This window comes from Streptomyces sp. NPDC008238, assembly GCF_042956445.1.
Classification (GTDB): Bacteria; Actinomycetota; Actinomycetes; order Streptomycetales; family Streptomycetaceae; genus Actinacidiphila.
In genome coordinates this window covers 111123-224400 of the sequence record NZ_JBIBGK010000006.1, presented here as the reverse complement: position 1 = coordinate 224400, position 113278 = coordinate 111123, and the positions used below count along the sequence as shown (strand labels likewise).

The 113278-nt window shown below is 72.6% G+C and carries 97 protein-coding genes, 1 tRNA gene and 3 pseudogenes (1 of these 101 running past the window's edge); 35 read left to right on the top strand and 66 right to left on the bottom strand.

Going from position 1 to position 113278, the window contains the following annotated elements:
- The 8 genes from ACFZAU_RS16880 to uvrA all read right to left on the bottom strand — a co-directional run.
- Positions 1–1175, bottom strand: the 5' portion of a protein-coding gene (locus tag ACFZAU_RS16880; RefSeq protein WP_500552770.1) for a phosphoglycerate kinase. Its footprint begins 37 nt before the window's first position; 1175 of the gene's 1212 nt are visible here — the first part of the coding sequence; the start codon lies at positions 1173–1175; its stop codon lies off the left edge, out of view.
- Between the two features lie 129 nt (positions 1176–1304).
- Positions 1305–2309 (bottom strand): type I glyceraldehyde-3-phosphate dehydrogenase, encoded by a 1005-nt coding sequence (gene gap, locus ACFZAU_RS16875; protein ID WP_499606125.1) that lies wholly within the window; start codon positions 2307–2309, stop codon positions 1305–1307.
- Between the two features lie 173 nt (positions 2310–2482).
- A complete protein-coding gene (gene whiA, locus ACFZAU_RS16870; protein WP_319136625.1) occupies positions 2483–3460 on the bottom strand; it encodes a DNA-binding protein WhiA in 978 nt (325 codons plus the stop codon).
- The gene (locus ACFZAU_RS16865; protein WP_500552769.1) at positions 3451–4458 is read right to left on the bottom strand and encodes a gluconeogenesis factor YvcK family protein; all 1008 of its coding nucleotides are present in this window, start codon (positions 4456–4458) and stop codon (positions 3451–3453) included. Before ACFZAU_RS16865 ends, whiA begins: the two co-directional genes overlap by 10 nt.
- A complete protein-coding gene (gene rapZ / locus ACFZAU_RS16860; RefSeq protein ID WP_499606123.1) occupies positions 4455–5378 on the bottom strand; it encodes an RNase adapter RapZ in 924 nt (307 codons plus the stop codon). Before rapZ ends, ACFZAU_RS16865 begins: the two co-directional genes overlap by 4 nt.
- Entirely contained in the window at positions 5375–7474 is a 2100-nt protein-coding gene (uvrC, locus tag ACFZAU_RS16855) for an excinuclease ABC subunit UvrC (RefSeq protein ID WP_500552768.1), read from the bottom strand. The genes rapZ and uvrC overlap by 4 nt, the downstream gene beginning before the upstream one ends.
- Positions 7475–7513: 39 nt before the next feature.
- Entirely contained in the window at positions 7514–7933 is a 420-nt protein-coding gene (locus ACFZAU_RS16850) for a QcrA and Rieske domain-containing protein (protein WP_499606119.1), read from the bottom strand.
- Between the two features lie 76 nt (positions 7934–8009).
- Positions 8010–10937 carry an excinuclease ABC subunit UvrA gene (gene uvrA / locus ACFZAU_RS16845; protein WP_500552767.1) on the bottom strand — a complete coding sequence of 976 codons (2928 nt, stop codon included), beginning with the start codon at positions 10935–10937 and terminating at the stop codon, positions 8010–8012.
- Between the two features lie 198 nt (positions 10938–11135).
- On the opposite strand from uvrA, the gene ACFZAU_RS16840 reads away from it, so the two are divergent.
- The 3 genes from ACFZAU_RS16840 to ACFZAU_RS16830 all read left to right on the top strand — a co-directional run bounded on the left by ACFZAU_RS16840 (position 11136) and on the right by ACFZAU_RS16830 (position 13916).
- On the top strand, positions 11136–11867 hold the full coding sequence (locus tag ACFZAU_RS16840; RefSeq protein ID WP_500552766.1) for a maleylpyruvate isomerase family mycothiol-dependent enzyme: 732 nt from the start codon (positions 11136–11138) through the stop codon (positions 11865–11867).
- A 4-nt stretch (positions 11868–11871) separates the two neighbouring features.
- Positions 11872–12528, top strand: coding sequence for an MBL fold metallo-hydrolase (locus ACFZAU_RS16835; RefSeq protein ID WP_500552765.1), 657 nt, complete (start codon positions 11872–11874; stop codon positions 12526–12528).
- An 83-nt stretch (positions 12529–12611) separates the two neighbouring features.
- On the top strand, positions 12612–13916 hold the full coding sequence (locus ACFZAU_RS16830; protein WP_500552833.1) for an MFS transporter: 1305 nt from the start codon (positions 12612–12614) through the stop codon (positions 13914–13916).
- Between the two features lie 11 nt (positions 13917–13927).
- On the opposite strand, the gene ACFZAU_RS16825 is transcribed toward ACFZAU_RS16830, so the two are convergent.
- From ACFZAU_RS16825 to ACFZAU_RS16800, 6 genes and pseudogenes are all read right to left on the bottom strand, one after another.
- On the bottom strand, positions 13928–14908 hold the full coding sequence (locus tag ACFZAU_RS16825; protein ID WP_500552764.1) for a TerC family protein: 981 nt from the start codon (positions 14906–14908) through the stop codon (positions 13928–13930).
- Between the two features lie 250 nt (positions 14909–15158).
- Positions 15159–16931 (bottom strand): TerD family protein, encoded by a 1773-nt coding sequence (locus ACFZAU_RS16820; RefSeq protein WP_500552763.1) that lies wholly within the window; start codon positions 16929–16931, stop codon positions 15159–15161.
- A 23-nt stretch (positions 16932–16954) separates the two neighbouring features.
- Positions 16955–17533, bottom strand: a complete 579-nt coding sequence (locus ACFZAU_RS16815; RefSeq protein WP_500552762.1) for a TerD family protein — start codon at positions 17531–17533, stop codon at positions 16955–16957.
- A 109-nt stretch (positions 17534–17642) separates the two neighbouring features.
- A complete protein-coding gene (uvrB, locus tag ACFZAU_RS16810; RefSeq protein WP_500552761.1) occupies positions 17643–19739 on the bottom strand; it encodes an excinuclease ABC subunit UvrB in 2097 nt (698 codons plus the stop codon).
- 86 nt (positions 19740–19825) lie between these two features.
- Positions 19826–21987: pseudogene (locus ACFZAU_RS16805) on the bottom strand (bifunctional polysaccharide deacetylase/glycosyltransferase family 2 protein).
- A gap of 6 nt (positions 21988–21993) precedes the next feature.
- Positions 21994–22533 (bottom strand): hypothetical protein, encoded by a 540-nt coding sequence (locus ACFZAU_RS16800; RefSeq protein ID WP_500552760.1) that lies wholly within the window; start codon positions 22531–22533, stop codon positions 21994–21996.
- Between the two features lie 197 nt (positions 22534–22730).
- Between ACFZAU_RS16800 and ACFZAU_RS16795 the strand changes: the two genes are divergently transcribed.
- Positions 22731–23768: a chitinase gene (locus ACFZAU_RS16795; protein WP_500552759.1), complete on the top strand. Its 1038-nt coding sequence runs from the start codon at positions 22731–22733 to the stop codon at positions 23766–23768.
- Here ACFZAU_RS16795 and ACFZAU_RS16790 read toward each other — a convergent pair.
- On the bottom strand, positions 23733–24530 hold the full coding sequence (locus ACFZAU_RS16790) for an MHYT domain-containing protein (RefSeq protein WP_500552832.1): 798 nt from the start codon (positions 24528–24530) through the stop codon (positions 23733–23735). The two genes, ACFZAU_RS16795 and ACFZAU_RS16790, sit on opposite strands and share 36 nt — an antisense overlap.
- Positions 24531–24706: 176 nt before the next feature.
- Positions 24707–25645, bottom strand: a complete 939-nt coding sequence (locus tag ACFZAU_RS16785; RefSeq protein ID WP_500459416.1) for a hypothetical protein — start codon at positions 25643–25645, stop codon at positions 24707–24709.
- Positions 25646–25845: 200 nt separating this feature from the next.
- On the opposite strand from ACFZAU_RS16785, the gene ACFZAU_RS16780 reads away from it, so the two are divergent.
- Positions 25846–26424: a methylated-DNA--[protein]-cysteine S-methyltransferase gene (locus ACFZAU_RS16780; protein WP_500552758.1), complete on the top strand. Its 579-nt coding sequence runs from the start codon at positions 25846–25848 to the stop codon at positions 26422–26424.
- 78 nt (positions 26425–26502) lie between these two features.
- Positions 26503–27306: an N-formylglutamate amidohydrolase gene (locus ACFZAU_RS16775; RefSeq protein ID WP_500552757.1), complete on the top strand. Its 804-nt coding sequence runs from the start codon at positions 26503–26505 to the stop codon at positions 27304–27306.
- Between the two features lie 21 nt (positions 27307–27327).
- Here ACFZAU_RS16775 and ACFZAU_RS16770 read toward each other — a convergent pair whose 3' ends face one another.
- From ACFZAU_RS16770 to rpsA, 6 genes are all read right to left on the bottom strand, one after another.
- Positions 27328–30459 (bottom strand): alpha-N-acetylglucosaminidase, encoded by a 3132-nt coding sequence (locus ACFZAU_RS16770; protein ID WP_500552756.1) that lies wholly within the window; start codon positions 30457–30459, stop codon positions 27328–27330.
- A 124-nt stretch (positions 30460–30583) separates the two neighbouring features.
- A complete protein-coding gene (locus tag ACFZAU_RS16765) occupies positions 30584–30952 on the bottom strand; it encodes a tetratricopeptide repeat protein (protein WP_499606090.1) in 369 nt (122 codons plus the stop codon).
- A 93-nt stretch (positions 30953–31045) separates the two neighbouring features.
- The gene (locus ACFZAU_RS16760; protein ID WP_500552831.1) at positions 31046–32002 is read right to left on the bottom strand and encodes a slipin family protein; all 957 of its coding nucleotides are present in this window, start codon (positions 32000–32002) and stop codon (positions 31046–31048) included.
- A gap of 70 nt (positions 32003–32072) precedes the next feature.
- Entirely contained in the window at positions 32073–32675 is a 603-nt protein-coding gene (gene coaE, locus ACFZAU_RS16755) for a dephospho-CoA kinase (RefSeq protein ID WP_500552755.1), read from the bottom strand.
- A gap of 41 nt (positions 32676–32716) precedes the next feature.
- The gene (locus ACFZAU_RS16750) at positions 32717–33652 is read right to left on the bottom strand and encodes a PAC2 family protein (protein ID WP_499606084.1); all 936 of its coding nucleotides are present in this window, start codon (positions 33650–33652) and stop codon (positions 32717–32719) included.
- 151 nt (positions 33653–33803) lie between these two features.
- The gene (rpsA, locus tag ACFZAU_RS16745; protein ID WP_499511262.1) at positions 33804–35300 is read right to left on the bottom strand and encodes a 30S ribosomal protein S1; all 1497 of its coding nucleotides are present in this window, start codon (positions 35298–35300) and stop codon (positions 33804–33806) included.
- A 304-nt stretch (positions 35301–35604) separates the two neighbouring features.
- Here rpsA and ACFZAU_RS16740 point away from each other — a divergent pair, with 304 nt between their 5' ends.
- Both ACFZAU_RS16740 and hrpB read left to right on the top strand, forming a co-directional pair.
- Positions 35605–36465 (top strand): class I SAM-dependent methyltransferase, encoded by an 861-nt coding sequence (locus ACFZAU_RS16740; protein WP_500552754.1) that lies wholly within the window; start codon positions 35605–35607, stop codon positions 36463–36465.
- Complete coding sequence (gene hrpB, locus ACFZAU_RS16735) at positions 36393–39035, top strand: ATP-dependent helicase HrpB (protein ID WP_500552752.1); 2643 nt, start codon at positions 36393–36395, stop codon at positions 39033–39035. The genes ACFZAU_RS16740 and hrpB overlap by 73 nt, the downstream gene beginning before the upstream one ends.
- Here the strand turns inward: hrpB and ACFZAU_RS16730 are convergent.
- The gene (locus tag ACFZAU_RS16730) at positions 39016–39753 is read right to left on the bottom strand and encodes a helix-turn-helix domain-containing protein (RefSeq protein ID WP_500552751.1); all 738 of its coding nucleotides are present in this window, start codon (positions 39751–39753) and stop codon (positions 39016–39018) included. The two genes, hrpB and ACFZAU_RS16730, sit on opposite strands and share 20 nt — an antisense overlap.
- 111 nt (positions 39754–39864) lie before the next feature.
- Positions 39865–39937, bottom strand: a tRNA-Leu gene (locus ACFZAU_RS16725).
- Positions 39938–40036: 99 nt separating this feature from the next.
- Between ACFZAU_RS16725 and ACFZAU_RS16720 the strand changes: the two genes are divergently transcribed.
- Positions 40037–40663 (top strand): ANTAR domain-containing response regulator, encoded by a 627-nt coding sequence (locus ACFZAU_RS16720; protein ID WP_500459425.1) that lies wholly within the window; start codon positions 40037–40039, stop codon positions 40661–40663.
- An 18-nt stretch (positions 40664–40681) separates the two neighbouring features.
- Here ACFZAU_RS16720 and ACFZAU_RS16715 read toward each other — a convergent pair whose 3' ends face one another.
- Entirely contained in the window at positions 40682–41203 is a 522-nt protein-coding gene (locus ACFZAU_RS16715; protein ID WP_500552750.1) for a hypothetical protein, read from the bottom strand.
- Between the two features lie 319 nt (positions 41204–41522).
- On the opposite strand from ACFZAU_RS16715, the gene ACFZAU_RS16710 reads away from it, so the two are divergent.
- The 5 genes from ACFZAU_RS16710 to ACFZAU_RS16690 all read left to right on the top strand — a co-directional run bounded on the left by ACFZAU_RS16710 (position 41523) and on the right by ACFZAU_RS16690 (position 46782).
- Positions 41523–42662, top strand: a complete 1140-nt coding sequence (locus ACFZAU_RS16710; protein WP_499606074.1) for a branched-chain amino acid ABC transporter substrate-binding protein — start codon at positions 41523–41525, stop codon at positions 42660–42662.
- A gap of 133 nt (positions 42663–42795) precedes the next feature.
- A complete protein-coding gene (locus tag ACFZAU_RS16705; RefSeq protein ID WP_500552749.1) occupies positions 42796–43725 on the top strand; it encodes a branched-chain amino acid ABC transporter permease in 930 nt (309 codons plus the stop codon).
- Positions 43722–45089, top strand: a complete 1368-nt coding sequence (locus ACFZAU_RS16700; RefSeq protein WP_500552748.1) for a branched-chain amino acid ABC transporter permease — start codon at positions 43722–43724, stop codon at positions 45087–45089. The genes ACFZAU_RS16705 and ACFZAU_RS16700 overlap by 4 nt, the downstream gene beginning before the upstream one ends.
- Positions 45086–46018 carry an ABC transporter ATP-binding protein gene (locus ACFZAU_RS16695; protein ID WP_500552747.1) on the top strand — a complete coding sequence of 311 codons (933 nt, stop codon included), beginning with the start codon at positions 45086–45088 and terminating at the stop codon, positions 46016–46018. Before ACFZAU_RS16700 ends, ACFZAU_RS16695 begins: the two co-directional genes overlap by 4 nt.
- Positions 46015–46782: an ABC transporter ATP-binding protein gene (locus tag ACFZAU_RS16690; RefSeq protein WP_500459430.1), complete on the top strand. Its 768-nt coding sequence runs from the start codon at positions 46015–46017 to the stop codon at positions 46780–46782. Before ACFZAU_RS16695 ends, ACFZAU_RS16690 begins: the two co-directional genes overlap by 4 nt.
- A 115-nt stretch (positions 46783–46897) precedes the next feature.
- On the opposite strand, the gene ACFZAU_RS16685 is transcribed toward ACFZAU_RS16690, so the two are convergent.
- Positions 46898–47383 carry a PaaI family thioesterase gene (locus ACFZAU_RS16685; RefSeq protein ID WP_499606066.1) on the bottom strand — a complete coding sequence of 162 codons (486 nt, stop codon included), beginning with the start codon at positions 47381–47383 and terminating at the stop codon, positions 46898–46900.
- A 56-nt stretch (positions 47384–47439) separates the two neighbouring features.
- A pseudogene (locus tag ACFZAU_RS16680) lies at positions 47440–49748 on the bottom strand (FdhF/YdeP family oxidoreductase).
- Positions 49749–49815: 67 nt separating this feature from the next.
- On the opposite strand from ACFZAU_RS16680, the gene polA reads away from it, so the two are divergent.
- Positions 49816–52551 carry a DNA polymerase I gene (polA, locus tag ACFZAU_RS16675; protein WP_500552746.1) on the top strand — a complete coding sequence of 912 codons (2736 nt, stop codon included), beginning with the start codon at positions 49816–49818 and terminating at the stop codon, positions 52549–52551.
- Here polA and ACFZAU_RS16670 read toward each other — a convergent pair.
- Complete coding sequence (locus ACFZAU_RS16670; RefSeq protein ID WP_500552745.1) at positions 52482–53396, bottom strand: DUF4184 family protein; 915 nt, start codon at positions 53394–53396, stop codon at positions 52482–52484. The two genes, polA and ACFZAU_RS16670, sit on opposite strands and share 70 nt — an antisense overlap.
- A 150-nt stretch (positions 53397–53546) precedes the next feature.
- Between ACFZAU_RS16670 and ACFZAU_RS16665 the strand changes: the two genes are divergently transcribed.
- The 3 genes from ACFZAU_RS16665 to pgfA all read left to right on the top strand — a co-directional run bounded on the left by ACFZAU_RS16665 (position 53547) and on the right by pgfA (position 56045).
- A complete protein-coding gene (locus ACFZAU_RS16665; protein ID WP_500552744.1) occupies positions 53547–54761 on the top strand; it encodes a lytic transglycosylase domain-containing protein in 1215 nt (404 codons plus the stop codon).
- A gap of 87 nt (positions 54762–54848) precedes the next feature.
- Positions 54849–54983, top strand: a complete 135-nt coding sequence (locus ACFZAU_RS16660) for an SPW_0924 family protein (protein WP_107418524.1) — start codon at positions 54849–54851, stop codon at positions 54981–54983.
- 12 nt (positions 54984–54995) lie between these two features.
- Positions 54996–56045, top strand: a complete 1050-nt coding sequence (gene pgfA / locus ACFZAU_RS16655) for a cell envelope lipid trafficking protein PgfA (RefSeq protein WP_500552743.1) — start codon at positions 54996–54998, stop codon at positions 56043–56045.
- Here pgfA and pyk read toward each other — a convergent pair.
- Both pyk and ACFZAU_RS16645 read right to left on the bottom strand, forming a co-directional pair.
- Positions 55954–57393, bottom strand: coding sequence for a pyruvate kinase (pyk, locus tag ACFZAU_RS16650; protein WP_500552742.1), 1440 nt, complete (start codon positions 57391–57393; stop codon positions 55954–55956). The two genes, pgfA and pyk, sit on opposite strands and share 92 nt — an antisense overlap.
- A gap of 139 nt (positions 57394–57532) precedes the next feature.
- Positions 57533–58240 (bottom strand): SIMPL domain-containing protein, encoded by a 708-nt coding sequence (locus ACFZAU_RS16645; RefSeq protein ID WP_499606054.1) that lies wholly within the window; start codon positions 58238–58240, stop codon positions 57533–57535.
- Positions 58241–58415: 175 nt separating this feature from the next.
- On the opposite strand from ACFZAU_RS16645, the gene ACFZAU_RS16640 reads away from it, so the two are divergent.
- Positions 58416–60245 (top strand): bifunctional metallophosphatase/5'-nucleotidase, encoded by a 1830-nt coding sequence (locus ACFZAU_RS16640; RefSeq protein WP_500552741.1) that lies wholly within the window; start codon positions 58416–58418, stop codon positions 60243–60245.
- Positions 60246–60322: 77 nt separating this feature from the next.
- On the opposite strand, the gene ACFZAU_RS16635 is transcribed toward ACFZAU_RS16640, so the two are convergent.
- Complete coding sequence (locus ACFZAU_RS16635; protein ID WP_500459440.1) at positions 60323–61210, bottom strand: LysR family transcriptional regulator; 888 nt, start codon at positions 61208–61210, stop codon at positions 60323–60325.
- Positions 61211–61301: 91 nt separating this feature from the next.
- On the opposite strand from ACFZAU_RS16635, the gene ACFZAU_RS16630 reads away from it, so the two are divergent.
- Genes ACFZAU_RS16630 through ACFZAU_RS16620 form a run of 3 tightly spaced genes read left to right on the top strand, consistent with a single transcriptional unit; the run spans position 61302 to position 64719 of the window.
- Positions 61302–62027, top strand: coding sequence for a succinate dehydrogenase cytochrome b subunit (locus ACFZAU_RS16630; RefSeq protein ID WP_500459441.1), 726 nt, complete (start codon positions 61302–61304; stop codon positions 62025–62027).
- Between the two features lie 2 nt (positions 62028–62029).
- Positions 62030–63964: a fumarate reductase/succinate dehydrogenase flavoprotein subunit gene (locus ACFZAU_RS16625; RefSeq protein WP_499606048.1), complete on the top strand. Its 1935-nt coding sequence runs from the start codon at positions 62030–62032 to the stop codon at positions 63962–63964.
- Positions 63961–64719 (top strand): succinate dehydrogenase/fumarate reductase iron-sulfur subunit, encoded by a 759-nt coding sequence (locus ACFZAU_RS16620; protein WP_499606046.1) that lies wholly within the window; start codon positions 63961–63963, stop codon positions 64717–64719. The genes ACFZAU_RS16625 and ACFZAU_RS16620 overlap by 4 nt, the downstream gene beginning before the upstream one ends.
- Here ACFZAU_RS16620 and ACFZAU_RS16615 read toward each other — a convergent pair.
- From ACFZAU_RS16615 to ACFZAU_RS16595, 5 genes are all read right to left on the bottom strand, one after another.
- The gene (locus ACFZAU_RS16615) at positions 64661–66094 is read right to left on the bottom strand and encodes a lysine N(6)-hydroxylase/L-ornithine N(5)-oxygenase family protein (protein WP_500552740.1); all 1434 of its coding nucleotides are present in this window, start codon (positions 66092–66094) and stop codon (positions 64661–64663) included. The two genes, ACFZAU_RS16620 and ACFZAU_RS16615, sit on opposite strands and share 59 nt — an antisense overlap.
- On the bottom strand, positions 66091–67476 hold the full coding sequence (locus ACFZAU_RS16610; protein WP_500552739.1) for a pyridoxal phosphate-dependent decarboxylase family protein: 1386 nt from the start codon (positions 67474–67476) through the stop codon (positions 66091–66093). Before ACFZAU_RS16610 ends, ACFZAU_RS16615 begins: the two co-directional genes overlap by 4 nt.
- Before the next feature lie 262 nt (positions 67477–67738).
- Positions 67739–67879, bottom strand: coding sequence for a hypothetical protein (locus ACFZAU_RS16605; protein WP_500552738.1), 141 nt, complete (start codon positions 67877–67879; stop codon positions 67739–67741).
- A 122-nt stretch (positions 67880–68001) separates the two neighbouring features.
- Entirely contained in the window at positions 68002–70512 is a 2511-nt protein-coding gene (gene pepN / locus ACFZAU_RS16600) for an aminopeptidase N (protein ID WP_500552737.1), read from the bottom strand.
- 111 nt (positions 70513–70623) lie between these two features.
- Positions 70624–71226: a CGNR zinc finger domain-containing protein gene (locus tag ACFZAU_RS16595; protein ID WP_500552736.1), complete on the bottom strand. Its 603-nt coding sequence runs from the start codon at positions 71224–71226 to the stop codon at positions 70624–70626.
- A gap of 62 nt (positions 71227–71288) precedes the next feature.
- On the opposite strand from ACFZAU_RS16595, the gene ACFZAU_RS16590 reads away from it, so the two are divergent.
- A complete protein-coding gene (locus tag ACFZAU_RS16590) occupies positions 71289–72080 on the top strand; it encodes an MBL fold metallo-hydrolase (protein ID WP_500552735.1) in 792 nt (263 codons plus the stop codon).
- Between the two features lie 73 nt (positions 72081–72153).
- Positions 72154–72969: a class I SAM-dependent methyltransferase gene (locus ACFZAU_RS16585; protein WP_500552830.1), complete on the top strand. Its 816-nt coding sequence runs from the start codon at positions 72154–72156 to the stop codon at positions 72967–72969.
- A 37-nt stretch (positions 72970–73006) separates the two neighbouring features.
- Here the strand turns inward: ACFZAU_RS16585 and ACFZAU_RS16580 are convergent, their stop codons facing one another.
- Together ACFZAU_RS16580 and ACFZAU_RS16575 are read right to left on the bottom strand one after the other, a co-directional pair.
- Positions 73007–73612 (bottom strand): sortase domain-containing protein, encoded by a 606-nt coding sequence (locus tag ACFZAU_RS16580; protein WP_500552734.1) that lies wholly within the window; start codon positions 73610–73612, stop codon positions 73007–73009.
- A 7-nt stretch (positions 73613–73619) separates the two neighbouring features.
- Positions 73620–73856 carry a hypothetical protein gene (locus ACFZAU_RS16575; RefSeq protein ID WP_500552733.1) on the bottom strand — a complete coding sequence of 79 codons (237 nt, stop codon included), beginning with the start codon at positions 73854–73856 and terminating at the stop codon, positions 73620–73622.
- Positions 73857–74065: 209 nt separating this feature from the next.
- Here ACFZAU_RS16575 and ACFZAU_RS16570 point away from each other — a divergent pair, with 209 nt between their 5' ends.
- From ACFZAU_RS16570 to ACFZAU_RS16560, 3 genes are all read left to right on the top strand, one after another.
- The gene (locus tag ACFZAU_RS16570; protein WP_499607975.1) at positions 74066–74464 is read left to right on the top strand and encodes a VOC family protein; all 399 of its coding nucleotides are present in this window, start codon (positions 74066–74068) and stop codon (positions 74462–74464) included.
- Positions 74465–74545: 81 nt separating this feature from the next.
- Positions 74546–75568 (top strand): class I SAM-dependent methyltransferase, encoded by a 1023-nt coding sequence (locus ACFZAU_RS16565; protein ID WP_500552732.1) that lies wholly within the window; start codon positions 74546–74548, stop codon positions 75566–75568.
- A gap of 33 nt (positions 75569–75601) precedes the next feature.
- Entirely contained in the window at positions 75602–76504 is a 903-nt protein-coding gene (locus tag ACFZAU_RS16560) for a hypothetical protein (RefSeq protein ID WP_500552731.1), read from the top strand.
- A 27-nt stretch (positions 76505–76531) separates the two neighbouring features.
- Here ACFZAU_RS16560 and ACFZAU_RS16555 read toward each other — a convergent pair whose 3' ends face one another.
- The 4 genes from ACFZAU_RS16555 to ACFZAU_RS16540 all read right to left on the bottom strand — a co-directional run bounded on the left by ACFZAU_RS16555 (position 76532) and on the right by ACFZAU_RS16540 (position 81562).
- On the bottom strand, positions 76532–76693 hold the full coding sequence (locus ACFZAU_RS16555; RefSeq protein WP_500552730.1) for a hypothetical protein: 162 nt from the start codon (positions 76691–76693) through the stop codon (positions 76532–76534).
- Between the two features lie 68 nt (positions 76694–76761).
- Positions 76762–78591 carry an alkyl/aryl-sulfatase gene (locus tag ACFZAU_RS16550; protein ID WP_500552729.1) on the bottom strand — a complete coding sequence of 610 codons (1830 nt, stop codon included), beginning with the start codon at positions 78589–78591 and terminating at the stop codon, positions 76762–76764.
- A 38-nt stretch (positions 78592–78629) separates the two neighbouring features.
- Positions 78630–79694 (bottom strand): glycoside hydrolase family 113, encoded by a 1065-nt coding sequence (locus ACFZAU_RS16545; RefSeq protein ID WP_500552728.1) that lies wholly within the window; start codon positions 79692–79694, stop codon positions 78630–78632.
- Positions 79691–81562, bottom strand: a complete 1872-nt coding sequence (locus ACFZAU_RS16540; RefSeq protein ID WP_500552727.1) for a DUF2334 domain-containing protein — start codon at positions 81560–81562, stop codon at positions 79691–79693. The genes ACFZAU_RS16545 and ACFZAU_RS16540 overlap by 4 nt, the downstream gene beginning before the upstream one ends.
- A 530-nt stretch (positions 81563–82092) precedes the next feature.
- Between ACFZAU_RS16540 and ACFZAU_RS16535 the strand changes: the two genes are divergently transcribed.
- Genes ACFZAU_RS16535 through ACFZAU_RS16525 form a run of 3 tightly spaced genes read left to right on the top strand, consistent with a single transcriptional unit; the run spans position 82093 to position 85302 of the window.
- Positions 82093–83337 (top strand): glycosyltransferase family 2 protein, encoded by a 1245-nt coding sequence (locus ACFZAU_RS16535; RefSeq protein WP_500552726.1) that lies wholly within the window; start codon positions 82093–82095, stop codon positions 83335–83337.
- 55 nt (positions 83338–83392) lie between these two features.
- Complete coding sequence (gene wecB / locus ACFZAU_RS16530; protein WP_500552725.1) at positions 83393–84595, top strand: non-hydrolyzing UDP-N-acetylglucosamine 2-epimerase; 1203 nt, start codon at positions 83393–83395, stop codon at positions 84593–84595.
- The gene (locus tag ACFZAU_RS16525) at positions 84592–85302 is read left to right on the top strand and encodes a calcium-binding protein (RefSeq protein ID WP_500552724.1); all 711 of its coding nucleotides are present in this window, start codon (positions 84592–84594) and stop codon (positions 85300–85302) included. The genes wecB and ACFZAU_RS16525 overlap by 4 nt, the downstream gene beginning before the upstream one ends.
- Before the next feature lie 62 nt (positions 85303–85364).
- Here ACFZAU_RS16525 and ACFZAU_RS16520 read toward each other — a convergent pair whose 3' ends face one another.
- The 14 genes from ACFZAU_RS16520 to hisI all read right to left on the bottom strand — a co-directional run bounded on the left by ACFZAU_RS16520 (position 85365) and on the right by hisI (position 101569).
- Positions 85365–86825, bottom strand: coding sequence for a glutamate synthase subunit beta (locus ACFZAU_RS16520; protein WP_500552723.1), 1461 nt, complete (start codon positions 86823–86825; stop codon positions 85365–85367).
- Entirely contained in the window at positions 86818–91410 is a 4593-nt protein-coding gene (gltB, locus tag ACFZAU_RS16515; RefSeq protein WP_500552829.1) for a glutamate synthase large subunit, read from the bottom strand. The genes ACFZAU_RS16520 and gltB overlap by 8 nt, the downstream gene beginning before the upstream one ends.
- Before the next feature lie 275 nt (positions 91411–91685).
- On the bottom strand, positions 91686–92459 hold the full coding sequence (locus ACFZAU_RS16510) for a VIT1/CCC1 transporter family protein (RefSeq protein WP_500552828.1): 774 nt from the start codon (positions 92457–92459) through the stop codon (positions 91686–91688).
- A gap of 179 nt (positions 92460–92638) precedes the next feature.
- Positions 92639–93658, bottom strand: coding sequence for a prolipoprotein diacylglyceryl transferase (gene lgt, locus ACFZAU_RS16505; protein WP_500552722.1), 1020 nt, complete (start codon positions 93656–93658; stop codon positions 92639–92641).
- Between the two features lie 76 nt (positions 93659–93734).
- Positions 93735–94637, bottom strand: coding sequence for a DsbA family protein (locus ACFZAU_RS16500; RefSeq protein WP_500552721.1), 903 nt, complete (start codon positions 94635–94637; stop codon positions 93735–93737).
- A gap of 75 nt (positions 94638–94712) precedes the next feature.
- Positions 94713–95522 carry a tryptophan synthase subunit alpha gene (gene trpA, locus ACFZAU_RS16495; protein ID WP_499607945.1) on the bottom strand — a complete coding sequence of 270 codons (810 nt, stop codon included), beginning with the start codon at positions 95520–95522 and terminating at the stop codon, positions 94713–94715.
- Positions 95519–96763: a tryptophan synthase subunit beta gene (trpB, locus tag ACFZAU_RS16490; RefSeq protein ID WP_500552720.1), complete on the bottom strand. Its 1245-nt coding sequence runs from the start codon at positions 96761–96763 to the stop codon at positions 95519–95521. Before trpB ends, trpA begins: the two co-directional genes overlap by 4 nt.
- Before the next feature lie 203 nt (positions 96764–96966).
- On the bottom strand, positions 96967–97104 hold the full coding sequence (gene trpM, locus ACFZAU_RS16485; RefSeq protein ID WP_375818389.1) for a tryptophan biosynthesis modulator TrpM: 138 nt from the start codon (positions 97102–97104) through the stop codon (positions 96967–96969).
- An 8-nt stretch (positions 97105–97112) separates the two neighbouring features.
- Positions 97113–97922 carry an indole-3-glycerol phosphate synthase TrpC gene (gene trpC / locus ACFZAU_RS16480; protein WP_499607939.1) on the bottom strand — a complete coding sequence of 270 codons (810 nt, stop codon included), beginning with the start codon at positions 97920–97922 and terminating at the stop codon, positions 97113–97115.
- Between the two features lie 148 nt (positions 97923–98070).
- Entirely contained in the window at positions 98071–98487 is a 417-nt protein-coding gene (locus tag ACFZAU_RS16475; RefSeq protein WP_500552719.1) for a DUF2752 domain-containing protein, read from the bottom strand.
- A 109-nt stretch (positions 98488–98596) separates the two neighbouring features.
- Positions 98597–98809 carry an HGxxPAAW family protein gene (locus tag ACFZAU_RS16470; RefSeq protein WP_499607934.1) on the bottom strand — a complete coding sequence of 71 codons (213 nt, stop codon included), beginning with the start codon at positions 98807–98809 and terminating at the stop codon, positions 98597–98599.
- Positions 98810–98932: 123 nt separating this feature from the next.
- A complete protein-coding gene (locus ACFZAU_RS16465) occupies positions 98933–99610 on the bottom strand; it encodes a TIGR02234 family membrane protein (protein WP_500552718.1) in 678 nt (225 codons plus the stop codon).
- Between the two features lie 58 nt (positions 99611–99668).
- Entirely contained in the window at positions 99669–101189 is a 1521-nt protein-coding gene (locus ACFZAU_RS16460) for an anthranilate synthase component I (RefSeq protein ID WP_500552717.1), read from the bottom strand.
- 32 nt (positions 101190–101221) lie between these two features.
- On the bottom strand, positions 101222–101569 hold the full coding sequence (gene hisI, locus ACFZAU_RS16455) for a phosphoribosyl-AMP cyclohydrolase (protein ID WP_499607927.1): 348 nt from the start codon (positions 101567–101569) through the stop codon (positions 101222–101224).
- Positions 101570–101650: 81 nt separating this feature from the next.
- On the opposite strand from hisI, the gene ACFZAU_RS16450 reads away from it, so the two are divergent.
- Entirely contained in the window at positions 101651–102439 is a 789-nt protein-coding gene (locus tag ACFZAU_RS16450) for a hypothetical protein (protein WP_500552716.1), read from the top strand.
- 39 nt (positions 102440–102478) lie between these two features.
- Positions 102479–103117, top strand: a complete 639-nt coding sequence (locus ACFZAU_RS16445) for a TIGR03085 family metal-binding protein (protein ID WP_500552715.1) — start codon at positions 102479–102481, stop codon at positions 103115–103117.
- A gap of 6 nt (positions 103118–103123) precedes the next feature.
- Here the strand turns inward: ACFZAU_RS16445 and ACFZAU_RS16440 are convergent, their stop codons facing one another.
- Together ACFZAU_RS16440 and ACFZAU_RS16435 are read right to left on the bottom strand one after the other, a co-directional pair.
- Positions 103124–104389, bottom strand: coding sequence for an MFS transporter (locus ACFZAU_RS16440; protein ID WP_500552714.1), 1266 nt, complete (start codon positions 104387–104389; stop codon positions 103124–103126).
- Between the two features lie 22 nt (positions 104390–104411).
- Entirely contained in the window at positions 104412–105023 is a 612-nt protein-coding gene (locus ACFZAU_RS16435) for a winged helix-turn-helix domain-containing protein (protein WP_500552713.1), read from the bottom strand.
- A 166-nt stretch (positions 105024–105189) separates the two neighbouring features.
- Here ACFZAU_RS16435 and ACFZAU_RS16430 point away from each other — a divergent pair, with 166 nt between their 5' ends.
- Positions 105190–105372 (top strand): hypothetical protein, encoded by a 183-nt coding sequence (locus tag ACFZAU_RS16430; protein ID WP_500552712.1) that lies wholly within the window; start codon positions 105190–105192, stop codon positions 105370–105372.
- 3 nt (positions 105373–105375) lie between these two features.
- On the top strand, positions 105376–106569 hold the full coding sequence (locus ACFZAU_RS16425) for an MFS transporter (RefSeq protein WP_500552711.1): 1194 nt from the start codon (positions 105376–105378) through the stop codon (positions 106567–106569).
- A gap of 85 nt (positions 106570–106654) precedes the next feature.
- Here ACFZAU_RS16425 and hisF read toward each other — a convergent pair whose 3' ends face one another.
- Genes hisF through hisD form a run of 8 tightly spaced genes read right to left on the bottom strand, consistent with a single transcriptional unit; the run spans position 106655 to position 112389 of the window.
- A complete protein-coding gene (hisF, locus tag ACFZAU_RS16420) occupies positions 106655–107419 on the bottom strand; it encodes an imidazole glycerol phosphate synthase subunit HisF (protein WP_499607907.1) in 765 nt (254 codons plus the stop codon).
- Between the two features lie 4 nt (positions 107420–107423).
- Positions 107424–107822 carry a RidA family protein gene (locus tag ACFZAU_RS16415; protein WP_500459477.1) on the bottom strand — a complete coding sequence of 133 codons (399 nt, stop codon included), beginning with the start codon at positions 107820–107822 and terminating at the stop codon, positions 107424–107426.
- Positions 107819–108553 (bottom strand): bifunctional 1-(5-phosphoribosyl)-5-((5-phosphoribosylamino)methylideneamino)imidazole-4-carboxamide isomerase/phosphoribosylanthranilate isomerase PriA, encoded by a 735-nt coding sequence (gene priA / locus ACFZAU_RS16410; RefSeq protein ID WP_500552710.1) that lies wholly within the window; start codon positions 108551–108553, stop codon positions 107819–107821. Before priA ends, ACFZAU_RS16415 begins: the two co-directional genes overlap by 4 nt.
- A gap of 13 nt (positions 108554–108566) precedes the next feature.
- The gene (gene hisH / locus ACFZAU_RS16405; protein ID WP_500552709.1) at positions 108567–109211 is read right to left on the bottom strand and encodes an imidazole glycerol phosphate synthase subunit HisH; all 645 of its coding nucleotides are present in this window, start codon (positions 109209–109211) and stop codon (positions 108567–108569) included.
- 11 nt (positions 109212–109222) lie between these two features.
- Positions 109223–109375: a CG2302 family histidine operon protein gene (locus ACFZAU_RS16400; RefSeq protein WP_500552708.1), complete on the bottom strand. Its 153-nt coding sequence runs from the start codon at positions 109373–109375 to the stop codon at positions 109223–109225.
- Positions 109372–109965, bottom strand: a complete 594-nt coding sequence (gene hisB / locus ACFZAU_RS16395) for an imidazoleglycerol-phosphate dehydratase HisB (RefSeq protein WP_319661088.1) — start codon at positions 109963–109965, stop codon at positions 109372–109374. The genes ACFZAU_RS16400 and hisB overlap by 4 nt, the downstream gene beginning before the upstream one ends.
- 4 nt (positions 109966–109969) lie before the next feature.
- Positions 109970–111070 carry a histidinol-phosphate transaminase gene (locus tag ACFZAU_RS16390; RefSeq protein ID WP_499607895.1) on the bottom strand — a complete coding sequence of 367 codons (1101 nt, stop codon included), beginning with the start codon at positions 111068–111070 and terminating at the stop codon, positions 109970–109972.
- Positions 111067–112389: a histidinol dehydrogenase gene (gene hisD / locus ACFZAU_RS16385; protein WP_500552707.1), complete on the bottom strand. Its 1323-nt coding sequence runs from the start codon at positions 112387–112389 to the stop codon at positions 111067–111069. The genes ACFZAU_RS16390 and hisD overlap by 4 nt, the downstream gene beginning before the upstream one ends.
- A gap of 130 nt (positions 112390–112519) precedes the next feature.
- On the opposite strand from hisD, the pseudogene ACFZAU_RS16380 reads away from it, so the two are divergent.
- A pseudogene (locus ACFZAU_RS16380) lies at positions 112520–113278 on the top strand (hypothetical protein); the annotation flags it as partial.

Sequence of the window (113278 nt, the reverse complement as noted above, 5' to 3'; positions counted from 1 at the left end):
CCCTCGAGGTACTCGAGGCTCGCGCCGCCACCGGTCGAGATGTGGCCGAATGCGTTCTCGTCGAAGCCCAGGATGCGGACGGCCGCGGCGGAGTCGCCGCCGCCGACCACGGTGAACGCCGGGCTGTCGAGCAGCGCCTGGGCGACCGCGCGGGTGCCCTCGGCGTAGTCGGGGTGCTCGAAGACGCCCATCGGGCCGTTCCAGAAGACGGTGGCCGCGTCGGCGAGCTTCGAGGCGAAGAGCTTGCGGGACTCCGGACCGATGTCCAGGCCCATCAGGTCGCCGGGGAAGGCGTCGACGGACACGGTCACGGGGTTGCCGGCGACCGGGTTCTTCAGGTCGGGGAAGGACGGCGCGGCCACGATGTCCAGGGGCAGCACGAACTCCACGCCCTTGGCCTTCGCACGCTCCAGGTACTCCGCGACGGTCCCGAGCTGGTCCTCCTGCACCAGGCTCTTGCCGACCTCGTGGCCCTGGGCCTTGAGGAACGTGAAGAGCATGCCGCCGCCGATCAGGATGCGGTCGGCGCGGTCCAGCAGGTGGTCGATCACGCCCAGCTTGTCGGAGACCTTGGCACCGCCGAGGACCACCGCGTACGGGCGGGCCACGTCTTCGGTGAGCTTCCTCAGCACGCCGACCTCGGTGGCGATCAGCAGACCCGCGGCGTGCGGCAGCCGGGCCGGCAGGTCGTAGACCGAGGCGTGCTTGCGGTGCACCGCGCCGAAGCCGTCACCGACGTACAGCTCGGCCAGGCCCGCCAGCTGCTCGGCGAAGGCGCCGCGCTCGGCGTCGTCCTTGCTGGTCTCGCCCGGGTTGAAGCGCAGGTTCTCCAGCAGCGCCACCGAACCGTCGGTGAGGGCGTCCACCGTCGCGCGGGCGCTCTCGCCGACCGTGTCGGTCGCGAAGGCCACCTGCGTGCCGAGGAGTTCGCCCAGGCGCACGGCGACGGGGGCGAGCGAGAACTGCGGGTCGGGCGCGCCCTTGGGACGGCCCAGGTGGGAGGCGACGATCACCTTGGCGCCGGCCTCGGCCAGTTTGGCGATGGTCGGCACGACGGCGCGGATACGGCCGTCGTCGGTGATGGTGGTGCCGGACAGCGGCACGTTGAGGTCGGCGCGCACGAACACGCGCTTGCCGCCGACCCCCTCGGCGACGAGTTCGTCGATCGTCTTCATGGTGGAGGCTCCCCTGCCTTGGTCCTGACTGGTCGGATCACCCGAACCGCCACGTCATGGGACAGGGCCCGGACGACGGCACGTCGTTCGGACCCTGTCCTCATCGCATGACGGGCGGTCGAGCGGGTGTCAGAGCTGGCCGCCGACGAACACGGTCAGGTCGACGAGACGGTTGGAGTAGCCCCACTCGTTGTCGTACCAGCCGATGACCTTGACCTGCTTGCCCTGCGCCATCGTCAGCGAGGAGTCGAAGGTGCAGGAGGCCGGCCAGTTGACGATGTCCGAGGAGACGATCGGGTCCTCGGTGTACTCGAGGATGCCCTTGAGCTGGCCCTCGGCGGCCTTCTGGAAGGCGGCGTTGACCTCGTCCTTGGTGACCTCGCGCTCGAGCTCGATGACCAGGTCGGTCACGGAGCCGGTCGGGACCGGGACGCGCATGGCGATGCCGTCCAGCTTGCCCTTGAGCTGCGGCAGCACCAGGGCGGTGGCCTTCGCGGCACCCGTCGAGGTGGGGATGATGTTCTCCGCGGCGGCACGGGCGCGGCGCAGGTCCTTGTGCGGGAAGTCCAGGATGCGCTGGTCGTTGGTGTACGCGTGGACCGTGGTCATCATGCCCTTGACGATGCCGAAGTTCTCGTCGAGGACCTTCGCCATCGGCGCCACACAGTTGGTGGTGCAGGAGGCGTTGGAGATGATGTTGTGCTTCGCCGGGTCGTACTTCTCGTTGTTGACGCCCATCACGATCGTGATGTCCTCGTCGGACGCCGGCGCCGAGATGATGACCTTCTTGGCGCCACCCTCGATGTGCTTCTTGGCGTCCGCGGCCTTGGTGAAGATGCCGGTGGACTCGATCACGATGTCGACGCCGAGCTCGCCCCACGGGATGTCGGCGGGGTTGCGCTCGGACAGCACCTTGATGGTGTGACCGTCGACGGTGATGGAGTCGGCGGTGTGGGTGACCTCGGCCTTGAGGCGGCCCAGGATCGTGTCGTACTTGAGCAGGTGGGCGGTGGTAGCCGTGTCACCCAGGTCGTTGACAGCCACGATCTCGATGTCCGCACCCTGGTCCAGGGCGGCACGGAAGAAGTTGCGACCGATGCGACCAAAGCCGTTGATGCCTACGCGGATCGTCACGAACCGATCTCCTCGCTGGTGTGCCGGAGGCCATTTCGCTCCGGCTGCGACGTATTGGGATGTCCCCGACCAAGGACGACCCTACCTCCCCGTGCTCCCGGCGGTGACATCGGCGCCACGGGTGCCCGCCGTACGGACCGGTAACCGGACGGGGCGGGCGGGCCGCGCCGGGCTCAGCCCACCATCTCCTCGGTGAGGTTGGACTCGGTGCCCGGGATGCCGAGGTCCGAGGCGCGCTTGTCGGCCATCGCCAGCAGCCGGCGGATCCGGCCCGCCACCGCGTCCTTGGTGAGCGGCGGTTCGGCGAGCGAGCCCAGTTCCTCCAGCGAGGCCTGCTTGTGGTCCATGCGGAGCCGGCCGGCCGCCGCGAGATGCTCGGGCACGTCGTCGCCGAGGATCTCCAGGGCCCGCTGCACACGCGCGCCCGCGGCGACCGCGGCGCGGGCCGAGCGGCGCAGGTTGGCGTCGTCGAAATTGGCGAGCCGGTTGGCGGTGGCGCGCACCTCGCGCCGCATCCGCCGCTCCTCCCAGGCCAGTACGGACTCGTGCGCGCCGAGCCGCGTCAACAGCGCGCCGATGGCGTCACCGTCACGGACGACCACGCGGTCGACGTTGCGGACCTCGCGCGCCTTGGCGGCGATCTGCAGCCGGCGGGCGGCACCGACCAGGGCGAGGGCCGCCTCGGGGCCGGGGCAGGTGACCTCCAGCGAGGAGGAACGGCCCGGCTCGGTCAGCGAGCCGTGGGCCAGGAACGCCCCGCGCCAGGCGGCCTCGGCGTCGCAGGTGGCCCCGGACACGACCTGCGGGGGCAGGCCGCGGATGGGGCGGCCGCGGCCGTCCACCAGGCCGGTCTGGCGGGCCAGCTGGTCACCGCCGGCGACCACCCGCACCACGTACCGGCTGCCGCGCCGCAGTCCGCCGGGCGCCATGACGACCAGGTCGGAGGAGTGCCCGAAGATCTCCAGGATGTCCTTGCGCAGCCTACGCGCGGCGATCCCGGTGTCCAGCTCCGCCTCGATCACGATGCGTCCGCTGACCAGGTGCAGTCCGCCCGCGAACCGCAGGATCGCCGAGACCTCCGCCTTTCGGCAGCAGGTCCGGGTGACGGGAAGCCGGGAGATCTCGTCCTTCACCGCTGCCGTCATCGCCATGGGCCGATCCTTCCATGCATACGAAAAATCCGGTCGAACGCGGCCGCCAGCAGTTCCGGATCGTGCCGCGGCCCGTCGGGGGCGGCGACCCGGGCCAGCTCCACCGTGCCCGACAAACGCTCGGCTGCCTGTATGAGGCTGTCGCGGTCGAGTACGGCGGCCTCGTCGGCCAGCACCACGTCGATGGTGAGTTTAGGGGCGTGTCGGGCCAAAACCTCCAAGTGACGCTGCGGAGAAAAGCCCTCGGTCTCACCCGGTTGCGGTGCGAGGTTGAGCGCGAGCACCTTGCGGGCCCTGGTCTCCATGAGCGCGGACACCAGATCGGGCACCAGCAGGTGCGGCATCACGGAGGAGAACCAGGAACCGGGGCCGAGCACCACCCAGTCCGCGTCGAGCACGGACTGCACCGCCTCGGGGACGGCCGGCGGGTCGCTCGGCACCAGTTGCACCTCCTGCACCTCACCGGGGGTGAGGGCGACGGTGGCCTGGCCGTGGACGGTCGTGACCTCGTCCGGCTCCTCCGGGTCGTGGCCGCGCACCGTGGCGGTGAGCTCCAGCGGCACCGCCGACATGGGCAGCACCCTGCCGTGCGCGCCGAGCAGCCGGCCCACCCACTCCAGGGCTGCCACGGGGTCGCCGAGTTGCTCCCACAGCGCCACGATCAGCAGGTTGCCCACGGCGTGGCCGTGCAGGTCGCCCTGGCTGACGAAACGGTGCTGGACGACCTGGGACCAGGTCCGGCCCCACTCGTCGTCGCCGCACAGCGCGGCCAGCGCCTTGCGCAGGTCGCCGGGCGGCAGCACCCCCATCTCCTGGCGCAGGCGGCCGCTGGAGCCGCCGTCGTCGGCGACCGTGACCACGGCGGTCAGGTCCTGGGTGATGCGGCGCAGGGCGGACAGGGAGGCGGACAGTCCGTGCCCGCCTCCCAATGCCACGACCTTGGGCGTGGCCCCGCTGCGCCCCGCCGACCGGCGCAAGCGCCGAGTCGTCCTGATCACTCGCGCCCCATGTCCCGGTGGACGACGACCGTCTCCACTCCGTCGGCGGACAGCCGCGCGGCCAGACGCTCGGACATGGCGACGCTGCGGTGCTTGCCGCCGGTGCAGCCGACCGCGATGGTCACGTAGCGCTTGCCCTCACGGCGGTAGCCGGCGTTGACGATGTGCAGCAGCTCGGCGTAGCGGTCCAGGAACTCCTTGGCGCCGGGCTGGTTGAACACGTACGTGGCGACCTCGTCGTTGAGACCGGTGTACGGACGCAGCTCCGGCACCCAGTGCGGGTTGGGCAGGAAGCGGCAGTCCGCGACCAGGTCGGCGTCGACGGGGAGGCCGTACTTGAAGCCGAAGGACATGACGGTGGCCCGCAGTTCCGGCTCCTCCTCGCCGGCGAACTGGGCGTCCATCTTGGCCCGCAGCTCGTGGACGTTGAGGCTGGAGGTGTCGATCACCAGGTCCGCGTCGCCGCGCAGCTCGCTCAGCAGCTCGCGTTCCTTGGCGATGCCGTCGACGATGCGGCCGTCGCCCTGCAGCGGGTGCGGGCGGCGCACCGACTCGAAGCGGCGCACCAGCGTCTCGTCGGAGGCCTCGAGGAAGAGCACCCGGCGCTTGACGCCCTTGGAGTCCAGGTCCGCGAGGGACTCGCGGAGGTTGTCGAAGAAGCGCCGGCCGCGGACGTCCACGACCACCGCGATCCGTGCCACGTTGCCCTGGGAGCGGGCGCCGAGGTCGACCATGGTGGGGATGAGGGCGGGCGGCAGGTTGTCCACGACGAACCAGCCGAGGTCCTCCAGGCACTTGGCCGCGTGGCTGCGCCCGGCACCGGACATGCCCGAGATGATCACGAGTTCGGGGATGGCCTCGGCGGCCTCTCCCGCTCCTCCGGTCGTCACCTGTTCTCCGCCTCCGTCGTTCGCGTTCATGAGTCGTGCCCCCGTTCCGTGGGGACGGTCACCGGACCGGCCGTCCCCTCTTCCTCAATGATCTCTCCTGTGGCGGTGTTCACCGCGGGACCGGCGGGGGCGGCGCCGGCCAGCGCGGCCAGCACGGCCTCGGCGGTGCGCCTGCCGACCCCGGGAACCTCGCAGATCTGCTCGACCGTCGCCGCGCGCAGCCGCTTGAGCGAGCCGAAGTGCTTCAGCAGCGCCTGGCGGCGGCTTTCGCCGAGGCCCGGCACCGCGTCCAGGGCACCGGACTTCATCGACTTGGATCGCTTGTTGCGCTGGTAGGCGATGGCGAAGCGGTGGGCCTCGTCCCGGACCCGCTGCAGCAGGTACAGGCCCTCGCTGGTGCGCGGCAGGATGACGGGGTCGTCCTGGCCGGGCAGCCAGACCTCCTCCAGGCGCTTGGCCAGGCCGCACACCGCCACGTCCTCCACCCCGAGCTCCGCCAGGGCCCGCTGGGCGGCGGCGACCTGCGGCTGCCCGCCGTCCACGACGACCAGCTGCGGGGGGTAGGCGAACTTGCGCGGCCGGCCCGTGTCCGGGTCGATGGGTCCGCCGGCGACCTCGCCGCCGCTGCCCGCGACGCCGTTCCCGTCGGTTCCGCCCGTGCCGGCGCCGTCGACCTCCTCGGCCCCGTCGCCGTCGCCGTCGCCGTCCACCCACTCGCCGGTCTTCTGCTTCTCCAGCAGGTAGCGGCGGAAGCGCCGGGAGACCACCTCGTGCATCGACCGGACGTCGTCCTGGCCGGCGAAGCTATTGATCTGGAAGCGGCGGTACTCGCTCTTGCGGGCCAGTCCGTCCTCGAAGACCACCATCGAGGCGACGACGTCGTCGCCCTGGAGGTGGGAGATGTCGAAGCACTCGATGCGCAGCGGCGCCGAGTCCAGGTCCAGCGCCTCGGCGATCTCCTCCAGGGCGCGCGAACGCGTGGTGAGGTCGGAGGCGCGCCTGGTCTTGTGCAGCACCAGCGCCTGCTGGGCGTTGCGCTGCACGGTGGCCATCAGGTCCTTCTTGTCGCCGCGCTGCGGTATCCGCAGGCTCACCTGGGAGCCCCGGCGCTCGGTGAGCCACTGCTGCACGGGCTCGTACGGGTCGGGCAGCGCGGGCACCAGCACCTCCTTGGGCACCCCTTCGCCCCGCTCCTCGCCGTACAGCTGCTGCAGCGCGTGCTCGACCAGCTCGGGGGTGCCGACCTCCTCGACCCGGTCGGTGACCCAGCCGCGCTGACCGCGCACCCGGCCGTCGCGGACGTGGAAGATCTGGACGGCGGCCTCCAGCTCGTCCTCGGCGACGGCGATCAGGTCGGCGTCGGTGGCGTCGGCGAGGACGACCGCGTTCTTCTCCATGGCGCGCTTGAGCGCCTCGATGTCGTCGCGGAGCCGGGCCGCCCTCTCGTACTCCATGGCCGCGGCCGCGTCCCGCATCTGCTGCTCCAGGCGGCGCAGGTAGGTGCCGGTGCGGCCGGCCATGAAGTCGCAGAACTCCTCGGCCAGTTCACGGTGCTCCTCGGCGCTGACCCGGCCGACGCAGGGGGCCGAGCACTTGCCGATGTACCCCAGCAGACAGGGGCGGCCGATCTGCGCGGAGCGCTTGAACACCCCGGAGGAGCAGGTGCGCACGGGGAAGACCCGCAGCAGCAGGTCCACCGTCTCGCGGATCGCCCAGGCGTGCGCGTACGGGCCGAAGTAGCGCACGCCCTTGCGCTTGGGGCCGCGCATCACCTGGACGCGGGGGAACTCCTCGTTCAGGGTGACGGCGAGCGAGGGGTAGCTCTTGTCGTCCCGGTACTTCACGTTGAAGCGCGGGTCGTACTCCTTGATCCAGGAGTACTCCAGCTGCAGTGCCTCGACCTCGGTGGCCACCACCGTCCATTCCACGGAGGCCGCGGTGGTGACCATCGTGCGGGTGCGCTGGTGCAGGTTCGCGAGGTCCTGGAAGTACGAGGAGAGCCGCTGGCGCAGGCTCTTCGCCTTCCCGACGTAGATCACCCGGCCGTGCTGGTCCCGGAACTTGTACACCCCGGGGGAGTCCGGAATCTGTCCCGGCTTGGGGCGGTAGCTGGAGGGATCGGCCATGCCCCCACCCTACTGATTGACGGTGACATTCCCGCCGTCTCAGGCCCCGGTACCGGCGACGAGCTTGCCGTCCTTGACCTGGACGTCGACCTTGGTCAGCGGCTTGGTCGCGGGGCCGGTGCGGACGGCGCCGGTGGCGGCGTCGAAGACGCTGCCGTGGCAGGGGCAGGACAGCGCGGTGTCCTCCACCTTGTCGCAGGTGCAGCCCTGGTGGGTGCACACGGCGCTGAAGGCCCGGTAGCTGCCCTGCGTGGGCTGTGCCACGACTATCTTGGCCTCGCGGTAGAGCTTGGCACCGCCGACCGGGACCTCGGTGGCCGCGCCCAGCTCGACGGGACCCTCGGGGGCCGCCGCGCCGGGACCGCCGCAGGCGGTGAGGCCGACCCCGGCGACGCCCACGAGGGCCGCGCCCTTCAGGACGGTACGGCGGCAGGGGGGCAGGGCGCTGGTGTCGGCCATGGGGGGCTCCGCTTCGGCACGTAGGGAAAAGAGCTTGAAAGCTGCACCATACGTGCCGAAACCCTGAGCCCCGCCGTCAGGCCTTCGCCGCCGCCCTCTTCCGCGGGGCTGCCCGCTTCTTGGCCGGGACCGGCGGGGCGTCGGAGACCCGCTCGGCGCCCAGGATGTCCCTGAGGAACTTGCCGGTGTGGCTCGCCCCCACGCCCGCGACCTGCTCCGGGGTGCCCTCGGCGATCACCAGACCGCCACCGCTGCCGCCCTCGGGGCCCATGTCGATGACCCAGTCGGCCGTCTTGATCACATCGAGGTTGTGCTCGATGACGATCACGGTGTTGCCCTTCTCCACCAGTCCGGAGAGCACCTTGATCAGCTTGCTGATGTCCTCGAAGTGCAGACCCGTGGTGGGCTCGTCCAGCACGTAGACCGTGCGGCCGGTGGAGCGCTTCTGCAGCTCGGAGGCGAGCTTCACGCGCTGCGCCTCACCACCGGACAGGGTCGTGGCGGACTGGCCCAGCCGGACGTACCCCAGCCCGACCTCGGTGAGGGTGCGCAGGTGCCGGGCGATCGTCGGGACCGCCTCGAAGAAGTCCAGCGCCTCGGAGATCGGCATGTCCAGGACCTCGGCGATGGACTTGCCCTTGTAGTGGACCTCCAGGGTCTCCCGGTTGTACCGGGCACCGTGGCAGACCTCGCACGGCACGTAGACGTCCGGGAGGAAGTTCATCTCGATCTTGATGGTGCCGTCGCCGGAGCAGTTCTCGCAGCGGCCGCCCTTGACGTTGAATGAGAAGCGGCCCGGCAGGTAGCCGCGGACCTTCGCCTCCATCGTCTCCGCGAAGAGCCGGCGGACGTGGTCGAAGACACCCGTGTACGTGGCCGGGTTGGAACGCGGGGTGCGGCCGATCGGCGACTGGTCGACGTGGACCACCTTGTCGACCAGGTCGTCCCCGTCGACACGGGTGTGCCGGCCCGGGACGCCCCGGGCGCCGTTCAGCTCGCGGGCCAGGTGCGTGTACAGGATGTCGTTGACCAGGGTGGACTTGCCGGAGCCGGAGACCCCGGTGACGGCCGTGAAGACACCCAGCGGGAAGGACACGTCGATGTCCCGCAGGTTGTTCTCCCGGGCGCCGTGCACGGTCAGCCGGCGCTCCCCGTCCAGCGGGCGGCGCACGTCGGGGATCGGGATCCGGCGTTTGCCCGCCAGGTACTGGCCGGTCAGCGACTCCTTGTTGCGCAGCAGCTCCTTGAGCGAACCGCTGTGCACCACCTTGCCGCCGTGCTCACCCGCGCCCGGGCCGATGTCGACCACCCAGTCGGAGGTCTTGATGGTGTCCTCGTCGTGCTCCACCACGATCAGGGTGTTGCCGAGGTCGCGCAGCCGCACCAGGGTCTCGATGAGCCGGTGGTTGTCCCGCTGGTGGAGGCCGATCGACGGCTCGTCCAGCACGTAGAGCACGCCCACCAGGCCCGAGCCGATCTGGGTGGCGAGCCGGATCCGCTGGGCCTCGCCGCCGGAGAGGGTGCCGGCCGCGCGGTTGAGCGAGAGGTAGTCCAGGCCGACGTCGACCAGGAAGCGCAGCCGCTCGTTGACCTCCTTCAGCACCCGCTCGGCGATGGTCTTCTCGCGCGCGCTCAGCTTCATGCCGCGCAGGAACTCCGCGCAGTCGCTGATGGACATTGCGGCGACCTCGGCGATGGACTTCTCCTGGACGGTGACCGCCAGGACGATCGGCTTGAGGCGGGTGCCCTCACAGGTGGGGCAGGGCACCTCGCGCATGTACCCCTCGAAGCGCTCGCGGCTGGAGTCGCTCTCGGACTCCGCGTGCCGGCGGCGGACGAAGGGGATCGCGCCCTCGAAGGAGGTGGTGTACGAGCGCTCGCGCCCGTAGCGGTTGCGGTAGCGCACCGCGATCTGCGTCTTGTGGCCGTTGAGCAGGGCCTTCTTCGCGCGCTGCGGCAGCCCCGCCCACGGGATGTCGGTACGGAAGCCCAGCTCGTCGGCGAGCGCGCCGATCAGGCGCTGGAAGTAGTCCCGGGTGTGGCCGAGCGACCAGGGGGCGATGGCGCCCTCGTCGAGGGACTTGTCCTCGTCGGGGACGATCAGCTCCGGGTCGACCTCCATGCGGGTGCCGATGCCGGTGCACTCCGGGCAGGCGCCGAAGGGCGAGTTGAAGGAGAAGGAGCGCGGCTCCAGCTCCTCGAAGGACAGGTCGTCGTACGGGCAGTAGAGGTGCTCGGAGAACATCCGCTCGCGCTGCGGGTCGTCCTCGGGGAGGTCGACGAAGTCCAGGATCACCATGCCGCCGGACAGACCGAGGGCGGTCTCGACCGAGTCGGTCAGCCGGCGCTTGGCGCTCTCCTTGACGGTGAGGCGGTCGATGACCACCTCGATGGTGTGCTTCTCCTGCTTCTTGAGCTTCGGCGGGTCGGTCAGCTGGACGGTCACGCCGTCCACCCGGGCCCGGCTGTAGCCCTTGGTCTGCAGGTCGGAGAAGAGGTCGGAGAACTCGCCCTTGCGCTCGCGCACCAGCGGCGAGAGCACCTGGAAGCGGGAACCCTCCTCCAGCTCCAGCACCCGGTCCACGATCGCCTGGGGCGACTGCCGGGAGATCGGCCGGCCGCACTCGGGGCAGTGCGGCTTGCCGATGCGGGCGAAGAGCAGGCGGAGGTAGTCGTAGACCTCGGTGATCGTACCGACCGTCGAGCGCGGGTTGCGCGAGGTGGACTTCTGGTCGATCGAGACCGCGGGCGACAGACCCTCGATGAAGTCGACGTCCGGCTTGTCCATCTGGCCCAGGAACTGCCGTGCGTACGAGGACAGCGACTCCACGTAGCGACGCTGGCCCTCGGCGAAGATCGTGTCGAACGCCAAGGAGGACTTGCCCGACCCCGAGAGGCCGGTGAACACGATGAGCGAGTCCCGTGGCAGGTCGAGCGAGACGTTCTTCAGATTGTGCTCGCGAGCGCCACGGACGGTGAGACGATCGGCCACGCCAGTGCGCACCTTTCAAAAGGCAGACAAGGGGACAGCACCCCCAGACAGCCTAAACGGGGCGCCGACGAGTTTTCTTCCGGTTGTGTTGACACCGAGCCTATAGCACGCACATTCGATTTCCGGCATCGGTGCGGCAGCTTCACCCGAATGAGTGTCCCGCGCTAGCGTCTCGGTGGAGAAGTCGATCAGGTCCGACCAGGAGGCCCCGTGTCTGTCCAACGACCCGACCCCGACCACGATGCGGCCGAACTCCGAGAGGCCACCGAACGACTGATCGAGACCGTGGCCGCCATGCCCCCCGCGTGCGTCGCCGAGCCGTCGCGGCTGCCGGGCTGGACCCGCGGCCATGTGCTGGCCCACCTCGCGCGCAACGCGGACTCCCTGGTCAACCTGCTCGTCTGGGCCCGCACCGGCGAGGAGACCCCGCAGTACGAGAGCGGCGAGCGCCGGGAGAAGGACATCGAGGCGGGCGCCGGCCGCACCCTCGCCGAGCACCTCGACGACCTGCGGACCTCCGCCGACCGGCTGGCCCTGGCCATCGAGGAGCTGCCGCCGCAGAACTGGGCCGCGCAGGTCGTCATGCGCTCCGGCCGGGTGACCGCCGCGGCGGAGATCCCGTACCTGCGGCTCTTGGAGATCTACTTCCACCACGTCGACCTCGGCCTGGAGTACACGTGCGCGCACCTCCCCGAGGACTTCGCGGCGCGGGAGCTCGGCGCCATCATGGACGACCTGTCTGGCCACGAGGGGGTCGCCGCCGTGCGCATCCACGACACCGAGAGCGGCGAGAAGTGGGTGATCGGCGCCGCCACCGAGCCCGAACTCACCGTCGACGGGCCCCGGCACGCGCTGCTCGCCTGGGTCAGCGGCCGCTCCGACGGCGACGGCCTGTCCGCCCGGCCCGACGTGCCGCTGCCGGTGCTGCCGCCACTAGGCTGACGCCATGACGTACAGCGGCGAGGTCACGGTCGGGGGCGCGCCCGACGTGCACGAACTCAAGGACCTCATCATCACCAAGGTCGCGGTCGGCCCCATGGAGAACAACGCGTACGTGCTGCGCTGCCGCGCCACCGACGAGCAGCTGCTCGTCGACGCGGCGAACGACGCGCACACGCTCCTGGAGGTCGCCGGCAACGACGGTCTCGCGTCCGTCGTCACCACCCACCGCCACGCCGACCACTGGCAGGCGCTGCGGGCCGTGGTCGACGCGACCGGCGCCCGCACCTACGCGGGCCGCCACGACGCCGAGGGGATCCCCGTCCCCACCGACGTGCCGGTCGAGGACGGCGACCGGATCCAGGTAGGCCGGGTCGAGCTCACCGCCCGGCACCTGGTCGGCCACACGCCCGGCAGCATCGTCCTGATCTACGACGACCCCCACGGGCACCCGCACATCTTCACCGGTGACTGCCTCTTCCCGGGCGGCGTCGGCAACACGCACAACAACCCGGACCACTTCACGAGCCTCTACGAGGGGGTCAAGGCCAAGCTCTTCGACCGCCTCCCGGACGAGACCTGGGTCTACCCCGGTCACGGCAAGGACACCACGCTCGGCGACGAGCGCCCCCACCTCGACGAATGGCGCGAACGGGGCTGGTGACGGCCCCGGTGGCGGCGCCCCCGCGGGGCGCCGCCACCCCCGCGCACCGGGGTCGTTGGACCCATGTGCGCACCTCACCCTCCATGGCCCGGATCGCCGCCGCGTCGGCGGCCGGGACCGCGATCGAGTTCTACGACTTCTTCGCCTACGGCACCGCGGCCGCCCTCGTCCTCGGACCGCTGTTCTTCCCCGACGCCTCGGCGCTCGCCGGCACCCTTGCCGCGTTCGGCACCTTCGCGGTGGGCTTCGTCGCCCGGCCGCTCGGCTCGGTCCTCTTCGGCCACATCGGCGACCGCGTCGGGCGCCGCCCGGTGCTGGTCGGCTCCTTGCTGCTGACCGGGCTGGCGACCACCGCCGTCGGCTGCGTCCCTGGGTACGCCGCGATCGGCCCGGCCGCGCCCGTGCTGCTGGTGGCCCTGCGCTTCCTGCAGGGGCTGGGGCTCGGCGGCGAGTGGGGCGGGGCGGTGCTGCTCGTCGCGGAGCACGCGCCGCAGCGGCGGCGCGGACTGTGGGCGAGCCTGCCGCAGACCGGTCCCGCCGTGGGCTTCCTGCTGGCGAACGGGATCGTCCTCGCGCTCTCCGCGGGACTGAGCGACGACGCCTTCCGTTCCTGGGGCTGGCGGGTGCCGTTCTGGGTGGCGGGCGTGCTCGCGCTGGCGGGGCTGGCCCTGCGCGCCGCGCTGCCGGAGACCCCCGCGTTCGCCGCGGCCGCGCGGCGCGGGGAGCTGTCGCGGGTGCCCGTCTCGGAGCTGCTGCGCGGGCACGGGCGCCTGGTGCTGCTCACGACGGGCGCCATGGCGTGCGGCTACGCCGTCTTCTACACGGTGACGACCTGGTCGCTGGCGTACACCACGGAGCACCTCGGCATGGACCGTACGGTCGTGCTGGGCTGCGTCCTGGTGGCCGTCCTGCTCAAGGGGGCGCTGACGCCGCTGGTGGGTCTGCTGGGCGACCGCTTCGGGCGCCGGCGGATAACGCTGGCGGGTACGGCGGCGATGGGCGTGGTGGTCTTCCCTTACGCCGCCCTGCTCGCGAGCGCCTCGCCGGTGGCGATCGCCGTGGGGTCCGCCGCGGAGCTGCTGGCCTTCATCTCGGTCTTCGCCGTGGTGAGCGCCTATCTGCCGGAGCTGTACCCGCCCCGCGTGCGCTGCACCGGCGCCGCCCTCGGCTACAACCTCGGCGGCGTCCTGGGCGGCGCCCTGACACCCATCGTGGCGACCCGGCTGGCGGCGGGCTCCGGCACGCCGTGGCCCGTGGCGGCGTACGTCGCGGCGGTGGCACTGCTCAGCCTGGGGTGCTTCGCGGCACTGCCGGAGACCCGGGGCGCCGCCGCGCCGGACGTGACGACGGGGCGCGCGGCGGACCGCCGCGCACCCCGTCCGGGCTGAGGGGCCCCGGGTCAGACGTCCACGTGCTCCTCGTCGCGCTTCTCCTCGGCCGCCTGCTTCTTCGACGCCATGAGGCTGGTGACCGTGGTGACGGCGAGGACCACGACGATGAAGCCGAGGGAGAACGGGATGCTGATCTCGGGGACGTGGACCCCCGCCTCGTGCAGGGCGTGGAGCACGAGCTTCACGCCGATGAAGCCGAGGATGATCGACAGCCCGTAGGAGAGGTGGACCAGCTTCTTCAGCAGACCGCCGATGAGGAAGTACAGCTGCCGCAGGCCCATCAGCGCGAAGGCGTTGGCGGTGAAGACGATGTACGGGTCCTGGGTCAGGCCGAAGATCGCCGGGATGGAGTCCAGCGCGAACAGGACGTCGGTGGTGCCGATCGCCAGCATGACCACCAGCATCGGGGTCATGATCCGCTTGCCGTTCTGCTGGATGAAGAGCTTGGTGCCGTGGTAGCGGTCGGCGACGCCGAAGCGGCGTTCGGCGGCCTTGAGCAGCCGGTTCTCCTCGAACTCCTCGTCGTGCTCCTCGGCCCGGGCCTCCTGGACCAGCTTCCACGCGGTCCAGATGAGGAAGGCGCCGAAGATGAAGAAAACCCAGGAGAAGCTGGCGATGATGGCGGCGCCGGCGGCGATGAAGGCCGCTCGCAGGACGAGCGCGATGAGCACGCCGAAAAGCAGCACGCGCTGCTGGTACTGGGACGGCACCGCGAACTTCGCCATGATCAGGACGAAGACGAAGAGGTTGTCGACACTGAGCGACTTCTCGGTGATGTAGCCGGCGAAGAACTCGCCCGCGGGCTGCCCGCCGGCGAAGAACAGCAGTCCGAGCCCGAAGATGGCGGCCAGGACGATCCAGACGATGGTCCAGGCGCCGGCTTCCTTGACCGACACGTCATGGGGCTTGCGCCCGATGAAGAAGTCGGCGGCGATCAGGGCGCACAGACCGGCGATGGTCAGCACCCAGAGGGTCAGGGATACATCCACGCGATGCCTCCGGCAGATGGGCTGGCAATTGTCAGCGTTGTCGCTGCCGGAGGTCTCTTCCACCCGGGCCCGTGGGCCGGGGCCGGTGACCCGGGGCCGTTCCGGCCCGTGATGACGGGTGCACCGCACTGCAGGGAGTACTCCCCTCCGCGTAAAGAAGAGTACATGAAATCCCAAGGAAAGGTAAAGAGAGTAAAGTGATGGTCAATCAGGACGGCGGACCGCTGCCCCGCAGGGCCGGTCGGCGGGGTCAGTGGCGGCCCGGGTCGTAGGTCCGGCGCGCGGCGGCCACCTGCCGCAGCACCTGGAAGAGCACCGCGCTGCCGGCCGGGGCGAGCAGCGGTTCGTACGTCCAGGCGTGGCCGACCCAGGGGTCGGCGAGGTGGTCGTCCGGCTGCGGGGTCAGCCGCATCATCGAGCGCCACAGCGGGTCGAGGAGCGGGCCGTACTCGCGGGCGTCCTCCCGGTCGGCGACCAGCACCAGGTGGACGCCGACCTGCGGGCCCTCGTCGGCGAGGTAGCGCAGCTGGTGGATCGTCCGGTCGTCGAAGCCGTACGGGAAGTCGTTGACGACCAGCACCTGGCGGGCCGGGTCGACGCCCGGGGGCACGTCGAAGGGCACGTCGGCGCGCAGTGCCATCTGCACCAGGTCGACCCGCTGGGTGAGCCGGGCCAGCAGCGCCGCCACCCCCGCGGCACCCGTGGCGGGCGGCTCGCGCAGCGCGCCGGAGTCCGTGAACGGGGCCAGCGCGGTCGCGGCGGAACCCGCCGGGTCGACGACGTGGACGGCGCACTCCCCCGCCGGGTGGGCGGCCAGCAGACGGGCGGCGAGCGCCACGGCCACGTCCACGGCACGGCGGCGGTCCTGGGCGCTGTCCACCCACAGCCCGCGCTCCAGCGGCAGCCGTACCAGCAGGGGGACGCGCAGCTCCGGGCGCTCCGGCAGGTGGAGGTCGCCGAGCCGGACCGCCATGGGCGGCTCGGTGGGGACGCGGTAGCCGTGCCAGACCGGGCTCTCCCAGCCCGCGTAGGGCGGCGGCAGGGCGGGCTCGACCACCTCGGCCTCGGCGATCAGCTGGGCGAGGTCGCGGTCGAGCACGGTACGGGCCCGGTCCACCAGCTCGGCCTGGCGCGCCCTGGCCTGGTCGCGGGCGGCCTCGGCGGCGGGGCCGACGCGCAGGCGCGGGTCGGCGAGGACCGTGTCGAGTTCCTGGTCGAGCCGGGACTCGGCGAACTCGACGGCGCTGCGGTAGGCCGCGATGGTGCGGGCGAGGTCCTCGAACACGCCCCAGACCTGGTTGTAGAGCCGTTCCTCCATGCTCCAGCCCGCGGCGTCGCCGGCGACGGGTGAGGACGCGGCGGCCACCGTGTGCGGGACGGAGTCGGCAGGGGCCCCCGCCGGGGGCGCGGGAGGCGGGGTGGGTGGCGGTGCGGGGGCCGCCGGGGGCGGCGTGGTGGGCGCCGGGGGCGCGGGACGTACGGCGTCCGCCACGCGGGCGGCCACGGCGTCCGCGTCGGGACGGGCCAGCCCCTGGTCGCGCAGCAGCTCGGCGAGCCCGCCCGGGTAGCCCTGGCCCAGCGCCCGCACCTTCCAGGCGCCCTGGCGGCGGTAGAGCTCCAGGGCGACGATCGCCGCCTCGGTGCTCAGCCCGGTCACGGTGAAGCTCACGACCGGTGCCCCGTCGGGCCCGGCCACGGTCAGGTGGGGTGCGGGGCAGGCCCCGAAGCGGGTCGGCGCCCCCGCGACCGGCGGCAGCGCCAGCAGGACGTGGACGCGGTCCACGTCCGCCGGGACGGCCGCCAGGTCGGCGGTGAGGCGCTGCTCGGCGGCGAGGCGCACGGGCACCTCGATGCCGGGCAGCCGCGACACCCCGGGGTGGGCGACGGAACCGGGGCCGCTGACGCGCCCCTGCCCGTCGCCCAGCGAGACGCCGGCCACCACCGGGGTACCGGCCGACACCCGGACCTCCAGGGAGGTGCCGGGAAGCGGATGGTTCTGCCCGTGGACCAGCTCGATGGTCATGCCCGCGCCCCCCCTGTGCCCGGTCAGAGCGCCGGCAGGATCGCCGGCATGAGGTCCTGGAAGGTACGGCCGTTGGCCGCGGAGCCGATCGCGGTCATCGACCAGCCGTCACCGCTGCGCTGCACCTTCGCCATGATCTGGGCGGTGTAGCCGCCGCCCCCGGTGAGGGTGTAGCGGGCCAGCTCCTGCCCGTTGGTCTCGTCGACCAGGCGGCAGAAGGCGTTCTGCACCTCCTGGAAGGTCTGGCCCGTGAAGGAGTTGACGGTGAAGATGATCTGGTCGATGTGCACCGGCACCCGCTGCAGGTCGACCAGGATCGACTCGTCGTCGCCGCCCTGCCCGGCACCGCCGACCAGGTTGTCTCCGGTGTGCCGGACCGAGCCGTCGTCGCTGACGAGGTGCCGGAAGAACACCACGTCCACGGGCTGCTTGTCGGCGAAGAGGACCGCGGAGGCGTCGAGGTCGATCTCCCGGGTGCGGGAACCGAAGAGACCGCGACGCGGGGCGGCCTGCCAGCCGAGCCCCATCCGGACCGCCGTGAGGGTCCCCCCGTCCGACTTCTGCAGGCTGATCTTCTGACCCTTGGTCATGTTGACCGTCACGCGCTGTCCCCTCTCAACCGTTTTGCCGTCGTGCGGTTGCTCCGCACCCTATGGGGAGACGCACGGGTAGGGCACCGTGGTTCGGCAAGAGATTCGACAGCGGGTGCGGTCAGGCCACCCCGGCCTCCCGCATCTGCCGCAGTTCCTTCTTGAGTTCGCCCACCTCGTCGCGCAGCCGGGCCGCCACCTCGAACTGCAGGTCCGCGGCGGCCGTGTGCATCTGGTCGGTCAGCTCGCCGATGAGGTCGGCCAGTTCGGCCGCGGGCAGGCTCTTGGCGGCGCGCTTCTCCCCGGCCTTGGCGGACAGCCCCGGCACGGGCGCCTTGCCGCGCGAGCGCTGCCGGCCCGTGCCCAGCAGCTCCTCGGTGTCGGCGTCCTCGCGGGCGAAGGAGTCCAGGATGCCGGCGATCTTCTTCCGCAGCGGCTGCGGGTCGATGCCCCGCTCCTCGTTGTAGGCGATCTGCTTGGCCCGGCGCCGGTTGGTCTCGTCGATGGCCTTCTCCATCGCCGGGGTGATCTTGTCGGCGTACATGTGGACCTCGCCGGAGACGTTGCGCGCCGCGCGGCCGATGGTCTGGATCAGGGAGGTGCCGGAGCGCAGGAAGCCCTCCTTGTCGGCGTCGAGGATGGCGACCAGCGACACCTCGGGCAGGTCCAGGCCCTCGCGGAGCAGGTTGATGCCGACCAGCACGTCGAACTCGCCGGCCCGCAGCTCGCGCAGCAGCTCCACCCGGCGCAGGGTGTCGATGTCGCTGTGCAGGTACCGCACCTGGATGCCGAGCTCCAGCATGTAGTCGGTGAGGTCCTCGGACATCTTCTTGGTGAGCGTGGTGACCAGGACCCGCTCGTCGCGCTCGGCGCGCACCCGGATCTCGTGGACGAGGTCGTCGATCTGCCCCTTGGTGGGCTTGACGATCACCTCGGGGTCGACCAGGCCGGTCGGGCGGATGATCTGCTCGACGACGCCGTCGCCGCGGGAGAGCTCGTACTTGCCCGGGGTGGCCGACAGGTAGACCGTCTGGCCGACCCGCTCCAGGAACTCCTCCCACTTCAGCGGGCGGTTGTCGAGGGCGGAGGGCAGCCGGAAGCCGTGGTCGACCAGGGTCCGCTTGCGGGAGGCGTCGCCTTCGTACATGGCGCCGATCTGGGGCACCGTGACGTGCGACTCGTCGATGACGAGGACGAAGTCCTCCGGGAAGTAGTCGATCAGGGTGGAGGGCGCGGAGCCCGCCTCGCGGCCGTCGATGTGCCGCGAGTAGTTCTCGATGCCGGAGCAGGTGCCGATCTGCCGCATCATCTCGATGTCGTACGTGGTGCGCATCCGCAGCCGCTGCGCCTCCAGCAGCTTGCCCTGCTTCTCCATGACGGCGAGCTGCTCGCCGAGCTCCTTCTCGATGCCGGCGATGGCCCGCTCCATGCGCTCGGGGCCCGCCACGTAGTGGGTGGCGGGGAAGACGTACAGCTGCTGGTCGTCGGTGACGATCTCGCCGGTGAGCGGGTGCAGCGTGTACAGGGCCTCGATCTCGTCGCCGAACATCTCGATGCGGACGGCGAGCTCCTCGTAGACCGGGAAGATCTCGATGGTGTCGCCGCGCACCCGGAAGGTGCCGCGGGTGAACGCCACGTCGTTGCGCGCGTACTGGATGTCGACGAACTTGCGGAGCAGGGCGTCCCGGTCGATCTCGTCGCCGACCCGGAGCCGGACCATGCGGTCGACGTACTCCTGGGGCGTGCCGAGGCCGTAGATGCAGGACACCGAGGCGACGACGACCACGTCGCGGCGGGTGAGCAGCGAGTTGGTGGTGGAGTGGCGCAGCCGCTCGACCTCCTCGTTGATCGAGGAGTCCTTCTCGATGTAGGTGTCCGTCTGCGGGACGTACGCCTCGGGCTGGTAGTAGTCGTAGTACGACACGAAGTACTCGACCGCGTTGTTCGGCAGCAGCTCGCGGAACTCGTTCGCGAGCTGGGCGGCCAGGGTCTTGTTGGGCGCCATGACCAGGGTCGGGCGCTGCAGCCGTTCGATCATCCAGGCGGTGGTCGCCGACTTGCCGGTACCCGTGGCGCCGAGCAGGACGACGTCGTTCTCGCCCGCGCGGACGCGGCGCTCGAGGTCGGCGATGGCGGTCGGCTGGTCGCCGCTGGGCTGGTAGGGGCTGACGACCTCGAAGGGCGCCACACTGCGTTCGATGTCTGATACGGGCCGCATGGGTCAACGGTACGACCCTCCACCGACAACCGGCTCCGACCTGCCCTGATCGGGGCAGGGGCGGGGGAGGGAGGCCCCGGATGCGGTCACCGGGCGGCTCCCGCGGGCGCCTGCGGGGAGCCGACCTCGCCGGTGCGCTCGAGCTTCTGCCAGCGCAGCCGGCCCCCGGTCATGGCTGTGACGCAGGAGTGGATCAGCACGAGGTACATCAGCTGCCGGTAGACGATCTGCTGCAGCGGCAGCATCAGCAGGTGGCGGTAGCGCTCGCGGTCGAGGCGGAAGGCGTACGCGGCGCAGAGCACCTGGACGGACATCAGCCCGGCCCAGGCGAGGAGCGACCTGGCCGGGTCGACGAAGACGGCGCCGTAGACGGTCAGGAGGTCGATGAGCGGCGCGAACAGGGGAAGAGCACGACCAGCGGCATGCCGACGCGCCCGAAGCGTCCCGAGGGCCCCCGGTCCACCAGGGACCGCCGGTGCTTCCACAGCGCCTGCATGGTGCCGTAGCTCCAGCGGTAGCGCTGCCGCCACAGCTGGCCGATCGTGCCCGGGGCCTCGGTCCAGGCACGGGCGTGCTCGGCGTACACCACCCGCCAGCCGGCGCGGAGCAGCGCGATGGTGACGTCGGTGTCCTCGGCGAGGGTGTCGCCGCTCATGCCGCCTGCCTCGAGCAGCGCGGAGCGGCGGAAGCCTCCGGCGGCGCCCGGCACGGTGGGCATGCAGCCGAGCAGGTCGTACATGCGGCGGTCGAGGTTGAAGCCCATCACGTACTCGATGTGCTGCCAGGCGCCGATCACCGTGGCGCGGTTGCCGACCTTGGCGTTGCCGGCGACGGCGCCGACCCGGGGGTCGGCGAAGGGCTGGACGAGCCGGTGCACGGTGCCGGGCTCGAAGACGGTGTCGCCGTCCATCATCACGACGAGGCCGTGGCGGGCGTGCTCCAGGCCGCGGTTGAGCGCCGCGGGCTTGCCCGCGTTCTCCTGGCGCACGACGCGCACCTGGGGCAGACCCATGGCCTCGACGATGCCCGCGGTACCGTCGGTCGAGCCGTCGTCCACGACGATGATCTCCACCGGGTGGGTGCTCGCCGCGAGCGAGCCGACGGTGTTGGCGATGCACTCCTTCTCGTTGTACGCGGGCACGATGACGCTGACCGGTTCCGTGACCGGCGGCCCCCATCTGAAGCGGCGGCGGCCGCGGATCCTGGCGTGCCGGCGGGCGAGGACCAGCATGAGGGCAAAGCGGGCCAGGACGGCGGCGCCGACGACGACGAGCAGCCAGAACAGGACGGGCATCGTGAACTCGGCCAGGGCCACGACGCCGATGAGGGCGCGGCCCTGCCACAGCTCGGCGCCGCCGGAGGGGTGGTTGGCGGTCGTGGCCCCCAGGCTCGCGGTCAGCGTGGTGAAGGTGTAGCCCTGCGCCTTCATGGTGTCGATGTACGTGCCGAGCGCCTCGACGGTCCGGGAGCGGTCGCCCCCGGCGTCGTGGAAGAGCACGGAGGCGCCCTTGCCGTTCCGCGGGGTGGCGTCGCGGACGATGCGGGCGACGCCAGGGCGCCGCCAGTCCTCGCTGTCGGTGTCGACGAAGGCGCTGATGTACCCCTTGGTGCCGAGGTAGCGGTAGACGGGCCAGGTGGTGTCGTCGACGGCGTCGGGCTCGGAGGAGTACGGGGCGCGGAAGAGCGAGGTCGTGATGCCCGCGGCGCCGGCGAGGGCCAGCTGCGTCTGGGCGAGTTCGCGGTCGATCCTGGCCCTGCTCTGGTACGCCAGGTCGACGTGGGAGAAGGTGTGGACGCCGATCTCGCCGCCGGAGTCGACGATGTCGCGGATGAGCCCCGGGTACCGGGCGGCCATCTGGCCCACGACGAAGAAGGTGCCGGGGACGCGGTGTTCGCGCAGCACGGCGAGCACCTTCGGGGTCCACCGGGGGTCCGGGCCGTCGTCGAAGGTGAGCGCGACCGTCTTGGGCGGCAGGGTGTGGCTGACGGGCTCGCCGTCGGCGCCGAAGGTCAGGACGGGGCCGCCCTCGAGGACGGAGGCGGGCACCCGGTCCGCGCTCCCGGACTCGTGGACGCGGTGGTCGTTGCCGATCTCCGAGTGCAGGTAGCCGTCCAGCAGCATCACGCACACCAGCGCGCACAGGCCCAGCACCGCCATGACGAGGCGGGGCCGGGGCACGGCCTGCCGGCCGGCGGACGCCACCTTGTTGATCGCACCGGGTGCCGCGTGCCGGGCCGTCCGCGCCATGCCCGCTCAGTCGTCCCAGCCGTCACCGGGCACCGGGTCGCCGCCCGCGTCGCCCGGGGGGAAGGCGGGGGTGTCCGGCCCGGGCGGCGCGGGGACGGAGGCGGACGGGGAGGCGCCGGCCGTGGGGGTGCGCGGCAGCGTGGGGCGCGGGGATGCGCTCGGCGTCGCAATGGCGCCGGTCCTGCCGGGAGCGGCTGAGGGGGTCGACGATGCCGTGGGGCGACCCCTGGTGGCGGAGGGGGTGACTCCGGCCGCCGCGAACACCGTGGGCGCGGCCGCGGCGCGGGCCACGGGCGCGGGGGCGTGGGGGGCGTCCGGGGCGCGCGGGGCGCGTTCCCGTACGGCCTCGTCTCTTCCATCCGCCTCGGCCTGCACCGAAGCGCCCCCGGGAACCTCCGCGCCGGGAATCAGGGTCTCGGGCGCGAAAGGAGTGCCTCCCGCCAAAGCCACGCCGAGCAGCACGGCATATCCCGCGCAGGCGGCCCCGACGGCCGTTCCGGCGCGCCGGATGATGCGCGCCCGGCGGCCCGACGCGTCGACGAACACGGGCCCTTCCTCCGTGGACCGCCCACGGGGACACGCCCGCCGGGAGAGGGAATGCATGGCCGGAATGCTAGCAGTAAATTCCCTCCAGGAATTCCTGTGATTCACTTCCGAATTAATCCCACGAATGAGCCGCGGGCCTTTTCTCCAATTCCGGGAATGCGAGGTCCTGAATTCCCGGGGCGGATAGTCTCTCCGTCATGAAGAGCCGCACGGCACAGCTGATCACCGGACTCGTGGCGGTCGCCGTCGCCGCCACGACCGCCTCCCTCCTCACCGGCCGGGAGCCCGCCGGCGTACCGGCTCCCCGCGCGCACCAGGGGCGGGAGCCGGTGGCCGAGGTGGCCTTCACCCCGTACGTGGACGCCTCGCGCTCCACCGCGTACGACCTGGCGGGCGCGGCCCGCAGGACCGGGGCCGACGGCTTCACCCTCGGCTTCGTCACCGCCGGCGAGGGCTGCGCCGCGACCTGGGACGGGCGCGACGGCATCACCCACGACGACCTGGCGAACCGGATCGCCGCCCTGCGCGCCACCGGCCGCGACGTGCGCGTCTCGTTCGGCGGCGCCGACGGCACGGAACTCGCCGGGGCCTGCGACGACGTGACCCGACTCGGCGCCGTCTACGCCGAGGTGATCGCCCGTTACCGGCTGACCGGGGTCGACTTCGACGTCGAGGGGGACGACCTCGCGGACACCGCCGCCAACACCCGGCGGGCGCGCGCCGTCGCCCGCCTCCAGGCGCAGGCGCGGCGCGAGGGACGGACCCTGTCGGTCTCCTTCACGCTGCCCGTGATGCCGTCCGGGCTGACCGCCGAGGCCTCGGCGCTGCTCGCGGACGCACGGCGCCAGGGTGTGCGGGTCGACGGCGTCAACATCATGGCGATGGACTACGGGGAGGCGTACACGGGCGACATGGGCCGGTACGCGATCCAGTCGGCCACCGCGGCGCAACGGCAGCTCAAGACGCTGCTGGGCCGCCAGGAAGCGGCGGCCTGGCGGACCCTCACCGTGACGCCGATGATCGGGGTGAACGACATCGAGGGCGAGGTCTTCACCTTGCGGGACGCGGCACGTCTGGCGGCGTTCGCCCGCGACAAGGGGCTGGGCGGCCTGTCCATGTGGTCGGCCGACCGGGACCGGCCCTGCGAGGACGGCACCATGGAGACGGCTCCGACCCGGTGCAGCGGGGTCGACCAGCCGTCACTGGCGTTCGCGCGGGCGCTCGCGGACCCGTGAGGGACGAGCCGCGGACAAGGAGCGGACGGCGGAAGAGGGGCGTGCCGCACGCGAGGAGCGCCGGCCGCGCGCGGGGGCGGGCTCGGGGACGACGTCGCCGTCGGGCGGGTCGAGCGCCACGACGACCCCGGCGAGGAAGAGGAAGACGACCGGGCCGATCAGCACCGGGGCCAGGAACGCCACGGGCCCCGCCCCGCTCGCCCCCTGCCGGGCGTCGCTGTGCAGGTGGACCGTCAGCGCGGCCATGCCGGTGTAATGCATCACGGTGACGGCGAGGCCCAGGACGAGGGCGGCGAGGGCACCGGCGAACACGCGCCGGACGAAGAGCGCCACCCACAGGGCGACGGTGGCGGCCAGCACGGCGACGCCGACTGACAGCACCACCGTGGACTGCGTGTACTCCAGGTCACCGCGCAGCCGCAGGGCCCGCATGCCCGTGTAGTGCATGGCGGCGATGCCGAGCCCGGTGAGGCATCCGCCGCCCAGTACGGCGAGCGGCGTGCGGCCCGCGAAGCCGACGAGGAACACCCCGAGCCCGACGACCACGACGGCGACCAGCAGGCTCTCGAAGGTGACGGGCGTGTCATAGGTGATCCGCACCTGACCGACGCTGAAGCCCATCATGGCGACGAAGTGCATGGTCCAGATGCCGGAGCCGATGGCCGCGGAACCCAGCGCGAGCCAGCCGGCCCGCCGCGAAGGCTGCATGGCCAGGGCCCGGATGATGCAGCGCAGCCCGAGGGCGGCGCCTAAGCAGGCCATCAGGAACCCCACCAGTGGGGTCGCCCATCCGTAGGTGAATCCGTTGACCGTTCCGTATGTGCCGTTCACGGCACCCTCCCCTGGCCGCGCCGGTCCCCGCACTGTCAGAAACTAGGCTCGCCGCCGCGCCCCGCGCCGCCGCCTCACGACGACTTCATCGCGCGTGCACCCGTACGTCACCTCGCCCCGGGCAGCGCCGTGATCCGTTCCAGCGGCCCGTACGGTCCCTCCGCCAGGGCGGTGCGCAGGGCGGCGACAACCTCGGCGGGGCTGCGGGTGAGCGCGGCGGGCGCGACCCGCAGCACACGCAGTCCCAGCGACTCCAGGCGGCCGCGCCCGGCCCCCGGGCCGAGGTCCAGCACGAGGCCGTCGCGCACCCAGTAGGCGTCGGGCGAGCCCAGGAAGGCGCCGTCGAGCTGGAGCACGGGACGCCACAGCGGTTGCCGCAGCCCGGACCGGGCCACCAGGGCCCGGGCCATCGGCTCGGCGGGGGCGGCAGGCGCGCCGGGGTCCATGGCCTCCAGCAGCGCCGCCACGGCGGGGCGCCGCGCCAGCACCGCGCCGCCCAGTTCCGCGGCGAGCGCGGGGGCGGGCACGCCGAGCCCGGTGACCAGTTCGCGGACCACCTCCAGGGCCCACTCGGGGTCGATCGACTCCCGTACGCCGTCCGCCGCCGCCCGGACCACCGGCGCCACGGGCACACCGTCCACGCTGTCGGGCAGGGGGAGCCCGCGGCCGTGGTGGACCCGTACCCAGGTGTGGGTGCGGATGCGGCGCTCGCTCGGGACGAGGACATCCACCACCGGGAGCCCGCAGGGCGGCGCGGCCACGCCGACGCCGTGCAGGGCGAGCCCCGCCACACCGGTGATCATGGCCGGAACCTGCGGGTACCCGGCGAACGCCAGTGCGGCTCTGGACCGCTGGGCGGCGGTGAGCGGACCGGTCTGGAGGACGACCACCCGGGGCAGCGGCCGCTGCCACCGGCCGCCGGGCCGGCACCACTCGCGCAGCCTGCTCTGCGGCACGCCCACCGCGGCGAGCTGGGCGACGGTGGCGACCCGGTCCTGTTCGCGGGCGAGCCGGCGGACGGCGGGGATGAAGTCGTTTCGCGTCATGCGCGCCCCATCCCCCTCGTAACCGATCAACTACCGCTTGTGACACACCTGTCGAGAACGGCCACCCTCCCGGGTGGCCAGGCGTGCAGCCGGTTGCCGTCACTGCACGGGGGCGGCCGGACCGGGCCGCGCCCCCGGTCGTGCCCCTCCGTGCCCCCGTCCGGGACCCGTTGTCGGTGCCCCGTCCTAGGCTGGGGACCGTGACGCAACCGCAGACCCCCACCGCCGAGGTCGCCTGGACGGTGCTGGAGGCACCGATCGGGCCCCTCCTGCTCGCCGCGACCGGGCAGGGCCTGGTCCACGTCGCCTTCCGGACCGGCGAGAAGGAGGCGCCCGCCGTGCTGGAGCGGATCTGCTCCCGGCTGGGCGCCGTGCCCGCGCGCAGGCCCGGTCCCGCGACCGCCGCCGGGGCCCGGCTCGACGAGGCGATACCCCAGGTGGAGGCGTACTTCGCCGGGACGCGGCACAGCTTCGACCTCGCCCTGGACTGGTCGCTGACGACCGGCTTCAACCGCCGTGTGCTGCGCGAACTGTCGGGCAACGTCGCGTTCGGCAGCGTCGTCGGCTACCAGGACCTGGCGAACCGGGTCGGCGAACCGGGCGCGGCCCGCGCCGTGGGCACGGCCATGGGCTCCAACCCGCTGCCCGTCGTCGTGCCGTGCCACCGGGTCCTGGAGAGCGACGGAGGCATCGGCGGCTTCGGCGGGGGCGCGCGCATGCTCGACATCAAGCGCTCGCTGCTGGCCCTGGAGGGTGTCCTGCCGGAACCGCTGTTCTGACGGGTCGCCGGCCGCCGCCGCGGCCACCGGCCGTCGCTGCGGCGGAAGGGCCCGCAACGGGCCGGGAGGGGTGGAGACATGGACGGACCGGCTTTCCGCATCACCGAGGGCGCACCGGACTCACCGGTGCTCCTCCACGTACCGCACAGCGCCCGCGCCGTGCCCCGGCACGTCCGCGAGCGCATCCTCCTGGACGACGCCGCGCTGACGGCCGAACTCGACCGCATGACGGACGCCCACACCGACCTCATCGCCGGGCGCGCCGCCGCGCGGACGGGGGCCTGGCAGTTCACCAACCTCCTGTCACGGCTGGTCGTCGACCCCGAGCGGTTCCCCGACGAGCGGGAGGAGATGCGCGCCGTCGGCATGGGCGCCGTCTACACCCGCACCTCGCACGGCGCGCCGCTGCGCGCGGACGACTCCCGGCACGAACGGGCCCTGCTGGACGCCTACTTCGAGCCGTACGCGGCCGCCATGACGGCTGCCGTCCAGGACCGGCTGGCGGCCACCGGACGGGCGGTCGTCATCGACGTGCACTCCTACCCGGGCACTCCGCTCCCCTACGAGCTGCACGGCGACGGGCCCCGCCCCGCGGTCTGCCTGGCCACCGACGCCTTCCACACGCCGTCCTGGCTGCTGGACGCCGCCCGCGAGGCCTTCGCGCCGTGCGGCGACGTCGGTCTCGACTCGCCGTTCGCCGGTACCTATGTGCCGTTGACGTTCTACGGCCGGACCCGCGAAGTGTCGGCGCTGATGGTCGAGATACGCCGGGACGGGTACATGACCGAGCCCGCGGGCGACGCCGTCGCGGGCTTCGACAGGCTCGGTGACGCCCTGGCCGCACTCGTCTCCGCCGTGGCCGCGGGCGGCCGCACCGGCTGACGCCGAGGGGGCCCGCCGGCCTCAGCCGAGGCGGAAGCCGGTGAACTCCACCAGTCCCCGGTCCCCCGTGCCGCCGTTGCCCGCGGTCATGAAGAGCCCCACGTCCTGCTGCGGGGCCGCCGAGAGGACGGTCACGGTCGCCACCTTCCGCCACGTCGTCCCGTCGTCGGTGCTGCACTCCCCCGTGTACGCGCGGCCCCGGCGGCGCAGCCTCAGCAGCACCGGTGCCCGCACACCGGCGAGCCGCCGGTAGCGGTTCACCTGCCCGCCGCCGTCGGAGTCGTACGACAGCGTCACCCCGTGGCCGGGGCTCACCGCCAGGTTCAGGAAGCCCGGCGCGGCCGGGTCCTCGAGGTCGTCGCGGACGACGATGCCCGCCCGGGCCCACGCGGCCGTCTCGGCCTGGCTGTCGACGCGCGTGGTGACCGTCCCGCCGTCCCGCAGCGCGCCGCGCCGCAGGAGCGCCGCGAACTCGGCGGTGCCCTTCCACAGGTCGCGCCCGGCGCCGTCGATGGCGAAGCGGTCGCCGAGCTGCCCGAAGACGGCACCGGCGCCGTCCACAGTGCGGAACGCGCGGTCCAGCGGGCCCGCGACGTACAGGTCACCGGTGGCGACCGCGGGCACCCGCGCCCCGCCCGGCACCGGCTCGTACGCGGCGCGCGCCTCGTACCGCAGCGGCGACAGCGGCCGCCCCGGATGCGCCTCGGGCGCGGTGACGTGCCAGGTCGCGCGGCCGGTGCCGCCGGCCGCCACGCGCGGCAGCGACAGCGACCCCCGCGCGGCGGCCCGCACTCCGTCCGTGGTCAGGGAGAAGCCCACCGTGCCCGTGGGGGCGAGCCCGTTGGTGTTGGTGAACTCCGCGGTGACCAGGGTCCGGCCGCCCGGCCGCAGCGTCGCCGGCTGCGCCGTCACCGTCAGCGTGCCCTGGTAGGGGGCGGCGGCGAGCACCTCGTAGGCCCGCCGGGCGAGTGTGTGCGCGTCGCCGGTGGGGCGGGTGGGGTAGCTCCCGGCGCGCTTCGTCCAGGGCTCCTCGGTCCGGTACCAGTCGACGTCCCGCGGTGTGCGGCGGGTGGTGAGGGCCGTCGCGCACTCGTCCAGGAAGGTCCGCCAGCGCGGCAGGTAGAAGTCCGCGACGAGGCCGTTCCAGTCCCGGTTGGCGTACTCGTGCAGCGACGCCGAGGTCGCCCGGCCACCCCAGGTGGTGGCCAGCACGCGCGCGGTGCGCTCGAGTCCGGCGCGCTGCGCCTCCGCCCCGCGCCAGGCCCGGGCCTCCGCGAGCCAGGGGCCCAGCAGGAAGGCCCGGTGGCCGCCGGCGACCTCGTCGGCCAGCCGCATCAGCCGCAGCCACAGTTCGGACAGCTGGCGGAAGACCGCCGCGTCACCGCGCGCGAACGCGGCGCGCAGTTGCGGCAGGAGCTGCCGGCTGCGGTTGGCGACGGCCTGCCGGGCGACGTCGACCAGGTCGTAGCGGTAGGCGTCCCGGGCGCGCGCCCCGGCGGACACCCCCAGGAGCGCGGCGAGCGCCGTGTCGAAGGCGGCGGGGTCGTAGGTGAGGGCGTTCGGCGCGTACACGCTGCCGGAGTCGGCGGTCAGCGAGGGGCGGGCGGTGAACAGGCTGTCGTGGGCGTCGGCGCGCTCCAGTGCCTCGTGCCGGTAGGCGGTGCGGCGCAGTGCCTGCCAGGCGACGCGGGCCTGGCCGTCGGCGGTGCCGTAGCGGGTCCGCGCGTAGGTGTCGAACCAGGACGGCAGGTCCACCCGCCGCTCGTGCCAGGGCAGTTCGCAGAAGAGCTCGAAGGCGGCCGGGTCGCGCTCGGCGGCCTCCGGCAGGTAGCAGGTGCCGGTCAGGGCGCTGCCGGGCCTGTCCCGCCAGGTGAAGAAGCGGTCCGCCCACACGTGGGTCTTGGCGCCGATGGTCGTGCGGCCGCCGAAGTTGGGGATGGAACCGAAGGCGTACGGGGTGCCCGCCCAGTCCCGCTCGCGGTCGGTGACCGACGTGTACCGGTCGGAGACGCCGTCCACGACGAGCATCCGCTCCTTGTCGACGGCCCCCAGTAGGTCGGCCCGGGGGTTCTTCTCCCAGCCGAGGATCACCCAGGTCGCACGGGGGTGCGCCGCGAGCAGCGCCGCCTGGACGCCCCGGGCGGCCGCGGGCACGGGCACGCGGCCGGCGGTGCCGCCCTCGTGGAGCAGGTCCATCTTGAAGTAGTCGGCCTTACCGAACAGCTCCTTCTGGTGGCGGTAGTAGGAGGCGGCCACGGCAGCGAAGGCGCCGGTGCGCGGGTCGAGCCAGTCCGGGCGGGCGAAGCCGTGCCAGGTGCCCTGGGGGACGACGCGCGCCCCCGCGTTGCGCCCGGCGAACCCGTCCGGGACCGTGCCGAAGTAGCCCGGCAGCACCGGGGCCATGCCCAGCTCCCGCAGCCGCGCGGTGATCCTGCGGCCCAGCGTGGCACGGGCGTCGACCATGCCGGCGGTCAGCGGGCCGCCGTAGCCCGAGAGGTTCTGCAGCAGCCACCACGGCTGGTGGGACGGCGCGGGCAGCCAGGCCAGGGCCTCCCGGTCGGAGTAGCCGAACTCGCGCAGCACACGCCGGTACACGGCCTCGGCGCCCGCCACCACCAGCACCTCGTTGCAGCCGTGCAGGGCCAGGACGTCGATGAAGCGCTCCCAGCGCGACCAGTCGGCGTAGGGGGCGGTGTAACCGTCGTTGGTGTCGTTGAGGACGAAGCGGTGCGGCACGGTCGCGCGCCGGGCGATGCCGCCCGGGGGCGGGGCGGGGAGCGTGGCGGGCAGGGCGTCCAGACTGTCGCCCATCCAGGAGACGCCCACGCCGCACACGTGCTTGAGGTACCAGCGCACGCCGCACAGCAGTGTGGCCGGAGACGTACCCGCCACCTCGACCCGCCCGCGAGTGCCCGCGATCCGGAAACGGTCGGACCGTTCGCCGTCCTTGCCCCCGTGCCCCCGGTCCAGGGCGAGCAGCCGGAACTGCCCCGCATGCCGCGGCAGCAGCCGCCGCAGAGCAGCCTGCGCGGGAGCGGTGTCGAAGGAGGTGTCGAAGGGGGAGGCCGCGGCCGCGGCCCCCACCGGGAGGACCGCACCCGCCGCGGTCGCGGCGGCGGAACCCAGCAGCGTCCGCCTGGTCACTCGAGTCACGGCCGGCTCCCCACAGTTGAGGCTGCGTCAGAACGCGTGCCGGAACCGTAACGGGAGTGACGATGCGGATCAATGTGACGCGAGGGGTGTTCGCCGTAAAACCGGGCGAACTACCCACCCTGGCTCACGTCGGGTCGGGGAAGCGGGCCGCCTGCAGGTAGTCGGGCTTGGGGTCGAGCGCCGCCGCCAGCCGGAAGTGCCGCAGCGCCTCACCGGAACGCCCCGAGCGCTCCAGGGTGCGGCCCAGCGCGAAGTGCGCGTACGCGTTGTCCGGCTCGCGCTCCAGGACGACCTGGAACTCCAGCTCGGCCGGGCGCAGCTGCGCGGCCAGGAAGAAGGCCCGGGCGCGCAGCAGCCGCGCGGCGGTGTTCTCCGGGTGGGCGGCGATGACCGAGTCCAGCAGCTTCACCGCCCCGCGGGCGTCGCGGGCCGCGAGCAGCTGCTCCGCCGCACGGAAGTCGATCACGTGGTTCTCGGGGCTCTGCTCGGGCACAGCCGCCTCCTTCCCCGGGCACTCAACAGCTCACAACTACCCAACATCACCGTCCGCATATGCATTCCCCGGAGGAACACCGCGTCGGACGGCTCACGCCTCCTCGTCCGCCGGACGCGGTTCCGCCGGCACCGCGGGCTCCGTACGGCCCTTCGGCGCCTCCAGCGCCGCCGTGGCTGTGCCGTCCACCTCGGCGACGGGCCGCGGCGATTCCTCGAGCGGGGCCGGCGCCGCAGCAGGAGCCGGGGCAGACGCAGGAGCCGGGGCAGACGTAGGAGCGGGGCGTTCGCCCCCGGACGCGCGCTCGAAGAAGCGCAGCATCTCCACCGGGAACGGCATGACCAGCGTCGAGTTCTTCTCGGCGGCCACCTCCACCACGGTCTGCAGCAGACGCAGCTGCATCGCCGCCGGAGTGCCGTCCATCGCCGACGCGGCCTGCGCGAGCTTCTGCGAGGCCTGCAGCTCGCCGTCGGCGGTGATGATGCGCGCCCGGCGCTCTCGGTCCGCCTCGGCCTGCCGCGCCATCGACCGCTTCATCGACTCCGGCAGGGCCACGTCCTTGATCTCCACCCGGTCGATGTGGATGCCCCACTCGACGGCCGGCGTGGCCAGCATCAGCTCCAGGCCCTCGTTCATGGCCTCGCGCCCCGACAGCAGGTCGTCCAGTTCGCTCTTGCCGATCACCGACCGCAGCGAGGTCTGGGCCACCTGCACCATGGCGAACTGGTAGTTCTGCACGTCCACGGTGGCCTTGATCGGGTCGATGACCCGGAAGTACAGCACGGCGTCCACCCGCACCGAGACGTTGTCCCGGGTGATGCCCTCCTGCGAGGGCACCGGCATGGTCACCACCTGCATGTTGACCTTGGTCATCCGGTCCACGAACGGCACCAGCAGACGCGGCCCGGGCTGCTTGGCCTGCGGCCGCACCCGTCCGAGGCGGTAGACCACACCCCGCTCGTACTGCCTGATCACCCGGAAGCTGCTCTTGAGACCACCGAGGCCCAGCACCACGACGGCGATCCCGATCACAGCCGACACGGCTTCCATCCCCATCCCCCTCCTGTCCGCGAGGCAGCGACGCTACTGCCCCCAGGACGTCCCCGGAGAGGGTTCCGGATCAGCTCTTGACGATCTTTTGACGCAACTGCTCCCAGACCTGCCGAACCCGGGGCTCCAGCGCCCCCAGCGGCCCGTCGTTGTCGATCACGACGTCGGCGACCGCCAGCCGCTGCTCCCGGGTCGCCTGGGCCGCCATCCGGGCACGGGCGTCCTCCTCGGTCATGCCGCGCAGCCGCACCAGCCGGTCCAGCTGGGTCTCCGGGGCGGCGTCCACCACCACGACCACGTCGTAGAGCGGCGCCAGGGCGTTCTCCGTCAGCAGCGGCACGTCGTGCACGACCACGGCGTCCGGGGCCGCGGCCTGCTCCAGCGCGGCCGAACGGTCCCGGACCAGGGGGTGGACGATCGCGTTCAGCGCCCGCAGCCGCTCGGGGTCGGAGAAGACGATCGCGCCCAGCTTTGGCCGGTCCAGGGAACCATCGGCCGCCAGCACCCCCTCGCCGAACTCGGCGACCACGGCCGCCAGCCCGGGTGTGCCCGGCTCCACCACCTCACGGGCGATCCGGTCGGCGTCGACCAGCACCGCCCCGTAGGAGGCCAGCAGCCGCGACACCTCGCTCTTGCCCGCCCCGATCCCGCCCGTCAGCCCCACTTTGACCATGGCGCGAGACTACCGGGACCCCCGTACCACCACGAGCCCGGTCAGGAGCCGTCGTCCTCGCGGTCGGCCAGGAAACGCTCGAACTCCGCCGCCAGGTCGTCCGCCGACGGCAGTTCGACCGGCTCGGCGATCAGGTTCTGCCGGCTGCTGCCACCCGCCAGCGCGTCGTACTGGTTCTCCAGGCCCTGCACCACCGCGACCAGTTCCGCGTCGCCGTCGGCGACCTGCCGGTCGATCTCGGCGCGCACCGTGTGCGACTCCATCCGCAGCGCGTGCGCCACCTGCGGCAGCACCAGGCCGGTGGCGGCCGTCAGCGTCTCCACCACGGCCAACGCCGAATCCGGGTAGCCCGAACGCGCCAGGTAGTGCGGTACGTGGGCGGCGACCCCCAGCACATCACGGCCGGCCTCCGCCAGCCGGTACTCGATCAGCGACTCCGCGCTGCCCGGCACCTGCGCCTCGTCGAACCACGTGCGGTGGGCCGGCACCAGGTCCAGCCGGTTGCCGTGCGGCGTCAGCCCCACCGGGCGGGTGTGCGGCACGCCCATGGGAATGCCGTGGAAGTTGAACGCCAGCCGCACGCCCAGCCGCTCCACGACCTGCACGACGGCCGCGGCGAAACGCTCCCACTCGATGTCCGGCTCCTGGCCCGACAGCAGCAGGAACGGCGAGCCCGTGCTGTCACGCACCAGCCGCAGCGCGATCTCCGGCGCCTCGTACCCCGTCCAGCTGTCCCGCTTGAAGGTCATCAGCGGTCGGCGCGCCCGGTAGTCCACCAGGCGGTCCGCGTCGAAACGCGCCACGACCCGGTGCTCCTGCCGTTCCAGCAGCTCCTCGACGACCTGCGCGCCGGTCTCCCCGGCGTCGATGTACCCGTCGAAGTGGTACAGCAGTACGGGTCCGGTCTCGCCGAACGCCTCGTCGACCGCCTCTGCCCCGCCCGGCTCGTATGCGTACAGCCCCTGCGGATCCAGCACTGCGCACCCTTCCCTCGGTCTTCGTCAACTCTCGGTGCAACGGACCGTACAGCCCGCGCATTCCCGCCCGGACCCGGCGAACGCGGAAGGACCCGCCCTCCAGGGGAGAGCGGGTCCTTCCGTGTTGCTGCGGCGGGCGCGAGCCCTGCGATCAGCTCTGGCCGCCGGCCAGCTTCTCGCGGAGCGCGGCCAGCGCCTCGTCCGACGCCAGGGCGCCGGACTGGTCACCGGACTCCGAGGAGTACGAGCCACCGGTCGGGCCGGCCGGAGCCGCCTCGCCGGCCGCGGCCGCCGCCTCGGCGTCCGCCTCGCGGGACTTGATGACCTGGGCCTGGTGCTGCTCGAAGCGGGACTGCGCCTCGGCGTACTGGTGCTCCCACGCCTCCCGCTGGGTCTCGTAGCCCTCGAGCCAGTCGTTGGCCTCGGGGTCGAAGCCCTCGGGGTAGATGTAGTTGCCCTGGTCGTCGTAGGACGCGGCCATGCCGTACAGGGTCGGGTCGAACTCGACCGAGGCCGGGTCGGCACCGAAGGACTCGTTGGCCTGCTTCAGCGAGAGGCTGATGCGACGGCGCTCGAGGTCGATGTCGATGACCTTGACGAAGATCTCGTCGTTGACCTGGACGACCTGCTCCGGGATCTCCACGTGGCGCTCGGCCAGCTCGGAGATGTGGACCAGACCCTCGATGCCCTCGTCCACGCGGACGAACGCACCGAACGGCACCAGCTTGGTGACCTTGCCGGGGACGACCTGGCCGATCTGGTGCGTACGGGCGAACTGCTGCCACGGGTCTTCCTGGGTCGCCTTCAGCGACAGGGAGACACGCTCGCGGTCCATGTCGACGTCCAGGACCTCGACCGTGACCTCCTGGCCGACCTCGACGACCTCGGAGGGGTGGTCGATGTGCTTCCAGGACAGCTCGGACACGTGCACGAGGCCGTCCACGCCACCCAGGTCCACGAAGGCACCGAAGTTGACGATGGAGGAGACGACGCCGGAGCGCACCTGACCCTTCTGGAGGGTGGTGAGGAAGGTCTGGCGGACCTCGCTCTGGGTCTGCTCCAGCCACGCGCGACGGGACAGGACCACGTTGTTGCGGTTCTTGTCCAGCTCGATGATCTTGGCCTCGAGCTCCTTGCCGACGTACGGCTGGAGGTCGCGGACACGGCGCATCTCGACCAGGGAGGCGGGGAGGAAGCCGCGGAGGCCGATGTCGAGGATGAGACCACCCTTGACGACCTCGATGACGGTACCGGTGACGATGCCGTCCTCTTCCTTGATCTTCTCGATCGTGCCCCAGGCGCGCTCGTACTGGGCGCGCTTCTTGGACAGGATCAGACGACCCTCCTTGTCCTCCTTCTGGAGGACCAGGGCCTCGATCTCGTCACCCACGGCGACGACCTCGTTGGGGTCGACGTCGTGCTTGATCGAAAGCTCGCGCGAGGGGATGACACCCTCGGTCTTGTAACCGATGTCGAGCAGGACCTCGTCCCGGTCGACCTTCACGATGACGCCGTCGACGATGTCGCCGTCGTTGAAGTACTTGATCGTCTCGTCGATCGCGGCGAGGAAGGCTTCCTCGGAACCGATGTCGTTGACCGCCACCTGCGGGGTGGTACGAGGGGCCTGGGCCTCGGTGCTGCTCGTCATTAGGAAAAGGGCTCCGGTACGGACATGAAGTCGTAGGTACTGCTACGCCGTAAGCCCGTTTCGCTCCTGCCGATTCCGGACAGCCCACAAGGCCGAGAGGTTTACAACAGATGTGAGCGCAGCCTGCTCCGTCCGAGGCGCGCAGGCTCGCAGCGCAACTTGTAGCATACGGGGGCAGCCGGGCACGGTCAATGCACGAAGAGCACACCACGGGCGTAACACCCCGTACCGGGCACTGGTACATGGACGTGCAGCGGCGGCTCCGCAGCCACAGGTCACCACAGAGGGTACGACGACCAGCGCAATGATCCAAGCACCGGCCCCCCGGCCCGTCCCCGAAGAACCCGAGGCCACGCGACGTGTCGCAGGCGCCACGGAGAGCAGCCGAGCCAACCGCGGATGGTGGGACCGCAACGCAGACGAGTACCAGAGCGACCACGGGGAGTTCCTCGGCGACGCCGACTTCGTCTGGGGCCCGGAAGGAGCAACCGAGGACGAGCTCCACCTCCTCGGACCCACCGCCGCCCTGAAGGACGCGGCCGTCCTGGAGATCGGCGCCGGCGCCGCCCAGTGCTCCCGCTGGCTCGCCGCGCACGGCGCCCGGCCCGTCGCACTCGACCTCTCCCACCGCCAGCTCCAGCACGCCCGCCGCATCGACGACGCACGCGCCGCCGGCTCAACCGGGAGCGGCGCCCCCGCGTTCCCGCTCGTCCAGGCCGACGCCGGCTCGCTCCCCTTCGCCGACGCCTCCTTCGACCACGCCTGCTCCGCCTACGGCGCCCTCCCCTTCATCGCCGACACCGCCCACGTCATGCGCGAGGTCCGGCGCGTGCTGCGCCCCGGCGGCCGCTGGGTCTTCTCCGTCACCCACCCCCTCCGCTGGGCCTTCCCCGACGAACCCGGCCCCGAAGGACTCACCGCCACCGCCTCCTACTTCGACCGCACCCCCTACGTCGAACAGGACGAGACCGGGCACGCCGTCTACGTCGAGCACCACCGCACCCTCGGCGACCGCGTCCGCGAACTCAGCACCGCCGGCTTCCGCCTCGTCGACCTCGTCGAACCCGAGTGGCCCGCCTGGAACACCGCGGAATGGGGCGGCTGGTCCCCGCTGCGCGGCCGGCTCCTCCCCGGCACCGCGGTCTTCGTCTGCGTCGCCGCGTGACCCCCCGCCCCGCACGACTGCGGGAGGACGCCCTCGCCGCCCTCCCCGTGCGCACCGCCGTGCCCGCCCTCCACGACGCCCTCGACGGACACGGCTGCGCCGTGCTCGCCGCCCCTCCCGGCACCGGGAAGACCACCCTCGTCCCGCTCGCCCTCGCCGGGCTCCTCGACGACCGGCCCACCCGGACCGTCCTCGTCGCCGAACCCCGCCGCATGGCCGCCAAGGCCGCCGCCCGCCGCATGGCCTGGCTCCTCGGCGAGGAACCGGGCGGCCGCGTCGGCCACACCGTGCGCGGCGACCGCAAGGTCTCCCCGCGCACCGTCGTCGAGGTCGTCACCACCGGCGTCCTCCTCCAGCGGCTCCAGCGCGACCAGGAACTCCCCGGCACCACCACCGTCCTCCTCGACGAGTGCCACGAACGCCACCTCGACGCCGACACCGCCATGGCCTTCCTGCTCGACGTACGCGCCGCGCTCCGCCCCGACCTGCGCGTCGTCGCCGCCTCCGCCACCACCGACGCCGACGCCTGGTCCCGGCTGCTGGGCGGCGCACCCGTCGTCCGGGCCCAGGGACACATGCACCCCGTGGCCGTCACCCACGCGCCCCCGCCCCACGGCATCCGCCCGCCGCACGGCACGCGCGTCGACCCCGCGTTCCTCGACCACGTCGCCGCCACCGTCCGTACCGCGCTGCGCACCGCGGACGGCGACGTCCTGTGCTTCCTCCCCGGCACCGGCGAGATCGCCCGCGTCGCCCGCCTCCTCGACGGCACCGGCGCCGAGGTCCTCCAACTCCACGGCCAGGCACCCGCCGCCGTCCAGGACGCCGTCCTCCGCGGCGGCGACGGCACCCGCCGCCGCGTCGTCCTGTCCACCTCCGTCGCCGAATCCAGCCTCACCGTCCCCGGCGTACGCGTCGTCGTCGACTCCGGGCTCGCCCGCGAACCCCGCACCGACCACGCCCGCGGACTCGGCTCCCTGACCACCGTCCGGGCCTCCCTCGCCACCGCCGCCCAGCGCGCGGGACGCGCCGGACGCGAAGCACCCGGCACCGCCTATCGCTGCTGGAACGAGGCCGAGGACACCGGCCGGCCCCGCTTCCCCTCCCCCGAGATCGCCGTCGCCGACCTCACCCCCTTCGCCCTCCAGGCAGCCGCCTGGGGCGACCCCGACGCCACCGGACTCGCCCTCCTCGACCCGCCGCCGCCCGGCGCCCTCGCCGCCGCACACGACGTCCTCACCGCCATCGGCGCCCTCCGCCCCGACGGCCGCACCACCGACCGCGGCGACCGCATGGCCCGCATCGGCCTCCACCCCCGGCTCGCCCGCGCCCTCCTCGACGGCGCCCCCCGCACCGGCACCCGCCGCGCCGCCGACATCGTCGCCCTGCTGTCCGAGCAACCCCCGCGCGACCACGGCGACGACCTCGCCGCCGCCTGGCGCACCGCCCGCCGCGCCCACGACGCCCACGCCGACCGCTGGCGCCGCGAAGCCCGCCGCCTGGCCGCGGCGGCCCCCGAGCACCCCGACACGGCCCTGACCGACGACAGCGCCGCCGGGCTCCTCACCGCACTCGCCTTCCCCGAACGCGTCGCCCGCCGCCGGACCGGCACAGGGACTGGGGCGGGGGCCGGCTCAGGCTCCGGCTCCGGCTCCGGCTACCTGATGGCTTCCGGCACCGCCGCCGACCTCGCCGACGGCACACGCCTGGGCACCCCCCAATGGCTCGCCGTCGCCGTCGCCGACCGCCCCGCCGGCTCCCCCTCCGCCCGCGTACGCCTCGCCGCCGTCATCGACGAGGACACCGCACGCACCGCCGCCGCGCCCCTGCTCACCGAAGCCGACGAGGTCACCTGGACCGACGGCGACGTCACCGCCCACCACGCCGCCCGCCTCGGCGCGATCACCCTCACCACCCGCCCCCTCCCCCGCCCCGACCCGGAACACCTGCGCACCGCGCTCCTCGACGGCCTCCGCCGCGAAGGACCCCGCCTGCTCAAGTGGACCCGCGACGCCGACACCCTGCGCCGGCGCCTCGCCTTCCTCCACCGCGAGATCGGCGCCCCATGGCCCGACGTCTCCGACGAGGCCCTGCTCTCCCGCGCGGAGGAGTGGCTGGCCCCCGAACTCGCCACCGCCCGCCGCCGCGCCGACCTCGCCCGCATCGACGCCGCCACCACCCTGGGCCGCCTCCTGCCCTGGGCCACCGGAGACGCCGCCCGCCTCGACGAACTCGCCCCGGAACGCCTGGAGATCCCCTCCGGCTCCAAGGTCCGCGTCTCCTACGACGACGACCGGCCCGTCCTCGCCGCCAAGCTCCAGGAGCTCTTCGGCTGGACCACCACCCCCCGCATCGCCGGCGGCCGCGTCCCCCTCCTCGTCCGCCTGCTCTCCCCCGCGGGCCGCCCCGCCGCCGTCACCGCCGACCTCGCCTCCTTCTGGCGCGACGGCTACCGGGCAGTGCGCGCGGAACTCCGCGGCCGCTACCCCAAGCACCCCTGGCCGGAGGACCCCACGACGGCGGTCGCCACCCGGCACACCAAGGCGCGGCTCAATGCTTCGGACCGATGAAGCGGTCCATCAGCGCGACGGCCTCCCGGCGGGCGACGGAGACGTTGCAGGCGCCGGCCTGCCGCCAGGCGACGCCGAGGGCGTCGAGTGTGTCGGTGCACAGCCGCCGGATGTCCTCGGACCGGTTGGTGAAGAAGTAGCGCGGGTACTCGTAGCGCCTGGTCACTCCGGCCACGGTCCGCGTGGTCCGGTTCACGACCCGGCTCCCGTCGGAATGGATCAGCCCGCGCAGGAAGTCCCAGGGGCACTCGTCCACGACGTCCTGCTGCCAGGGCTCAAGAGCGATCCGGCGCTCGTGCTTCTTGCCGGGTCCGTGCTGGGGGAAGAGGCAGGGCCAGTGGTCGCTGTACGACGTCACCATGGTGCAGCCCTGGGCGTGGACGCGGCACACGGAGTTCCCGGGCCGGACGGCCCTGACGGCCTCCTCGCAGGCGTCGATCAGGCCCGGCCACGCGTCCGCGCAGGCGATGCGCAGGGCGTGACCGCCGCGCGGCTGGGGGCTGATGCAGCCGTCGCCGCGGTAGAGGCCGAGCAGATAGGCGTAGGCGGGCCCCGACGCGCGACCGGTGCACTCGGTGCCGCTCCGTCTGGGTTCGACGCGGGTGCGCCACTCCCGGATGGCCGAACGGGATATTCCGGTCGCCCGGCTCACGGAGTTGAGGCTCCGGCCCTCGGCGAGGAGCGCGAGGGCACGACGGCGCGTTCTCATGTCGTACACGTGCACGACTTTGGCGGGATTCCGGCCACGCGCGGCCGGGAATCCACCGTCTCTCACTCGACCCAGTGAAGATCACCCTGAGTGATAAACGCCTTGAAATTGAAGGCGGAGTACCCCGGGTGGGATTCGAACCCACGCTATATGGTGTTTGAGACCATTGCCTCTACCGCTGGGCTACCGGGGCTTCCTTTGAAGCGAAGGCTAGCGTATACCCTCCGTGTCCTAAACATACCGGAGATAGGTAGGCTCTTGGGGCAGCACCTGCCCTGGAACGAGGAGTCCCGTGAGCGCCGCCGAGCCCGTTGACGAGCAGTCGCACGTACCGCCGCTGACCACCCGCGTGGTGATCGCCGAGGACGAGGCTCTGATCAGGCTGGACCTGAAAGAGATGCTCGAGGAGGAGGGCTACTCCGTGGTCGGCGAGGCGGGGGACGGCGAGACGGCCGTCAAGCTCGCCGAGGAGCTGCGGCCGGACCTGGTCATCCTGGACGTGAAGATGCCGGTGCTGGACGGGATCTCGGCCGCGGAGCGGATCGCCAAGGAGAAGATCGCGCCGGTGCTGATGCTGACCGCCTTCTCGCAGCGCGAGCTGGTGGAGCGGGCCCGGGACGCGGGTGCCATGGCCTACCTGGTGAAGCCGTTCAGCAAGAGCGACGTCGTGCCGGCCATCGAGATGGCGGTGTCGCGGTTCACGGAGCTGCGGGCGCTGGAGGCGGAGGTCGCGGACCTGAGCCTGCGGCTGGAGACGCGGAAGCTGGTGGACCGGGCGAAGAGCGTCCTGCAGTCGAAGTACGGGCTGTCGGAGCCGGCCGCGTTCCGCTGGATCCAGAAGACGTCGATGGACCGCCGCATGACGATGCAGGCGGTGGCGCAGGCCGTGCTGGACGAGGTGGACGGCGCCGCCAAGTAGCGTCGGCCGGGGGCTGGTTCAGGCCGAGTGGTCGGGCCAGTCGCGCCGTGGCAGGGGGATGTCCGCTGAGGGCATCCCTTTGTCGTTGGTGACGGCGAGGTGGTCGACGGCGGCGCCGCGGGGGATGTCGAACCACAGGTCGTACTGGGCGCTGTCGTGGGCGCCGATGTCGATGGTGAGGGGCTGGCGCTTGATCTGCATGGCCTCCCAGTCCATGGCGTGCCGGCTGCCGTCGGCGAGGACGAGCCGGTGGAGGTCGTTGTCGAGGCGGGCGCTGACGGAGTCGTCGACGGTGACGCCGACGCGGATGCGGCAGAGGCGGCCTTTCGCGGGGTGTTCGGCGTGGGTGCCGACGATGACGGCGATGCCGCAGCGCAGGGCGAGGGCGCGGAATTCCAGGTTCCCCGCTGTGACGGCGGGTGCGTCGAGGGCGATTTCGAGCTGACGCAGGGGTTGGCCGGTCGTGGGTGGGGAAGGGTGGGGCCATATCGTCGCGGCGGTGAGGGCCGCTACCGTGGCCCCGGCGAGCGCTCCGGCCATGGCCGTCAGCGCGGGCCTGCGGGTCGCCCTTCGCGCAAGGCCGCCAAATCGGACGTTTTTCTGCATCTCTCCCCCGTTGGTCGTCCGGTTACCGGTAAGGACCGTTCTGTTTCCGGCACATGACCGAGGTCACCGTCCGATCACATCTCTTCCTGTGGCCTATCTGAGTGCCTGATCAGCGGATTACATTCCCGCCAACCCGCGTGTTGTTCACGCGGTCGCAATCCGGAGGGCCTACGGCCCGCCGACTCGTAATCTCAATGGGCGGCTCCAGGGGGTCGTAGTGCTCAACAACAAGTTCGTCAAGTTTGCCATCCCGGTGGCAGTTGGCGCTCTCGCGCTCACCGCATGCGGTGGCGGCAAGGACGACAGCGGCAACGGCGGCGGCGGCAAGCCGACGTTCTCCATCGGCTTCCAGGGTCCGCTGTCCGGCGACAACAGCGCGCTGGGCATCAACGAGAACAACGGTCTGAAGCTGGCCGTCGAGGAGGCCAACGCGAAGGGCGACCTGCCCTTCACGCTGAAGGTCGTGGACGGTGACGACCAGGGTCTGCCGGACCAGGCGCCCGCTGCCGCCCAGAAGCTCATCGGTGACACCAGTGTCGTCGCCGTCGTCGGCCCGGCGTTCTCCGGCCCGACGAAGGCCTCGGGTGGCCTGTACGCCCAGGCGCAGCTCGCCGCGGTGTCGCCGTCGGCGACCAACCCGGACCTGACGAACCAGGGCTTCGCCTCGTTCCTGCGCGGTGCGCCGAACGACAACGAGCAGGGTGCCGGCATGGCCGAGTACCTGTCGAAGAAGGAGAAGGCCAAGAAGGTCTTCGTCATCGACGACAAGAGCGAGTACGGCGTCGGCCTGGCCAAGGTTGCGATCGACAACCTGAAGGCCGCGGGCGTCACCGTGGAGACGGACTCCGTCCCCGCGAAGACCCCGGACTACACCGCCGCCGCGACGAAGGTCGTCAACTCGAAGGCCGACGCGCTGATCTACGCGGGTTACTACGCGGACCTGGCGCCGTTCGCCAAGAAGCTGGCCGACGGCGGCTTCAAGGGCATCGGCATCTCGGGTGACGGCTCGAACGACGCGAAGTTCGTGGAGCTGGCCGGTGCCGCGGCCAACAACTGGTTCCTGACCTGCCCGTGCACCGACGCCACGAAGAACGAGAGCACCAAGGCGTTCACCGACGCGTACACCAAGAAGTTCAACACTCCTCCGGGCACCTACTCGGCCGAGTCGTACGACATCGCGAACCTGGTCATCTCCGAGATGAAGAAGCTCGGCAAGGACGTCACGCGCGACAAGCTGCTGGCGGCCCTGAAGGCGGTCAACTACAAGGGCCTGACCAAGGAGTTCGCCTTCGACGACAAGGGTGAGCTGAAGATCAAGAACGTGTACCTGTACCAGGTCGCCGACGGCAAAATCGGCTACCTGGGTGACGTGGCCACCCTCAGCGCCAGCTGACCCGGCAACCGACACCTGAGGTGGGGGGCGTGGGGCGCGGCGCCGGTTCCGGCCGCCGCCCCGCGCTCCCCATCGCTGTGTCGGACGCGTTTTCGCCGCCCTTCACCGGCTTCAGCAAGGATTCCCACGCACGATGAATCTCTTCCACAACTTCTGGGACTACTTCATCCCAGGCTTGACGACGGGGTCCATGTACGCCGTCATCGCGATCGGGTACACCCTGGTCTACGGCGTGCTCCAGCTCATCAACTTCGCGCACAGCGAGGTCTTCATGATGGGCGGCTTCGGTTCGCTCGTCGTGCTGTCGGAGCTCGCCCCGCAGTCCCCGCACGGGTTCAACTCCGTCGTGTGGGTGATCGTCGGCATGATCGCCGGCGCCCTGGTCGGAGCGCTGACCGCGTTCGGGCTGGAGAAGGCGGCGTACAAGCCGCTGCGCAAGCGGAACGCGCCCAAGCTGGTCTTCCTGATCAGCGCCATCGGCGCGTCGTTCTTCCTGTACAACCTGGCGGGCAAGCTGTGGGGCCGCAACCCCGTGCCGATGCCGGAGCTGTACACCAACGGTGAGGTCTTCAGCGTCTTCGGCACCCCGGTCAAGATCACTCAGCTGATCATCATCGGTTCCGCGGTCGCGATGATGATCGGTCTGGACATGGTGGTCAACCGCACCAAGATGGGTGCGGGCATCCGGGCCGTGGCGCAGGACGCCGAGACCGCGGGTCTGATGGGTGTCGACATCGACAAGATCATCTCCCGTACGTTCATCATCGGCGGTCTGCTGGGTGGCGCGGCCGGCTTCCTCTACGGCTTCGGCATCTCCGGCCAGGTCTGGTTCACGGTGGGCTTCCTGCCGGGCATCAAGGCCTTCGCGGCGGCGGTGCTGGGCGGTATCGGCAACATCCGCGGTGCGATGCTGGGCGGCCTGCTGCTGGGCATCGTCGAGAACCTGAGCTCCCCGCTGTTCGGCACCCAGTGGATCGACGTGACCGCGTTCGTGGTCCTGATCCTGGTGCTGATGTTCCGTCCGACGGGCATCATGGGCGAGCGTCTGGGGAGGTCGGCATGAGCGACGCGACCGCTTCCGAGTCCTTCTCCGTGGACGTGGCCAAACTGCGCCGCAAGGCCTGGTACCAGCAGCCCCGCTGGACCCGCCTGCTCGGCATGGTGGCGCTGGGCTTCATCCTCGCGCTGATGACGGGCGAGGACGGCAACCCGGCGGAGAAGTTGTCGGCGTTCACCGGCGCCTTCGAGTCGGCGCGGCTGTACATCTGCATCGCCATCCTGGTGGGTGTCTGGGCGCTGGTGGAGTTCGGCGCTCCGGTGCGCGACGCGGCCCGGCAGAGTGCGCAGGGCGTCAGCAAGTCGCTGGAGCCGACCCGGGCGATGTTCCGGTCCAACGGCTGGCTGCGGCTGGGCGCCCTGGTGCTCGTTTTGGTGCTGGCGATCGTCATCCCCGCCAACACCACTGTGGAGTGGCAGGAGGTCCTCGTCACGCAGATGGGGGTCTTCATGATCATCGCGGTCGGCCTGAACGTGGTGGTCGGCTGGGCCGGTCTGCTGGACCTCGGCTTCATCGCCTTCTACGCGATCGGCGCGTACTCCTGCGCCTTCTGGACCGGCCACATGCCGGTGAAGCCGCCGTTCACGGTGGGCGCGCTGGAGTCGATCCCGTTCGCCATCGTCACCTGCCTGATCGCCGGTGTGCTGCTGGGCGCCCCGACGCTGCGGCTGCGCGGTGACTACCTGGCGATCGTGACGCTGGGCTTCCACGAGATCGTGTACCTGGTCGCCAAGAACTCGGACGGGTTCACCAACGGTTCGCGCGGTGTCATCGGCATCCCGCACCCGTCGATCCACATCGGTCCGATCAACTACGACTGGACGCTGGACCCGCTGCCGTACTGGTACCTGCTGCTGTTCTTCCTGGTGGTGCTGATCTTCCTGTACAACCGCCTGGAGCACTCGCGGATCGGCCGCACCTGGACGGCGATCCGGGAGGACGAGGTGGCCGCCTCCGCGACGGGCATCAACACCGTCCGGTACAAGCTGCTGGCGTTCGCGATCGGTGCGTCGACCTCGGGCCTGGCGGGCGTGGTGTACTCCAGCAAGGTCGGCTTCATCAACCCGGAGAACTTCACCATCGTGCTGTCGGTGCTCGCGCTGGCGTACGTGGTGTTCGGCGGCATGGGCTCCATCGCGGGCGTGCTGTTCGGCGCCGCGCTGCTGGTGTGGCTGCCGAACGCGCTGAAGGACTACGTTCCTCCGGCGGACCGCTTCATCTACCTGGGTGCGCTGCTCGTCATCATGATGATCTTCCGTCCGCAGGGTGTGATCCCCTCCCGCCGCAGGCAGCGCGAGCTGCACATGGCGGAGGCGGGCATCGGTGACGCCGATGCGATGACCGAGCCGACGGGAGGCGTGAAGTCGTGAACGCGGTGAAGGACGCGGGCGTGGAGCCCGGGCGGACCGGCGGAACGGTGCTGCAGGCCCGTGGCGTGACGCTGCGGTTCGGCGGTCTCACCAGCCTCTCGGACGTCGACCTGACGATGCGGCGGGGCGAGATCCTCGCGGTGATCGGCCCGAACGGCGCGGGCAAGACCTCGCTGTTCAACTCCCTGACGGGCGTGTACGTCCCGCAGGAGGGAGCGATCACCTTCCACGAGGAGGGCGGTGCGGAGCGCAAACTGCTCGGCGCCAAGCCGTACCTGGTGAACCGTTACGGTGTGGCCCGTACGTACCAGAACATCCGGCTCTTCAGCGCCCTGACGGCGCTGGAGAACGTCAAGATCGCGGCGGAGTCGCGGCAGAAGTCGGGCGCGATCTCGATCATGCTGGGCATGCCGTGGGCGCGCCGGGACGAGAAGGCCAGCGACAAGCGGGCGCAAGAGCTGCTGTCGTACGTGGGTCTGGCGGGCAAGCACAATGAGCTGGCAGCCAGTCTTTCCTACGGTGACCAGCGGCGCCTGGAGATCGCGCGGGCGCTGGCGACCGACCCGAAGGTGCTGCTGCTGGACGAGCCTGCGGCCGGTACGAACCCGACGGAGAAGCTGGAGCTGGAGCAGCTGATCCGCCGGATCAACCAGGACCTGGGCGTCAGCGTGCTGCTGATCGAGCACGACATGAAGCTCGTGATGTCGGTCGCCGACCGCGTGATGGTGCTGAACTTCGGCAAGGTGATCGCCGAGGGGCTGCCCGAGGAGGTGCAGCGCGATCCCGCGGTGATCGAGGCGTACCTGGGTTCGGCCGACGAGGAGGCCGTGGAGGCCGTCGCGGAGATGGTGGAGATCGTCGAGTCGCACCACGCGGCCGATGTTCCCGAAGTCCCCGCGCCGCGTGAGTCCGAGGAGGAGGGCCGATGACCGAGGCCGCCAACTTCGAGAAGGCGACGGCTGGTTCCGCCGCCCAGGCGCCGGCGATGCTGGAGCTGGTCGACCTGCAGGTGTTCTACGGCGCGATCCAGGCGCTGAAGGGCATCAACGTGACGGTCGGGCAGGGCGAGGTCGTGGCCCTGCTGGGCGCGAACGGCGCCGGCAAGACCACCACCCTGCGCACGATCTCCGGTCTGCTGCAGCCCCGCCACGGCGAGGTGCGGCTGGGCGGCCAGCGGATCGACGGCGTTCCCTCGCACAAGGTCGTGGAGCTCGGCATCGGCCAGTCCCCGGAGGGCCGCCGGGTCTTCCCGGTGATGACGGTGCTGGAGAACCTGGAGATGGGCGCGTACCGGTTCAAGGGCGTCTCCAAGGACGACCTGGACCGGGTGCTGACCCTCTTCCCGCGCCTGGCGGAGCGGCGTACGCAGCTGGCGGGCACCCTGTCCGGCGGTGAGCAGCAGATGCTGGCCATCGGCCGGGCGCTGATGGGCCGTCCGAACCTGCTGCTGCTCGACGAGCCGTCGATGGGTCTGGCGCCGCTGATCGTCCAGCAGATCTTCGAGATCATCAAGGAGATCAACGACCAGGGCACCACGGTGCTGCTGGTGGAGCAGAACGCCTCCCAGGCGCTGCAGTTGGCCGACCGCGGCTATGTGCTGGAGACGGGTGCGATCGTCATGGAGGACGACGCCTCGGCCCTGCTGTCCGACCCGCGCGTGCGTGCCGCCTACCTCGGTGAGGGCGCGGCGTAACGTACGGCGTCCCGCGGCACGCCGTACGGCGCGTCATACGGCAAGGCGAACGGCCCCCGGAGCATTCCGGGGGCCGTTCGCCTTGTGCGTGCCGTCCGTGCCGTCGTGCCGGACGTCAGGAGGAGACGGCGCCGGGGGTGGCCGGGGTGGCGGGGCGCAGCATGCAGGTGAGGCGGGCGGAGCAGACGCGGCGGTCCTGTTCGTCGCTGATGACGATCTCGTACGTCGCGGAGGAGCGGCCGCGGTGCACGGGGGTGGCGACCCCGGTCACCCGGCCTGAGCGCAGGCCGCGGTGGTGGGTGCAGTTGAGGTCGACCCCGACGGCGATCTTGCCGGGGCCGCCGTGCAGCATGGCGCCGATGGACCCGATGGTCTCCGCCAGGACGGCGGAGGCGCCGCCATGGAGGAGCCCGTAGGGCTGGGTGTTCCCCTCGACGGGCATGGTGCCCACGACGCGCTCCGCGGTCGCCTCGACGATCTCGATGCCCATGCGGGAGCCGAGGTCGCCGGCGGAGAAGAGCGCCACCAGGTCGACGCCGAGTCCGGCGTACTGCTCGATGACCTCCGGGGAGAAAAGGCTGGTGGTGGTCTGCTCGCCCATGGACGGTGGCTCCGATCGTCGTCGTTCGGTGTACTGGCCCGTTTTCTACCGGACGGTCAGTGGGGACCGCCGACCGGGGTCGTCGGTTCCAGCCGGACGACGACGGACTTGGACGCGGGGGTGTTGCTGGTGTCGGCGGTGTGGTCGAGGGGGACCAGCACGTTCGTCTCCGGGTAGTAGGCGGCGGCGCAGCCGCGGGCCGTCGGGTAGTGGACCACCCGGAAGCCCCCGGCGCGGCGTTCCGTGCCGTCCGTCCACTCGCTGACGAGGTCGGTGTAGGCGCCGTCGGCGAAGCCGAGGGCGGCGGCGTCCTCGGGGTGGACCAGGACGACGCGGCGGCCGCCCTTGATGCCGCGGTAGCGGTCGTCGAGGCCGTAGATGGTGGTGTTGTACTGGTCGTGCGAGCGCAGCGTCTGCAGTAGCAGCCGGCCCTCGGGCACGTGCGGGTACTCCAGGGGCGCGGCGGTGAAGTTGGCCCGCCCCGTGGCGGTGGGGAAGCTGCGGGAGTCGCGCGGGGCGTGCGGGAGGGTGAAGCCGCCGGGGCGGCGCACCTTGGCGTTGAAGTCGTCGAAGCCGGGGACCACGCGGGATATGCGGTCGCGGATCCGGTCGTAGTCGGCCTCGAGCTCCTCCCACGGCACGCGGCTGTCCGGGCCGAGGACGGCGCGGGCGAGGCGGCAGACGATGGCCGGCTCCGACAGCAGCAGGGGGCTCGCGGGCTCCAGGCCGCCGCGGGAGGCGTGCACCATGCCCATGGAGTCCTCGACGGTGACGAACTGCTCGCCGGCCGTCTGGACGTCCTTCTCGGTGCGGCCCAGGGTGGGCAGGATCAGGGCGCGGGCGCCGGTGACCACGTGGGAGCGGTTGAGCTTGGTGGACACGTGCACGGTGAGGCGGGCGCGGCGCATGGCGGCCTCGGTGACGTCCGTGTGGGTGAGGCGGCGACGAAGTTGCCGCCCATGGCGAAGAAGACCTTGGCGTCGCCGTCGCGCAGGGCGCGGATGGCGGCGACGGTGTCCAGGCCGTGCTCGCGGGGCGGGGCGAAGCCGAACTCCTTCTCCAGGGCGTCGAGGAAGGCGGGTGCGGGCTTCTCGTAGATGCCCATGGTGCGGTCGCCCTGGACGTTGCTGTGGCCGCGCACGGGGCACACGCCGGCGCCGGGGCGGCCGATGTTGCCGCGCAGGAGGAGGAAGTTGACGACCTCCTTGATGGTGGGCACGGAGTGCTTGTGCTGGGTGAGGCCCATGGCCCAGCAGACGATGACGCTCCGGGCGTCGAGCACCATGGCGAGCAGCCGGTCGATGTCGGACTGCGGGAGCCCGGTGGCGCGCAGCACCTCGTCGGGGTCGGTGGCGCGGGCCGCGGCCGCGCACGCCTCGAAACCGTGGGTGTGGCCGGCGATGAAGGCCTGGTCGAGCACGGTTCCGGGCGCCCGGTCCTCGGCCTCCAGGAGGCCCTTGTTGAGGGCGCGGAAGAGGGCCTGGTCGCCGCCGAGCCGGATCTGCAGGAAGAGGTCGGCGAGCGGTGTGCCGCCGCCGGCCAGGCCCTTGGGGGTCTGCGGGTTCTTGAAGCGCTGCAGGCCGGCCTCGGGGAGCGGGTTGACGGTGACGACCTTCGCGCCGCCCGCCTTCGCCTTCTCCAGGGCGGAGAGCATGCGGGGGTGGTTGGTGCCGGGGTTCTGCCCGGCGACGATGATCAGGTCGGCGCGGTGGAGGTCGTCCAGCAGGACGCTGCCCTTGCCGACGCCTATGGTCTCGGCGAGCGCGGAGCCGGACGACTCGTGGCACATGTTGGAGCAGTCGGGCAGGTTGTTGGTGCCGAACTCGCGGGCGAAGAGCTGGTAGAGGAAGGCGGCCTCGTTGCTGGTGCGGCCCGAGGTGTAGAAGAGGGCCTCGTCGGGGCCGGTCAGCCGGTGCAGCTCGTCGGCGACGATCTCGAAGGCGCGCTCCCAGGGGACGGGCTCGTAGTGGTCGGCGCCGTCGGGCAGGTACATGGGCTGGGTGAGGCGGCCCTGCTGGCCCAGCCAGTAGCCGCTGCGCCGGGCGAGGTCGGCGACGGGGTGCGCGGCGAAGAAGTCCGGGGTGACCCGGCGCAGGGTGGCCTCCTCGGCGACGGCCTTGGCCCCGTTCTCGCAGAACTCGGCGGTGTGCCGGTGCTCCGGCTCCGGCCAGGCGCAGCCGGGGCAGTCGAAGCCGTCCTTCTGGTTGACCCTGAGGAGGGTGAGCGCGGTCCGCCGCACTCCCATCTGCTGCTGCGCGATGCGGAGCGTGTGCCCTACGGCCGGGAGCCCGGCAGCGGCGTGCTGCGGGGCGCTGACCTCGGGTGCGTCCTGGACGGGGTCGCCTGCGGGTGCTTTGCCTGCCATGGCTTCGATCCTGCCACGACGAGGCCGCGGACCGGCAGTGTCAGTCGGGCGTGGGAGGATCGGGAACGTGGCAGCAAAGGCAGAGAAGACGAGCGCAGCGACCGGCACCGCACCCCAGGGGGGTGAGCGGCCCCGGTTGCTCCTGCTGGACGGGCACTCGCTGGCGTACCGGGCGTTCTACGCGCTGCCGGTGGAGAACTTCAACACCACCACCGGCCAGCCGACGAACGCGGTGTACGGCTTCGCTTCCATGCTGGCGAACACCCTGCGTGACGAGCGGCCGACGCATCTGGCGGTCGCGTTCGACGTCTCGCGGCGCACGTGGCGTCTGGAGGAGTTCCCCGAGTACAAGGCGACCCGCTCCACGACGCCGGACGAGTTCCGCAGCCAGGTCGGGCTGATCGGCGAGCTGCTGGACACGATGAACGTGCAGCGCTTCGCCACGGAGGGCTACGAGGCGGACGACGTGATCGCCACGCTGGCCACGCAGGCGGAGGCCCTCGGGTACGAGGTGCTGATCGTCACCGGCGACCGCGACTCCTTCCAGCTCGTCTCGGACCACGTCACGGTGCTGTACCCGACCAAGGGCGTCTCGGAGCTGACCCGGTTCACCCCGGGCAAGGTCGAGGAGAAGTACGGGCTGACCCCCACGCAGTACCCGGACTTCGCGGCGCTGCGCGGCGACCCGTCCGACAACCTGCCGGGCATCCCGGGCGTCGGCGAGAAGACCGCCGCCAAGTGGATCAACCAGTTCGGCTCGTTCGCGGAACTCGCGGAGCGCGCCGACGAGGTGAAGGGCAAGGCCGGCGAGAACCTGCGCGCCCACTTGGAGTCGGTGAAGCTGAACCGCCGGCTGACGGAGCTGGTGCGGGACGTGGAGCTGCCCTGCGGGCCGGAGCAGTTGGCGCGGCAGCCGTACGACCGGGACGCGCTCGACGTGGTGCTGGACACCCTGGAGTTCCGCCACCCCAACTTCCGGGAGCGGCTGTACGCGGCCGACCCGGGCGCCGCGCAGGAGGACGCGCCGGAGGTCGCCGGCGGCGTCGCCGTCGAGGGCCGGGTGCTGGCCGCGGGCGAGCTGGCCGGCTGGCTGGCGGAGCACGCGGGCGGGCCACTGGGCGTGGCGACGGTCGACGCGTGGGCACTGGGCGCGGGCAGTGTGTCCGAGGTGGCGCTGGCGACGGCCGAGGGACCGGCGGCGTGGTTCGACCCGGCGGCGCTGGACGAGAAGGACGAGCGGGCCTTCGCGGCGTGGCTGGCCGACGCGGCCCGGCCGAAGGTGCTGCACAACGTCAAGAACATGATGCGGGTCCTCGCCGAGCACGGCTGGTCCGTGGACGGCGTCACGATGTGCACGGCGCTGGCCGCGTACCTGGTGAAGCCCGGCCGCCGCTCGTTCGCGCTGGACGACCTGTCGGTGGAGTACCTGGGGCGTGAACTGGCCCCCGCGGGCGGCGTGGACGGCCAGTTGGCCTTCGGCGCGGACGACGAGGCGGAGACCGAGGCCCTGATGGTGCAGGCGCGCACCGTGCTGGACCTGGGCGAGGCGTTCGCCGCACGGCTGGAGCAGGACGGCGCGCGGCGGCTGCTGGAGGAGGTGGAGCTGCCGACCTCGGCGCTGCTGGCGCGGATGGAGCGGGCGGGCATCGCCGCGGACCGCGAGCATCTGGAGCGCCTGGAGCAGCGGTTCGCGGGCGAGGTGCAGCTCGCCGTGAAGGAGGCGCACGCCGCGGTCGGGCACGAGTTCAACCTGGGCTCCCCCAAGCAGCTGCAGGAGGTGCTCTTCGGCGAGCTGGGGCTGCCCAAGACGAAGAAGACCAAGACGGGTTACACCACCGACGCGGACGCGCTGGCGTGGCTGGCGGCGCAGACCGAGCACGAGCTGCCGGTGATCATGCTGCGGCACCGGGAGCAGGCGAAGCTGCGGGTGACGGTCGAGGGGCTGGTCAAGACGATCGCTCCCGACGGGCGGATCCACACCACGTTCAGCCAGATCGTGGCGGCCACGGGCCGGCTGTCGTCGACCGACCCCAACCTGCAGAACGTGCCGGTGCGCACCGACGAGGGCCGGGCGATCCGCCGCGGTTTCGTGGTCGGCGAGGGCTACGAGTCGCTGCTGACCGCCGACTACAGCCAGATCGAACTGCGGGTGATGGCCCACCTGTCGGAGGACGAGGGGCTGATCGCGGCCTTCGACTCCGGCGAGGACCTGCACACCACCGTCGGCAGTTACGTCTTCTCGGTGCCGCCGGAGCAGGTGGACGCCGAGATGCGCCGCAAGATCAAGGCGATGTCGTACGGCCTGGCGTACGGGCTGTCGGCCTTCGGCCTGTCGCAGCAGCTGGGCATCGAGGCGGCGGAGGCGCGCGGCCTGATGGAGACGTACTTCCAGCGCTTCGGCGGCGTGCGGGACTATCTGCAGCGCGTGGTGGAGGAGGCCCGGGTCACCGGCTACACCGAGACCCTGATGGGCCGCCGCCGTTACCTTCCGGACCTCACCAGCGACAACCGGCAGCGACGCGAGATGGCCGAGCGGATGGCGCTGAACGCGCCGATCCAGGGCTCGGCCGCCGACATCGTCAAGATCGCGATGCTGAAGGTGGACGCGGCGCTGGCGCAGGAGGGGCTGCGGTCCCGGCTGCTGCTCCAGGTGCACGACGAAATCGTGGTCGAGGTCGCGCCCGGCGAGCGCGCCGCGGTGGAGGAGCTGGTCCGCCGCGAGATGGCGGCCGCCTACCCGTTGCGGGCGCCGCTGGACGTCTCCGTGGGCGTCGGCGCGGACTGGGAGTCGGCGGCCCACTGACCGGGCGTCCCCCGGCCGTCGCGGCGGTCGGCGCGGTGCGTGAGGTGCACCGCGCCGGCGCAGGCCGCGGCGGCCAGGGCGAGTCCCGCGCCGGCGCCGAAGAGCACGGCCGGGATCATCCCGGCGGCGTCGCCGGTGGCCCCGTACCACTGCTCCGCGCGCACGGCGGCGCCGGCGGCCGTGGTGGCGCCGAGGACGGTCAGGGCGAGCCGGCGGGCCCGGCGGGAGAGCCGGGGCACCGGCGAGGGGCGCTTTTCGGCCGGTTCACCGGGCACGGCCGCCGGTTCACCGGGCACGGCCCTGAGGGCCCGCAGCCCGTAGCAGCCCAGCACCACCAGCGCCACGGCCGAGCTGCCGTACTGGGCGTACTTGTGCAGGGCCGTGCCGTGCACCTCGTGGTCGAGCGCGGGCAGCAGGCGCACGCCCCACCGTCCGGGGTGGGTGAAGGCGTCCCAGACCACGTGGGTGGTCGCCCCCGCCACCGCCGACAGCCAGAAGGCCGCGGCCGAGCGCACCGAGGAGCGCGGGCGGTCGCCGGCGCCCACCAGGGCAGCGATGCCCGCCTGCCGGCGCTCGGGCAGCAGCGCCACCATCGGGCCGCGCAGCACCGCCCAGCCGCACACCAGCCCGGCGGCGACGACCGGGTCCACGAGGACGACGCCCAACGGGGCGTGGGTGAGCTGTCCGTAGCCGAAGAGGCCCCGCACCAGCGAATCGGCGAAGTAGGGCACGTCGGGGGCGAAGGAGCCGGCGACGAGGGCGGCGGCCACCAGCGGGCCGCGTCCCCGTACGGTGCCGGCGGGGTCCTGCCGCAGACCCGGCAGGACGGCCAACGCATGACTCATCGTGAACGGCATGCAACCTCTTCCGGAACACATCGGTCCGATCAGTATGCGACGTCCGGGACGGTGGCTCCGTTCAGGAAGTTGCCGTAGGGTCACCAGGGTTGCCACGCAGGGAGACGGGCGACGCGGCTTTCGGGAGGGGCTTCGGGTATGCGAGCGCGGTACGGACGGCGGATCCGCAGGGGAGTCGCGGGCACCGCGGTGGCCGCCGCGGCCATGGCGGCGCTGACGGGTTCCCAGGCCCCCGGACTCCTGCCGGGCGTCCTCAACACCAGTGCCGGTGCCCCGATCGTGCCCCCGCCGGGCGACCCCATCGACGGCAACTCGTCGGAGTACCTGACCGAGCTCCCGCCGCTCAACACGCCCCCTCCGGGCAGCTCCACCACCACCGACGCCGGAACCGGCACCGTGACCACCGGCGGCACCGGCCTGCCGGCGTCCGTGCTGGAGGCCTACCGCAGGGCCGAGACGGCCCTCGCCGCCAGCGACCCGGGCTGCAACATGCGCTGGGAGCTGCTGGCCGCGATCGGCCAGGTCGAGTCCAACCAGGCGCGCGGCGGCAACGTCGACTCGGCGGGCACCACGCTCTCCCCCATCCTGGGCCCGGTCCTCAACGGCGACGGCTTCGCGAACATCACGGACACCGACGGCGGCAAGTGGGACGGGGACACCGTCCACGACCGTGCGATAGGCCCGATGCAGTTCATCCCGTCGACCTGGGACACCTGGGGCGCCGACGGCAACGACGACGGGGTCAGCGACCCGAACAACATATTCGACGCGGCGCTCGCCGCCGGCCGCTACCTCTGCGCGGGCAACCGCGACCTGTCGATCGAGAGCAACCTGCACCAGGCGATCCTGGGCTACAACAACTCGACGGCGTACCTGAACACGGTCCTGTCCTGGTACGACCACTTCCGTGACGGTGACGTCGTCTCCCTCCCCGACATCGGCGACGCGGGCAGCGACACGCCCCACAACCCGCCGGTCTCCACGACGCCCTCCGCCTCGCCGTCGCCGACGTGGTCCCCGAGCATGAGCGCCTCGCCGACGAAGAAGCCCACCCCGACCGCGTCCTCCAGCGGCACGATCGGCACCCCGTCGGGCCACCCCTCGCCCACCGACTCCCCGACGACGGGCCCCAGCACGGACCCGACGGATCCGACCACGGACCCGACCGACCCGTCCGGCCCGACGGACCCGCCGACCTGCCCGACGGACTCCGGCTCACCCACGGCGACCCCCACCGACACGACGTCCCCGTCGCAGACCGGTACGCCCGACCCGTGCGCGACGGCCTCCCCCGGGGACAGCCCGTCACCGACGGAGACCGAGGGCGGCACCGCCACCGGCCCGGTCAACTGACGCCGTAGAACCTGTTCTCATTTCACCTCCCGGTTGCTACGGTGCACCGGCCCAGCCGACGTAGCCGTACGACCGGGAGGTACGGCCATGCGCGCAGTCATCGCCGCGGCCATCGGACTCGTCGCCGCGTTCGCGATCGTCCTTCTCGTGACCGCGGTCGGTCCGCCGGACGGCAGCACCTCCCCCGAGCCGCTGCTCACCACCGTCCCCGCGCACCCGTAGGAGGGCGGTCCCATGCGCCGCAGGTCAAGCCTGGTCCTGCTGTCCCTCGCGGTGTTCTTCACCGCGCTGTCGCCCCTCGTCCGCTGGTACGCGTTCCCGCGGCTGGCGAAGATCCCGGCGGGCCAGTACCAGGCGGTCGTCCTGGAGGCGCGGGACGCCACGCTGCTCGACTACGGCACGATGCGGCCGAAGAAGGTCTCCAAGGTCAGCATCGTGCAGACCCTCAAGGGCGACGTGGAGGAGGCCCGCAGGATCGACCGGGCCACCGGACGTGACGTGGTCGTGTGGGACGGGCTGGCCTACGTGGTGGGCCCGGACGGCGCGATGGTCTCCCAGGTGCCCGAGCGGTACGTCTTCGACGCCCACACGCAGGAGCCCGTCCACGCGGGGGGCGAGAGCGTGGACGGCGACGCCGTCCGACGGCGGGGCGTCGAGTTCAAGTTCCCCTTCCTGATCGAGAAGCGGGACTACTACTACTTCGACGCGCAGGCGCGGACCTCCGCGCCCATCCACTACCGGGGCACGCAGGAGTTCCGCGGGCTGGAGGTCTACTACTTCGAGCAGACCGTGCCGTGGACCGAGGTGCCGCTGCCGAAGAAGATGCCGGTCGAGGGCGTCACCCCGCAGACCGTCGCGGCGATGGGCATGGAGCGCTGGTACACCACCAAGCGCATGTTCTGGGTGGACCCCGTCACCGGGGCGCCGGTCAACGACGAGGAGGTCCACCGCGAGGAGATGCGCTTCACCGACGGGAAGCAGCGGCCGATCACCGCGTTCGCCGGGCACGTGAGGATGCGCGAGGACTACGTCCGGCACACCGTGGCCCTGGTGAGGTCCCAGCGGCAGGCGGTGCTGCTGCTGACCTCCTACCTGCCGTGGGGCTCCCTCGCACTCGGCGTCGCGCTGCTGTCGCTCGCGCTCGTCCTGGAGGCGCGCGGCCGCCGCCCGGCAGCGGGCGGCGCCGGCGGCCTCAGCGACGCGAAGGGGAGTCGTCCTCCCCGATGTGGTGCACGCGCACGAGGTTGGTGGTCCCGGGGACACCGGGCGGCGAGCCCGCCGTGATGACGACGACGTCGCTCTCCTGGCAGCGGCCGATGCGCAGCAGCTGCTCGTCGACCTGGTCGACCATCTCGTCGGTCGTCTGCACCATCGGCCCGAGGAAGGTCTCCACGCCCCAGGTCAGGCTGAGCTGGGAGCGGGTGGCCGGCTCGGGGCTGAAGGCGAGCACGGGGATCGGCGAGCGGTAGCGGGACAGCCGCCGCGCGGTGTCGCCGGACTGCGTGAAGGCCACCAGGTACTTGGCGTCGAGGAAGTCGCCCATCTCCGCGGCCGCGCGCGCGACGGCGCCGCCCTGGGTGCGGGGCTTGTTCTGCTCGGTCAGCGGCGGCAGGCCCGCCGCGAGCATGTCCTCCTCGGCGGCGGCGACGATCCGGCCCATGGTCCTGACCGTCTCGACGGGGTGCTTGCCGACGCTGGTCTCGCCGGAGAGCATGACCGCGTCGGCGCCGTCCACGACGGCGTTGGCGACGTCGGAGGCCTCCGCGCGGGTGGGCCGCGAGGAGTCGATCATCGACTCCAGCATCTGCGTCGCGACGATCACCGGCTTGGCGTTGCGCCGGGCGAGGGAGACGGCGCGCTTCTGCACCATCGGCACGGCCTCCAGCGGCATCTCGACGCCGAGGTCGCCGCGGGCAACCATGATCCCGTCGAACGCGGCGACGATCTCCTCGAGGTTGTCGACCGCCTGCGGCTTCTCGACCTTGGCGATGACGGGGACCCGGCGGTCCTCCTCGCGCATGATGCGCAGCACGTCCTCGACGTCCCGGCCGCTGCGGACGAAGGACAGCGCGATGATGTCGGCACCGATGCGCAGCGCCCAGCGCAGGTCCTCGACGTCCTTCTCGGACAGGGCGGGCACGGAGACCGCGACACCGGGGAGGTTGAGCCCCTTGTTGTCGGAGATCAGGCCGCCCTCGATGCACAGGGTGCGGACCCGGGGGCCCTCGACGCCCGTGACCTCCAGGGTGACGCGGCCGTCGTCGACGAGGATCCGCTCACCGCGCGTGACGTCGGCGGCGAGGCCCTTGTAGGTGGTGCCGCAGACCAGGCGGTCGCCCTCGACCTCCTCGGTGGTGATCGTGAACTCGTCACCGCGTTCAAGGAGTACGGGGCCCTCGGCGAAGCGTCCCAGCCGGATCTTCGGGCCTTGAAGGTCCGCGAGGACACCGACGCTGCGGCCGGTCTCGTCGGCGGCCTTGCGCACGCGCTGGTACCGGTCCTCGTGATCGGCGTGGCAACCGTGGCTCATGTTCAGGCGGGCGACGTCCATGCCGGCCTCGACCAGAGCCTTGATCTGGTCGTAGGAGTCCGTGGCGGGCCCGAGGGTACAGACGATTTTTGCTCGGCGCATGGGGTGAGCCTATGACCTACTTCACAGTAGGTACCTCGTGGCAGGCGACTGTCCAACGTCAGCCTGATTAACGGTTGTTGACAAGTGGTGAAGTGAGCCCGGGTCCGCTCTGATGAGCACACCGCCGGTGTGCCGGGTCTCAGCCCGACAGGTCGGGGGCGGTCATCGTGAAGTGCGCGGTGACCTGCGCGTACACGCTCTGTCGCTCCGGTTCCATGTCAAGGGCGCGGGCCGTCTCCTCGGCGCCGCCGGGCGCCGCGAAGGCGGCGGTCCGCATCGCCGGACGGGCAGCGCGGAAGGGCGCCGACTGCTGCACGCCCTCGTCGGCCAGCTCGACCAGCGCGACCAGGCGGGCGCCGAGCGCCTCCGCGTACCCGCGGGCGCGCTGCACAGCGTCCCGCACGGCCTGCCGGCGGGCCTCGGCGTAGGCCGGGGAGTCGGGGCGCAGCGACCACCACGGGCCGTCGACACGGGTGAGCTCCAGATCGGCCAGCCGGGTGGTGAGCTCCCCCAGGGCGGTGAAGTCGGTGAGGGTGGCGCCGACGCGCACGCTGCCGTGGTACGCCCGTACGCGCTCGCCGCGGCCCCGCTCCCGCAGCTCGGGGGTGATCACGAAGGCGCCGGTCTCCAGTTTCTCGACGGCGTCGGTGCAGCCCTTGACGAGGTCGAGCACCTGCGCGTTGCGCCGGCTGAGGTCGTCCAGGGTGGCGCGGCGGTCGGTGCCCCGGGCGCTGACGGTGACGGCGATCCGGGCGAGCTCGGGCTCGACCTCGAGGGTCGCCTCACCGCGTACCCCCACGTGCGGGGTCTCGGGCGTCGGGTACGTCCTGGCCGGTTCTGTGGTCATGCGTCCCACCCTGCCAGGCCGGTGCCGCCGTGACGAGTCATCTGTTCGCAGCCCGGCGGGGGTGTTGCCCGGAGCACCCTTGCGCCAGAATCTACGCGCGTTAACCGCATGAACGGACGATCATCCCGCCCCCGGCGACCGCCCGGGGCGCTCACCGGACACCAGGAGCCGACGTATGCCGCTGAACCGCAGGGACTTCCTCAACCGCTCCGCCGCCACCGGCGCGGGACTCGCGCTCGCCGGCACGGCCGGCACCGTGGCCGGCGCGGCTCCGGCCCAGGCCACGGGCCGCCACGGGCACGGGCACGGCCACGGTCACGCTCCGAAGAGGTACTCCTTCAGCGTCCTCGGCACCACCGACCTGCACGGCAACGTCTTGAACTGGGACTACTTCACCGACGCCGAGTACGACGACGCGGCGCACAACGACGTCGGCCTGGCCAAGATCTCCACCCTGGTCTCCCGGCTGCGCGCGGCCAAGGGCCGCGAGAACACCCTGCTCATCGACGCCGGCGACACCATCCAGGGCACCCAGCTGTCGTACTACTACGCCAAGATCGACCCGATCACCGCCGAGCACGGCCCGGTGCACCCGATGGCACAGGCCATGAACGCCATCGGCTACGACGCGGCGGCGCTGGGCAACCATGAGTTCAACTACGGCATCCCGGTGCTGCGCAAGTTCGAGGAGCAGTGCGACTTCCCGCTGCTCGGCGCCAACGCGCTCGACGCGCGCACGGGCCGGCCGGCCTTCCCGCCGTACTCCTTCCACCGGCTGCGGGTGAAGGGCGCGCCCGACGTGAAGGTGGCGGTCCTGGGCCTGACCAACCCCGGCATCGCGATCTGGGACAAGGCCAACGTGCAGGGCAGGATGACCTTCCCGGGCCTGGAGGAGCAGGCCGCGAAGTACGTGCCGCGGCTGCGCGCGATGGGGGCCGACGTGGTCGTCGTCTCGGCCCACAGCGGCTCCTCCGGCACCTCCTCCTACGGTGACCAGTTGCCGTACGTCGAGAACGCGGCGGCGCTCGTCGCCGAGCAGGTGCCGGGCATCGACGCGATCCTGGTCGGCCACGCCCACTCCGAGATCCCCGAGTACGTGGTGGCCAACAAGCGGACCGGCCAGGGCGTGGTGCTGTCCGAGCCGCTGAAGTGGGGCCAGCGCCTGACCGTCTTCGACTTCGACCTGGAGCTGGTCCGCGGCAGGTGGGAGGTCGTCACGGTCGGCGCGTCCGTCCTCAACTCCAACACGGTCGAGGAGGACCCGCGGATCGTCCGGCTGCTCGCGGACGAGCACAAGGAGGTCGTCGCCTACGTCAACCAGGTGATCGGCACCTCGGCCGCCGCGATGTCGGCCCAGGAGTCCCCCTACAAGGACACGCCGATCATCGACTTCATCAACTTCGTCCAAGCCGAGACCGTCAAGGCCGCGCTCGCCGGGACGGAGCACGCCGCCCTGCCGGTGCTGTCGCAGGCGGCGTGCTTCTCGCGCACCGCCGCCATCCCGGCGGGTCAGGTCACCATCCGCGACGTGGCCGGGCTGTACGTCTTCGAGAACACCCTGGAGGCCCGGGTCCTGACCGGCGCCCAGGTCAAGGCGTACATCGAGTTCTCCGCGAACTACTTCGTGCAGACGGCGCCCGGCGCGCCCGTCGACGTCGCGAAGCTGACGAACGCGAGCGGCACGCCCGACTACAACTACGACGTGGTCAGCGGCGTCACCTATGACGTCGACATCTCCCGCCCGGCCGGTTCCCGGGTGTCGAACGTGCTCTTCCAGGGCGCGCCGATCGACGAGTCGGCCCGTTTCGTGCTGGCCGTCAACAACTACCGGGCCAACGGCGGCGGCAACTTCCCCGGCGTCGCCACCGCCCAGCAGGTGTGGGCGAACTCCGAGGAGATCCGGAACACCATCATCGCCTGGGTGCGGGCCAACGGCTCCATCGACCCGGCCCGGTTCGCCTCGCAGGACTGGCGGCTGACCCGCGCCGGTGTGCCGGTGTTCTAGGCCGTCCGCGGGCCGGCCCGGAGGGCGTGTGCGCGGCGCGCACGCCCTCCGGGCGGTGACGCCGGCACCGCCGGCCCTCAGCCCGGTACGTGTTCCAGGAGCACGCGGCGCAGTTCGCGGGCGGCGCGCGGGGGCTCGGCGTCCTTGCGGTGCGCCAGGGCGACCGTGCGCTGCAGCCCGGGGGCCTCGAAGGGCGTGGTGCGCAGCCTGGGGCGGCGTCCGGCCACCATGCTGGGCACGACGGCGGGGCCCAGTCCCGCTTCCACGAAGCCCAGCACCGCGTCCATCTCGCCGCCCTCGATCGCGAAGCGCGGCTCGAAGCCGGCCGCCCGGCACGCGGTGACGGTGAGCTCCCGCAGGTCGTAGCCGTTGCGGAACATGACCAGCGGCTTGTCCCTGAGGTCGGCGACCCGGATGGCGGGGCCGGCGCACGGCGGCGGCGCGTCGGCGGCGGTCACCACCACCAGGTCCTCGTGGAGCAGCGGCGTGGCGTCCAGGGCGGGGTCGTGGCTCTGCAGCGGCAGCACGATCAGCGCGAGGTCGAGGCTGCCGGAGGCCAGCTCGCGCACCAGGTCGCGTGAGCCGCCCTCCTCGACGACCAGCCGGATGCCGGGGTAGCGGTCGTGGAAGTCGCGCAGCACGTCCGGCAGCAGGCCGGTGGCGAGGCTGGGGGTGGCACCGAGGCGGACCCGGCCGCGGCGCAGGTGCACCAGTTCCTGGACCTCCTGGGTGGCCGTCTCGGTGTCGGCGATGATGCGGCGGGCCAGCGGCAGCAGGGCCTCCCCGGCGTCGGTCAGCGCGATGTTGCCGCGGGCACGGCTGAAGAGGTCCGCGCCCAGTTCCCGCTCCAGGGCCTTGATCTGCTGCGACAGCGAGGGCTGCGCCACGTGGACGCGCTCGGCGGCACGGGTGAAGTGCAGGGTCTCGGCGACCGCCAGGAAGTACACGAGCTGCTGCAGCTGCATGTCCGCACGATAACGCGATAGGCGAGGCCTATCGAAACGAGCCGGAACATGTCTTGGACCTGTCGTAGCAGGCAGACCTAGCGTCGAGCGCATGGCTTTGGCGACGACGAGGACGAGGGCGACGACGGGTACGGACCGCCGCCCGTCGCTCCTACGGGCACTGTGGGGCTCGACCGTGGGCAAGAAGGCGGTCATGGCCGGGACCGGCGTGATCATGCTGCTGTTCCTGGTCGCGCACATGCTGGGCAACCTGAAGATCTTCTTCGGCCCGGAGGAGTTCAACGGCTACGCGGCGTGGCTGCGCACCATCGGCGAGCCCGCCCTGCACAACAGCTGGTACCTGTACATCCAGCGCACCGGCCTGGTCGTCGCGGTGGTGCTGCACGGCGTCGCCGCCTACCAGCTCAGCAAGCGCGACATCAAGGCGCGCCCCGCGAAGTACGAGCACAAGCGGCAGCGGGCCAGCTACGCGACCCGGACGATGCGCTGGGGCGGGGTGATCCTGGGCCTGTACATCGTCTGGCACATCCTGGACCTGACCACGCTCACCGTGAACCCGCTGGGCAAGGAGCACCACCCCTACGAGAACATCGTGGCCGACTTCCGGATCTGGTGGGTCGACCTCGTCTACATCGTCGCGATGCTCGCCCTCGGCCTGCACATCAGGCACGGCTTCTGGAGCGCCGCGCAGACCCTGGGAGCGGTGAACAAGCGCCGCGACCGCGCGCTGAAGATCACGGCGAACGTGCTGGCGGCCGCGCTGACCGCCGGCTTCCTCGTCGTACCCGTCTCCGTGATGACCGGATTGGTGGACTGACCGTGGATTACCGACTGGGCGAGCCGATCGCCGACACCAAGGCGCCGGACGTGCCGATCGCGGAGCGCTGGGACCGCCGCAGGTTCGAGGCGAAGCTGGTCAACCCGGCCAACCGCCGCAAGCACACGGTGATCGTGGTCGGCACGGGCCTGGCCGGCGGCTCCGCGGGCGCCACGCTGGCCGAACAGGGCTACCACGTCGTGCAGTTCTGCTACCAGGACTCACCGCGCCGGGCGCACTCCATCGCCGCCCAGGGCGGCATCAACGCCGCGAAGAACTACCGCAACGACGGCGACAGCGTGCACCGCCTGTTCTACGACACCGTCAAGGGCGGCGACTTCCGCGCCCGCGAGTCCAATGTGCACCGCCTCGCCGAGGTGTCGGTGCAGATCATCGACCAGTGCGTGGCGCAGGGCGTGCCCTTCGCCCGCGAGTACGGCGGCCTGCTGGACACCCGCTCCTTCGGCGGCGTCCAGGTCTCCCGCACCTTCTACGCGCGTGGCCAGACGGGCCAGCAGCTGCTGCTCGGCGCCTACCAGGCGCTCTCCCGGCAGATCGACGCGGGCAACGTGGAACTGCACCCGCGCACCGAGATGCTCGACCTGATCGTGGTGGACGGCAGGGCCCGCGGCATCGTCGCCCGCGACCTGGTGACGGGCGAGGTGTCGGTGCACATGGGCGACGCCGTGGTGCTGGCGAGCGGCGGCTACGGCAACGTCTTCTACCTGTCGACCAACGCCAAGGGCTCCAACGCGACCGCCATCTGGCGGGCGCACCGCCGGGGCGCGTACTTCGCCAACCCCTGCTTCACGCAGATCCACCCCACCTGCATCCCGCGCTCCGGCGACCACCAGTCGAAGCTGACGCTGATGAGCGAGTCGCTGCGCAACGACGGCCGCATCTGGGTGCCGAAGGCCGAGGGCGACACCCGCCCGCCGCACGAGATCCCCGAGGACGAGCGCGACTACTACCTGGAGCGGATCTACCCCTCCTTCGGCAACCTGGTGCCGCGCGACATCGCCTCCCGTGCCGCGAAGAACGTCTGCGACGAGGGCCGCGGCGTCGGCCCCGGCGGCCAGGGCGTCTACCTGGACTTCGCCGACGCGATCGCCCGCATGGGCCGCGCCAAGGTGGAGGAGAAGTACGGCAACCTCTTCGAGATGTACGAGCGGATCACCGCGGAGGACCCGTACACCCGGCCCATGCGGATCTACCCCGCCGTGCACTACACGATGGGCGGCCTGTGGGTGGACTACGACCTGCAGACCACCGTCCCGGGCCTGTTCGCCATCGGCGAGGCCAACTTCTCCGACCACGGGGCCAACCGCCTCGGCGCCAGCGCCCTGATGCAGGGCCTGGCCGACGGCTACTTCGTGCTCCCGGCCACGATCAACGACTACCTGGCGCGCGGCCCGCACGACACCGTGACGGCGGACCACCCCGCGGTCGCCGAGGCGGTCGCCGACGTCGAGGACCGGCTGAACCTGCTGCTCGCCGTGGACGGCGACCGCACCCCCGACTCCTTCCACCGCGAGCTCGGGGAGCTGCTGTGGGACGAGTGCGGCATGGCCCGCAACGAGGCGGGGCTGCGCAAGGCGCTGGAGCGGATCCCGGAGCTGCGCGAGGAGTTCTGGCGCCGGGTGAAGGTGCCCGGCAGCGGCGACGAGCTGAACCAGGCGCTGGAGAAGGCCAACCGGATCGCCGACTTCCTGGAGCTGGCCGAGCTGATGTGCCTGGACGCCCTGCACCGCGCCGAGTCCTGCGGCGGCCACTTCCGCGAGGAGAGCCAGACCCCGGACGGCGAGGCGATGCGCGACGACGAGGCCTTCTCGTACGCCGCGGCCTGGGAGTTCACCGGCGCCGGCGAGGACCCGGTGCTCCACAAGGAGGCCCTCGACTTCGAGTACGTACACCCCACCCAGCGGAGCTACGCGTGAACCTCACCCTGCGCATCTGGCGTCAGCCGTCCTCCGAGGACGACGGCACCATGGTCACCTACCGCGTCGAGGACATCAGTCCCGACATGTCGTTCCTGGAGATGCTGGACGTCCTCAACGAGGAGCTGATCCTCGCGGGCGACGAGCCGGTGGCCTTCGACCACGACTGCCGCGAGGGCATCTGCGGCGCCTGCGGCATGGTGATCAACGGGCAGGCGCACGGCCCGGAGCGGACCACCACCTGCCAGCTGCACATGCGGCACTTCGAGGACGGCGACACCATCGACGTCGAGCCGTGGCGGGCCGCCGCCTTCCCGGTGGTCAAGGACCTGGTCGTCGACCGGTCGGCCTTCGACCGGGTGATCCAGGCGGGCGGCTACATCAGCGTGCCGACCGGCAGCGCGCCCGAGGCGCACGCCACGCCCGTCCCGAAGGAGGCGGCCGACTTCGCCTTCGAGCACGCGGAGTGCATCGGCTGCGGCGCGTGCGTGGCGGCCTGCCCCAACGGCTCGGCGATGCTGTTCACCTCGGCCAAGGTCAACCACCTCAACGTGCTGCCCCAGGGGCAGCCCGAGCGCGAGACCCGGGTGCTGGACATGGTCGCCGCCATGGACGACCAGGGCTTCGGCGGCTGCACCAACACCGGGGAATGCGCGACGGCCTGCCCCAAGGGCATCCCGCTGCCGTCGATCGCCGCTATGAACCGCGAGTACCTGCGGGCCTTGCGCAAGGAGAAGTCGCGGTCCAAGGGCTGACCGGCTCGGCGGGCGCGCCGAGCCCGAAGGTCGTGAAGGCCGTGCGGGAGGGCAGCGGGTAGGGCTCCTTGCCGGTCACCGCGTTGAGCACGACCGCCGAGCGCCACGCGGCGAGCCCCAGGTCGGGGGCCCCGACGCCATGGGTGTGGCGCTCGGCGTTCTGCACGTGGACGGCCGCGCCGGTGCCGGCGACGACCGGGTCCAGCTCGAGGCGGTGGCACTCGTCGATCCGGGGCCGGCCGGAGGCGTCACGGCGGACGTACGGGTCGATCGGGGCGAGCAGCGCGTCGAGGGAGCGCTCCCGGTAGCCGGTGGCGAGGACGACCGCGTTGGTGACCAGCCGGCTGCGGGTGCCCTGCTGCTCGTGCTCCAGGTGGAGTTCGACGGCTCCCATGCCCATCCGGCCGGCGGTGCGGACCGTGACGCCCGGGGTGAGGACGGCGTCCGGCCAGCCGCCGCCGAGGGTGCGGCGGTACAGCTCGTCGTGGACGGCGCCGATCGTGCCGTGGTCGATGGCCCGGTGCAGCTGCCACTGACGGGGCAGGAGGTTGTCGCGGACCGGTTCGGACAGCCCGTGGAAGAAGCGCGTGTAGTCGGGGGTGAACTGCTCCAGGCCGAGCTTGCTGTACTCCATGGGGGCGAAGGCGGGACTGCGGGCGATCCACGTCAGCCGTTCGCGCCCGGCGGGCCGGGCCCGCAGCAGGTCCAGGAAGACCTCGGCGCCCGACTGACCGGAGCCGACGACGGTGACGTGCTCGGCGGCCAGCAGGCGGTCCCGGTGCTCCAGGTAGTGCGCGGAGTGCACGACGGGGACGGCGGGCGACTCTGCCAGTGGCCTCAGCGGCTCTGGCACGTACGGCGCGCTGCCGACGCCGAGCACCAGGTTGCGGGCGTAGGTGCGGCCGAGGGACTCGGCCTGGCCGTCGGCGTCGAGCCGGGTGTGGTCGACCTCGAAGACGGCCCGCCCGGGGTTCCAGCGGACGGTGTCGACCTGGTGGCCGAAGCAGATGCCGGGCAGCGACTCGGCGACCCAGCGGCAGTAGGCGTCGTACTCGGCGCGGTGCGTGTGGAAGCGCTCGGCGAAGTAGAAGGGGAAGAGCCGCTCACGGGTCCTGAGGTAGTTCAGGTAGCTCCACCGGCTCGTGGGGTCGACCAGGCTCACCAGGTCGGCGAGGAACGGCACCTGGAGGGTGGCGTCGTCGAGCAGCAGCCCCGGGTGCCAGCGGAAGGAGCGCTCCTGCTCGTAGAAGGCGGCGCTGAGGTACGGGACGCCGTCGGCGAGGGCGGCCAGGGACAGGTTGCACGGGCCGACGCCGATGCCGAGCAGGTCGAAGGGCTGGTCCCGGTGGGGGTCGTGGTCGTCGTTCGCGGTCATCGGGGGGTGCTGCCTTCCTGGTGGGTCGCGCATACGAGCGTGAGCAGTGCCTCGAGGTCGGTGGGCGTGGTCGTCGGGTTGAGCAGGGTGGCCTTGAGCCAGAGCCGCCCGTCGGCGCAGGCCCGGCCGAGGACGGCCCGGCCGTCGAGCATCAGCCGGCGGCGGATCGCGGCGACCTCCTCGTCACCGGCGCCGGTGGGACGGAAGAGCACGGTGCTGACGGCCGGGCGGGCGCGCAGGGTCAGCGCGGGGTGCCGGTCCACCAGGTCCGCGAGGTGCCTGGCCCGGTCGACGACCGCCTCGACGAGCCCGCCCAGGCCGCGGCGGCCCAGGGCACGCAGCGTGACGGCGATCTTCAGCACGTCGGGGCGGCGGGAAGTACGCAGGGAGCGGCCGAGCAGGTCGGGGAAGCCGGCCTCGGTGTCGTCGGCGGCGTTCAGGTAGTCCGCGCGGTGGTCCAGGGGGCGCAGCAGCGCGGCCTCGCGCACCGCGAGCACCCCGGCGGCCACGGGCTGCCAGCCGAGCTTGTGCAGGTCGAGGGTGACGGTGTCGGCCTCCCGCAGCCCGGAGAGCCTGGCCGCCTCGCGGTCGCTGAACAGCAGTGACCCGCCGTACGCGGCGTCGATGTGCAGGCGCGCGCCGTACTCCCGGGTGGCGCGGGCGAGTTCGGGGAGCGGGTCGATGTCGCCGGAGTCCGTGGTGCCCGCGGTGGCGACCAGCAGGGCCGGGCCGACGCCCGCGGCGAGCGCCTCCCGTACCCGCTCCGGGTCGAGCACCCCGCCGGGGGTCTCCACGACGACGGGGGCCGGCATCCCGAGCAGCCAGGCGGCGCGGGGCACGCTGTGGTGCCCGTTGGCCCCGGCGACGACCCGCACGCCCGGGGCGCCCTCCCGGGCCAGCAGCAGCGCGAGCTGGTTGGACTCCGTGCCGCCGGTCGTGATGAGCGCGTCCGGCGCGGCCGCGGCCGGGTGGACGAGCCGGGCCAGCGCGCGGGTGACCTCCGCCTCCAGCGCGGTCGCCGCGGGGGCCTGGTCCCAGGAGTCCATCGAGGGGTTGAGCGCGCTCGCGGCGAGGTCCGCCGCCACGGCCGCGCCCAGGGGCGGGCAGTGCAGATGGGCGGCGCACAACGGGTCCGCCGGATCGGCCGCGCCCTCGGCGACGGCCCCGACCAGCGCGCGCAGCGCCTCCGCCGCCCCGGTGCCGTCCTCCGGGAGGGCCTGACCCAGCACCTCCCGCACGCGGCGGGCGACCGCCCCCGGGCCGCCCGCGGGAAGCGGCCCCTTGCGGACCGCCGCCCCCGCGGCAAGGGCGTCGAGCACGACCTCCAGCAACGGGCGCAGCCGGTCCGGCCCTTCACTTCCGCCGGCGAGAGGGGGTGGCATGGGTCGGCGCCTCCGTTGTCGCGGATCACCGGCGCGAACGCGCTGGGCGACCTGCGTAACGACGCTCCCCCGCCCCGGGTGTTGCCCCCGCGCCCCCAACGGTCGCCGCCCCGGCGCACCCGCGCGCGGCCCCCGAGCGACGGCGCCGCCGCCCCGGCGTCACGGGCGAGCCTCGCCCCGGGGCGACGGCGAAGCCCCGCTGCTCCCCGGATGGTTCCGGGGAGCAGCGGGGCTTCGGTGCGTCAGTCCCCGAGCGGGGCGGTCAGCGCTGCCTTTCCCCCCACGCCGCCGCGTCGGGGCGGGGCTGCCGCTTGCGCAGGACGGCGAACACGACGCCGAAGACGACGGCGGCCGGTACGACCAGGATCAGGAGCAGCTCGGGTACACCGATTCTGCCGAACATGCCTACCTCCAGGTGGCTTCTTGCCCGAGCGCCGATCACCGCGCTTCGGGATGCTTCCATCGCTCGCCCGGGGCACACGGGTCACCGCAACGGTGGCCGCCGCCCGCCCCCGGGGCGGCCCGTCAGGCGGTCCGGACGCGGAGGGCGCGGCGCAGGTCGTCGAGCTGGTCGGCGAGGCGGCGGCGCAGTGCGGGGGTGGGGGCGGGGTCGCCGGTGCGGAGGCACTCCTCGCCGAGGTCGAGCACGGCGGTGTCGACGACGGGGACGGGGAAGGCCCAGCGGCCCGCGGCCTCCGCGAGCGCGGGGCCGCGGCGGGCGGCGACCGCCACGGCGGCGGGGAAGAAGCGGGGCACGTACTCCCGGACCAGGTCGAGCTGTTCGGGCTGCCAGAAGCCCTGGGCGGTCGCGGTGAAGAGGTAGTTGGACAGGGTGTCGCCGTCGAACATCCGGGCCCAGGCCCCCCGCTTCGCCTCCGGGTCGGGCAGCGCGGCCCGGCAGCGGGCGGCGCCCTCCTGGCCCGTGGCGCTGGGGTCGGCGTCCAGTTCGGCCGCGATGTCCTGCGCGGAGGCCGCGCCCAGCACGCTGAGCCGGGTGAGGATCTGCCAGCGCAGTTCGGGGTCGAGCGCGGGCCCGCCGGGCAGGGCGCCGTCGGTGAGCCAGCCGCGCAGGGCGCCGGGGTCGGCGGTGGCGGCGATGAGCTCGCGGGTCGCCGCCAGCCGCAGCCCGGGGTCGTCGCGGGTGAGCAGGTCGCGGGTGAGCGCCTCCAGCGTGGCGAGCGCGGCGGGGCGTTCGGCGGCGGGGAGGTAGCGGTCGGCGATCTGCCCGCGGGCGAAGCCCAGTACGCCCTGGACGACGGCGATGTCGGTCTCGTACGGCAGGTGGGCACGGGCCACGTCGAGGTAGGCGGCGGGCGGGAGTTCGCCGTCCCGCACGAGGTCGCGGGCGGCGTTCCAGACCAGGGCGCGGCTGAGCGGGTCCGGCAGGCCGCGCAGCGCGGCGACCAGGGTGTCCCAGGACCGCGCGTCGAAGCGGATCTTGGCGTACGTCAGGTCCTGGTCGTTGAGGAGCACCAGGTCGGGGCGGGGGCCGGGACGCGTGCCGGGCGTCTCGCCGTCCGCGGGGACGTCGGTCTCGAAGCGCTCGCGCAGCACCAGCCGCTCCGGGTCGGCTTCGGTCCCGGTGCCGGCGCGGTCGTACGCGGCGACGCAGATGCGGTGCGGGCGGCCGCCCTGGTGCGTGACGTCCAGCCGCCAGCCGCCGTCGACGCCCTCGGGGACGGGGGTGAGCGTGTCGACGCCGGTGGTGCGCAGCCAGCGGTCGGCCCAGGCGTGGACGTCGCGGTCGGTGGCGCCGGCGAGGGAGTCGATGAAGTCGGCGAGGGCGGCGTTGCCGAAGCGGTGCCGCGCGAAGTGCTCGTTGATGCCGGCGAGGAAGTCCTTGCGGCCGAGCCAGGTGACGAGCTGGCGCAGCGCGGAGGCGCCCTTGGCGTAGGAGATGCCGTCGAAGTTGAGCAGGGCCGAGGCGGTGTCGGGGACGGCCTCCGGGGCGGGGGCGACGGGGTGGGTGGAGGGGCGCTGGTCGGCGTCGTAGCCCCAGCCCTTGCGGGCGACGGCGAAGTCCGTCCAGGTGCCGGTGAACCGGGTGGCCTCGGAGAGCACCTGGTAGCCCATGTACTCGGCGAAGGACTCGTTGAGCCAGATGTCGTCCCACCAGCGCAGGGTGACGAGGTCGCCGAACCACATGTGGGCCATCTCGTGGGCGACCACCATGCCGCGGGTCTGCCGCTCGGTGTCGGTGACGGCGGAGCGGAAGACCATCTCGTCGCGGAAGGTGACCAGGCCGGGGTTCTCCATGGCGCCCGCGTTGAACTCGGGGACGAAGGCCTGGTCGTAGGAGTCGAAGGGGTACGGCTCCTCGAACAGCTCGTGGTAGCGGTCGAAGCAGCGGCGGGTGATGTCGAAGAGCTCCTCGACGTCGGCGTCCAGGTACGGGGCGAGGGAGCGGCGGCAGTGCAGTCCGAAGGGCAGACCCGCGTGCTCGGTGCGCACCGAGTGCCAGGGCCCGGCGGCGACGGCGAGCAGGTAGGTGCTGATCGGCGGGGTCGCCGCGACGCGCCAGCGGCCCTCGGCCTCCCCGGTGCGCTCGGCGACTCCGTTGCCGAGGACGGTCCACGCGGGCGGCGCGGTCACGGTGACGTCGAAGACGGCCTTGAGGTCGGGCTGGTCGAAGGCGGCGATGACGCGCTGCACGTCGTCCAGGAAGAGCTGGGTGTAGAGGTAGGTCTCGCCGTCGGCGGGGTCGGTGAAGCGGTGCATGCCCTCACCGGTGCGGGAGTACCGCATGTCCGCCTCGACCCGCAGTTCGTGCGGGCCGGCCGTGAGGCCGGTGAGCGGCAGCCGGTCGTCGCCCAGGGTCGCGGGGTCCAGCGGCCGTCCGTCCAGGACGGCGCCGTGCAGCGCGGCGGGCTTCAGCTCGACGAAGGTGTCGACGCCGTCGGCGAGGGCGGTGAAGCGGATGACGGTGGTCGATCCGAACACCTCGTCGCCGCGGGTGAGGTCCAGGTCGACGGCGTAGTGCTGGACGGCGATCTGCCGGGCGCGGGTCTCGGCCTCGGCACGCGTGAGAGCAGGCATGCCGTCATGCTGCCCCATGCCCGGCCCGCGGCGCACGGGGGTCCCCCGCGGCCCGTGGTCCAGGACGGCGGGCGCGCCGGCGGCGGGGGCCGTCGCCGAAAGGCGCGCGCGTCACAGCGAGGCGGTGCGGCGGGCGTAGGCGCGGGCGGCGCGGGCGCGGTCGCCGCAGCGGGTGGAACACCACTGGCGGCGGCCGTGGCGGAGCAGGTAGCGGTTGCAGGGAGGGGAGCCGCAGGCGGTGAGGCGGGCCGCTTCGGGGCCGGTGAGCAGGTCCGAGGCGTCGGCGGCGAGGACGGCCAGGGCGTGGTCCACGACGGCGGTGGTGGGGTGCGGGGTGGCGCGGTAGGGACCGGTCTCGTCGTCCCACTGCAGCAACGGGGCGGTGGGGATGCGGGTCATGGCGTCGTTGACGGCCCTGACCGCGGCGGGGAGGGCCGGCAGGCCTTCGGCCCGGGCGGCGAACAGCGATCTGATCTGTTCGCGCAGCGACCGCAGTTGCGCCGCGCACATCTCCCGCATGCCGGCCTCGACCGGTGCGAGGCCGCGTTCCGCGAGCCAGTGGTTCGCCTGCGCGGGAGAGCCCAGGAGGTCGACCGTGTGCCCGCCCGTCAGCGCGATCGCGCTGTTGGCGAGGGCGAGGGCCAGGTGCTCCTCCTCGCCCTGTGCGGGCGGCAGGCCGAGTTGTCCGATCAAGGGCTCCTTCACGCTCCTCATGGTACGGCTTGCTTGATCCGTGAGAGGCGACTACCGTCTTGTCACGGTTCGTGAGGTGCACCATGTCTTCCCTTCCCGCGGCGACCGGCTCGTTCCCCGTACGCGTCCTCGGCGGTCCGACCGCCCTCTTCGAGTACGGCGGCCTGCGCTTCCTCACCGACCCGACCTTCGACTCCCCGGGCGACTACCCCCGTGGCGGCGGCCGGTTCCTGACCAAGACCGCCGCCTCCAGCGGGGCCCCCGCAGACCTCGGCCCGGTCGACGTGGTCCTGCTCTCGCACGACGAGCACCCCGACAACCTCGACGCCTCGGGCCGGGCCCTGCTCGCCGACGTCCCGCTCACCCTCACCACCCCCGGTGGCGGGCAGCGCCTGAAGGAGCGGGCCGAGGGCCTGGCCGACTGGGAGTCCGTCGAGCTGGACCGCCCCGGCGGCGGCACGGTCACCGTGACGGCCGTCCCCGCCGTCCACGGCCCCGGCCCGCGCGAGAAGGTCGAGCCGGTCACCGGCCAGGTCGTCGGCTTCGTCCTGACCGGCGAGGGCCTGCCGACCGTCTACGTCAGCGGCGACAACGCCTCCCTCGACGCGGTCAAGGAGATCGCCGAGCGCTACGCCCCCGTCGACACCGCCCTCCTCTTCGCCGGCGCCCCCCGCTTCCCCGAACTCTTCGACAACCAGCTGATCGTCCTGGACAGCGCCCAGGCCGCCGAGGCCGCCGGACTCCTCGCCGCCCGCCGCGTGGTCCCCGTCCACTACGACAGCTGGGCCCACTTCACCGAGGGCCGCGACGAACTGGCCGCCGCCTTCACCGCCGCCGGTCTGGCCGACCGCCTGGACTGGGGCCGGCGGGACTGACCCCGGCGCCCGGGTCGTGCCGTCCTAGGCTGGCACGGTGACTGATGAGCAACGGCCGTCGCGGCCGTCGGGAGTGTGGGCCACGGCGGTGGGCGTGGCCAGGGTGCGGGCGCTGGAGACCGAGCGGGAGAACGCGCTGTTCCGCGACCCACTGGCACGGGCCTTCGCCGCCGCCGGCGGCCTGTGGCCCTCCTCGCCGCCGCTGCCCGACGACGAGGCCGCGCGACGCCGCCGGCTGGCCGTGTCGTTCTCCATCGTCATCAGGACGAAGTTCCTCGACGATCTGTTGCGGGAGGCCTCCGCCTCCGGGGTCCGGCAGGTCGTGCTGCTCGGCGCCGGCATGGACAGCCGCGCCTTCCGGATGGACTGGCCGGAGGGCACCCGGCTGTTCGAGGTCGACACCGCCGACCCACTGGACTTCAAGGCCTCGGTGCTGCGCCGGGAGCGGGCCGTCGCGCGCTGCGAGCGGATCACCGTCCCGGTGGATCTGCGTGACGACTGGCCGGGCGCGCTGGTCGCCGCGGGGCACGACCCGTCCGCGCCGACCGTGTGGATCGCCGAAGGGCTGCTGATCTATCTGCCCGAGGACGCGGTGGAGTTGCTGCTCGCCCGGATCGGCGCGCTGTCGGCGCCGGGCAGCCGGATGGGGCTGACGTTGGGCTCGCGCGGCGTGATCGAGCGCTTCGGCGCGGACGCCGCGCCGGGATCGGCGGCGTCCCTGTGGGTCTCGGAGATGCCCGACGACCCGGTCGGCTGGCTGGCCCGGCACGGCTGGGAGGCCGCCGGCCACACCCTGCGCGAGCGCGCCGCCGCCTACGGCCGTCCGGTCACCACCCCGCCGCAACACGAGGAGCGGCCCGGCGGACTGATCTCGGCGGTCCGCCGCTAGGACCTCTCCCGGTCGTGGGGTGCGACGCGCGCGGGGTTCAGGAGGTGCGGACCGCGATCGCGTGGACGACGAGGGTTCCGGGGGGCCGGCCGTCGTCGTGCCGGTCGCTCGCGCAGGTGAGGAGACGCAGGGCGGCCGTACCGTCGTCGCGGAGCAGGGCCTGAGCGGGCAGGGAGCGCCGGGGGACGTGCTCGACCCGGGTGACCGTGAAGCGGGCACGGCTGCCGTCCCCGCGGGTGACGACGACGGTGTCGGTGGGGCGCACGTCGTGGAGGTCGTGGAACACCGCGCGTCCGCGTCCGCCGTCGTCGTGGCCGACGATCACGGAGGTGCCGTGGTCGCCGGGGGCGGCGCTGCGGTCGTACCAGCCGGCGTAGCGGCCCTGCTCGGTGGCGGGGGTCTGGAGGGTGCCGTCGTCGGTCACCCCGAGGTCGACGACGCGGGCGTGCACGCCGGCGCTGGGGATGTCGATGCGTACGGGGGTGTGCCCGGCGGGGTCGGAGGCGCGGACCGGCGTGCTGCCGTGGACCACGGCGACCGCGTCGCCCCGCCCCCCGTGGGCGACCGCCCAGCCGGTCGTGGCGGCGGCGACGGCGAGGAGGGCGAGGGCGAGGACGTTGATGCGACGGTGCGTCATCCGCATCGGCCGCTCACCTCGGGCGGACGGCGTACAGGACGCCGCGGACGCCCACCGCCAGCAGCAGCACGCCGGCCGGCGCGGGTCCGGCCAGGTCCGGGACGCCGGGGACGCCCGCCGTCCTGACCGCGCACACCGCGCACACCGCGAGGACCGCGAGCACGGCGAACGCCACGCGCCTGGCGACGGCGGCGGTCCGGGCCGGGACGGTCCGGACGGTGGTGGCGGAGGCGGCACAGGCGGCGGACATGGGTCGGGGTCCTTCGGTCCTTCGGGCGACGGCGGTACGGACGTCGTGGCCGCCCGCCGGGCGACGGACGGCCAGCCGGCCACGGTCCCCACCGTACGGAGTCCTGGGGTGCCGGGGCCTCCCCCGCCGGACCGGTTCCGTATCCGCCGAAAGTATGGTCCCGGGGGCGGGCCTTGCGCCCGCAGGAGGACGCCGGGCAGGCTCGGCGGATGATCGCCACCTTGCAGTGCACCGTGATCGACTGCCCGGACCCGGCCGCGCTGGGCAGCTTCTACCGGGGCGTCCTGGGCTGGTCCCTGGACACCGCGGACCCCTCGTGGGTGACCCTGACGTCACCTGACGGTGCCCGGATCGCCTTCCAGGAGGTGCCCTTCCACCGGCCGCCGCGCTGGCCGGACCCGGAGCACCCGCAGCAGTTCCACCTGGACTTCGACGTCCCCACCCGCGCCGACGTGGAGCGCGCCCACGAGGAGGTCGTGGCGCTGGGTGCCACCTTCCTGCACGACAGCGGCGGCGAGCGCAGCGGCTTCCGGGTCTTCGCCGACCCCGCCGGGCACCCGTTCTGCCTCTGCTACGGGCAGGCGCCGGGGCCGGCCGTCACGGGATGAGCGGCGGCCGGGTGTCGGTGGCCGCTTGTACGGTGTCACCATGACCGCCGCCAAGGGCGGGCGCGGCCGAGGGGGGACGGCATGGACGCGGGGAACACGACGTACGAGCCGGTCGAGCGGGACCCGGACCCCGCGTCGGTACGCCGGGTCACCTTCGTGCCGTTCCTGCCGGGCGGCCTGGTGGGCGCGGTACGCGGCGCGGACGGGGTGGTGCGCCTGCCGTCCGGCGAGGTGCTGCCCGGTGAGGACTGGATCCTCGACACCGCCGCACGGGTCCCGCTGGAGACCGCCGGGTACTACCGGCAGCGGGTGCACCCCTTCGCCTGGGACGCGGGGCAACAACGGCTCTACGCCTGGCTGGACGGGGACCGCTACCGGGGCCGGCGGCCGCACGCCGCCGACGCGGACCTCATCGTGGCCGAGGCCGCCGCGATCGCGGACCTGCTGCCCGCCGGGGCCGAGCGGCGTGCCGTGCTGGACGCGGCGCGTTCCTTCCGGGAGCAGGACGACACCTCGTACTTCGCCGACAACCTGCGCCTGCTGGAGCCCGCCTACCTGCGGGCGACCACGCCCGAGGGCGGATCCGGCTTCGGACGGGAGCCGGAGCAGTGGCGGGCGCGGCGCTCGATGGTGGTGGAGGCGCTCCACAAGGACGGCACGTTCCTCGACCTCGGCTGCGCCAACGGGCTGCTGATGGAGTCGGTGCGACGGTGGGCGGCGGAGCGGGGCCGGGTGGTCGAGCCCTACGGCGTGGACCTCGCCCCGCGCCTGGTGGAGCTGGCCCGGCGCCGGCTGCCGCGGTGGGCCGGGCGGATATCGGTGGGCAACGCGCTGGACTGGCGGCCGCCCGACGGCGGGCGGTTCACCTTCGTGCACACTCTCGCTGACTGCGTGCCCGAGCGCCGGCTGGGCGACCTGGTGCGCCGGCTGACGGCGGAGCTCGTGGAACCCGGCGGGCGGCTGCTGCTCAGCGTCTACCAGGCGGAGGGCGGCACCGCACCCACCGCCGCCGAACGGCTGACCGCACTCGGCGTGCCGGTGGCCGGCTCCGCGACCGGCACGGGGCCGGAACGCACGGCGACAACGGCCTGGGTCGACGCGTAGGCTCGAAGGGTCGTACCCGCTTGGGGAGGCGCCGTGACCGAGCCGTCGTCCAGCCCTGTCGAGCACGGCTTCCCGCACCTGGAACAGGTGCGGGCCGCGCTGACCGCGCTCTACCGGCGGCTGTCGTACGACACGGTGAGCCGCTTCCCGGCGAGCGTGCGCCCGGAGGCGGTGGCGTTCCCCGCGGACGAGAACCTCCACCTGGGCGCGCAGCGGGTCGCGCGGGCCATCGTGCAGCACTTCAGGCTCCCGGAGGCCCGCATGGTGGTCGCCTTCCGGGGCATGGTGCACGCGGGCAACGTGGAACTGGCCGCCGGGCCCGAGTACTTCGTGGAGCTGCACGACCGCTTCCGGGACGACCGGCGCGACGTGGGGGCGGTGCTGGCGCACGAGGTGATGCACGTCTACCTGCACCGGCTCGGACTGAGGTTCCCCGGGGCGTGGGAGAACGAGATCCTGACCGACACCGCCACGACCTACCTGGGCGCGGGCTGGCTGCTGCTGGACTCCTACCGCGAGGAGCCGGTGCTCTTCGGGGGCCGGGCGACCACGGCCGTGTCCAAACTGGGCTACCTCACCCCGGAGGAGTTCGGCTACGTCCTGGCCAAGCGGGCGCAGGCCTTCGGGGACGACGTCGAGCCGTGGCTCACCAGCCCGCGGGCCCGGGACGCCTACCGGGCCGGGCAGGAGGTCGCCGAGGCGGATCTGCGTCATCCGCCGATGGTCGCCTGCGGCTGGGTGGGCCGCCGCCGGTACGCCCGCGACCGGCGGCGCGGTGGCGCGTACCCGGCCGCCGGCTACGCATTCGAGGGTGCCGGCCCCCAGCGGGTCTCCTTCCCCTGCCCCGTGTGCCACCAGCGGATCCGGGTACCGGTGCGGGGCCGGGTGAAGGCGCGGTGCCAGCTGTGCCGCACAGTGCTGGAGTGCGACACCTGACCCCGCGGGCCCGCATGTGTCACCCGGTCAGCCGGTGGGCGGCGCGGCCTCCCGCAGGAAGGCGATGCGCAGCCGGATGCCGTTCGTCGCGACGGTGCGGTGTCGGACCATGGCGGCCAGGTCAGGGGTGCCGCGCGGCGCGGGGGGCGGGCTGCGCGGGGACCACGCCGGACGGGGCGCGTTCTTCACGCACGCCGCTCACGCACGCCGGTCACGCACGTCGGTCACGCACGCCGGTCACGCACGTCCGGGGATCCTCACGGGGTGACGATCGGGAAGTCCTGGTCGGCGGCGTCCAGCAGTCCGACGAGGGTCGCCACCACCTTGAGGTCCCCCTCGTGGTCGACGCCCTCGAAGCGGCCGCCCGCGAGGAGCCGGTGCAGCTCGGGCCGGGTGAGGGTGAGCGTCAGGTCGGCGTGCCGGACGGCGGGACGCCCGTCCTGGGTGGAGAAGTAGGTGAGGGCGCCGTTGGAGAGGGTGAGGTGCCAGGTGCGGTGCTCGTCGGTGAGGCGCCAGTCGATGGTCAGGTGGACGTCCCACGCCTTGGGGCCGTTGACACGGATGGCGAGGGAGTCGATGAGCTGGTCCACGGTGAGGGCGGCCATCACGTCCGGGTTGGCGATGACGACCGGGGTCGGGGAGACGCCCTCCCGCAGTTCCTGGGCGCCCATCAGGTAGAAGTTGCGCCAGGGGCCGTTCTCGCAGCCGTGTCCCAGGCGCTCGTAGAGCAGGGCCAGTTCCTCCGTCGCGACGGCGTGCCCGGGGTCGGCGAAGACGGCGTGGCCCAGCAGGGTGACGGCGAAGCGCAGGTCGCCCGCGTCGGCGTACTCCCTGGCCTTGGCGACGGTGGCGTCGGTTCCGCCGAGGCAGTCCACGTAGCGGCGCGCCTCCGCCGCCGGGGGGTGCTGCCACAGGTGGGCCGGGTTCCCGTCGAACCAGCCCATGTAGCGCTGGTAGACGGCCTTCACGTTGTGGCTGAGGGAGCCGTAGTAGCCGCGGTTGGCGTCGAGCCGTTCCAGGGCGGGCGGCAGGGTCAGTTCCTCGGCGATCTCGCTGCCGGTCAGGCCCCGGTTGACCAGCCGCAGGGTCTGGTCGTGCAGGTAGGCGTACAGGTCGCGCTGGTGGGAGAGCAGCCGGTGGATGCCCTCGCGGCTCCAGGTCGGCCAGTGGTGGGAGGCGATGGCGACGTCGGAGGCGTTGCCGAAGAGGACGAGGGCCTCGTTCAGGTAGTGCGCCCACAGCCGTGCGTCGCGGACCTGCGCGCCGCGCAGGGTCAGGACGTTGTGCATGGTGTGGGTGGCGTTCTCCGCCATGCACAGCACCCGCTTGGCGGGGAAGTGGAAGTTCATCTCCGAGGGCGCCTCGGCCCCGGGGGTGAGCTGGAAGATGATCCGGACCCCGTCGATCGTCTCGTCCTGGCCGGTGCGGGTGACGTGCACGGTGGGCGGGATCAGGGTGACGGTGCCGGTGGACGCGGTCTGGCCGAGGCCGCATCCGATCTGCCCGGCCGGGCCCTTGGGCAGTTCGGAGCCGTACATGTAGACGGCGCGGCGGGTCATGGCGACCCCGGCGTCGACGCTCTCGCCCGCCGCGTGCTCCAGGAAGCCGGCCGGGGCGAGGACGGGCACCGGGTCGTGGCCGTGCGGCAGGACACCGCGGGCGCCGCCGAAGTGGTCGACGTGCGAGTGGCTGTAGATGAGGGCGGTGACGGGCCGGTCCCCCCGGTGCTCGCGGTAGAGGGCGAGGGCGGCGGCCGCGCACTCGGTGGAGCGGAGGGGGTCGATGACGACGACCCCGCGGTCCCCCTCCACGAGGGTCATGTTCGACAGGTCGAGGCCGCGTACCTGGTAGATGCCCTCGACGACCTCGAACAGGCCCTGCTTGGAGGCGAGCCGGCTCTGCCGCCACAGGCCCGGGTGCGCCGTGTCGGGGCACGGGCCCTGCAGGAAGGAGTACGCGTCGCCGTCCCAGACCACCCGGCCGTCGCCGTCGGTGACGCGGCCGGGGGTCAGGGCACCGAGGAATCCCCGGTCGGCGTCGGCGAAGTCCGTCGAGTCCTCGGTTGCGCCGGGTACGAGAGCCGTCATGACGACACAATGTCAGCGTTTCGCCCGGATTGTCACGCTCATGTGCGCCACCAGCGGCGCAGTACCTCCTCCGCGGCTTTTCCGTGCGGGCTGTACGCGAGCCGGGCAGGGGTCTCGCCGCTGTCCGGCCAGTCGTCCCACATCCACCAGCACACCCCCGCCCACCAGCGCTCGCCGTCCAGCGCCGAGAGCAGCGCCTGGTAGGCGGCGGCCTGTTCGGCCTCCCCCGGCCGCCGGCTGACGGTCCAGGAGTACGGCGCCGTGGTCGTCCCGCGCTGGCTGACGTAGCCCGCCTCGGTGAACAGCACGCGGCGGTGGTGCCGGGCGGAGTAGGCGGACAGCTCGCCGATGACGGGCCGCCAGGCGGCGCGCAGCCGGCCGGCGTCGGTGGTGGGGCGGTGGGCCAGCGGCCAGTAGGCGTCGACGCCGATCAGGTCGAGGGCGCCCCAGAAGGGGACGTGTGCGTACTCGTCGTAGTTGGCGGCGTAGACCAGCGGACCGTCGTAGCGCTCCCGTACGGCACGGATCACCGCCCGCCAGCGCGCGCCGTCCCGTGAGGTGCCGGCCAGTTCGGTGCCGACGGCGAACTGCTCGACGCCGAGTGCGCCCGCCAGTTCCGCGTAGTGGCCGATGAAGCGGGTGTAGGCGGCGAACCAGGCGTCGGGGTCGGCCGGGGTGATGCCCGCGCGGTCGCCGCCGCCGGTGAGGTCGACGTGCGGCTTGAGCAGCACCTTCAGCCCGGCGGCGTGGGCCTGCCGGACGATCCGCCGCAGGCTCGTGTCGCTCGCGGTCTCCCCGGTGGTGCGCATCGCGGAGTCGTGGACCCCGGACTGGTACCAGGTGGGGGTGAAGGACACCCACCGCGCGCCGGTGTCGGCGATGCCGCGCAGGTAGCGCCCGGCGGCGGGGCTGTCGTAGTCCTCCGCCGCCCAGGAGGGCAGCGCGATGCCGCGGACCCGGTCGCCCGCGCCGGTCCCGGGGCCCTGGTGCGGCCGGTCGTCGGGGCGGTCCGCGGGCCGGGCGCCGACGGTGGTGCAGCCGGCGGTCAGGGCGAGGACCGCCGCCGCGACGGTCGCGGCGGCGGTCCTCCCGAGCAGGGTCATCCGGCGGTCGCGGGGCTGACGAAGGTGTAGCCCAGGGCGCGGATGCCCTCGACCGTCTCCTTGAGCGGCTGGACCGGGTAGTAGGGGTGGTAGAAGAAGCTGGCGAAGCTGTCGCGGACGGCGAGGTTCGCCTTGGCCGAGGCGATCAGGTCGGCCGGCAGGCGTGCCGGGTGGTTGTTGTAGGCCTCGGGCTCGTAGTTGCCGATGTTCTCGGGCAGCACCTTGGTGCCGTACACGTCCTTGACGACGTAGGGGAAGAACTGCCCGATGAAGCGGTTGGGGTCGGCCGTGCCGCCTCCGAGGGTGCCGGCGAAGTACAGCGAACGCTCCAGGCGCGCGGTGTAGTTCTGGGCGAAGACCTTGTAGTCGGTGGCGGAGGCCGCGTAGTGCGGGGTGGTCCACAGTCTGGGCACCGGGAGGCCGGCGAGGGCGAACTGGGCCAGGCCCAGGGTGACCCGGGTCTGCGCCCACAGCGCGGAGTCGCCGGTGACGGGGCCGTCGTAGACCACGTTGTCGGAGGCGTCGACGTGGGCCCGGTAGAACTCGAAGTCGTCGCCGGTGACGCCGTTGTAGGGGTTGGCGGTGTTGCCGTGCTGGTGGGTGTAGCCGTGGTTCATCAGGACGGCACCGTGCTGGAGCATGTACTTCAGGGTGGAGACCAGCTGCGGGCGCTGCGCCAGGGTGACGGTCTCCGGCTGCCCGTTGTTGTAGGTGCCGTTGGGGTCGGTGTAGACGGGGATGACGTTGATGCCGTACGGGATCTGCTCCGCGGCGAGGTAGTCGGCGATGGCCCGCAGTTCGGCGGGGTCGGAGTTCGGGCTGATGTCCTCCAGCCGCATCATGGCCCGGTGCCGCTCGGCGGTGCCGGGGGCGAGGGAGTCGAAGAGCAGGTCCTCGAACGCGATGACGCGGTCGCTCTCGGAGACGTAGGCGAAGGGGATCTCACCGACGTAGGTGAGGTTGCCCGACCGCACCGCCCACGGGAAGTCGGTGCCGGTGCTGGTGTCGCGGGCGGTGGCCAGCTGCGTCACCGCCGGGTAGCCGGGCCCCGACATGACGGCGGGCCGCAGCACACCGCCGTCCTGGCCGGCCGGGATCTTCCGGGTGAGGGTCTGGTCCTTGTACGTCACCTGCGTGACGGTGCCGACGCTGCCGTTCGCCTCGAAGTACGACGCGGTGGGGTCCCAGCCGTACTTGTCCTGGAACTGGGTGACGCCCGTCGCGTTGGCCAGCGACCAGATGTTGTCGGCGAGCCAGGTCACCGGGCGCGTGGTGGTGACCACGTCCTGGTAGAAGGCGGCGGGGACGGCGTCCGGGACGCTCCCGCCGTAGTAGGTGGAGCCGATGTAGTAGGTGGCCGTGTACTGGTCGACCATGCCCGCGGTGTACTGCGCGACGGGCTTGGCGGTCGCGGTCCCGAAGTGGCCGGCGAGGTTGGCGGTGGCCATGGCGTAGAGCTCGCCGAGGTGCCCGTAGGGGCCGGCGGTGTCGTACAGGACGAGCGCGGTGGTGCCTGCGTCGGCTGCCGCCGCGGTCCGCGCGGGCCTGGCGGCCAGCGGGGCGCGCGCGCCGGTCAGGTCGCGGTCGGCCCGTGGCGGCCGGATTCCGCCGCGGAGCGGGCCCTTGGCGCGCCGGTCGCGGTCGGCGGCGCGCTGGGCCTTGGCCCAGCCGGTGAAGTCCGCCTTCCCCAGGCCCGCGCGGCCGCCCGGGAGTCCGCCGTGGTGGCGGTGGTCCCCCTTGCCGGCCGGGCCGCGCCCCGCGGCGCCGCCCGCCGGGGCGGACAGGAATGCGGCCCCGAGCAGGGCCGCGATGAGCATGACGATGACGGAGACCCAGGACTTCCCGGACCTCCCGATGCGGGATTGCATGTTTCCCCCCATTGCACCTACGGAACAGGCCGCCGATTGTTCAGAGCGGCAATGCCCGCTGTCAACCCGATCATCGGATTCGCTTCTCGTTCGATCATCCATTCAGTCGCGGAAACCGAAGCCCTCGGAAGGGTGAATTTCTCTTTCGGCGCACGCCCGGGAGCTGGGGCGATGTACAACGCGCCCTGCCTGCCAGCTCAGGCTTCACCTGGAGGCCGATGATCATCAAAAAGTATCTGCTAACTTCCTGCCCTGGAGTTCCGGGCCGCCTTTCGCACCGGAACACATTGGGGGGACTCACTCATGTACGGAAGGACCGCACTGGGCACAATGCTGCCGCTGGCCGGTATGGCCACGGCTTCGAGGTCTGTTCCTGGCATTCCGTTCGCCAGGGGTTTACAAATAGCGGCAGGAATGGGCTTCCTGCTGTATTGCTTGATCGCATTCGGTCTGATAGCGGCGAGACTCTGGCTCCGCCGGTCCTCGGCCCGCGCGGCGGCGGCGGCCGGCCGCCCCTCCGGGGGCGGGTCATGACCGGCCGGCTCGCGTTGTGGGCCGCGACCGCGCTGATCGTGCTGGCCGGGACCTACAACACCACGCTGTTCCTGCTCTCCCGACGGCACATCCGCCGCGTCCGCCGGCCGGGGCGGCAGCGCTTCTACGTCTTCCTGCTCGCCTGCCTCAACGAGGAGAAGGTCCTCGCCGAGAGCCTGGCCCGGATCACCTCGCTACCCGCGGACAGCTTCGTGGCGCTGGTCGTCGACGACGGCTCCGACGACCGTACGGCCGAGGTCGCCAGGGCCGCCGACAGCTCCCGGGTCTGGCTCTACCAGCGCCGCCTCCCCGACGCCCGGCGCGGCAAGGGCGCGGCGCTCAACGCGGGCGTGCGCCACCTGCGGGCCGCCGGGCTGCTCGGCCACCGCTCCCCCGAGGACGTCGTCATCTGCGTCGTCGACGCCGACGGCCGGCTCGACCCGCACACCCTCCGGGCCGTCGACCCGTACTTCGACGACCCGGCCACCGGCGCCGTCCAGATCGTCGTCCGCATGTACAACCGGCACCTGGGTCTGCTGGCCCGGCTGCAGGACATGGAGTTCGTCGTCTACGGCGACGTCTTCCAGAGCGCCCGGCGCTTCCTGGGCAGCGTCGGCATGGGCGGCAACGGGCAGTTCATGCGGCTGTCCGCGCTCGACACCCTCGGCGGCGAGGGTCCCTGGAGCGACAGCCTGACCGAGGACCTCGACCTCGGGGTCCGGCTGATCGCCCGCGGCTGGCGCAACCAGTACTGCACCACCGCCGCCGTCTCCCAGCAGGCCGTCCTCGACGTGCGGCGGCTGGTGCGGCAGCGCTCCCGCTGGTTCCAGGGCCACCTCCAGTCCGCGAACCTGGTGCCGCTGATCCTGCGCGAGGTGGCCACCCGCCCGGCCCTGGACCTGCTCTACCACCTGTCCAGCCCGGTGCTGATCCTGCTGACCTCGCTGCTGCCGCTCTCCTTCCTGATCGCCGTGGCCGGCACCGTCGCCGCCTCGTTCCAGGAGGGCCGGCCACTGGTCTCGCCGATGTGGCTGCTCGGCCCGTACCTGCTCTCCTTCACCGCGGCCTACGTCTACGGCTTCGTCTACGCCAAGCGCGAGCGCACGCTCGGGCTGGTGCGCTCCGTCCTGGTGGCGCACGCCTTCATCCTCTACGGCTACATCTGGTTCGCCGCCGGCTGGTGGGGCCTGTGGCGGATGCTCACCGGCAAGCGCACCTGGCTGAAGACCGCGCGCACCTGACGGCCCGTACTCCTTCTCCAGCCGATCACCCGCACCACCGTCCCAGGGGGGAACCATGTCCGCTTACCCAGTCGAATTGCCCGAAGTGCCGGGAACCATCCGGGCGATGCTCGTCCTCGGCACCCGGCCCGAGGTGATCAAACTGGCCCCGGTGGCCCGCGCCATGGCGGCCTCGCGGCATTTCGAGCCGATCGTGGTCACCACCGGGCAGCACCGCGAGATGCTCCACCAGATGCTGGACCTACTGCAGGTGCCGGCCAAGGCCGGCCTCGACGTGATGCGCGAGCGCCAGCAGCTCTCGGAGCTGACGGCCCGTCTGGTCGAGGGGCTCGGCGAGGTCATCAGGAACGACCGTCCGGACCTGGTGATCGTCCAGGGCGACACCACGACCGCGCTGGCCGGTGCGCTGGCCGCCTTCTACGAGCGGGTCCCGGTCGCCCACGTCGAGGCGGGGCTGCGCACCGGGGTCCTCGACAACCCCTTCCCCGAGGAGCTCAACCGCCGGCTGATCGGCCGGATGGCCCGCTGGCACTTCGCCCCGACCCCGCGGGCCGCCGCCCACCTGCTCGCCGAAGGCACGCCCGACACGCAGGTGTTCACCACCGGCAACACGGTCATCGACAACCTGCTGTGGGTGCTCGGCGAGGGCGTCGGCCGCAGCGCCTTCCCCGGCACCGGCCGCCGCCGGGTGCTGCTCACCCTGCACCGCCGGGAGAACCAGGGCGAGCGGATGCGCGCCATGGGCCGCGCGCTGCGCCAGCTCGGCCAGCGCGGGGACGTGGAGATCCTGCTGCCGCTGCACAAGAGCCCGGCCGTGCGGGACGCGCTGCTGCCCGAGCTGACCGGCCACCACGCCGTCCACGTCGTCGAGCCGCTGGGCTACCCCGACTTCGCGGCCACCCTCGCCGACTGCGAGCTCGTCCTCACCGACTCCGGCGGCATCCAGGAGGAGGCCCCGAGCCTGGGCAAGCCCGCGTTGGTGCTGCGTACGACGACCGAGCGGCCGGAGGCCGTGGAGGCGGGCGCGGCCCGGCTGATCGGCACCGACCCCGAGGCGATCCTGACGGCCGCGGGCCGGCTGCTGGACGACCCCGCCGAGTACCACCGGATGGCGACCGCGGGCAATCCCTTCGGCGACGGACGGGCGGCCGAACGCGTCCTCGCCCAGCTGGCCGAGGACTTCGGGGAGGACGTGCCGACCGCGCTCTCCTCCGCGGTCCCGCCGCCCCGCGCCCCGGAGCCCTCCCCCGCGGCATGACCACCGCCCTGAGGTCCTCCGCCTCCGGGCCCCTCCGTCCCCCGCGGCGGAGGGGCCCGCGGTCCGCCGGACTGGTGCTCGCGCTGCTGATGGTGGTGGGCGTCGCGGTGTACGCCTGCCAGGGGCGCGGGAGCGCCGGGCCGGGCTGGACGGACGGCACGGTGCACGGGCCCTGGCTGTCGGTGTACGACGGCTACGGCGACAACCGCGGGGACGCCACGTCATTGCTGCTCACCCCGGGCCTGGCGGACCGGCCGGACGTCACCCACGCGGGTCTGGTGGTCTCCACCGCGGAGTACGGGGACCTGGTGTACGCGGCGCGCACCCGGACGCTCCGTCAGCTGCGCACCCCGCGCCCCAACCCGTGGGAGGTGCCGTGGCTGGTCTGGGCGTACCGCGATCCGGAGCACTTCTACTACGTCGCCCTCAAGCCCAACGGCTGGGAGCTGGGCAAGCGCGACCCGGCGTACCCGGGCGGCCAGCGCTTCCTGGCCACCGGCCCGACGCCGTTCCCCACCGGGCACGGGTACCGGATCGAGGTGGAGCAGCGCGGCCCCGCGCTCACGATCACGGTCGACGGGCGCTTCCTGACCTCGTTCACGGACGCCGAACGCCCGTACACCCGCGGCGCCGTGGGCGCCTACACCGAGGACGCCCGGGTGGAGTTCCGCGACATGGCAGTGCGGCGCCTGCCCCCGGTCGGGTGAGGGCAGACGCCGCGTTCCGTTCCGTACGCCCTTGTACGGGACGTCTCAGGGGTGACGGGAGGTCAGACCGTCAGCGGGCGATCCGTGGGACGGATCGGGGCCGGCAGGGTGCTCGCGCCGGTGAGGTAGTGGTCCACCGCGCGGGCCGCGGAACGGCCCTCGGCGATGGCCCACACGATCAGCGACTGGCCGCGGCCGCTGTCACCGGCGACGAAGACCCCGTCCACGTTGGTGGCGAAGTCCTTGTCGCGGGCGATGTTGCCGCGGGCGTCGAGCTCCAGACCGAGCTGCCCGACCAGGCCGTTGCCCTGGTCGGTGCCGGTGAAGCCCATGGCGAGGGTGATCAGTTCGGCCGGGATGACCTTCTCGGTGCCGGGCTGCGGCACGAACTTCCCGTCCTGGAACTCGACCTCGACCAGGTGCAGCGCCTTGACGTTGCCGTCCTCGTCGCCCTCGAACCGCACGGTGTTGACGGCGTAGACCCGCTCGCCGCCCTCCTCGTGGGCGGAGGTGACCTTGTACGTCATCGGCATGGTCGGCCAGGGCTGGTGCGCCGGGCGGTCGTCCGTCGGCCGCGGCATGATCTCCAGCTGGGTGACCGAGCGGGCGCCCTGGCGGTGCGCGGTGCCGACGCAGTCGGCGCCGGTGTCGCCACCGCCGATGACGACGACGTGCTTGCCCTCGGCGGACACCGGCGGGGTGACGTAGTCGCCCTCCTGCACCTTGTTGGCGAGCGGCAGGTACTCCATGGCCTGGTGGACGCCGCCGAGTTCGCGTCCCTCGACGGGCAGGTCGCGCCACTGGGTGGCACCGGCGGCGATGACCACGGCGTCGTAGCGCTTGCGCAGCTTGGCGCCGTCCATGTCGCGGCCGATCTCCACGCCGGTGCGGAACTTGGTGCCCTCCGCGCGCATCTGCTCGATGCGGCGGTTGATGTGCCGCTTCTCCATCTTGAACTCGGGGATGCCGTAGCGCAGCAGACCGCCGATGCGGTCGGCCCGCTCGTACACCGCGACCGTGTGGCCGGCCCGGGTCAGCTGCTGCGCGGCGGCGAGGCCAGCCGGGCCGGAGCCGATGACGGCGACGGTCTTGCCGGAGAGCCGGTCCGGGGGCTGCGGGGTGACGTCCCCGCTGTCCCAGGCCCTGTCGATGATGGTGACCTCGACGTTCTTGATGGTCACCGCCGGCTGGTTGATGCCGAGCACGCAGGCGGACTCGCAGGGGGCCGGGCAGAGGCGGCCGGTGAACTCCGGGAAGTTGTTGGTCGCGTGCAGGCGCTCGCTGGCGGCCTTCCAGTCCTCGCGGTAGGCGTAGTCGTTCCACTCGGGGATCAGGTTCCCCAGCGGACAGCCGTTGTGGCAGAAGGGGATGCCGCAGTCCATGCAGCGTCCGGCCTGCTTGGAGATGATCGGCAGCAGGCCGCCGGGAACGTAGACCTCGTTCCAGTCCTGCTTGCGCTGCTCGACCGGGCGGGTCGGAGCGGTCTCGCGGGGCGTGGTGAGGAAGCCCTTCGGGTCAGCCATTTGCCGCCTCCATCATCTTCGCGACGGTCTCGGACTCGGAGAGCCCGGCTTGCTCGGCGGCGTTCTTGGCGGCGAGCACTGCCTTGTAGTCCCGCGGCATGACCTTGCCGAAGCGGGTGAGGGTGCGGCCCCAGTCGCCGAGCAGCCGCTCGGCGACGGTGGAGCCGGTCTCCTCCTGGTGGCGGCGCACCACGTCGTGCAGCCACTTGATGTCGTCGGCGTCCAGTTCCTCGACGTCGACCATGCCGGTGTTGACGTTGTCCGGGTCGAGGTCGAGGACGTACGCGATGCCGCCGGACATGCCGGCCGCGAAGTTGCGGCCCGTCGGGCCGAGGACGAGCGCGCGGCCGCCGGTCATGTACTCGCAGCCGTGGTCGCCCACGCCCTCGGACACGACGGTGGCGCCGGAGTTGCGGACGCAGAAGCGCTCGCCGGTGGTGCCGCGCAGGAAGAGCTCGCCGCCGGTGGCGCCGTAGGCGATGGTGTTGCCGGCGATGGTCGAGTACTCGGCCAGGTGGTCGGCGCCCCGGTCGGGACGTATGATCACCCGGCCGCCGGACAGGCCCTTGCCGACGTAGTCGTTGGCGTCGCCCTCCAGGCGGAGCGTGATGCCCTTGGGGAGGAAGGCGCCGAAGGACTGGCCCGCGGAACCGGTGAGGGTGATGTCGACGGTGTCGTCGGGCAGGCCCGCGCCGCCGTACTTCTTCGTCACCTCGTGGCCGAGCATGGTGCCGACCGTGCGGTTGACGTTGCGGACGGCGATCTGGGCGCGGACCGGGTCGCCGTTGTCGAGGGCGTCCTTGGCGAGCGCGATCAGCTCGTTGTCGAGCGCCTTCGCGAGGCCGTGGTCCTGGTCGGTGGTGCGGTGCATGGCCGCGCCCTCGGGCAGCTCGGGCACGTGGAAGAGCGGGGCCAGGTCCAGGCCCTGCGCCTTCCAGTGGTCCACCGCCGCGGTGGTGTCGATCAGCTCGGCGTGCCCGACGGCCTCCTCGAGCGAGCGGAAGCCCAGCTCGGCGAGGAGCTCGCGGACCTCGTGCGCGATGAACTCGAAGAAGTTCACCACGTACTCGGCCTTGCCGGAGAAGCGGTCGCGCAGCACCGGGTTCTGGGTGGCGATGCCGACCGGACAGGTGTCCAGGTGGCACACCCGCATCATCACGCAGCCGGAGACCACCAGCGGCGCGGTCGCGAAGCCGAACTCCTCGGCGCCCAGCAGGGCGGCGATGACGACGTCGCGGCCGGTCTTGAGCTGGCCGTCGGTCTGCACCACGATGCGGTCGCGCAGGCCGTTGAGCAGCAGCGTCTGCTGGGTCTCGGCCAGGCCCAGCTCCCAGGGGCCGCCCGCGTGCTTGAGCGAGGTCAGCGGCGAGGCGCCGGTGCCGCCGTCGTGGCCGGAGATCAGCACGACGTCCGCGTGGGCCTTGGAAACACCCGCCGCGACCGTGCCGACGCCGACCTCGGAGACCAGCTTCACGTGGATGCGGGCGGCCGGGTTGGCGTTCTTCAGGTCGTGGATGAGCTGCGCCAGGTCCTCGATGGAGTAGATGTCGTGGTGCGGCGGGGGCGAGATCAGACCGACGCCGGGGGTGCTGTGCCGGGTCCTGGCCACCCACGGGTAGACCTTGTGGCCGGGCAGCTGGCCGCCCTCGCCGGGCTTGGCGCCCTGGGCCATCTTGATCTGGATGTCGTCCGCATTGACCAGGTACTCCGACGTCACGCCGAAGCGGCCGGAGGCCACCTGCTTGATCGCGGAGCGGCGCGCCGGGTCGTACAGGCGGTCCGGGTCCTCGCCGCCCTCGCCGGTGTTGGACTTGCCGCCCAGCTGGTTCATGGCGATGGCCAGCGTCTCGTGCGCCTCGCGCGAGATGGAGCCATAGGACATGGCGCCGGTGGAGAAGCGCTTGACGATCTCGGAGACCGGCTCGACCTCGTCGACCGCGATGGGCGCGCGCTCGCCGTCCCTGAGCCGGAACAGGCCGCGCAGCGTCATCAGGCGCTCGGACTGCTCGTTCACCCGGTCCGTGTACTGCTTGAAGATGTCGTAGCGGCGCGAGCGGGTGGCGTGCTGCAGCCGGAAGACCGTCTCCGGGTCGAACAGGTGCGGCTCGCCCTCGCGGCGCCACTGGTACTCGCCGCCGATCTCCAGCCGGCGGTGCGCCGGGGCGATGCCGGAGGCGGGGTAGGCCTTGGCGTGCCGGGCGGCGACCTCCTTGGCGACCACGTCGAGACCGGCGCCGCCGATCTTGGTGGTGGTGCCGTGGAAGTAGGTGTCGACGAAGTCGGTGTCCAGGCCGATCGCCTCGAAGACCTGGGCGCCGCGGTAGGAGGCGACGGTGGAGATGCCCATCTTGGACATCACCTTCAGCACGCCCTTGCCCAGCGCCTTGATCAGGTTCCTGATGGCCGCCTCGGGCTCGACGCCCGAGATGAAGGTGCCCGCCCGCAGCAGGTCCTCGACCGACTCCATCGCCAGGTACGGGTTGACCGCCGCGGCGCCGTAGCCGATGAGCAGCGCGACGTGGTGCACCTCGCGGACGTCGCCGGCCTCGACCAGCAGGCCCACCTGGGTGCGCTGCTTGGTGCGGATCAGGTGGTGGTGGACGGCCGAGGTGAGCAGCAGCGACGGGATCGGCGCGTGCTCGGCGTCCGAGTGCCGGTCGGAGAGAACGATCAGCCGGGCGCCGTCCTCGATGGCGGCGTCCGCCTCGGCGCAGATCTCGGTGAGCCGCGCGGCCAGCGCCTCCCCGCCGCCGGAGACCCGGTACAGACCCGACAGGGTCGCGGCCTTGAGGCCCGGCAGGTCGCCGTCGGCGTTGATGTGGATGAGCTTGGCCAGCTCGTCGTTGTCGATCACCGGGAACGGCAGGGTGATGGTGCGGCAGGAGGCCGGGGAGGGCTCCAGCAGGTTGCCGGACGGGCCGACGGCGCTGATCAGCGAGGTGACCAGCTCCTCACGGATGGCGTCCAGCGGCGGGTTGGTGACCTGCGCGAACAGCTGCGTGAAGTAGTCGAAGAGCAGCCGGGGCCGCTCGGAGAGCGCCGCGATCGGGGAGTCGGTGCCCATGGAGCCCAGCGGCTCGCCGCCGGTCTTGGCCATCGGCGCCAGGATGATCCGCAGCTCCTCCTCGGTGTAGCCGAAGGTCTGCTGGCGGCGGGTGACCGAGGCGTGGGTGTGCACGATGTGCTCGCGCTCGGGCAGGTCGTTGAGGTGGATCAGGCCGGCGTCCAGCCACTCCGCGTAGGGGTGCTCCGCGGCGAGCTGCGCCTTGATCTCGTCGTCCTCGATGATCCGGTGCCCGACCGTGTCGACCAGGAACATCTTCCCGGGCTGCAACCGGCCCTTGCGGACCACCCGGTCGGGGGCGATGTCGTGCAGCACGCCGGACTCGGAGGCGAGCACGACCAGGCCGTCGTCGGTGACCCAGTAGCGACCGGGGCGCAGGCCGTTGCGGTCCAGGACGGCGCCGACGACCGAACCGTCGGTGAAGGTGACGCAGGCCGGGCCGTCCCAGGGCTCCATCAGCGTGGAGTGGTACTGGTAGAAGGCCCGCCGGGCCGGGTCCATGGAGTCGTGGTTCTCCCACGCCTCGGGGATCATCATCAGCACGCTGTGCGGCAGCGAGCGGCCACCGAGGTGGAGCAGCTCCAGCGCCTCGTCGAAGGTCGCCGTGTCGGAGGCGTCCGGGGTGCAGACCGGGAAGATCCGCTCCAGGTCCCCGTCGAAGAGGCCCGAGGCGAGCTGCGACTCGCGGGCGCGCATCCAGTTGCGGTTGCCCTTGACGGTGTTGATCTCACCGTTGTGGGCGACGAAGCGGTACGGGTGCGCCAGCGGCCAGCTGGGGAAGGTGTTGGTGGAGAAACGCGAGTGCACCAGGGCGATCGCGGTGGCGATGCGCTCGTCGGACAGGTCGGGGAAGAAGGGCTCCAGCTGGCCGGTGGTCAGCATGCCCTTGTAGACCAGCGTGCGGGCCGACAGCGACGGGAAGTAGACGTCCGCCTCGCGCTCGGCGCGCTTGCGGAGCACGAAGGCCGGGCGGTCGAGGGCGGTCCCGGCCCTCCCGGCGCCCTGGGCGTCCGCCACGAAGAGCTGGGCGAAGTGCGGCATCGTCGAGCGGGCGGTGGCGCCCAGGCTCGCGGGGTCGGTCGGCACCTCGCGCCAGCCGAGGACGGCGAGGCCCTCCTCGGCGGCCAGCCGCTCGATGGACTCGACGGCCTTGCGGCGGTCCTCGTCCTCGACGGGCAGGAAGGCCGTGCCGACCGCGTAGTGGCCGGCGGCGGGCAGCTCGAATCCGGCGACCGCCCTCAGGAACGCGTCCGGGACCTGCATCAGGATGCCGGCGCCGTCACCGGAGTCCGGCTCGGAGCCGGTGGCCCCGCGGTGCTCCAGGTTGCGCAGCACGGTCAGGGCCTGCTCCACGAGCGCGTGGTCCGCCTCACCGGTGAGGGTGGCCACGAAGCCGACGCCACAGGCGTCGTGCTCGTTGCGGGGGTCGTACATCCCCTGGGCGGCGGGACGGCCGTCCATGTGGGACCGGCCGGAACCGGAGCCGCCGGCGGCCTGGGGGTGCGTGGACGCGGAACGCATCGGCTCTCCCGTCGTCGTCATCTGGCATATGACATGCGCACTAGGGACGACGTTGGCCCTCTGCGATTTCGTGCAGGTTACATGATGGCCGGATGGCCGAAAAGTGGATAGCCAGTTCCATCATGTGGACTAAGCAGCGCTACGAGCAGGCAGTTTTGGGCCAGCATCGCTCACGTGAGACGCAGGCGACTCTGCCCACGGCGCCACAGACTGATGCCCTGTGTCGGTCGCGCTGAAACGAGCGGGTAACACGTGGCTTGTGGCCGTCACCCGGCTCAGCCGACGGCGGTGCCGAACAGCGCGCCCAGAACGAAGGTAACCCCGGCGGCGGCTCCGCCCAAGACGAGCTGCCGAAGTCCGCTGAACCACCAGCTGCGCGCCGTCACACGCGCCACAGCCGCCCCGCACAGGAAGAGACCGACCAGCGCGACGATCACGGCGGGCCAGACCACCGTCGCGCCGAACAGGTAGGGAAGCACCGGCAGCAGGGCGCCGATGCCGAAGGACAGGAACGAGGAACCGGCCGCGACCAGCGGCGACGGCAGGTCGGTGGGGTCGACGCCCAGCTCCTCGCGGGCGTGGATCTCCAGGGCCTGCTCCGGGTCCCTGGACATCTGCCGGGCCACCTCCTCGGCCAGCTCCGGCTCGACGCCCCGGGCGACGTACAGCGCGGCCAGTTCACGCATCTCGTCCTGGGGGTTGCGGCGCAGTTCCAGCCGCTCGACGTCCAGCTCCGCCTGGACCAGCTCCCGCTGGGAGGCGACCGAGGTGTACTCGCCCGCGGCCATCGAGAAGGCGCCCGCGGCGAGACCCGCCAATCCGGTGATCACGACGGTGGAGGGGGCCACGTTGCCGCCGGCGACACCCGTCATCAGCGCCAGGTTCGACACCAGGCCGTCCATCGCGCCGAACACGGCCGGGCGCAGCCAGCCGCCGCTCACGTCGCGGTGGGTGTGGTGCGCCACGTGGTAGGGCGTGGCCTGCTCGTCCTGCCCCGGTGCCCGCTCGGGGGCCGTGCCCGTTGCGCTGCGTTCCGCGGCTGACGGCATGGTGGTCACGGTGCTCCTTCCCCCGGGGCGCTGGTCCCCGCTTCCTTCCCTCGAACACCTCGACCGTACGCGCGAATTCCCTGCGTTTCCAGCAAGGAAAGCCTGCCCTACCTGCGAAAACGCGCCGCGGCCGCCGTCACCGGGTGGTGGACGGCGGCCGCGGGCGCGCGACGTAGGCGTCAGAGGTTCTTGGCGGGCTTGGCCTCGGCGTCCACGGGGACGGCGGCGCCGTCCTCCTCGTCCTCCCGGTCCGCGCCGGGCTCCGTGGCACCGGCGTCCGCGTCCTCGGTCTCGGCCTCGGGGTCCTTGGTACCGGCGGCCTCGGCACCGGCGTCCTTGTCCTCGCCGGAGGTTTCGGCCACGGCGGCGGCGGCCGCCGGCTCGACGATCTCCTCACGGCCCGGCCGCAGCCTCGCCGAGACCACGAAGTAGGCCACCGCGGCGAGGAAGACCAGGATCGACGTCCAGTCGTTGAGCCGCAGGCCCAGGACGTGGTGGGCGTCGTCGACGCGCAGGTACTCGATCCAGAAGCGCCCGACGGTGTACGCCGCGACGTAGAGCGCGAAGGCGCGGCCGTGGCCGAGCTTGAAGCGCCGGTCGGCCCAGATGACCAGCAGCGCCACACCGACGCACCACAGCGACTCGTAGAGGAAGGTCGGGTGGTACGTCGCGACGTCCAGGGTGTCCGCCGGCCGGTGCGCGCTGTCGATCTTCAGCGCCCAGGGCACGTCGGTGGGCTGCCCGTACAGCTCCTGGTTGAACCAGTTGCCCCAGCGGCCGATGGCCTGGGCGAAGGCGATGCCGGGCGCCACGGCGTCGGCGTACGCGGGCAGCGAGATGCCCCGGCGCCGGCAGGCGATCCAGGCGCCGAGGGCACCCAGGGCGATCGCGCCCCAGATGCCGAGGCCGCCCTCCCAGATCTTGAACGCGTCGACCCAGTTCTTGCCCTCGCCGAAGTAGAGCTCGTAACTGGTGATCACGTGGTAGAGGCGACCGCCGACCAGGCCGAACGGCACCGCCCAGACGGCGATGTCCGCGACCGTGGTCTTCAGTCCGCCGCGGGCGGCCCATCGCCTGCCGCCGAGCCACACGGCCACGAAGACACCGATGATGATGCAGAAGGCATAGCCGCGCAGAGGGATGGGGCCGAGGTGGATGACCCCGCGCGACGGGCTGGGGATGAATGCGATGAGTTCCATGGCACTGCCGACGCTACCGTGCCGGGCGGGTGCGGCGGGCACCCGCCCGGCAACGGCTGGATAACGGGCGGAGGCCTCAGCCGCTCTGCGCGGCCGTGGGAGAGCCCGCCGCGGGCGTCGAAGCGCCCCGAGGACCCGACGCGCCCGGGGTCGCGGACGCGCCGGGCGGGGTCGCCCCCTGGGTCCCGGTGCCGGGCTTCTTGCCCTTGTTGGCCTCGGTGACCAGCTGCTTGAGCCGGTCCGCGGTCAGGTTGGGCTGCCCCTTCGCGAGCAGGTTCTCGCCGCCGTTGAGCAGGATGGTGGGCGTGGAGTTGAACCCGGCGGTGCTGAAGGCCGCGTTGTTGGCGTTCACCCAGTCGTCGTAGGTGCCGTCCTTCACGCAGGTGGTGAAGGCGGAGTTCTTCAGCCCCGGCACCTTGCCCGCCAGCTCCAGCAGGTGGTTCTTGTCGGCGAAGCGGTCGTCGTTCTCCTGCGGCTGGTTCTGGTACAGGACGTCGTGGTAGGCGCGGAACTTGCCCTCGTCCTGGGCGCAGGCCGCGGCGTTGGCGGCGTTGAGCGAGCCGCTGCCGCCCAGGTTCCCGTCGATCAGCCGGACGAGGTGGTACTCGACCTTGAGCTGGCCCTGGTCCTGGAGGCCGTGGATGGTGTCGCGGAGCTCGTTCTCGTACGCCGCGCAGGCCGGACAGCGGAAGTCCTCGTACACGGTGAGGGTGGACGGCGCGTCGCTCGCGCCGTTGGGGAGGGCCAGCCTGTCCTTGCCGGTCGCTCCCACCGGGGTGACGGCCGGGGCGGCGGAACCACCGTCGCCGCCGCTGTTGGACACCACGACCCCGATGACCGCGCCGACGGCCAGGACCCCGATCACGGAGCCCGCGACGACCAGCGTCCTCTTGCGCTTCTGCCGGCGCTCGTCCTGTGCGCGCTGCTCCTGCATCCGGTCCCGGGCGCTGCGCTTTCCTTCACGGTTCTTCTCGCTCACACCCAGGCACAACGAACCGGGGGCACGCTCGCGCGTACCCCCGGCCCGTGTTTCGCCCTTACGAGTGAGCCGGCGTCACCTGCGGACGCCCCTGGCGAGGTCCGCCGCGAGCTCGCGGACGCCGGCGAGGCCCTGCTCCAGGTCCGGGGCGTCCAGCAGCCGCTTGACGAACGCCGAACCGACGATCACCCCGTCCGCGAAGCCCGCCACCTCGGCCGCCTGCGTGGCGTTGGAGACGCCCAGCCCCACGCAGACCGGCAGTTCGGTGGTGGCCCGGGTGCGGCGCACCAGGTCGGCCGCCTCCGCGCCGACGCTCTCGCGGGTACCGGTGACGCCCATCAGCGAGGCCGCGTAGACGAAGCCGGAGCCCGCCGCCGTGATCTTCGCCAGCCGCTCGTCCCGGCTGCTGGGGGCGACCACGAACACGGTGGCCAGGCCGTGCTGCTCGGCGGCCTTCCGCCACACCTCGGACTCCTCCACCGGCAGGTCCGGCAGGATGCAGCCCGCGCCGCCGGCCTCGGCCAGCTCGGCCGCGAAGCGCTCGGCGCCGTAGCGGTCGACGGGGTTCCAGTAGGTCATGACCAGGATCGGCTTCCCGGTCGCGGCGTGCGCCTCGCGCACCGTGCGCAGCACGTCCTTGATCCGTACGCCGCCGCGCAGCGCGATGTCGTCCGCGGTCTGGATGACCGGGCCGTCCAGCACGGGGTCGCTGTGCGGCAGGCCGATCTCGACGACGTCGGCGCCGCCCTCCAGGGCGGCCTTCGCCGCCTCGATGCCGCCCTCGACGGTGGGGAAGCCCGCCGGGAGGTAGGCGACCAGGGCCGCGCGCCCCTCGGCCCTGGCGTCGGCCAGGGTCCGGTCCAGCAGCTCGATCCGCCCGCTCACCGCTGTGCTCCTTCAGCCTCGTCGTACAGCCCGAAGTAGCGGGCGGCCGTGTCCATGTCCTTGTCGCCGCGGCCGGAGAGGTTGACCAGGACCAGGCCCTCCTCGCCGATCTCCCGGCCCACCCGCAGCGCTCCCGCGAGGGCGTGCGCGCTCTCGATGGCCGGGATGATGCCCTCGGTGCGGGACAGCAGGCGCAGTGCCTGCATCGCCTCGTCGTCGGTGACCGGACGGTACTCGGCGCGACCGGTCTCCTTGAGGTAGGCGTGCTCGGGGCCGATGCCGGGGTAGTCCAGGCCTGCCGAGATCGAGTACGGCTCGGTGATCTGGCCCTCGTCGTCCTGCAGGACGTAGCTGCGCGAGCCGTGCAGGATGCCGGGCTCGCCGACGGTCAGGGTCGCCGCGTGCTCGCCGGAGTCCACGCCGTGACCGGCCGCCTCCAGGCCCAGCAGGCGCACCCCCTCGTCCGGGATGAAGGCGTGGAACAGGCCGATCGCGTTGGACCCGCCGCCCACGCAGGCGGCGACCACGTCCGGCAGCCGGCCCGCGCGCTCCAGGATCTGGCGGCGCGCCTCGACGCCGATGACGCGGTGGAAGTCGCGCACCATCGCCGGGAAGGGGTGCGGGCCGGCGACCGTGCCGAACAGGTAGTGGGTGCGGTCCACGTTGGCGACCCAGTCGCGGAACGCCTCGTTGATGGCGTCCTTCAGGGTCCGGCTGCCCGACTTCACGGGGATGACCTCGGCGCCGAGGATGCGCATCCGGGCCACGTTGAGCGCCTGGCGCTCGGTGTCGACCTCGCCCATGTAGACGGTGCACTCCAGGCCGAACATGGCGCAGGCGGTGGCCGTCGCCACGCCGTGCTGGCCGGCTCCGGTCTCGGCGATGACCCGGGTCTTGCCCATGCGCTTGGTGAGCAGCGCCTGGCCCAGCACGTTGTTGATCTTGTGCGAGCCGGTGTGGTTGAGGTCCTCCCGCTTGAGGAAGACCCGTGCCCCGCCGGCGTGTTCCGCGAAGCGCGGCACCTCGGTGAGCGGGCTGGGGCGGCCGGTGTAGTGCACCAGCAGGTCGTTCAGTTCCGCGGCGAAGGCGGGGTCGGACTTCGCCTTGTCGTACTCGACGGCGACCTCGTCCACGGCGGCGACCAGCGCCTCCGGGATGAACTTGCCGCCGAACCGGCCGAAGTAGCCCTCGGCGCTGGGCACCCGGCCCTCGGGGTCGGGGATGAAGAAGTCTTCGGACATGACGTTCTCGGCTCCTTCGGGGGCGCGTCGGCAGCCCCCAGGGGTTCGCGTACCAATGGTCACGTTACGGCGCGCCGGCGGCGCGTGGGCGCCGCCCGCGGCATGGGCGCGCGTCCACGGCCGGGGAGCACGACGGGGCGCTCGCCGGCGGGACGCCGGTGGGCACACCCCGTGCCCCGGTCTTCAGGAGGACGGCGCCGCCGTCAGCGCCATCGGCGCCCGTTGATCTGACCCGGCTCGCAGCCGATGTGGTAGCGCACGCGGCGGCCGAGGACGCGCCGCGCGGGCGCGCGGCAGCCACGGGGACGGCAGCCCCGGGCCAGTCGCGCGTACGAGGTCATGGTGCCGGTCAGCCGCGTCCGTGGCGCAGCGCGGGGTGCGCGCCGGCGGCGACGAGGTCGGCGACGGCCGCCTTGGGGTCGCGGCCGGTGACCAGGGACTCGCCCACCAGAACGGCGTCGGCGCCGTCGTTGGCGTAGGCGATCAGGTCGTGCGGGCCGCGGACGCCGGACTCGGCGACCTTGACGATGTGGTCCGGGATCTCCGGGGCGACGCGGGCGAAGGTGCCGCGGTCGACCTCGAGGGTCTTGAGGTTGCGGGCGTTGACGCCGATGACGCGCGCGCCCGCGTCGACGGCCCGCTCGACCTCCTCCTCGTCGTGCACCTCGACCAGCGGGGTCAGCCCGATGGACTCGGCCCGCTCGATGAGGGAGACGAGGGCGTCCTGCTCCAGCGCCGCGACGATCAGCAGCGCCAGGTCGGCGCCGTAGGCGCGGGCCTCCCAGAGCTGGTAGGCGGTGACGATGAAGTCCTTGCGGAGCACGGGGATGTCGACCTTGCCCCGGACGGCCTCGAGGTCGGCCAGCGAACCGCCGAAGCGGCGCTGCTCGGTGAGGACGGAGATGACGGCGGCGCCGCCCGCCTCGTAGTCCGCGGCGAGGCCCGCGGGGTCGGCGATGGCGGCGAGGGCCCCCTTGGAGGGGCTGGACCGCTTGACCTCGCAGATGACCTTGACGCTGTCCCCCCGCAGGGCCGCCACGCCGTCCTTGGCGTCGCGCGCCTTCGCGGCCCGCTCCTTGAGCTCGTCGAGGGAGACCCGGGCCTGCCGCTCGGCGAGGTCCTCGCGGACTCCGTCGATGATCTCGTCGAGCACACTCACGCGAGAGGACCCCTTCCGAAAGCGAAACGATCAAGCCAGTGAGATGTTCCACCGGCACTGCGATGGTAACCGCCGGGGGACGGTGGACCTGCATCCGGCGGATCGGGGGACCGCGCCGGAGACCGGCCGGACACCCCGTCGACGCAGGTCAGGGCGCCAGGGCCGCCCCGAACGGAAGGTTCCTGACGACGGTGAAGAGCACCACCACGCCCGCGATCGCCCACCAGTGCACGGCCCGCGGCGCGAGCGTGAAGGGCCTGCCGCGCAGCGTCCGGGTGAACCACACCGTCCAGATCACGGCGAAGGCCACGTAGCCCGCCACGGCCAGGGCGTTGAGGCCGATCGCCGTGCCGAAGTCACCGTGCACGACCGCGTACGCGCTGCGCAGACCGCCGCAGCCGGGGCAGTACTCGCCCGTGTACTGCAGCAAAGGGCAGACCGGGTAGTGGCCGGTCACGTTCGGGTCGAAGGTGCCGACGTACGCGAAGGCGGCGGCGACTCCGCCGAGGACGCCCAGCGGGGCGGCGAGGGCACTCGGCTTCGGCCTGGCAGCAGTCTCGGTCACCCGGTGATTGTCCCGCGCCGAGCCCGCCCGGAACAGCCGGGGTGGCCGGAAAGCACAGAGCCGCCGCCGGCGGAGGTGCCGGCGGCGGCCCCGGGGGCCGTTGCGCGGGTCAGCCGCGCTGCTTCTCCGGCATCGGCTTGCCGAGGCCCGCGGCGCGCATGCCGAGACCGACCACACCGCCCAGGGCGGCGACCGCCAGGCCGGCGAACATGCCGATCGGCTCCGCCAGGACGACGAAGGCAGCCGCGACGCAGAAGCCGATGAAGGCGATGGTCACGCCGGTCCAGGCGGCAGGGGTGTGTCCGTGGCTGTTGCCCGCCATGAGTGCTCCCAAGTCGTTCTTCGAGAAAGGGTCGTCAGTTCGTCCGCCCGCGCGACGGCGCGGGTCACGCGCCATTGTCCCCCGTTGCGCTCACGCTCCGCGCGCGGGGGGTGGCCCGGCGCGTCAGGACGCGTCGGTGGGGTCCTCGCCGCGGTCCAGCGCCTTCCACAGGTCCTCGGGGCGCTCCTCACCGGCGGCCGGTGCGGCGGGGCGGGCGGGACGCGCCGCCTTCGGGGTGTCGCGGTCGTACCGGTTCGACATGCCGGGCCAGGTCCGCGCGCGGAGCAGGGCGACGGTGCCGGCGAGCAGCAGGAGCACGCCGCCCGCCGCGCAGACCCCGGGCCACGCGCTGGTGGAGGAGCCGGAGACGGCGGTGCGGGACAGGCCGCTGGCGGTCGCCGCGGCCGCGTCGAGAGCCGTGGTGTCGCCGAGCGCGAGCAGCGCCGCCGCGACGGCCCCGGCCCCGCACAGCGCGAGCAGCCCGGCGACGAGCAGCCGGGCCGCTCCCCGTACGGCGAAGACCGCCACGAGGGCGGCGAGGCCCACCAGCGCGAGCGCCCCCGGCACCCCGGTGACCTGGTGGCCGGAGACCCTGACCGGCACCCCGCCGTCGGCGAACGGGGCGTTGCCCTCCTGCCACGTCTTGCCCGAGGCCAGCAGCACGACGGCGGCCCCGAGCACACCGATCGTGAGGGCCAGGACGAGGCTGCCGCGGCCCCCGGACCGGCGGGCGGCCGGTTCGGCGGCGCTCTCGGGGGCCGGTTCTGCGACGGTGCCGGGCTGCGGTACGGAGCTGCTCACCCGACCACTATCCCCCGTCGCCGCACCGCCCCGGCACGCGGGGCCCGACCGGCGGCGGTCACGCCCCGGAGCGCATCCGGTTGGCCGTGCCGACGGCGCGGAGCACCGCGGCGGCCTTGTTCCGGCACTCGGTGTCCTCGCCGACCGGGTCGGAGTCGGCGACGACGCCCGCGCCGGCCTGCACGTACGCGGTCCCGTCGCGCAGCACCGCGGTGCGGATGGCGATGGCGGTGTCGGAGTCCCCGGCGAAGTCCAGGTAGCCCACGGCGCCCCCGTACAGGCCGCGCCGGGTGGGCTCCAGTTCGTCGATGATCTGCATCGCGCGCGGCTTGGGCGCCCCCGACAGGGTGCCCGCGGGGAAGCAGGCGGTGAGGACGTCGAAGGCCGTGCGGCCGGCGCCGAGGCTGCCGGTGACGGTGGAGACGATGTGCATGACGTGGCTGTACCGCTCGATCGACATGAAGTCGACGACCTCGACGCTGCCCGGCTCGCAGACCCTTCCGAGGTCGTTGCGGCCCAGGTCGACCAGCATCAGGTGCTCGGCGCGCTCCTTGGGGTCGGCGAGCAGTTCGTCGGCGAGCGCCTGGTCCTCCTGGGGCGTCGCGCCGCGCGGCCGGGTGCCGGCGATGGGGTGCACCATGGCGCGGCCGTCCTCGACCTTCACCAGCGCCTCGGGGCTGGAGCCGACGACGTCGAAGCCGTCGAAGCGCAGCAGGTACATGTAGGGGGAGGGGTTGGTCGCCCGCAGCACGCGGTAGACGTCGAGGGCGCTCGCCGGGCAGGGCGTCTCGAACCGCTGCGAGGGCACGACCTGGAAGGCGTCGCCGGCCCGGATGTACTCCTTGGCGGTCTCCACCGCGGCCTGGTAGGCGGCGCCCCCGAAGCGCGAGGTGACCTCCTCCGGGAGCGCGGAGGGCGGCAGTTCGGCGGGCGCGGAGTCCACCGGGCGGGCCAGGTCGGCGGTCATCGCGTCGAGCCGCCGCACGGCCTCGGCGTACGCCTCGTCGACACCGGTGTCGAGGTCGTTGTGGTTGATCGCGTTGGCGATCAGCAGCACCGAGCCGTCCCAGTGGTCGAGCACCGCCAGGTCGGAGGTGAGCAGCATGGTGAGTTCGGGCAGCCCCAGGTCGTCGCGGGCGTGGTCGCCGATGCGCTCCAGGCGGCGTACGACGTCGTAGCCGAGGTAGCCGACCATGCCCCCGGTGAACGGCGGCAGACCGGCGTCGTCGTGCAGGTCGCGCGGGGTGTGCAGGGCCTCGATCGTGGCCCGCAGCGCCTCCAGCGGGTCGCCGCCGCCCGGCACGCCGACCGGCGGCGTGCCCACCCAGTGGGCCTGGCCGTCGCGCTCGGTCAGGGTGGCGGCGCTGCGGACGCCGACGAAGGAGTAACGGGACCACGAGCGGCCGTTCTCCGCGGACTCCAGCAGGAAGGTGCCGGGGCGCTCGGCGGCGAGCTTCCGGTACAGGCCGACCGGGGTGTCCCCGTCGGCCAGCAGCTTCCTGCTGACCGGGATGACACGGCGGTCCTGCGCCAGCTTGCGGAAGGTGTCGAGGTCGGGGGTGACGGTGCCCGTGGTCATGGTCCGCAGCCTAGTGCCCGGGCGCGGCCGGTTCAGGTCAGCGGCAGTTCACCGGCGTCGAAGCAGGTGCGGTCGCCGGTGTGGCAGGCCGCGCCGACCTGGTCGACCTTGACCAGAATCGTGTCGCCGTCGCAGTCCAGGGCCACGGACTTCACGTGCTGGACGTGCCCGGAGGTGTCGCCCTTGACCCAGTACTCCCGGCGGCTGCGGCTCCAGTAGGTGCAGCGGCCGGTGGTGAGGGTGCGGTGCAGCGCCTCGTCGTCCATCCATCCGAGCATGAGGACCTCGCCCGTGTCGTACTGCTGCGCGACGGCGGGCACGAGGCCGTCGGCGGTGCGCTTGAGACGGGCGGCGACGGCTGGGTCGAGCGGGGATTCCATACCCCCATTCTGCCCGCTCCGGGCGGTGCGACTTCGGCTCCTGGCCTCACCCCGCTCACCCGTATGGGGCATGCTTCGTCCATGAGTTTTCCTCCGCCGTCGCCGCCCGACGACCCGCGCTCAGGACAGGGCGGCGGTTTCGGGCCGCCCCCGGGGGGTTTCGGCCCGCCGCAGTACCAGCCCCAGCAGCAGCCGCAGTACCAGCCGCAGCCGTTGCCGCCCTACCGGAACCAGCCGCAGTTCCCCGGCCCCGCGCAGCCGGGCGGAGGTTACGGCTACCCGCCCCCGCCGCAGCCCCCGCGCAGCGGTGGCGGCACGAAGGTGGCGGCGATAGCCATCGGCGCGGTCGTCCTGGTGGCGGTCGTGATCGGCGGCCTGGCGATCGCGCTCAGCGGCGGCGAGGACGACGACAAGGGCGCCACCGGGTCCACCAGCAGCAGCCCCACGGCCTCGGCGCCCGCCACCCAGGACACGGCGACCACGTCCACGGAGCCCGACCCGTCGGAGACCTTCCGCAAGTACGTCGTGCTCAGCCCCGGCCAGTGCTTCGACGACCCGGGCCTGGACAGCGGCGTCACCGAGGTCACCACGGTCTCCTGCAACGGCCCGCACGACGCCGAGGTCATCGCCAACGAGACCATCACGGGCACCTTCGCCACCGAGGCCGCGCTCAAGGCCAAGGTGCTGAAGCTGTGCGAGGCGGACGCCGCCAAGCGCCTGGAGGACGTCAAGGACAACCCCGGGTACTTCTACTACGCGCTGTACCCGAAGCTCACGGGCTACCAGTTGCAGGGCAAGGACACCATCTCCTGCTCACTGACCCTCAGCAACAAGCCGGACGGCAAGAAGCTGACCAAACCGCTGCCGTAGCTGCTGCCCACCGGCGGGAGCCGGACGTAGGCTGACGGCATGTCGACTCATGCCCAGCGCGAACGTCTGCTCCTCGCCGACCTGCTGGAGAGTGCCGGACCCGAGGCGCCAACCCTCTGCGAGGGCTGGACCACCCGCGACCTCGCCGCCCACGTCGTGGTGCGGGAGCGCCGCGGTGACGCCTCGGCCGGCCTGGTCATCCCCTTCCTCGCGGACCGGTCGGAGCGGGTGCGCAAGGAGTTCACCGAACGGCCCTTCCAGGAACTGATCCGCCTGATCCGCACCGGGCCGCCGCGGCTGTCGCCGTTCGGCCTCAAGCAGATCGACGAGGCGGCCAACACCGTCGAGTTCTACGTCCACGCCGAGGACGTGCGCCGGGCCCAGCCGGACTGGTCGCCGCGCGAACTGGACCCGGTCTTCGCCGACCTGCTCTGGTCCCGGCTGGAGCGCTCCGCCCGTCTGCTGGGCCGCAAGTCCCCGGTCGGTGTGGTGTTGCGCCGCCCGGACGGCCAGACGGCGGTGGCGCACCGCGGCGCGCCGGTGGTCACCGTCACCGGCGAGCCCGGCGAGCTGCTGCTGTTCGCCTTCGGCCGCCAGGACTCCGCCCGGGTGGAGACGGAGGGCGACAAGGACGCGGTGGCCCGGCTGTACGACGCCAGGCTCGGCATCACCGCCTGAGTCCGGCTACCCGGGGCGGCGGGCGAGTTCCGCCCGCCGCAGCGCCGGTGCGGCGAGCCCCACGACGGCCCCCGCGGCCGTGACCGCCGCGCTCCCGGCGAACACCGGCTGCACGCCCCAGGCGCCGATGGCGGCACCGGTGAGCGGATAGCTCATCGGTGCGACGCCGAGCGAGAACAGGGCCGCCACCGAGCTGACCCGGCCGAGGTAGGCGGGGTCGGTGAGGGTCTGCAGCAGGGCTCCGCACAGCGCGCCGCTCAGCCCTGCCACGAGGCCGGCCACGACCGCCGCGGCCACCGCCCCCGGCAGCGCGGGGACGAAGGCGAAGGCGGCCACCGCGACCGCCGCGAGCCCCAGGCAGCAGGCCTGCGTCAGGCCGGCGCGCGGCAGCCGGCCGCGTACCGTCAGCAGCAGGGAGGCGGCGCCCGCTCCGGCGCCGAAGCCGCTGACGATCCAGCCGAGCCCGGCGGCTCCCCAGCCCCGGTCGGCGGCGACCAGCGCGAGGCCGATGTTGAACGGCCCGGCGAAGCCCAGCTCACCGACCGCGATGACGGCCATGAGGGCGGTGAGCACGCGCCGTCCGCGTATGTAGCGCAGGCCCTCCACCAGTTCCCGCCACGCGGAGCCGTCGGCCGGGGCGGCCCGGTCGCCGGGTGGCAGCGGGTTGACGCGGACGGCCAGCAGCAGCACGAGCGAGACCGCGAACAGCACGCCCGCCGCAGCGAACGCGGCCGCGGCGCCGCCGGTCGCGACCACCGTGCCGCCCAGCGAGGCACCGGCCACGTTGCCGACGCGCATCGCGATCCCCTTCATCCCGTGCAGCCGCCCCAGTTGGTCCGTGCCGGTGATCCGGGGCGGCAGGGCGCCGACCGCGGGCAGGAACACCGCGTCCACCGCGCCGAAGAGCAGCGCGATTACGGCCAGCGCCCACAGCCCGGGGGTGGTCAGGACGAGCAGCGCGGCCGCTGCGAACATCACCGCGCACCGCGTCAGGTCGCTGCCGATGACGATGCGGCGCGGCCCGAACCGGTCGGCCAGCACTCCCCCGCCGAGCATCAGCACCGCGCGCGGCACGGCGCCGGCCGCGAGCACCAGGCCCGCCCGCCCGGGGTCCCCGGCGCGGGTGGCCGCCCAGGACAGGGCGAGGAACCACACGGCGTCACCGACGATCGAGGAGGTGAACGCGGCCAGCCAACGCAGGACGTTGGCGTCCCGGTGGGCGGGGGCACGGGAGGGGGACAGGGGCGGTGCGGCGGTGGCGGGCGCCGTCATGGGGTCGCGCCTCCTTCGGTGTTCACGGCCGGTAGGGGAATCCGTACAGGTGCACCGCGACGTGCTCGCGGCCCTCGGTGTCGCCCGCCTCCTCGGCGGCGCGCCCGCGGTCGGTCCAGCGCTTCATCAGCTCGTCCAGCTCCTCGCCGAACCGCCGCGTCTCGTCGGCGGTGAGCCGGGGCAGGTACTCGGAGCTGAAGGAGGCGTCGGTCCACTCCTTGCCCCAGGCGAGCTGCTGGTCGAGGTAGGCGGCGTAGCGCGCGTAACGGGTGGCGAGGAGTTGCCGGGTCACCTCGCCCATGACGGCGGCGCCCTCGGGGCGGTCGGCGAAGTCCGAGGCGCGGAAGGTGAATCCGCGCTCGGAGCCGACCTTCCACCACCGCTCGCGGCCGTCCGAGCTCTGCCCGGGGGCCTCGGTGATGAAGCCGTGCGCGGCGAGCTTGCGCAGGTGGTAACTGACCAGCGAGACCGCCTCGTCGACCTGGTCGGCCAGCTGGGATGCGGTCGCGGTACGGGCGGTGAACAGGGCGCGGTAGAGCTCGATGCGCAGCGGGTGCGTGAAGACCTTGAGCGCGTCGAGGTCCGTGATCCTGCGGGGGTCCGCGCCGGTCTCTTCCGGCTCTTCCTCGGTCATATCCGGGAGGCTAGACAGGAAAGGGAATTTGCGCAATGGAAATTGCGCAACTGATCGTGCGCATCGGGGCGGTGGCCCTCGACGCGGACGGTAGGGCCCTCGCCCAACGCCGCTCCCCCGGCCGCAGGTCGAGAGCCTGCCGGCGGCTTGCGCCCGCGAGGCAGACATGGTGGTCGATGGCGGCAGGGACGTCGACGAGGACCTCGCGCCTCCGCGCCTGGAACCGGGCAAGCGCACCGAGTACGGCTGGTCCGGCCGGGAAGATCTCGAACGGCTGGAGGAGAACCGGGCGTCCGGTGAGACCCTGGTGCACGACGTGATCGCCGCAGCGCTCGACCTCCGTGGGTGACGTGTGCCGTACCTGAAGCTGCTCCGCCGGCCCCATGTGGGCCGTCTGCTGTCCGGTTCGCTCGTCGGACGGCTGCCGACCGCCATGGCGGCCCTGGCCATCGCCCTGGCGCTGCGCGCGGCCGGTGCCGACTACCGGCTGGTCGGCGCCGCCGGGGGCGTCTACGCGGTGTCCGGGGCGATCGGCGGGCCGCTCCTGGGACGGTGGGTGGACCGGCTGGGGCAACCGCGCGTGCTCGTCGTCTCGTCGCTGGTCTCGGCCGCCGGCTTCGCCGCGCTGGCCGCCGCTCCGGGCAGCACGGCGGTGGCGGTGCTGGGCCCGGCCGTCGCCGGGGCCGCGTCACCTCCGCTGGAGCCGTGCCTGCGGGCGCTCTGGCCCGACCTGGTGGAGCCGGACGAACTGGAGTCGGCGTACGCCGTGGACGCGGGCGCGCAGGAACTGGTCTTCATCGGCGGCCCGCTGCTGGTCGGCGGGCTCGCCGTGGCCGGACCGCCCCGGCTGGCGCTGCTGGCCGCGGCCGTCCTCGGGGTGGTGGGCGCGCTCTCCGTCGCGACCTCCGCGCCTTCCCGGGCGTGGGCCTCGGCCGCCCGTTCCGTCCACTGGCTGGGGCCGCTGCGGAGCCGGGCCCTGGTGGTCCTGCTGTGCGCGCTGACCGGCTGCGGCTGGGCGCTGGGCACGTTCAACGTCTTCGCTGTCGCCTACGCGGAACGGCACCCGCTGCCCGGCGGCGCGGGCACCCTGCTGGCGCTGAACTCCACCGGGGCCCTGATCGGCGCCCTGCTGATCGCCGCGCTGCCCTGGCGGGCGGACGCGGCCACCAAGGCGGCCGTCAGCGGCGCCGGGATGGCCCTCACGTTCTGGCCGTTCACCCTCGTCCCCGGCCCGCCGGCGATGGCGCTGGTCGCCCTGCTCAGCGGGGTGTTCTTCGCGCCCCTGCTCACCGTGGTGTTCCGGCTCACCGGCGAGCTGGCCCCGGCAGGCACCGTCACCGAGGCCTTCGCCTGGCTGGTCACCCTCGTCACCACGGGCATCGCGGGGGGCTCCGCCGTCAGCGGCCTCATCCTCGCCGACGGCTCCCTCCCCGCGGCGGCCGTCAGCGCCGCGAGCGGCGTCACCCTCTCCGCCCTCACCCTCACCGCCACGCGCCCCCTGCTCGCCCGCGACACCGCCGCCGTCCAGCCCGCCGGCGGCGCGTGAAACGGACCCACCGAAGGGAACCCCACACGGAGGCGTCCCGGTACGGCACAGCCCCGGGGACCCCCGGGGGCGCGACGCCGTCGCGCTAGCGCACCGGGTGCCCGGCGTCGCGCAGAGTCTGCTTGACCTCGCCGATGCGCAGGTCGCCGAAGTGGAAGACCGAGGCCGCCAGGACGGCATCGGCGCCGGCGGCGACGGCCGGGGGGAAGTCGGTCAGGCGGCCCGCGCCGCCGGAGGCGATGACGGGGACGGTGACGTGCTTGCGGACGGCGGCGATCATCTCGGTGTCGTAGCCGTCCTTGGTGCCGTCGGCGTCCATCGAGTTGAGCAGGATCTCACCGGCGCCCAGTTCGGCGGCGCGGTGCGCCCACTCCACCGCGTCGATGCCGGTGCCCTGGCGGCCGCCGTGCGTGGTCACCTCGTACCCGGACGGGGTCCCCGCGTCGGTGCGGCGCGCGTCCACGGACAGCACGAGCACCTGCCGGCCGAACCGCTCGGCGATCTCGCGCAGCAGGTCGGGCCGGGCGATCGCGGCGGTGTTGACGCCGACCTTGTCGGCGCCGGCGCGCAGCAGCCTGTCGACGTCGTCGGCCGAGCGCACGCCGCCGCCGACGGTGAGCGGGATGAAGACCTGCTCGGCGGTGCGCCGCACCACGTCGTAGGTCGTCTCCCGGTTGCCCGAGGACGCGGTGATGTCGAGGAAGGTCAGCTCGTCGGCGCCTTCGGCGTCGTAGAGCTTGGCCATCTCGACGGGGTCGCCCGCGTCCCGCAGGTTCCGGAAGTTGACGCCCTTGACGACCCGGCCGCCGTCCACGTCCAGGCAGGGGATGACTCGGACCGCCAGGGTCATGTGCTCAAGCTCCTCGGAATGCTTCCAGTTCGACTTCGACCAGGACCCGGGAGTCCACGAAGCCGGAGACGACGACCACCGTCGCGGCGGGACGCACGGCGTCGAAGAACTCCTTGTGGGCCCGGGCCACCGCGTCCACGTCGCGGGTGTGGGTGAGGTACATGCGGGTGCGGACCACCGATCCGGCACCGAGGCCGAACTCCTCCAGCGCGGCCAGCGCGTTGGAGAAGGCGGTCTTCGCCTGCTCGTACGGGTCGCCCTCGCCGTACAGCGTGGTGCCGACGAACGGCATCGTGCCGCCGACGAGGACCCGGTCCCCCGCCTCGACGCCACGTGCGAAACCGAACTGCTCCTCCCAGGGGCTGTCGCTCTGCACACGCCGTACGGCAGGGGTTTGGGTCATCGCGACACAGCCTCCAGAGCCTCTTCCAACGTGAACGCCTTGGCGTACAGGGCCTTACCCACGATGGCGCCTTCGACGCCCTCCGGCACCAGGCCCGCGAGGACGCGCAGGTCGTCGAGGGAGGAGACACCGCCCGAGGCGACCACCGGCCGGTCGGTGGCGGCGCAGACGTTCCTCAGGAGCTCGACGTTGGGGCCCTGGAGGGTGCCGTCCTTGTTGATGTCGGTGACGACGTAGCGGGCGCAGCCCTCGGAGTCGAGGCGGGCCAGCGTCTCGTAGAGGTCCCCGCCGTCGCGGGTCCAGCCGCGGCCGCGCAGCGTGGTGCCGCGGACGTCCAGGCCGACCGCGATCCTGTCGCCGTGCTCGGCGATGACCTTGGCGACCCACTCGGGGGTCTCCAGCGCGGCGGTGCCGAGGTTGACCCGGGTGCAGCCGGTGGCGAGGGCCGCGGCGAGGGTGTCGTCGTCGCGGATGCCGCCGGACAGCTCGACCTTGACGTCCATGGAGCGGGCGACCTCGGCGATCTGCGCGCGGTTGTCGCCGGTGCCGAAGGCGGCGTCCAGGTCGACCAGGTGCAGCCACTCGGCACCCGCCTGCTGCCAGGCCAGGGCGGCGGCCATCGGGTCGCCGTAGGACGTCTCGGAACCGGACTCGCCGTGGACGAGGCGGACGGCCTGGCCGTCGCGGACGTCGACGGCGGGGAGGAGTTCGAGGCGGTGCGTCGTGCTCATGGCGGCGTACGTCCTAGTCCTTGAAGGTGTCGAGCCAGTTGGACAGCAGCTGGGCGCCGGCGTCGCCGGACTTCTCGGGGTGGAACTGGGTGGCCCACAGCGGGCCGTTCTCCACCGCGGCGACGAAGGGCTCGCCGTGCGTGGCCCAGGTGACCTTCGGGGACCGCATCGTGGGGTTGGCGGTCTCCAGCTCCCAGGCGCGCACCGCGTACGAGTGCACGAAGTAGAACCGGGCGTCGGCGTCCAGGCCGGCGAAGAGCCGCGAGTCCTCGGGCGCCTCGACGGTGTTCCACCCCATGTGCGGCACGACCGGTGCGCGCAGCGGCTCGACGGTGCCGGGCCACTCGTCGCAGCCCTCGGTGGTGACGCCGTGCTCGACGCCCTTCTCGAAGAGGATCTGCATGCCGACGCAGATGCCCATCACGGGCCTGCCGCCCGACAGCCGGCGCCCGATGATCCACTCACCGCGCACCGCCTTCAGCCCTGCCATGCACGCCGCGAAGGCGCCGACGCCGGGGACGAGCAGCCCGTCGGCGTTCATCGCCTTGTCGAAGTCCGCGGTGATCTCGACGTCCGCGCCGGCCCGCGCGAGGGCGCGCTCGGCGGAGCGGACGTTCCCGAAGCCGTAGTCCAGGACCACGACCTTCCTGTCGCTCATCTGCGGTCCCCCTACAGCCGCAGCAGACCGGCCGCCAGCGACATGGCGGAGCCGATGCCGAGCAGCACGACGACGCCCTTGGGCATCTTCTGCTTCCAGAACGAGTAGACGCCGCCGGCCAGGAAGAGGCCCAGCAGGATGAACAGGATGGCCGGCTTGGTCACAGCGCGCCCTTCGTCGACGGGAGGATGCCCGCGGCGCGCGGGTCGCGCTCGGAGGCGTAGCGCAGGGCCCGGGCCAGCGCCTTGAACTGGCACTCCACGATGTGGTGGGCGTTGCGCCCGTACGGGACGTGGACGTGCAGCGCGATCTGCGCCTGGGCGACGAAGGACTCCAGGATGTGCCGGGTCATCGTCGTGTCGTAGGAGCCGATCATCGGCGCCATGTTCTCGGGCTCGGTGTGCACCAGGTACGGACGGCCCGAGAGGTCCACGGTGACCTGGGCGAGGGACTCGTCCAGCGGCACGGTGCAGTTGCCGAAGCGGTAGATGCCCACCTTGTCGCCGAGCGCCTGCTTGAAGGCGGCGCCCAGCGCGAGGGCGGTGTCCTCGATGGTGTGGTGGGTGTCGATGTGCAGGTCGCCCTCGGTCTTGACCGTGAGGTCGAAGAGGCCGTGGCGGCCGAGCTGGTCGAGCATGTGGTCGTAGAAGCCGACTCCGGTGGAGATCTCGGTCCTGCCGGTGCCGTCGAGGTCGAGCTCGACGACGACGGACGTCTCCTTGGTCGTGCGCTCCACGCGGCCGACGCGGGTCATGTGGTTACTGCTCCTTCTTCAGCTCGCGTACCGCTTCGAGGAACGCGTCGTTCTCGGCCGGGGTGCCCGCGGTGACCCGCAGCCAGCCCGGTACGCCGTTGTCGCGGACGAGGACGCCGCGGTCGAGGATCGCCTGCCAGGCGCGGTGGCTGTCCTCGAAGCGGCCGAACTGGACGAAGTTGGCGTCGGAGTCCGTGACCTCGCAGCCGATCGCCCTCAGCTCGCCGACCAGGCGGTCCCGCTCGGCCTTCAGCTGCTCGACGTACCCCAGCAGCGTATCGGTGTGCTCCAGGGCGGCCAGCGCGGTGGCCTGGGTGACGGCCGACAGGTGGTACGGCAGGCGCACCAGCTGGACGGCGTCGACGACCGCCGGGTCGGCGGCGAGGTAGCCCAGTCGCAGGCCGGCGGCGCCGAAGGCCTTCGACATGGTGCGGCTGACCACCATGTTGGGGCGGCCCTCGATCAGCGGCAGCAGGGACGGGCCGTGGCTGAACTCGCCGTACGCCTCGTCGACCACGACCAGGGAGGGCCGGGCGGCCTGGGCCGCCTCGTACAGCGCCACGACGGTGTCGGCGGCGACGGCCGTGCCGGTGGGGTTGTTGGGCGAGGTCACGAAGACCACGTTCGGCCGGTGCTCGGCGATGGCCCGCCCGGCGGCGGCCACGTCGATGGTGAAGTCCTCGCGGCGCGGGCCGGTGATCCAGCCGGTGCCGGTGCCACGCGCGATCAGGCTGTGCATCGAGTACGAGGGCTCGAAGCCGATCGCGGTGCGCCCGGGGCCCCCGAAGGTCTGCAGCAGCTGCTGGATGACCTCGTTGGAGCCGTTGGCGGCCCACACGTTGGCCGGGCCCACCTCGTGCCCGGCGGTCCGGGTCAGGTACCCGGCGAGTTCAGTGCGCAGCTCCACCGCGTCCCGGTCGGGGTAGCGGTTGAGGTCGCGGGCGACCTCGCGGACCCGCTCGGCGATCCGCTCGACCAGCGGCTCGGGCAGCGGGTACGGGTTCTCGTTGGTGTTCAGGCGTACGGGCACGTCGAGTTGCGGGGCGCCGTAGGGGGACTTGCCGCGCAGTTCGTCCCGGATGGGAAGGTCGTCGATGCCGGTCACGAACCCGGTACCGTCCAATCGAATCGGGCGCGGACCGCGGCGCCGTGCGCGGGCAGGTCCTCGGCGTCGGCCAGGGTCACCACGTGCGGCGCGACCTCCGCCAGCGCCTCGCGGGTGTAGTCCACGACGTGGATGCCGCGCAGGAAGGACTGCACCGACAGGCCCGAGGAGTGGCAGGCGCAGCCGCCGGTGGGCAGGACGTGGTTGGAGCCGGCGGCGTAGTCGCCGAGCGAGACCGGGGCGTACGCGCCGACGAAGACCGCGCCCGCGTTGCGCACCCGGGCGGCGACGGCGGCGGCGTCCTCGGTCTGGATCTCCAGGTGCTCCGCCGCGTAGGCGTCCACCACCTGCAGGCCCTGCTCGATCCCGTCGACCAGGACGATGCCGGACTGGCGGCCGGCCAGCGCGGGGGCGATCCGGTCCTCGACGTGCTTGGTGGCGGCGACCTGCCGCTCCAGCTCCTTCTCCACCGCCTCGGCGAGGTCCACGGAGTCGGTCACCAGGACGGCGGCGGCCAGCGGGTCGTGCTCGGCCTGGCTGATGAGGTCGGCGGCGACGTGCACCGGGTCGGCGGTGGCGTCGGCGAGGACGGCGATCTCGGTCGGGCCGGCCTCCGCGTCGATGCCGATGCGGCCCTTGAGCAGGCGCTTGGCGGCGGCGACCCAGATGTTGCCGGGGCCGGTCACCATGGTCGCCGGGCGGCACTCCTCGGTGCCGTACGCGAACATGGCGACGGCCTGGGCGCCGCCCGCCGCGTACACCTCGTCCACGCCGAGCAGCGCGCACGCGGCGAGGATCGTCGGGTGCGGGAGCCCGCCGAACTCCTTCTGCGGGGGCGAGGCGACGGCCATGGAGCCGACCTTGGCCTCCTGGGCGGGCACGACGTTCATCACCACGGAGGACGGGTAGACCGAGCGGCCGCCGGGCACGTACAGGCCCACCCGGTCCACCGGCACCCAGCGCTCGGTGACCGTGCCGCCCGGCACGACCTGCGTGGTGTGGTCGGTGCGGCGCTGCTCGCCGTGGACGAGCCGGGCGCGGCGGACGGACTCCTCCAGCGCGGCCCGCACCTTCGGGTCCAGCTCCGCCAGGGCCCGGGTCAGCGCCTCGGCGGGGACGCGCACCCGGTCGATGGTGACGCCGTCGAACCTCTGCGCGTAGTCGATCAGTGCCGCTGTGCCACGATGCTTGACGTCCTCGCAGATCGGGCGCACCTTCTCCAGTGCGGCCTCGACGTCGAGCTCGGCACGGGGCAGCAGGTCGCGGTCGATGCCGTCCGCCGGGAAGGCGTCGCCGCGCAGATCGATTCGGGAGATCACCCTCCCAAGTGTAGAGAACCGCCCTCGTCGCCTCCGTCGAGTATCAGTCCGTGATACGCGTACCGGCCCCGCCCGGTGATCTCCCCGGCTAGCGTTTCGGTCGTCGTCGCCAGCCACGGGAGGGAAACCGGTGACCGAGCCGTCGGACGTCGCGCCGCCGCACGACTGGACCGCTGTGGAGCAGGGCCTGTGGGAGGCCTTCCGCCGGGGGGAGCTGTACGACCTGCGCACCGGCATCCCGGAGCGGGACGACCCGGCCGCCGACCGCTTCTGGGGCCCGGACCGCACGGTACGGGCCGAGGTGATCGCCAAGCTGCTCCTGGACGGGCCGCAGGCCGCCTCGGGGCGCGTGTCGTGCGTGAAGCTGTCCGGGGCCCAGATCAGCGGGCAGCTCAACCTCTCGGGCGGCACGGTGGTGCCGTACGTGGAACTGCACGACTGCCGCTTCGAGCAGCAGGTGCTGCTCGCGGAGTGCAACTTCACGACCCTGCGCATGGTGCGCTGCGCCATACCCCGGCTGGAGGCGGCCCGGCTGCACACCTCCGGCGACCTGCACCTGCCGCAGTGCACGATCGAGGGCGGGATACGGCTCACCGACGCCCACATCGGCACGGACCTGCTGCTCAACCAGATCACCCTGCGCAAGGACCGGCACGGCCGGGCGCTGGCGGCCGACGGGCTCAGCGTCGCCCAGGACGTCGAGGCCGAGCTGATCGAGGCGACCGGCGAGGTCAGTTTGCGCAGCGCCCGCATCGGCGGCCGCCTCAGCCTGCGCGGCAGCCGGCTGCACAACGTCGTCGCCAGCCACGGGAGGGAAACCGGTGACCGAGCCGTCGGACGTCGCGCCGCCGCACGACTGGACCGCTGTGGAGCAGGGCCTGTGGGAGGC

What these genes read in the sequence shown, in the direction of transcription:
- hisI (WP_499607927.1), bottom strand. Translation starts at nt 101,569, where the DNA reads ATGGAATCCCCGCTCGACCCAGCCGTCGCCGCCCGTCTCAAGCGCACC.
- ACFZAU_RS16430 (WP_500552712.1), top strand. Translation starts at nt 105,190, where the DNA reads ATGGTGGTCGATGGCGGCAGGGACGTCGACGAGGACCTCGCGCCTCCG.
- ACFZAU_RS16830 (WP_500552833.1), top strand. Translation starts at nt 12,612, where the DNA reads ATGGCCCGGATCGCCGCCGCGTCGGCGGCCGGGACCGCGATCGAGTTC.
- ACFZAU_RS16535 (WP_500552726.1), top strand. Translation starts at nt 82,093, where the DNA reads ATGACCGGCCGGCTCGCGTTGTGGGCCGCGACCGCGCTGATCGTGCTG.
- uvrB (WP_500552761.1), bottom strand. Translation starts at nt 19,739, where the DNA reads ATGCGGCCCGTATCAGACATCGAACGCAGTGTGGCGCCCTTCGAGGTC.
- ACFZAU_RS16510 (WP_500552828.1), bottom strand. Translation starts at nt 92,459, where the DNA reads ATGCCGTCAGCCGCGGAACGCAGCGCAACGGGCACGGCCCCCGAGCGG.
- ACFZAU_RS16470 (WP_499607934.1), bottom strand. Translation starts at nt 98,809, where the DNA reads ATGGCGGGCAACAGCCACGGACACACCCCTGCCGCCTGGACCGGCGTG.
- ACFZAU_RS16540 (WP_500552727.1), bottom strand. Translation starts at nt 81,562, where the DNA reads ATGCAATCCCGCATCGGGAGGTCCGGGAAGTCCTGGGTCTCCGTCATC.
- ACFZAU_RS16580 (WP_500552734.1), bottom strand. Translation starts at nt 73,612, where the DNA reads ATGCGGATGACGCACCGTCGCATCAACGTCCTCGCCCTCGCCCTCCTC.
- ACFZAU_RS16565 (WP_500552732.1), top strand. Translation starts at nt 74,546, where the DNA reads ATGGACGCGGGGAACACGACGTACGAGCCGGTCGAGCGGGACCCGGAC.
- ACFZAU_RS16685 (WP_499606066.1), bottom strand. Translation starts at nt 47,383, where the DNA reads ATGGGCGAGCAGACCACCACCAGCCTTTTCTCCCCGGAGGTCATCGAG.
- ACFZAU_RS16550 (WP_500552729.1), bottom strand. Translation starts at nt 78,591, where the DNA reads ATGACGGCTCTCGTACCCGGCGCAACCGAGGACTCGACGGACTTCGCC.
- ACFZAU_RS16740 (WP_500552754.1), top strand. Translation starts at nt 35,605, where the DNA reads ATGATCCAAGCACCGGCCCCCCGGCCCGTCCCCGAAGAACCCGAGGCC.
- ACFZAU_RS16760 (WP_500552831.1), bottom strand. Translation starts at nt 32,002, where the DNA reads ATGGAAGCCGTGTCGGCTGTGATCGGGATCGCCGTCGTGGTGCTGGGC.
- ACFZAU_RS16820 (WP_500552763.1), bottom strand. Translation starts at nt 16,931, where the DNA reads ATGACCATCGAGCTGGTCCACGGGCAGAACCATCCGCTTCCCGGCACC.
- wecB (WP_500552725.1), top strand. Translation starts at nt 83,393, where the DNA reads ATGTCCGCTTACCCAGTCGAATTGCCCGAAGTGCCGGGAACCATCCGG.
- ACFZAU_RS16415 (WP_500459477.1), bottom strand. Translation starts at nt 107,822, where the DNA reads ATGACCCAAACCCCTGCCGTACGGCGTGTGCAGAGCGACAGCCCCTGG.
- hisB (WP_319661088.1), bottom strand. Translation starts at nt 109,965, where the DNA reads ATGACCCGCGTCGGCCGCGTGGAGCGCACGACCAAGGAGACGTCCGTC.
- trpB (WP_500552720.1), bottom strand. Translation starts at nt 96,763, where the DNA reads ATGTCCGAAGACTTCTTCATCCCCGACCCCGAGGGCCGGGTGCCCAGC.
- ACFZAU_RS16575 (WP_500552733.1), bottom strand. Translation starts at nt 73,856, where the DNA reads ATGTCCGCCGCCTGTGCCGCCTCCGCCACCACCGTCCGGACCGTCCCG.
- gltB (WP_500552829.1), bottom strand. Translation starts at nt 91,410, where the DNA reads ATGCGTTCCGCGTCCACGCACCCCCAGGCCGCCGGCGGCTCCGGTTCC.
- uvrC (WP_500552768.1), bottom strand. Translation starts at nt 7,474, where the DNA reads ATGGCCGATCCCTCCAGCTACCGCCCCAAGCCGGGACAGATTCCGGAC.
- ACFZAU_RS16435 (WP_500552713.1), bottom strand. Translation starts at nt 105,023, where the DNA reads ATGACCGAGGAAGAGCCGGAAGAGACCGGCGCGGACCCCCGCAGGATC.
- ACFZAU_RS16665 (WP_500552744.1), top strand. Translation starts at nt 53,547, where the DNA reads ATGCGAGCGCGGTACGGACGGCGGATCCGCAGGGGAGTCGCGGGCACC.
- ACFZAU_RS16570 (WP_499607975.1), top strand. Translation starts at nt 74,066, where the DNA reads ATGATCGCCACCTTGCAGTGCACCGTGATCGACTGCCCGGACCCGGCC.
- pyk (WP_500552742.1), bottom strand. Translation starts at nt 57,393, where the DNA reads ATGCGCCGAGCAAAAATCGTCTGTACCCTCGGGCCCGCCACGGACTCC.
- ACFZAU_RS16785 (WP_500459416.1), bottom strand. Translation starts at nt 25,645, where the DNA reads ATGACGCGAAACGACTTCATCCCCGCCGTCCGCCGGCTCGCCCGCGAA.
- ACFZAU_RS16790 (WP_500552832.1), bottom strand. Translation starts at nt 24,530, where the DNA reads ATGGCCTGCTTAGGCGCCGCCCTCGGGCTGCGCTGCATCATCCGGGCC.
- ACFZAU_RS16440 (WP_500552714.1), bottom strand. Translation starts at nt 104,389, where the DNA reads ATGACGGCGCCCGCCACCGCCGCACCGCCCCTGTCCCCCTCCCGTGCC.
- rapZ (WP_499606123.1), bottom strand. Translation starts at nt 5,378, where the DNA reads ATGAACGCGAACGACGGAGGCGGAGAACAGGTGACGACCGGAGGAGCG.
- ACFZAU_RS16645 (WP_499606054.1), bottom strand. Translation starts at nt 58,240, where the DNA reads ATGACCACAGAACCGGCCAGGACGTACCCGACGCCCGAGACCCCGCAC.
- ACFZAU_RS16635 (WP_500459440.1), bottom strand. Translation starts at nt 61,210, where the DNA reads ATGCAGCTGCAGCAGCTCGTGTACTTCCTGGCGGTCGCCGAGACCCTG.
- ACFZAU_RS16700 (WP_500552748.1), top strand. Translation starts at nt 43,722, where the DNA reads ATGAGCGACGCGACCGCTTCCGAGTCCTTCTCCGTGGACGTGGCCAAA.
- ACFZAU_RS16595 (WP_500552736.1), bottom strand. Translation starts at nt 71,226, where the DNA reads ATGAGGAGCGTGAAGGAGCCCTTGATCGGACAACTCGGCCTGCCGCCC.
- ACFZAU_RS16835 (WP_500552765.1), top strand. Translation starts at nt 11,872, where the DNA reads ATGACGTACAGCGGCGAGGTCACGGTCGGGGGCGCGCCCGACGTGCAC.
- pgfA (WP_500552743.1), top strand. Translation starts at nt 54,996, where the DNA reads ATGCGCCGCAGGTCAAGCCTGGTCCTGCTGTCCCTCGCGGTGTTCTTC.
- ACFZAU_RS16545 (WP_500552728.1), bottom strand. Translation starts at nt 79,694, where the DNA reads ATGACCCTGCTCGGGAGGACCGCCGCCGCGACCGTCGCGGCGGCGGTC.
- priA (WP_500552710.1), bottom strand. Translation starts at nt 108,553, where the DNA reads ATGAGCACGACGCACCGCCTCGAACTCCTCCCCGCCGTCGACGTCCGC.
- ACFZAU_RS16460 (WP_500552717.1), bottom strand. Translation starts at nt 101,189, where the DNA reads ATGACCACGGGCACCGTCACCCCCGACCTCGACACCTTCCGCAAGCTG.
- whiA (WP_319136625.1), bottom strand. Translation starts at nt 3,460, where the DNA reads ATGGCGATGACGGCAGCGGTGAAGGACGAGATCTCCCGGCTTCCCGTC.
- ACFZAU_RS16605 (WP_500552738.1), bottom strand. Translation starts at nt 67,879, where the DNA reads ATGTTCGGCAGAATCGGTGTACCCGAGCTGCTCCTGATCCTGGTCGTA.
- ACFZAU_RS16610 (WP_500552739.1), bottom strand. Translation starts at nt 67,476, where the DNA reads ATGCCACCCCCTCTCGCCGGCGGAAGTGAAGGGCCGGACCGGCTGCGC.
- ACFZAU_RS16715 (WP_500552750.1), bottom strand. Translation starts at nt 41,203, where the DNA reads ATGGCCGGAGCGCTCGCCGGGGCCACGGTAGCGGCCCTCACCGCCGCG.
- hisF (WP_499607907.1), bottom strand. Translation starts at nt 107,419, where the DNA reads ATGACCCTGGCGGTCCGAGTCATCCCCTGCCTGGACGTGGACGGCGGC.
- hisH (WP_500552709.1), bottom strand. Translation starts at nt 109,211, where the DNA reads ATGAGCGACAGGAAGGTCGTGGTCCTGGACTACGGCTTCGGGAACGTC.
- ACFZAU_RS16670 (WP_500552745.1), bottom strand. Translation starts at nt 53,396, where the DNA reads ATGAGTCATGCGTTGGCCGTCCTGCCGGGTCTGCGGCAGGACCCCGCC.
- rpsA (WP_499511262.1), bottom strand. Translation starts at nt 35,300, where the DNA reads ATGACGAGCAGCACCGAGGCCCAGGCCCCTCGTACCACCCCGCAGGTG.
- ACFZAU_RS16520 (WP_500552723.1), bottom strand. Translation starts at nt 86,825, where the DNA reads ATGGCTGACCCGAAGGGCTTCCTCACCACGCCCCGCGAGACCGCTCCG.
- ACFZAU_RS16590 (WP_500552735.1), top strand. Translation starts at nt 71,289, where the DNA reads ATGTCTTCCCTTCCCGCGGCGACCGGCTCGTTCCCCGTACGCGTCCTC.
- hrpB (WP_500552752.1), top strand. Translation starts at nt 36,393, where the DNA reads ATGGGGCGGCTGGTCCCCGCTGCGCGGCCGGCTCCTCCCCGGCACCGC.
- ACFZAU_RS16615 (WP_500552740.1), bottom strand. Translation starts at nt 66,094, where the DNA reads ATGACCGCGAACGACGACCACGACCCCCACCGGGACCAGCCCTTCGAC.
- lgt (WP_500552722.1), bottom strand. Translation starts at nt 93,658, where the DNA reads ATGGAACTCATCGCATTCATCCCCAGCCCGTCGCGCGGGGTCATCCAC.
- ACFZAU_RS16795 (WP_500552759.1), top strand. Translation starts at nt 22,731, where the DNA reads ATGAAGAGCCGCACGGCACAGCTGATCACCGGACTCGTGGCGGTCGCC.
- ACFZAU_RS16525 (WP_500552724.1), top strand. Translation starts at nt 84,592, where the DNA reads ATGACCACCGCCCTGAGGTCCTCCGCCTCCGGGCCCCTCCGTCCCCCG.
- ACFZAU_RS16630 (WP_500459441.1), top strand. Translation starts at nt 61,302, where the DNA reads ATGGCTTTGGCGACGACGAGGACGAGGGCGACGACGGGTACGGACCGC.
- ACFZAU_RS16640 (WP_500552741.1), top strand. Translation starts at nt 58,416, where the DNA reads ATGCCGCTGAACCGCAGGGACTTCCTCAACCGCTCCGCCGCCACCGGC.
- ACFZAU_RS16690 (WP_500459430.1), top strand. Translation starts at nt 46,015, where the DNA reads ATGACCGAGGCCGCCAACTTCGAGAAGGCGACGGCTGGTTCCGCCGCC.
- ACFZAU_RS16705 (WP_500552749.1), top strand. Translation starts at nt 42,796, where the DNA reads ATGAATCTCTTCCACAACTTCTGGGACTACTTCATCCCAGGCTTGACG.
- trpM (WP_375818389.1), bottom strand. Translation starts at nt 97,104, where the DNA reads ATGACCTCGTACGCGCGACTGGCCCGGGGCTGCCGTCCCCGTGGCTGC.
- ACFZAU_RS16660 (WP_107418524.1), top strand. Translation starts at nt 54,849, where the DNA reads ATGCGCGCAGTCATCGCCGCGGCCATCGGACTCGTCGCCGCGTTCGCG.
- ACFZAU_RS16775 (WP_500552757.1), top strand. Translation starts at nt 26,503, where the DNA reads ATGGACGGACCGGCTTTCCGCATCACCGAGGGCGCACCGGACTCACCG.
- ACFZAU_RS16450 (WP_500552716.1), top strand. Translation starts at nt 101,651, where the DNA reads ATGAGTTTTCCTCCGCCGTCGCCGCCCGACGACCCGCGCTCAGGACAG.
- ACFZAU_RS16850 (WP_499606119.1), bottom strand. Translation starts at nt 7,933, where the DNA reads ATGGCCGACACCAGCGCCCTGCCCCCCTGCCGCCGTACCGTCCTGAAG.
- ACFZAU_RS16445 (WP_500552715.1), top strand. Translation starts at nt 102,479, where the DNA reads ATGTCGACTCATGCCCAGCGCGAACGTCTGCTCCTCGCCGACCTGCTG.
- pepN (WP_500552737.1), bottom strand. Translation starts at nt 70,512, where the DNA reads ATGCCTGCTCTCACGCGTGCCGAGGCCGAGACCCGCGCCCGGCAGATC.
- coaE (WP_500552755.1), bottom strand. Translation starts at nt 32,675, where the DNA reads ATGGTCAAAGTGGGGCTGACGGGCGGGATCGGGGCGGGCAAGAGCGAG.